The sequence below is a fragment of the Pseudomonas gorinensis genome (genome assembly GCF_042015035.1).
In the GTDB taxonomy this organism is placed as follows: domain Bacteria; phylum Pseudomonadota; class Gammaproteobacteria; order Pseudomonadales; family Pseudomonadaceae; genus Aquipseudomonas; species Aquipseudomonas gorinensis.
The window spans coordinates 5040486-5153403 of record NZ_CP167125.1; the positions used below are offsets into that span (position 1 = coordinate 5040486).

Consider the following 112918-nt stretch of genomic DNA (forward strand, 5'->3'; position numbering starts at 1 on the left):
GGTCGTCACTGATTTCTCAGCCCATCATCGAACGTCACATACTACGACCTACACAGCTCAATATCGAAAAAGGATCGAAGTCCACTGGGCAAACTTCGATAGTGGTATCACTGTGAGTTAGCAGCGGATTTGGCACCGACTAGGACCTTGCAAGAGATTCCGAGCTGACCGCTAGAAGCCGCGGCCGACGGATCTTTCGAGGGTTCAGCGGCACTCAATCGGTGCCAACTACCTGAAAAATGGTTTGTCATCAAAACCGCAAGAAGTCGGGTGAATTTGCGGTCTGTTTGGCACTGCGGCTTGGGCCCAAAAACATCGAATTTGGAGGTATGAAGCAGGCTCTCGGACTCGATGGTTTGATTCCAAATCGGCCCCTGGTCCTTGTGATCAAAGGGCTCGGCCGGCGACTAGAGACCTTCCGCAGACCTGGCGGTTGCCCAACCACCCTCCCCGCCTCCCCGCGCTCTGTTCCGTTTCCCTAGCGCACAATCGGAAGTCCGGCCTAAAGGTGCTTTCGCTGCTTCCGTTTGTCTTCAAAGGCACGGCCAGCGTGACGTACAGCCGGTTTCGCTGATTTGGGATGGTGACCTTTAAGAACGAAGAATCGGAACTGAGCTTCCAGGGTTTAGCGCCGCGGAGCAGGTGAGGGAAAAAGCACTAATCGTCCGGAAACAGGACGCTTGGCAAGCGCTATCTGACATGCGCGAAAGCGGAGAAAGGAAGAAAAATATCAGACAGGATTGGTGCCAAAGGCAGCGCGCAAAAGGGCCAAAAGCGGCGTGAACTCACAGACTCTCGCGGGCCAGCGCTGACCATCTTGAGGAGAAAATTGGGATGATCCCCGCAAAAGTCCCTACGCACGAAAAAGCCGAACTGGTAAGAGTTCGGCTAAGTCATTGAATAATATGGTCGGGACGGAGTGATTCGAACACTCGACCCCTAGCACCCCATGCTAGTGCGCTACCGGACTGCGCTACGCCCCGACTAGGCGTGTTACTGGGTTCGCTTCGCAACGAAGCGATCAGGAATATACCGCAAGCTTTTGAAATGTGGAAGTATTTTAAAAGCCTGAATCATTTCTTCAACACCACCAGCACATCTTCGAGTTCGGAGATCATCTGGCGGATCAGTTGCTTGTATTGGGTGGTGTCGTCTTTGGCTTCATCACCGGACATGCGCTGGCGGGCGCCGCTGATGGTGAACCCCTGGTCATACAGCAACGCACGGATCTGTCGGATCATCAGCACATCCTGGCGCTGATAATACCGACGGTTCCCGGTACGCTTGACGGGGTTGAGTTGAGGAAACTCCTGCTCCCAGTAGCGCAGCACGTGCGGTTTTACCGCACATAGCTCGCTGACTTCACCAATGGTGAAGTAGCGTTTGCCTGGGATGACGGGTAGCTCGTCGTTATGACTTGGTTCCAGCATAAGCCTCAACTCGGGCCTTCAACTTCTGCCCTGGACGAAAGGTGACCACACGGCGAGCCGTGATCGGGATTTCTTCTCCCGTTTTTGGATTGCGGCCAGGCCGCTGGCGTTTGTCCCGCAGGTCAAAATTGCCGAAACCGGACAATTTGACCTGTTCATTGTCTTCCAGAGCGTGTCTGATTTCTTCAAAAAACAGCTCAACCAATTCCTTGGCCTCGCGCTTGTTCAGACCCAACTCTTCGTACAGACGTTCCGCCATCTCAGCTTTCGTCAAAGCCCCCATACGTCACTTCCTTAACGTGGCGTTTAACCTTTGTTCGAGCGAGGTGAGGATATTTTGTGTCGTGGTGTTCACCTCATCGTCATTAAGAGTGCGCGATGGATGCTGCCAGGTCAAGCCAACTGCAAGGCTTTTTCTATGCGGATCAATGCCTTTACCCTGATAGACGTCAAATAGCCTGAGGTCTGTCAGCCATTCCCCTGCATTTTCACGGATTACATCCAGGACGGCAGTGGCGGCGACTTCGCGGTCGGCGATCAGGGCCAGGTCTCGACGCACTTCAGGGAAGCGCGACAGCTCGCTGAATTTAGGCATCTTGCCCGAAGCGACTTCCGCCAGGACCAACTCAAAGACGAAGACCGGACGGTCAAGGCCGAGGGTTTTCGACAGTTCCGGGTGAATGGCGCCGACGAAGCCTACCAGGCGACCTTCGCGCTCGATACGCGCGGTCTGGCCAGGGTGCAGCGCCGGGTGGTTGCCTGGAACGAAGGTGAAATCACCCAATGCACCGGCAAAACCCAATACGGCTTCCACGTCAGCCTTGACGTCGAAGAAGTCCACCGCATCACGACCTTGTGCCCAGCCTTCCGGCAGACGGCTACCGCACACTACACCGGCCAGCATCGGTTCCTGCTTCAAACCGTCCAGTTGGCCGACAAAGCGCAGGCCGCTTTCGAACATGCGCACGCGATCCTGCTGACGATTCAGGTTGTGGGAAAGCGCTTTCACCAGGCCTGGCCACAGGGACGAACGCATGGCGGCCATGTCGTTGGAAATCGGATTGGCCAACAACAACGGCTCGACACCGGGGTTGAACAGTTCGAACTGCTTCGGATCGATGAAGCTGTAGGTCACGGCTTCCTGGTAACCACGGGCAACCAGCAGACGACGCAGCTCAGGCAGGTGTGCACGCGCCTCCGCCTTGGGTTGCGGTGCCAGGCGTGCTTGCGGGTAACGAACCGGTAGACGGTTGTAGCCGTACAGGCGGGCAAGTTCTTCGATCAGGTCGACTTCCAAGCTGATATCGAAACGATGGCTTGGCACTTCAACGCGCCACTGCCCTTCCCCGCCTGCGGAAATACCCAGGCCGAGAGCCGACAGAAGTCGCTCAATCTCTGCAGGCTCAATCACCAGGCCGAGCATTTGCTCGACGCTTTTGGCGCGCAGGGTAATAGGTGCAACGGACGGCAGATGCTGTTCGCTCACGGCCTCGGTAATCGGGCCGGCTTCGCCACCGGTGATGTCCAGCAGCAGGCCAGTGGCGCGCTCCATGGCTTCACGGGCGAGCTGCCAGTCTACGCCACGCTCATAGCGGTGCGACGCATCGGTATGCAGGCCATAGGAACGGGCCTTGCCAGCGATGGCGATCTGGTCGAAGAATGCGCTCTCAAGGAAGATGTCACGCGTGGTCGCGGACACGCCGCTGTGCTCACCCCCCATCACGCCAGCAATCGCCAGGGCGCGGGAATGGTCGGCGATTACCAGGGTGTCAGCGCGTAGCGTGACTTCCTGGCCGTCAAGCAATACCAGCTTCTCGCCTTCTTCTGCCATGCGCACACGGATGCCGCCATTGATTTCGGCGAGATCGAACGCGTGCAGTGGTTGGCCCAGCTCGATCATCACATAGTTGGTGATGTCGACGGCAGCGTCGATGCTGCGCACGTCAGCGCGACGCAGGCGCTCAACCATCCATAGCGGGGTGGGCTTGGACAGGTCGACGTTGCGGATCACACGGCCCAGGTAACGAGGGCACGCGTTTGGCGCCAGCACCTCAATCGGGCGGACTTCGTCGTGCACCGCAGGGACGGCGGTAATCACGGGCCGGGTGACCGGGACGTCGTACAGCGCGCCCACTTCACGCGCCAGGCCCGCCAGGGACAGGCAGTCGCCACGGTTCGGGGTCAGGTCAACCTCGATGCTGGCGTCTTCCAGTTCCAAATAGGCACGAATGTCCTGGCCCACAGGCGCGTCGGCCGGCAGTTCCATCAGGCCATCATTGCCCTCGCCTACCTGCAGCTCAGCCTGGGAGCACAGCATCCCGTTGGACTCGACACCGCGCAGCTTGGCTTTCTTGATCTTGAAGTCACCTGGCAGTTCAGCACCGATCATGGCGAACGGGATCTTCAGGCCCGGACGCACATTGGGCGCTCCGCACACGACCTGGAAGGTTTCCGTGCCATTGCTGACCTGGCATACACGCAACTTGTCGGCGTCAGGATGCTGCTCGGTGCTCAGCACCTCGCCCACAACCACGCCACTGAATACGCCAGCAGCCGGGGTAACACTATCGACCTCAAGGCCGGCCATCGACAGGCGAGCAACCAGCTCGTCGCGATTTACCTGCGGGCTTACCCAGCCACGCAGCCATTGTTCACTGAATTTCATCCTGCTCTCCTAAAGATTCGTTACGACTAGCGAAATTGCGCGAGGAACCGCAAGTCGTTGTCGAAGAACAGACGCAAGTCGTTCACGCCGTAACGCAGCATGGCCAGACGCTCAACGCCCATGCCGAAGGCAAAGCCCGAGAACTCTTCCGGGTCGATCCCGGACATGCGCAGCACGTTGGGGTGAACCATGCCGCAGCCCATCACTTCCAACCAACCCGTCTGCTTGCAGACGCGGCAGCCTTTACCGCTGCACATCACACATTCCATGTCGACTTCAGCGGACGGCTCGGTGAACGGGAAGAACGATGGACGGAAACGCACCGCCAACTCTTTCTCGAAGAACACCCGCAGGAACTCTTCGATGGTGCCCTTGAGGTCGGCGAAGTTGATATCGCGATCAACCAACAGGCCTTCGACCTGGTGGAACATCGGCGAGTGGGTGATATCGGAGTCGCTGCGGTACACACGGCCTGGGCAGACGATGCGGATCGGCGGCTTCTGCGATTCCATGGTGCGGACCTGTACCGGCGAGGTATGGGTGCGCAACAGCATGTTCGCATTGAAATAGAAGGTGTCGTGCATCGACCGGGCCGGGTGATGGCCGGGGATGTTGAGCGCCTCGAAGTTGTGATAGTCGTCTTCGACCTCAGGGCCTTCGGCGATGCCGTAGCCGATGTGAGTGAAGAACTGCTCGATACGTTCCAGAGTCCGGGTAATCGGATGCAGACCGCCCGAAGCCTGGCCACGGCCAGGCAGGGTCACGTCAATGGACTCGGCGGCGAGCTTGGCCGCAAGATCGGCCTCCTCGAGCGACGCCTTGCGCGCATTGAGAACCTCTGTGACACGCTCCTTGGCAACGTTGATCAGCGCACCGACTTGCGGACGCTCTTCAGCCGGCAAATTTCCCAGGGTCTTCATCACCTGAGTCAATTCACCCTTCTTGCCAAGGTAGTGAACCCGGATTTGCTCCAGGGCATTGATATCTTCAGCGCTTTGCACAGCCTCAAGAGCTTGAGCGACGAGCGCGTCCAGGTTTTCCATGTACAGACTCCAGATACAAAATAGGGGAAGAGCTTGAAGGCTCTTCCCCTATTTAAGACGTTTAACACCTTGGGCTACAGAGTAACCCAGGGTGACTGTCGGGGGTACTTAAGCCAAGGTGGCTTTAGCTTTCTCGACAATCGCAGCAAACGCCGCTTTTTCGTTCACTGCCAGATCAGCCAGAACCTTACGGTCGATCTCGATGGACGCTTTTTTCAGGCCAGCAATGAAACGGCTGTAGGACAGACCGTTAACACGAGCACCAGCGTTGATACGAGCGATCCACAGAGCGCGGAACTGACGTTTTTTCTGACGACGGTCACGGTAGGCGTATTGGCCTGCCTTGATTACCGCTTGCTTGGCAACACGGAATACGCGTGAGCGTGCGCCGTAGTAGCCTTTAGCAAGTTTCAGAATTTTTTTGTGACGTTTACGGGCAATGACGCCACGCTTTACACGAGCCATGAGTTACTTCCTCTAGTCTTGATCCAAAAATTAACGAAGGCGCAGCATGCGCTCGACTTTTGCCACGTCAGACGGATGCAGCAAGCTGCTACCGCGCAGTTGACGCTTACGCTTGGTCGACATTTTGGTCAGGATGTGGCTCTTGAAAGCGTGCTTGTGCTTGATACCGTTAGCAGTTTTCAGAAACCGCTTAGCAGCACCACTTTTAGTCTTCATCTTTGGCATGTTCGGATACTCCGCATTCAGTTGATAAACATAATCAGAAGGCCTGCCGTGCCCTGTTGATTACTTCTTCTTTTTCGGGGCGATGACCATGATCAGCTGGCGTCCTTCCATCTTAGGATGCTGTTCGACCGAACCGTACTCGAGCAGGTCAGCTTCAACCCGCTTGAGGAGTTCCATCCCCAGCTCCTGGTGGGCCATCTCACGGCCGCGGAATCGCAAGGATACCTTGGCCCTGTCCCCATCACTCAGGAAACGTACCAGGTTGCGCAGTTTTACCTGGTAATCCCCTTCCTCCGTCCCTGGACGAAACTTGATTTCTTTTACTTGAATCTGCTTCTGGTTCTTCTTCGCCGCAGCAATCTGCTTCTTCTTTTCGAAGATCGACTTGCCGTAGTCCATCACCCGGCAAACAGGCGGGACTGCGTCGGCGGAAATTTCCACCAGGTCCAATTTGGACTCTTCAGCGATACGAAGCGCTTCATCAATCGAGACGATGCCAATCTGCTCGCCGTCAGCGCCAATTAACCGAACCTCGCGTGCCGAGATATTCTCGTTGATCGGGGCTTTCGGTGCAGCTCGTTTATCTTGTCTCATTTCACGCTTAATAATAATTACTCCGAATCTGGGCGACCACGCCGGGAAACCGCTTGCGCGAGGAACTCAGCGAACTGGGCGACGGGCATCGAGCCCAGGTCAGCACCTTCACGAGTACGCACAGCGACAGTCTGCATCTCGACTTCCCGATCTCCGATAACCAAAAGATAGGGAACCTTGAGCAAAGTATGCTCGCGGATTTTAAAGCCGATCTTTTCATTTCTCAAGTCGGACTTGGCACGAAATCCGCTTTCGTTGAGAGTTTTTTCAACTTCAGCGGCAAAATCTGCCTGTTTATCAGTGATATTCATGATCACTGCCTGGGTCGGAGCCAGCCACGCGGGGAACGCACCCTCGTAGTGCTCGATCAGGATCCCGACGAACCGTTCGAACGAGCCAAGGATCGCCCGGTGCAACATGACCGGGTGTTTACGGCTGTTGTCTTCGGAGACGTATTCGGCTCCCAGACGGATCGGCAGGTTAAAATCGAGCTGCAAGGTACCACATTGCCAGACACGGCCAAGGCAATCTTTCAGCGAGAACTCGATTTTAGGCCCGTAGAACGCGCCCTCACCCGGTTGAAGATCGTACGCAAGGCCCGCGCTGTCTAGCGCAGCGGCGAGTGCCGCTTCGGCGCGGTCCCATAGCTCGTCGGAACCGACGCGCTTTTCCGGACGAGTGGACAGCTTCATTTCGACTTCGGTAAAACCGAAATCGCGATAAACGTCCATGGTCAGCTTGATAAATGCAGCGGACTCCGCCTGCATCTGTTCTTCGGTGCAGAAGATGTGTGCGTCGTCCTGGGTGAAGCCGCGTACGCGCATGATGCCGTGCAATGCACCCGATGGCTCGTTACGGTGGCAGGCACCGAACTCGGCCAGGCGCATCGGCAACTCGCGGTAGCTCTTCAAGCCCTGGTTGAACACCTGCACGTGGCAAGGGCAGTTCATCGGCTTGATGGCGTAGTCGCGGTTTTCCGACTGGGTGGTGAACATATTGTCGGCGTAGTTGGCCCAGTGCCCGGATTTCTCCCACAGGCTACGGTCAACAACCTGAGGAGTCTTGATCTCCAGGTAGCCGTTCTCACGCTGCACCTTGCGCATGTACTGTTCAAGCACCTGGTACAGGGTCCAGCCGTTCGGGTGCCAGAACACCATGCCCGGGGCTTCTTCCTGGAGGTGAAACAGGTTCAGACGCTTGCCGATCTTGCGGTGGTCGCGTTTCTCGGCTTCTTCGATGCGCTGGATGTAGGCCGCCAGCTGCTTCTTGTCAGCCCAGGCGGTGCCGTAGATCCGCTGCAGTTGCTCGTTCTTGGCATCGCCGCGCCAGTAGGCACCGGACAGCTTGGTCAGCTTGAACGACTTGAGGAAACGCGTATTCGGTACGTGCGGGCCACGGCACATGTCGACGTATTCTTCATGGTAATACAGGCCCATGGCCTGTTCGTCCGGCATGTCTTCTACCAGGCGCAGCTTGTAGTCTTCGCCACGCGCAGTAAACACGTCGATCACTTCGGCGCGCGGGGTGACTTTCTTGATGACGTCGTAATCTTTTTCGATCAGCGCGTGCATGCGCTGTTCGATGGCGGCCAGGTCGTCCGGCGTAAAAGGACGCTCGTAGGCGATGTCGTAATAGAAACCTTCGTCAATGACCGGGCCGATCACCATTTTCGCGGTGGGGTACAACTGCTTGACCGCGTGGCCAATCAGGTGCGCGCAAGAGTGACGAATGATCTCCAGCCCCTCTTGATCCTTGGGCGTGATGATCTGCAGGCTGGCGTCGGAGGTAATCAGGTCGCTGGCGTCGACCAGCTTGCCGTCGACCTTGCCGGCCACGGTGGCCTTGGCCAGGCCGGCACCAATGGATGCGGCGACCTCGGCGACGGAAACCGAATGATCGAATGAACGTTGACTGCCATCGGGAAGAGTAATAGTTGGCATGGCGCCTCCTCTCCTAGTGGTGACCCCTACCAAAGGTCACGTGGGTTGGGATGAGCCAGTACAAGATCCAACACCAGGCCGTTCAGCAACGAACGCCTGCCTTACAGCGGCAGGAGCCTTTCGGCAAACCGATAATCGAACCAGAGTGACTGGAGTGAACAAAAGGAACATGGCAAGGCGGCAAATGGCGCGCCCGGGAATAGCCAGGTGGCTGATGCTAGCACAGATGAACGGTCATCGCGCCGGCGCCATCCGACGTAAAGACAAATTCCAGCCTTTATAGCGGTAAAAGTGAACTTGAGCTGTACGCGACGCCTCAAACCCACTGAGAATCGCTGTTCGTCCTCGACCCAAAGGAGCATCCCATGATGCGTTTTACCTCGACCCTCGCTCTCGCCGCTACCCTGAGCCTCCTTTCCCTCGGCGCACAAGCAGCTGCGCCTTCCAACTGGCCAGCCGGTGCCCGTGACAGCTTCGTTAAAGACTGCACCTCTGCCGCCAGCCAAAATGTGGACGTCAAAACCGCCAAAGAACATTGCGAATGTGGCGCGAACAAAATCAACGCCGAATTGAGCACGGCCGAGATCAAAGAGCTGATGACCAACCAGAACGCCAGCCCGGACCTTAAAAACAAGGCGGTCGCGGCTATTTCGTCCTGCAAGGTCGTGAAGAAAAAGTAATATTCACCCCTGATCAGACGGCCGTTTTGCTGGAAAAACACCTCGAAAACTGCCATTTCTCACAAATTACGCAGCTTTTACGGCTTTTTTTACCAGCTTATATTTCGCACAAAAGCCCCGTAGATCGGGGCTTTCAGCCGATTCAGGTAGTAAACGCAACGCTATTGACTCGCAAACAATGCCTTGGGGGGGCTCCCAAGTCGAACATTTCGACTATGATAGCCCGGTGTGCCCAGTTGGCCTGAGCAGCACAGCACTACTGAAAATATATGTTTCTTGGAGATACACCATGTCTAATCGCCAAACCGGCACCGTTAAATGGTTCAACGATGAAAAAGGCTTCGGCTTCATCACTCCTCAAGGTGGCGGTGACGACCTGTTCGTACACTTCAAAGCTATCGAAAGCGACGGTTTCAAAAGCCTGAAAGAAGGCCAAACCGTTTCCTTCGTGGCTGAGAAAGGCCAAAAGGGTATGCAAGCTGCACAGGTTCGCGGCGAGTAATTCTCCGCTGAGCTAAAAAAACCCCGTCCATGTGACGGGGTTTTTTATGGGTGGCGCAAAAACCCGGAGGCTGTCAGCCGCAATTGACCCGCGTGATCACCAGGTTGTCGTCGGTGTTCAGGTTCAGGCGGTCGGAGCGGTATTCCAGGGTGATCATATCGTTGGGCTTGAGGATCCGTGCATTCTGCGCACCGGCACGGGCGCGCGCCTGCTCCAGCAGTTGGGGCGAGGCTTTCTGGCCAATCGCGAACTCGGCGGCCTTCGACTCACAGCGGCTATGGCCGGTGTCGGCCGTGGCGGCGTCTTTGGCTGGCTCAGAGGCACCTGGGGTGCTGCAACCCGCCAACGCGAGTGCTGCCAACAAAGTACCGAATGATGCGAGCTTCCAAGGCATGAAGCCTCCTAATGATAAAAAATGAACAGAGATCGTGCGACAGCCGTCAGACGGATTGGTTTCAAGACGTAAATCGCCTGCGGGCAAGTCTGCCTGACTCAGCGCGGGCATTCGCCCGGCCAATCGTGACCACATATGAACGTACTCAGTAGATATCAATGTAGTCAAACCGTGGCGTCGGCCAGTTCTCCTTCAGCGCATTGAAAATCTGCATGACCCAGACTTCGTCGCTGGCCGCCACATTGCCTACATACCCAGAGCCCTTGGCCCACGTTTCCAGACGAAACAGCAACCCATCAATATCAACGCCACCCACCGCTTTGCCCGATGAGATATAGGCGATACCGCTCTTGGTCACGCGCAACTGGGTATGTTCATCGTCGCTGGCACTGGCGATCAATTGGCGCACGGCCACCAGCGTCAGGCTTTCGGGGTTATTCAAATCGATCTGCACCTGGTGTCCCCGGCAGTTAGACAGGCGACCAGTGTCGCACAGCCACCCCCTCATGCCTAAGTAGCAGTGCCAAACCCTGCGCAAAATGGTTAACTGCGCCCGCAAGAACCGAGTTTCAGCGCACTGCCCAGCACTTTTCAGATCGTGAGCCGCCCATGAGTACCGTAACCCTTCAAGCCGATATCAAAGCCAAATGGCACCAAGGACAGAGCTCCTACAGCCCCGGAAGCCCGGAAGAATTGGCGATCATTGGCATCGACCTGCTGGTCAAGGAACTCGGCACCCAAGCCGCACAGGCATTCATCGGCCAGATATTCGAGAAATACCCGACCGATTACCGGGGTGCACACGACCCCGAGCGCGATTAAGAACCGGCCGGCGAGCGCCAACCGGCAACTGCATTACTTCAGGCGTGCCAAGCGCTCGGTCAACAGATCGAAGAAGCCCTGGGCATCGCCGTTCTCAACCCAGAACACATTCTTTTCCTGCTTCAGGCCGTCATACCAGTCGACGATGGTCTGGCCGAAGGTCGGTCCTTCGCGACTGTCCACCACCATATTGGCCTGACGCCCACTGAACAGAGAGGGCTTGAGCAGGTAGGCAATCACGGTAGCGTCGTGCACCGGGCCACCTGGGATGCCGTAGTGCTCCATGTCACCCTTGACGTATTCATTGAGAATATCGCCGACGACCTTGCTCGCGTTGTTCTTGATGTCCGCGATCTTTTTCAGGCGCGCCTCGCTGGTCAGCACCTTGTGGGTCACGTCCAGCGGCAGGTAGGTCAGCTTGACGCCACTCTTGAGCACGATCTCGGCCGCTATCGGGTCGGCGAACAGGTTGAACTCAGCCACCGGCGTGATATTGCCGCCATTGAAGTGCGCGCCGCCCATTACCACCACTTCCTTGATGCCTTGGGTAATTTCAGGAGCCTGGGTCAATGCCAGCGCCAGGTTGGTCTGTGGGCCGAGCATGGCGATGGTGATGCTGTGGGGCTTGGCGGTACTGAGGGTCTTGATCAGATAGTCGACAGCATTGCCTTCGGCCAGGCCTTTTTTCGGCTCATGCACCGTCACACCGGAAATGCCTTCCTTGCCATGGATATTCTCGGCATAGATAGGCGTACGCAGCAGCGGTTTCGGCGCACCGGCGTACACCGGGATGTCATCACGCCCTGCCCACTCGCGGGCCAGGCGCGCATTGCGCGATGTCTTGTCCAGGCGCACGTTACCTGCGACGGTGGTCAGCGCGCGAATATTCAACTCCTCCGGGGAAGCCATGGCAAACAACAAGGCCACCACGTCGTCAGCGCCCGGGTCGGTGTCGATGATCAGGTCGATTTTTTCCGCCGCTTGGGCGCTTGCTGCAGTGAGTGCGGACAAAAGCAGGACACTCCGGAACAGATTTCTCAGGGTGGGAAGACTACGTTGCATGGAACACTCCTTGTCGTTGGGAAACGCTAGAACGTGACGCCGGACACCAGCGCGATATTGCAATAAGGCTGGCACTCACCGGTGCGAACAATGGCGCGCGCGTTACGGCTGAGCTGCTTGAACGCTTCATGGCTGACCAGACGACGCTCGCCGAGATGGGCCTGTGCGTTCAGACTGTTCAGCTCAGTCAGCGCCGGTGGCTGCTTAAGCAGGATTTCTTCGGCCAGCACATGGCTTTCCACCTGCATTTCACTGAGCACGATGCGCAAGGTACTGATGAAATCGGGAATGCCCTGGGTCAGCGCCAGGTCGATCAACTCGACACCCGGCGGTACTGGCAGACCAGCATCGCCGATGACCAGAATATCGCCGTGCCCCAGGGAGGCGATCACGCGCGACAGAGCAATATTGAGCAGGGGTGTCTTTTTCATGAGGGCACAAAACCTTGTACGTCGTGCAGCGTAGGGATGGAAGGCTGGGCGCCGTCACGGGTCACCGACAGCGCCGCCGCCACTTGGCCGAATCGAATGGCCTCGGCTTCGCTCTTGCCGCTGGCCAATGCCGCGGCAAAGCCACCCACAAAAGTATCACCGGCCGCCGTGGTATCCAGCGCCTTGACCTTGGGCGCCACCAGGTGCTCAAAGCCATGGCCATCGGCGAACAACGCGCCCTGGGCACCAAGGGTAATGATGACTTTACCGGCGCCCGCCTTGATCAATTCGGTCGCAGCCAGCATGGCGCTGTCGAGGGAGTCGACCGTCACACCGCTCAGCGCGGTCGCCTCGCTTTCATTGGGAATCAGGTAGTCGATCGAGGCATACCACTCGGTCGGCAAAGGACCGCTGACCGGCGCCGGGTTAAGAATAACCGTCTTACCCAGCTCACGACCGCGCTTGAGCGCATGCCCCACAGTCTCCATTGGCACTTCAAGCTGGCAGACGATCACATCGGCGGCCTGCAGCACCGCGTCAGACGCCTGCAACGAAGCCGGCGTGAGTTCACCGTTACTGCCCGCGACGATCACAATGGCGTTCTGGCTGCTGTCATCTACGACAATCAGCGCCACGCCGCTGGAGCCGGCAACGGTGCTCACAGCCCCGCAATCGATGCCTTCCACCCGCAGCGCATCGCGCAGCTGGCTGCCGTAGGCATCAGTGCCGACACAACCGATCATCGCAACCTCGGCCCCCAACCGCGCCGAAGCCACGGCCTGGTTGGCGCCCTTGCCGCCGGGAACGGTGGAAAACGATTGGCCGATCAAGGTTTCACCGGCACGGGGCAAGCGACTGGCACGGGTCACCAGGTCCATGTTCAAGCTGCCTACTACCACTACTTTTGCTGGCATACATCAATACTCATCAATTCGGTTCAGCGGTATTGGGCGAACACACCGGCAATTGGCGCCGTCGACTCACGCAACACGATGCTCGGCGTCACGATGCGTTGATCGATCGGCAGTTGGGGTGTCGCAATCCGTCGCAGTAAAAGTTCGGCAGCCGTCTCGCCCAGTTGCACGATCGATTGCCCGACCGTGGTCAACGCCGGGTAGACGTAACGGCCCATTTGAATATCGTCGAAACCAATCACCGACAGCTCGCCGGGCACGCGGAGATTACGTTCAGCCGCCGCGCGCAGCACACCAAAGCCGATCATGTCGTTGCTGGCGAAGATTGCGCTGGGCGGGTTTTCTGCCAATAACTGCACAGCCGCAGCATAACCACCGGTACTGGTGAAGTCGCTTTCCCGGGTGCGATCAGCCGCCACCTCCACACCCGCCTCGCGCAGCGCACGGTGATACCCCGCCAGGCGCATCTGCGCCACGCGGGTATGGACTGGGCCGCCAATACAGGCGATGTCCCGGTGACCCAGTTCAAGCAAGTGCCGGGTGGCCAGGTAAGCGCCCTCCTCGTGGTCGATACGCACCAGGTCAACGTCAATGCCGTCCAATGCCCGGTCGACGATGACCATGGGCGTGCGCACCGCGCTCAAACCCGCGGCGAGGCCGCTGTCGTCACCGCCCACGGAGGTCACGATCAAGCCATCGACACGTTTTTCCAGCAACACCCGCAGGTAGCTGCGTTGCTTTTCAGCATTGTCATCGGAATTACACAGGATCACGCAATAGCCATTGCGCTCGCAGTAATCCTCGATGCCTCGGGCCAGCTCGGCAAAATACGGGTTGAGGCTGTTGGGTACCAGCAGGCCAATAGTCGCCGTGGTCTTGGCCTTGAGCGAGCGCGCGACGGCGCTGGGCACGTAGTCCAACTGCTTGATCGCGGCTTCCACCTTGATGCGCACCGGCTCGCTGACCGGACGCGTCTTGTTCACCACATGAGACACGGTGGTGTAGGAAATACCGGCAAGCGCTGCCACATCCTTGATCGTTGCCATGGCTCAGCCTCGCCGACTGGCGCGTTGGCTGCGGTAGGTATCGAGGACCACGGCAATCACGATCACAGCACCGGTGATGATGCGCTTGGTGGGCTCCGTGGCACCGATCTGCGCCAAGCCAGCGGCCAGCACCGAAATAATCAACACACCAAAGAACGTACTGATGACCGAGCCGCGCCCACCCATCAAGCTGGTGCCGCCGATCACCACCGCAGCGATCACTTGCAGTTCCAGGCCGGAACCGGCGTTCGGGTCTGCCGCTTCCAGGCGTGATATCTGGAACAACGCCGCCACGCCAGCCAGCAGGCCCATGAGGCTGAACACCAGGATCTTGTAGGGCTTGGGATTGATCCCTGCCAGGCGCACGGCTTCTTCGTTGGTGCCGATGCCGATCAGGTAACGACCAAACACGGTACGGGTCAACACCAGTTGGGCAACGATGATCACCAGCAAGGCGATGATAAATGACGGCGAAATGCCGAAGGCAATCGGGTTGGACAACCAGGCGAAGGAATCACCGATATAGGCGGTGCGCGAGCCGGTCATCTGGTACGCCACACCGCGTGCCATTTCCAGCACGCCAAGGGACACGATGAACGACGGAATGCGCCAGGCCACCGTGATCGAACCCGTAATCGTGCCTGCCAATGCGGCGCAGCCCATGCCGAGCAAGGCTGCCGGCAACACGCTCCAACCCCAGCCAAGAATCGCCACGCTGACGGCCGATGCCGCCAGTGCCAGCACCGAGCCCACTGACAGGTCAATACCGCCGATAATCAGGATGAAGGTCATGCCCACTGCCAGCACCATCAGGTCTGGAATCTGGTTGGCCAGGGTGCTGAAGGTGTCGTAGGACAGGAAGTGATCACTGAGCACCGAAAAAAGCGCAATCATCGCCAGCAACGCACCTGCCAGCCCCAGGTAGGTGCCCAGGCCGTAGAAGTTGCCACCTGCTTTACCGGGGGAAATTGTTGTTTTCATGGGGTATCCCTAAGCGCGGCGTCATTGAGCAGCGCATCACGTTTCTGATAGCCGGCAAACGCGGCGGCGAGCAATTCGTCCTGGGTCCAGCTGTCACGTTCGAAGGTCTCGATCAGGCGCCCGGCGGACAGCACGCCGATGCGGTCGCAGATCAGCATCAGCTCACGCAGGTCACTGGACACCACCACCAGCGCTTTACCCTGGCGAGTCAACTCGCCGAGCAAGGCATAAATATCGAACTTGGCCCCCACATCGATACCGCGGGTCGGCTCATCGAACAGCATCACCGAGCAGTCGCGCTCCAGCCAGCGGCCTATTACCACCTTTTGCTGGTTGCCGCCGGAGAGCTCGGACACCAACTGCGCCGGGCTGGAACTGCGAATGCGCATGGCATCGATCTGGCGCTTGGCCAAGGCGGTTTCATCGCGGCGATTCACTACACCGCCGCCAGAAATTTCCGGCATGTTGCCCAAGGCAATATTGGCGCTGATGGACTGGGTCAGCAGCAGGCCTTCGCCCTTACGGTCTTCGGTGATCAGGGCAATGCCGTGGCCTACCGCGTCCACAGGTGAACGAATGCTGACAACCTGGGCTGGGGAGCCCAGCGCCACGGTGCCGCTGTCGGCGAGGTCGGCACCGAAAATGAGGCGTAGCAACTCGGTACGACCAGCGCCGATCAGGCCGGAGATGCCATAGATCTCGCCAGCACGCACTTCAAAGGACACATCACGAACCTTGTCCGAACGCGTCAGGTTTTTCACCGTCAAGGCGGGACCGCCGATTGTCCGCGGGCCCAGATCGATGTGCTCGCCGAGCTCGCGACCGACCATCAAGGTGACCAGTTGCTCACTGTTGTAATTGGCCATCGGCTCGACACAGACCAACTTGCCGTCACGCAGTACCGCAATGCGCTGGGCTACACGGGCCAACTCTTCGAGCCGGTGCGAAATATAAATGATCGCCACGCCCCGGGCCTGCAGGCGAGTGATTTGTTCAAACAGCATCTCGACTTCACGGGCGGTCAGCATGGCCGTAGGTTCGTCGAGGATCAGCACATGGCAGTCGCCGATCAGGTTGCGCGCGATTTCGACCATTTGTTGATGGCCGATGCCCAGGCTGCCAACCAAGGTGTCAGGGTCGATTGCATCCAGGCCGACCTGAGCCATGGCGTCGATCGCGGCTTTACGCAGTTGCTTGCGGCTGATCCAGCCACAGTGGCTGGGCAGGTTGTCCAGGAACAGGTTTTCGGCCACGGTCAGCGTTGGCAGCAGGTTGAGTTCCTGCATGACCATACGTACGCCCAACCCTTCGGCCTGGGTGCGACTGCCTGGACGGAAGTCCTCGCCATTGAACTGCATATGCCCGGTGGTCGGTGTGACCAAACCGCCGATGATCTTCGACAAGGTACTTTTGCCTGCGCCATTTTCACCGGTCAACGCCAGCACTTCCCCGCGATTGAGCGTCAGGGTGATGTCGGACAGAACCGGTTGGGCATAGGTCTTGCCGATACCGCTGACCGAGAGGACAGCGTTCGGGGCGGAAGATGACATAGGAAAATCTCCAGGCGCCCGCTCAGGACGAGCGGACGCTGTTGGTGCTGCCAGGATTACTGCTTGGTAACGAGTTCGACCGGAGTTTCGATCACACCGTCTTTGGCGTCGACTTTTTCACCCTTGACCAGCTTCAGGGCATTCTGGATACCGAACACGGCTTGCTGGGCGGCAGCCTGGTCAGCAGTCGCCAAGACTCGGCCGTCCTGCAGCATCGGCTTGATGGCCTCGATGTTGTCGTAGCCCACCACCATCACTTTCCCCGCCTTGCCTGCTGCACGTACCGCAGACACTGCGCCCAAGGCCATATTGTCATTACCCGCCAGCAGAGCCTTGATGTCCGGGTATTCGCTCAACATCGCAGACGCCACTTTCTGGCCCTGGTCGATTTCCCAGTTACCGGATTGGGTGGAGACGATTTTCATACCGGCAGCGTCCATCGCATCCTTGAAGCCTGCGGTGCGCTGCTGGGCATTGGTAGTGGTCGGCACACCTTCAATGATGCCGACCTTGTCACCCGAGGCCAGTTTCTTGGCCAGGTAGTCGCCCACCAGCTTGGAGCCTTTGCGGTTGTCGGGGCCTACGAATGGGATATTGAGGTTTTTGCTTTTCAGTACGTCCGGGTCCAATCGATTATCGATGTTGACGACTTTGATACCGGCGTCGGAGGCTTTCTTCAGCACGGTGACCAGCGCCTTGGAATCGGCTGGGGCGATGACGATAGCGTTGACCTTGGCAAGGATCATTTGATTGACGATATCGATCTGCGCGCTGGTATCGGTTTCGTTCTTGATACCGTTGGTGATCATGTCGAAATCAGCGGAGTGCGCCTTTTGGTAATCTTTCGCCCCCTCCTGCATCGTCACGAAAAACTCGTTGGCAAGGGACTTCATCACCAGGCCGACCTTGGGTTTGGCGGCAGTATCGTCAGCGAATGCAGAGGAGAGCGGTAAAGCGACGGATGCGGCAGCAAGCACAGCGACAGCAAGAAGACGTCCAGCAAATGGCAGCTTCATGGGTTCACTCCGATCTTATGATTATTGTGAGCAACGCTTGCACCGAAAAGCGCTTCGGCAGCCCTCCCACCTGGGTGGCTGAAACGAGCTTTCACGAGACTCAGGGAGCCACCCGTGAAATATCTCGCAAACGTTTGCGTTATTCAAACTATGAGAACCTTGTCGAGATTTGTCAACGCTGGAAAACAACCTTTCATCCAGGCCCTCTATCCCCTGCCTTGCCGCTCGATCGCACCGATCAGTAAACATCATCTGCGCCCAGTCGTTCTCTAAAACGACAGGCCATGACGCCTCCGTCGCGCAGAGTGTCCGGAGAGTTCGTCACTGCTTTCGGACAACCGAACGCGAACCCACTCTGTTGTTCGGAAAGCCGGACAACGGGCCAGCCGACCGGCCCGAAACATTGAAAATAAATCGTTTTAAATCAATAGCTTAATTTATATACAAGGCCACAATCAGACTGGTACAGATCCTGCTCTTCCCTAACACCTCGCGGCGTTCAGAACCGCCCGGGTGTTCTAGATGAACTTGCTACCGCACTCATCAAAAACCAGAGAGAAAAATAATGAAATCTGCATTGAAGAACATTGTTCCGGGCGCATTAGCCCTCCTGCTGCTGTTCCCCGTTGCCGCCCAGGCAAAGGAAGTTGAAACCAAGGCCAAACTCTCCAACGTAGTGATCCTCGCTACCGGTGGCACCATTGCTGGCGCTGGTGCCAGCACGGCCAACAGCGCTACTTACCAGGCAGCCAAGGTCGGCATCGAGCAGTTGATTGCCGGTGTTCCTGAACTGAGCCAGCTTGCCAATGTGCGTGGCGAGCAAGTGATGCAAATCGCATCGGAAAGCATCAACAACGAAAACCTGCTGCAACTGGGCCGCCGCGTCGCCGAACTGGCCGACAGCAAGGACGTGGATGGCATCGTGATCACCCACGGGACCGACACCCTCGAGGAAACCGCCTACTTCCTGAACCTGGTGGAAAAAACCGACAAGCCTATCGTGGTCGTCGGCTCCATGCGTCCAGGCACCGCCATGTCAGCCGATGGCATGCTCAACCTGTACAACGCTGTCGCCGTTGCCGGTAGCAAAGATGCCCGCGGCAAAGGCGTGCTGGTAACCATGAATGACGAGATCCAGTCGGGTCGCGACGTCAGCAAGATGGTCAACATCAAGACCGAAGCCTTCAAGAGCCCATGGGGTCCGCTGGGCATGGTGGTCGAGGGTAAATCCTACTGGTTCCGCCTGCCGGCCAAGCGTCACACCATGGATTCGGAATTCGATATCAAGACCATCAAGAGCCTGCCCGACGTCGAAATCGCCTACGGCTACGGCAACGTAGGCGACACTGCCGCCAAGGCCCTGGCCCAGGCCGGCGCCAAAGCCATCATCTATGCCGGTACCGGCAACGGCTCAGTGTCGTCCAAGGTTGTTCCTGCCCTGCAGGAGCTGCGCAAGCAAGGTGTGCAAATCATTCGCTCGTCCCACGTGAATGCCGGCGGTTTCGTACTACGCAATGCCGAACAGCCTGACGACAAGTATGACTGGGTCGCAGCCCACGACCTGAACCCGCAGAAAGCGCGGATCCTGGCAATGGTTGCACTGACCAAGACCCAGGACAGCAAGGAACTGCAACGGATGTTCTGGGAATACTGATTACTAGCCATACCCTGTAGGGACGAGCTTGCTCGCGAAAGTGGTTAACGATGACGCGGTCCGTCTGGCTTAACCTATTGCCTTCAAGTCTTTCGCGAGCACGCCCGCCCCTACAACTCTTCGCCCCCCGCCCCGCCGCTACACAAAAATCCCAAATCACTGTCAGACGGCCTTGTTTAACTTTAAGCAGTTGCGAAACTGCCTACAGTTAAATACTGTATGCACGTACAGCTAACTAAGGAATATTCCGTGGCAACGCCCTCTTCCGCAGCACCAACCCTGCCCGATGCCTATCAACGCCTGGCCGTTCGCGTGCAAAAAGTCATCAATTCGACCAATGCCCAAAAAAACAAGGCGGCCTTGATCTTCCGTTTGCCGGATGAGCCGGAGGACGAGTGGGCGCGTTTGCTTGAAGAGATCGCAGAAAACGACAACGTTACCCTCGCCTATCGGGACGACGGTGGCGTGCAGATTTTCTGGGTTGTGCCGAAGGAAGACTGATTCAATGAGTGTCCGTTTTATTGCTGTGCTTTGCTTGTTTTTTGCCGTCACCGCCCATGCCCAAGCGCCCCGAACGTTCAGCGAAGCCAAAAAAATCGCCTGGAAACTCTACGCCCCACAATCCACTGAGTTCTACTGCGGCTGCAAATACACCGGTAACCGCGTGGACTTGAAAGCCTGCGGTTATATCCCTCGTAAAAACGCCAGCCGCGCTGCACGCATCGAATGGGAACACATTGTTCCGGCCTGGCAGATCGGGCACCAGCGCCAGTGCTGGCAGAATGGCGGACGCAAGAACTGCACACGCCATGATGAGGTGTTCAAGCGTGCCGAGGCGGACCTGCACAACCTGGTGCCGAGTATCGGTGAGGTCAACGGCGATCGTAACAACTTCAGTTTTGGCTGGCTGCCGGTGCAAAGCGGGCAGTACGGCTCATGCTTGACCCAGGTCGACTTCAAGGCCAAGAAGGTGATGCCGCGCCCGTCCATACGCGGAATGATTGCCCGGACGTATTTCTATATGAGCAAACAATACGGCTTGCGCCTGTCGAAACAGGACCGGCAACTTTATGAAGCCTGGGACAAGACCTACCCTGTGCAGCATTGGGAGCGTCAGCGCAACCAGACCGTGGCCTGTGTGATGGGGCGTGGAAATGAGTTTGTCGGCCCGGTGAACCTCAAGGCCTGCGGTTGAACGCGGGCGGGAGCACTCGGCGTGCTCTCGCCCTACCTGCCGGTTACTGCGCAGTCTTGTGCTCGACAACCTGCGATTCGGTGTCGTTTTTCTTGGCGCGGGCCAGCTTTTCCGTGAGCAGGGCCTGCTTGGCTTCCGCATCGGCCTTGGTTGCGAATGGCCCCAAGTACACTTCGTCCTTGCCGTTTTCCTTCACGATATAAAAATTGAAACCATGCTCCAGCAACCACGCGGTCAGGTCGGTGATCGCCTGTAGCTTGTGGTCAGGCGGGCCTACCCAAACGTCCCATTCCTGGGCAGCAATCGCGCCGGTCTGTGGCTGGTTTTCAGTCACGGCAGGCTTGGCCTTGGGCGCTTCGACAGGTTTGCCTTCACCGCAACCGGCCAATGCCAACGCCACAATTGCCATCGCTACTTTACGCACTGCCCTGCTCCTTAAAGGATAAAGAGGCAACTTTATCATTCACTGTCTATTCTGGCCGTCATAAACGTTGGCTTAAACAATGCGAATGATGTATCGCAGACCTGTATGATGCCGCCATGGGAATTAATGTTGCCTCTATGCGTCCTAAAAAGAGGCAGTCACAGGGAAGCGCTTAGCAGTAAGCTACACACATCCGACACCTGCCCTGTCTGAAACATGTGTCCTTAAAAGTAATCAAGGAGAAGTCCATGCTGATACTCACCCGCAAAGTTGGTGAAAGCATAAACATCGGTGATGACATTACGATCACCATCCTGGGCGTCAGCGGCCAGCAAGTACGAATCGGCATCAACGCACCCAAGGACGTTGCCGTGCATCGCGAGGAGATCTACCAGCGCATCCAGGCTGGCCTGACAGCTCCGGACAAAAACCAGACTCCTTGAAGCACTCCAGTAGCCAGCCTTTTCGCTCTGTAACGGCTGGCGAAAACTGCCTAGACCTGCTCGCGCCTTATTCTTGTCCCGCGCACTGCCCTTGCATCTGCATTGGCAGATGAAACTGTCTTCATCCCTGGAACTTGTCGCGCGATTCGCAGCCGAAACTCCTGACTCACTCTGCCGACATCTGAGCACACTCAGGAGCACGCCGATGAGGCGCACCTCAACACAACGCTTTATCACCTATTCCTGGGCGATCGCCGTGCTGATCGGGTTGGCCTTTGCCGGCCTGGAATATGGTTTGAGGTTCGAAATTGAAAGGACAGACGCCACCGACGCCCCTTCATGGCTGGATCTGGCTTTGTTTTTGTGCGGCTACCTGTTCATGTTCTGTCTCAAACCGATCCAGAAGGCCATCCAGCGCAAGTTGTGCCAGCGAGCCACCCACCGCGCCCACCCAAAAAACGCGGGTTGATAGGTCGCAGTTTCGCTAATAGATCACCGGTGTTTACAGTCTTCCAACAGGATCTATGCTTGGGCTTGCACGATCAGTGAAAGGTGCTTACGCAGATGGACACCCTCAGCAAATCCCAAATCGAATCTGCCCTGGCAAGCCGTCTGCCCAGCTATACGGTCAATTGCACGTTGCATGCCGACGGCACCCTCTCCGCCATCCTCAGCGGCCCGGAAACCGACCACTTCGCGATTACCGGCATTGTGCGCGCGCATTATCGCGGGACTGAAGCGATTGCCCGCCTGGCCAATGAAATCCTCAGGGAAATGGTGCTGTCACGCCAGGGCATGAGAAGCAGCCGACTGCAACAGGTGCCGCCTGGTCATACATCCTGCGAATAGGACCGAGACCGCCAAACCGGGCTCGGCTTTTTCGCATCAACCTGCCAGGCGCCGCAAGCGCAGCAAACCGCCACCGTCGTGCTCGACGTGCAAGTGTTCATACCCATCGGTGGTGGCATGCGCAGTGTGCATGGTCGTCAGGTGAGTCGAGGTCACGACCATCACATCCGCGCCAGCGGCCTCGCCTGCCCGAATACCTACCGTCGCATCTTCGAACACCAGGCAGTCCTGTACCGCCGCCCCCAGGCGCTGTGCGCCCAGCACATAACAGGCAGGGTCAGGCTTACCACTGGCCACATCTTCAGCCGTCACCAGCACCGCAGGCGGAGTGATGCCGGCCGCTTGTAGCCGGCGCAACGCCAACTCCCGGGGGGCAGACGTCACCAGCGCCCATTGGTCGCCAGGCAGACGGTTCAAAAACTCAACGGCACCGGGAATCGCCACGACGCCTTCGACATCATTCAACTCCGCCTCGGTAATCCATTGCGCCTCCACCTCAGGATCAACCCCAGGCAACGCCTGGCGGGTAATGGTATCGATGGCCCGAGCGCCATGAATGGTAGTCAGGAAGGCCTTCACGTCCAAGCCGTGACGTTCAGCCCACATACTCCAGACCCGCTCGGCGGCAGCAATGGAGTTGAGCAGGGTCCCGTCCATATCGAACAGGAAGGCGCGGTAAGGCCGGGTAAAGACGCGGATGGACACTGCTGGGCTTCCTCTTGGACGGTGACAAATGATGAGCCCGTTGCAATCTACGGGTCAGCTCTGCAGTTGTAAACGCGGCGGACAAGCACTCCAGCGATTTCATGGTTCCTGGGCTGACGGCTCCAGCTGGTCCGAAGTGATCACCCGACTCCAAGCCGCCCCTACCGTACTGGTCGGCCATTCCTACGCCGGCAGCGTGGTCAGCGACTCGGGAGTAAACCCGAAGGTCAGCGCATTGGTGTATGTGGCTGCCCGTGCGCAACGGAGTGGAAGAGCACGACGGCTACCTCACCCTGAGCCAGGACGCCTTCCTCAAGTACTTCGCCGCCGACGTGCCACGTGCCAAGGCCCTGGAGCTTTACGCCGTGCAACAACCGATCGCCAAGACGCTGTTCAGTGGCCGAACCGTGAATGCTGCCTGGCACACCAAACCATCCTGGTACGCCGTATCTACCCACGACCAGACCATCAACCCGGACCTCGAACGCTTCCTCGCCAAGCGCATGAACGCCAGCACGATCGAGCTGCCGTCGAGCCACTTGTCGCTGGTATCCCACGCCAAGGAAATCACCGATCTGATCCTCGCAGCGTCCGGCCGCCAGCCTTAAGCCTTTTATTACGAACTTGTCATGATCCTGTTGGTTGGCTGTTTGTGTCGCCTGGTTACTGTGAACTCACTGCCAACGACCGGGCAACCCGCCCTTAACGAGAGATACCTCCATGAAACTGTTTGCCCTTGGTTTTGCCGCTTTACTGGCCACCGGTTCGGTATTCGCGGCCGACACTCCAGCTGCCACGGACGTGATCCACGACAAAACCGGCTTCTTCGTACACCTGGACGTCGCCAAAGTCCTGTCGAGTACCGACACTTACGGCCAATGTGGAATCGTCCCGGCACAACTCAAATACCTGGACCACCAGGACCGCGAACATGTGCTGGACTATCAGGTCCAAGGCATCGGCTGCGCCAATGACAATTGATCGGGCTACACTTGCGCCACGCACTGAACCAGGGCACTTCCCATGAACATCCTTGTCGTCGAAGACGAGCCCAAGGCCGGCAATTACCTGCTCAACGGCCTGCAGGAGCTGGGCTACTCCGTAAGCCTCGCCCGTGACGGGGTAGATGGCTTGCACCAGGCCTTGGAAACGCCATTCGATGTGATCGTACTCGACGTGATGATGCCGAAAATGGACGGCTGGGAAGTGCTGCGGCGCTTGCGCAAGGAGGCCGACACGCCGGTGCTGTTCCTCACCGCCCGCGATGACATTGCCGACCGCATCAAGGGCTTGGAACTGGGGGCTGATGACTACCTGATCAAACCTTTCTCCTTTGCCGAACTGGTCGCGCGCCTGCGCACCTTGACCCGACGCGGTCCGAGCCGCGAAGAAGAACACCTGAACATCGCCGACCTACACATCGACGTGCTCAAGCGCCGTGTCACCCGTGCCGGTACGCGCATCACCCTGACCAATAAAGAGTTCGCCCTGCTGCACCTGTTCGCCACGCATCAGGACCAGCCGTTGTCCCGCTCGTTGATTGCCTCGCGGGTCTGGGACATGAATTTCGACAGCGACACCAATGTGGTGGACGTAGCCGTGCGGCGCCTGCGCCTGAAAATCGATGACCCGTTCCAGCTCAAGCTGATCCACAGTGTGCGGGGCATCGGCTACCGTTTCGATACCCAGCCATGAGCCCAAATCGACATTACTCCTTGACCTTGCGCCTGGCGTTGATCTTCGCCTTGCTGGCCTTTGTGCTGCTGGCCACCCTGGGCGTGGCGCTGTACCGTGAGCTGGAGCGTGAGCTGATCATGCGCGACGACGCCGCATTGATCTACCGTATCGACCAGTTGCGCAACCTGCTCAACGACAGCAACACCCTGGACCTGATCAAGACCAAGCCGGAGCTGTTCCAGAACATGCTGGGCAATCGCGAGTCGGTGCTGAGCATCACAGCGCCGGGCCAGACACCCCTGCTGGTCGTCAACCCCGGCAACATCGAGGTGCCATCCGTTCCCCCCGTGCCGAAAAACCATACCCTGGCGTTGACTGACGTACACCATTTTCCCGGCGTGGATGGCGTACCGTTTGCCATCGTTGCGGCCTCCATCGACTCTGGCGACCTGGGCAGCCTGCAAGTCACCACCGGCCGCCTGATGACTGAACGCACCGCCGTGCTCGCCAGCTACCGATTGAGTGTGTATATCCTGGCCAGCATCGCGGCAATCTTCCTCGCCCTGGTGGGCTACCTGCTGGTACACCGTGGCCTGCTGCCCTTGCGACGCCTGGCGCGGCATGCCCGGGGCATCGGTGTCGGCAACCTGGCTGAACGCCTCGACAGTCGTGGCACGCCCAAGGAGTTGCTGCCGATGATCGACTCGTTCAATACCATGCTTGAACGCCTGGCCAAGGGCTTTACGCAACTGGGCCAGGTATCCACCGACATGGCCCACGAACTACGTACACCGATCAACAACTTGCTGGGGGAAACCCAGGTCGCCTTGCAACAGAGCCGCAACGTCGAAAGCTACCAGCAGTTGCTCGCGTCTAATGTAGAAGAGCTTGAACGCCTGGCCCGCATGCTCGATAACATGTTATTCCTCGCCCGCACCGACCCGGCAAGTGCATTGCGCCAGCGCCAGGAATTAAGTGCAGCAGACGAAGTGGAACGCATGGCTGATTACTTCGAAGGATTGGCGAGTGATGCAAATATGCACATCATCGCCGAGGGCGCGGGCGTGATCTGGGCCGAGCCGATGCTGCTGCGCCGCGCATTGGCCAACCTGTGCGCCAATGCCATCAAGTATGGCGCTCCTGATTCCGATCTGTTGATCCAGGCGCTTCCCAATGCCGAAGGCATCCACCTGAGGGTCAGCAACCAGGGCGACACCATTGCTGCCGAACATTTGCCGCGACTGTTCGAGCGGTTCTACCGGGTGGATGAGTCACGGGAGCGGTCGGCACAGTCCAATGGGCTAGGGTTGTCGATCGTGGCAACCATCATGCAGTTGCATAGCGGCCGGTACAGCGTCAGCAGCCAGGACGGCGTGACGTGTTTTGAGTTGTTCTTTCCGCAACGGGGTCACTGAGCGTCGCGGGCCAGAACCTCGGTGGTATTTTGCAAAAATTTGTCGGTCACCCTCTGCTCTGACTCCCACTATTCTTTTCTCCCAAGCGCTCTCTCACACGATTTAAAACAGGTGTCAGGCTTTGCAGAAAAAACAGTATCGATTTGGCTCGACGAATACGCTGAATACCCCGACTCAAGGCAGAGCGGGCGGAGGAAATGATGGAGGTCCCGGTGTGGAAAAACGATTGAGCTCACTGGAAAAGAGGCTGGCTGAAATGAAAGAGAAGCTATTCACCGTTTCAAACAGGGCAGACTCCATGGAAAAGCATTTCGCTACCAAGGCGGACCTCGCAACCACTGAACTGAATCTCATCAAATGGTATGTCGCAACGGCGTTCGCCATGACAGGCCTGGCCTGTGCGATCACCTTCGGGCTTACCCGACTGCTTGCCACCTGAAGTCAACCCGACAGATCAGCTGACCTGCCCGCCCGCTTCCGTTACATCCACGGATGTTTGCCACGCCGTCAGCACAGCCACCTGCAACCCTTTGACCAGCGTGGTCAACGCCATTGAAGGCTGCCCCGAGACAACCACCTGCTCCGGCAGGTACGGCACGTGAATGAAACCACTGCGTACACCCGTTCCTGCGAGTGAGTGCTGCAAACGGTAGAACACTTGGTTGCAAACGAACGTCCCCGCTGTCTGCGAGACTGAGGCTGCTATACCCGCCTCGCGCACGGCCTTGACCATGGCCTTGATCGGCAACGTGGAGAAGTAGGCTGCGGGCCCATCGACCACTACAGCCGTGTCAATCGGTTGCTCCCCCAGGTTGTCGGGAATACGGGCGTCATTCAGGTTGATCGCCACCCGCTCTATGGATATCTCGCCACGCCCAGGCCCCAGGCCCGTCGCGATGATCAGGGCTGGGTGCAACTCATCTATCAGTTGGGCCAGGCACTCGCCGGCAGTGGCAAAGGCGCAGGGCAAACGACGCGCAACAATTTGCACATCTTCACCCAACGGCATGCCATCCAACTGACGCACGGCCTCCCAGGATGGATTGATCGCGTCTTGATCAAAGGGCTCGAAGCCCGTCAGCAGAACGATTCGCATCCTGGCCTCACATCAACAGGTAAAGCAGGACAATATTGACCACCAGCATCATCAACGCGGTCGGCAACTGCGCCTTGATCACCGCGTTTTTGTCCGGTAGCTCCAACAAGGCGGCCGGGACGATATTGAAGTTGGCCGCCATCGGCGTCATCAGCGTACCGCAGTAGCCGGAAAACATGCCGATCGCCGCCATCACCGCCGGGTTGCCACCGTAGATACCCACCAGCACTGGCACACCGACGCCACCCGTCATCACCGGGAAAGCCGCAAAGCCGTTGCCCATGATCACCGTAAACAAGGCCATGCCCAGCACATAAACCATCACTGCCACCAACTTGTAATCCAGGTTGATGTAGGTGGTGGTGACGTGGGCGACGGCCGTGCCCACTCCGGCTTCATTGAACAGCAGCCCGAGCATCGCCAACATTTGCGGGAGCACCATCGCCCAGCCAAGGGCTTCGGTCAGGCGGCGGGATTCGCGCAAGGCTTGCACCGGGGTGTCGCGAGTCAACCAGCAGGCCAGGCCGAGGGCGATCAGGCAGCCGATACCGAGGGACACAAAGGTGGTGTTCTTCGGGTCCAGCAGCGGTACGCCGCCGATCTCGGTGTGCTTGAGCAACACCGAACCAATCACCGTCGTCAGCGGAATGGCCAGCGCCGGGATAAACAACTTGTGGCCCAGTCGGCCGGCACTCGCGCGGGAAGCCTTGTCGTGCAATTCGGCATGGGCGCCACGGCCAACCCCGCCCAACCCTGCGATCAACGCCATCACCACCACACCCGCCCCGATCACCACCGACGGCAGGCGCTCGCCCACCAGAAACGGAATAGCGAACAGCAACCAAAACAGGGTGCTGGACCAGGCTTCGGGTGGCTACGATCCAGCAGGATCATGCCGGCAGTGATCAACAGCAACACACCGGCGAGCCAATACAGGTATTGAATGGAAATGATCATTGGGCGGCCTCCACTGGCGTGGCGACGGCGGTCATTTCCCGCGTCAACCGTCGATCAAATCGATGCAACCGAATCGCGTGGATGATAAAGGCGCAAATCGCCGTGGGAATGCCCCATACCGCGATGTGCAGCGGTTCCACATCTATCCCCGAACCAAGCAAGAAGGTGTGCATCAGCGCGATTGCGCCAAAGGCGACAAAGATGTCCTCACCGAAAAACAGCCCGACGTTATCGGTCGCCGCGCACATGGCCAGCACCTTGTGACGCAGTTTGTCCGGCAATTTGCCAAAGCGCTTTTCCGCCGCACCTTCGGCCATCGGCGCGAGCAGCGGGCGCACCATCTGCGGATGCCCACCAAGGCTGGTCAGCCCCATGGCAGCGGTCGACTCACGCACAAACAGGTAGATGATCAACAAACGCCCGACCGTGGCGCGTTCGAAACGAGCGATCCAGTTCTGTGCATGCAGGCGCAAGCCATGGCGCTCCAACAGCCCGATGACAGCCAATGGCAGCAACAGAATCAATTGCAGGGCGCGGGTCTGAAGGAAACCATCGCCCATGGTGGCGAGGATTTTCTCCAGCGGGAAATGGGCAGCGAGCCCGGTGGCGATAGCGGCGGCGGTGACCACCAACAGGGGATTGAAGCGCAAGACAAAGCCAACCACGATGACGAGTACGCCGATCAACGGCCATAGATTCACAACAGTTTGCATGGCGGTGAGGTCCTTAAGTGCGCGCTGCGGCGCCATTACAGCAGGATGTGAACAAAGGGTTCACAGCAAGAAAGTGGCGTGCAGTCGGCTCGGTTTTTTATTGTTGACCTGGAAGGTCGAGCGTCGGTGGCGGCATCTTTGCCGCTTGGGGCGGGGGTGTCCAACAAGAAAAGTTGTTGCTGTAAACCAATAAATTTTGTGGGTAATGGGCGCCAGGTGAACCGGCGCCCTGGCAGGATTCAGGCCAGACGTTTCTGGAAAAAGTGGCGTTGGTGTCCCGGTGGATAATCGGCAATATGCCCGAACTCAGTGAACCCCAGCTTTCGATAAAACCCGGGCGCCTGGAAACTGAAGGTATCCAGCCAGATCCCGGTGCAGCCATGCTGCCTGGCCAACTCTTCAGCGGCGCGCATCAGGCGGGAGCCAGTACCTTGGGTGCGTAACTGATCGGGAACACTCAACAACTCAATGAACAACCATCCGTATGAAATCTTCCCATACAGCCCACCGACCACCTCTTCAGTGACAGGATCCCGCAGCAAAATCCCTACGGTTTCGAACGCCATATCGCCGGTATGACTGAGGTTATACGCCCTCAACGGTTTGAGGATTGCCTCACGCTCCTGTGCCGTCACGTCGAACGACACTTCCATTAACTGCTCCATCGCTGCCTCCCCGGTTGAATTCAAACAGTGCCCAGTATGGCGTCAACCCTGCAAAAAAGGGCCAACCTCTCGGTTGGCCCTGCGATCGCGCCCCCTCAAGACAGCCCTGTATCAGAGCTGGCCTGAGACTAGACAGTGAAGAATCCCAATCCGAAACTATACTCAACCAATACGGTGCGCATTCCTGCGCATCGTTTACGGCATGATTGCCGACAAAGAGGTAGCCAACATGTACGCCGGGCAAATGGGTATGGCGACAACGAATGGTGAAATACGCTGCCAGATGATAGCCCAGATCATCTGCCTGCTCGCGGTGGCTCAGCTTTTCTGCTGATCGATCCGCCCTCACTTTTCAAAGCGAGCCGCGTCAGTGGCCAGGCGATGCCGTGCCCAAATTCCAGACAACAAAAAGGGCCCACCTTTCGGTGAGCCCTTCTAGACCGCCCAGCAGAGCGGATTTTGTTTGGTAGGCGCGATTGGACTCGAACCAACGACCCCCACCATGTCAAGGTGGTGCTCTAACCAACTGAGCTACGTGCCTGCTGTGAGGCGGCATTCTACGGAATTTCGGAGGGGTGTCAACATCTTTTTTGCAGCTAACCCTATGAATATGCGAATTTTTTATTTGCGGCTGGTGCATTTGCATTTTTCGGGTGGCTGGCAGGCAATTTTCAACTCAGGTAGGATCGGGGCACTCGTAAAAAATATAAAACAGAGGTTCCAGGATGGCGAACACCCCCTACCCCCAGTCGTATTACGCTGCGTCCGCCAACGCGGTCCCTCCGCGTCCGGTACTGCAAGGCGAAGTGGAAACCGATGTGTGCGTGATTGGTGCCGGCTATACCGGCTTGTCCAGCGCACTGTTTCTACTGGAAAACGGTTTTCGCGTGACGGTGCTGGAAGCCGCCAAGGTCGGCTTTGGCGCGTCGGGCCGCAATGGCGGGCAGATCGTCAACAGCTACAGCCGCGATATCGATGTGATCGAACGCAGCGTCGGGCCCAAGCAGGCGCAATTGCTGGGGGACATGGCGTTTGAAGGCGGCCGGATCATTCGCGAGCGGGTGGCCAAGTATCAGATCCAGTGCGACTTGAAGGACGGCGGCGTCTTCGCCGCACTCAACAGCAAGCACATGGGCCACTTGGAATCGCAGAAGCGCCTCTGGGAACGTTATGGCCACACACAACTGGAGCTGCTCGACGAGCGCCGTATCCGCGAAGTAGTAGCCTGTGACAACTATGTCGGCGGCCTGCTGGACATGAGCGGCGGGCATATCCACCCACTCAACCTGGCGCTGGGTGAAGCGGCGGCCGTGGAGTCTCTCGGTGGCACGATCTATGAGCAGTCAGCAGCTGTACGCATTGAGCGCGGCGCCAACCCGGTGGTGCACACGACCGAAGGCAAGGTCAGGGCCAAGTTCATCATCGTGGCGGGCAATGCCTACCTGGGCAACCTGGTGCCGGAGTTAGCAGCCAAGTCGATGCCCTGCGGCACTCAGGTGATCACAACCGCACCACTCGGGGATGAACTGGCCCAATCGCTATTGCCGCAGGATTACTGCGTCGAGGACTGCAACTACCTGCTCGACTACTACCGACTCACCCGTGACAAACGACTGATCTTCGGCGGTGGCGTAGTGTATGGCGCGCGCGACCCGGCAAATATCGAAGCGATCATCCGCCCGAAAATGCTCAAAGCCTTCCCTCAGCTCAAGGACGTGAAGATCGACTACGCCTGGACCGGCAACTTCCTGCTGACCCTGTCGCGCTTGCCGCAAGTCGGCCGCCTGGGCGACAACATCTATTACTCCCAGGGTTGCAGTGGCCACGGCGTGACGTACACACACCTGGCGGGCAAGGTATTGGCCGAGGCACTCAGAGGCCAGGCCGAGCGCTTTGATGCGTTTGCCGACCTGCCGCACTACCCGTTCCCGGGCGGGCAACTGCTGCGCACGCCGTTTGCGGCGATGGGGGCTTGGTATTACGGGCTGCGAGACAAGCTGGGGTTCTGATTGGAAAGTTTGCCTGGGATGTGACAATGCGGGCTCATGATGAGACCCAGTCGTTGCTATCGCAGGCAAGCCAGCCGCCATCGCGTTGCGATGGCTTGGGCGGGCGCATTGACCAGCACCAAATTGCAGACACAAAAAACCCCGGTCTTTCGACCAGGGTCTTTGCTATCGGATCAAAGTAGCCAGTGGCTTTCTTTGTGCTTCAAGGCGTTCAGTGGGCCTTGATGCAGATATGGCGCAGCGGACGGGACTCGAACCCGCGACCCCCGGCGTGACAGGCCGGTATTCTAACCGACTGAACTACCGCTGCGTATCGCTTGACCGGCTGCGCGTGATGCCTCAACCGTCTTTAAACATCTGATCAATCAGCCTTGGCTGTTCAATCTCAAGCCCGACAAGTCAGGCCTGGAAAATATGGCGCAGCGGACGGGACTCGAACCCGCGACCCCCGGCGTGACAGGCCGGTATTCTAACCGACTGAACTACCGCTGCGCGTCGGTGCAACCTTTAACGTTGCGTCTTGCCCGAAGGCAAAACTCTCAAGAAGTGGTGGGTGATGACGGGATCGAACCGCCGACCCTCTGCTTGTAAGGCAGATGCTCTCCCAGCTGAGCTAATCACCCTTTGCTTCGTTGAGGCCGCGAAATTTACGCAGGTAGAGGACCTAAGTCAATAGCCCGCTTGAAGTTTTTCTGAAAAAGACAAAATTGCTTCAAGAGCGCTAACCGCCCTACTCGCTGTAAATCATCTTCTTGCTCATGCCACCGTCCACCACAAACTCTTGCCCCGTGACAAACCCGGCCTGACGCGACAGCAGCCATGCCACCATCGCAGCCACATCCTCCACCGTGCCAACCCTCCCCGCCGGATGCTGGGCATGATCGGCTTCGGTCAGTGGTTCTGCACGTCGCGCAGCGGGGTCACGCGCATCGATCCAGCCAGGGCTGACCGCATTGACCCGCACTTCCGGCCCAAGGCTCATCGCCAGGGCGTGCGTGAGCGCCAACAGGCCGCCCTTGCTCGCGGCGTAGGCTTCGGTGTCTGGCTCCGACTGACGAGCGCGGGTCGACGCCAGGTTGACGATGGCTCCCCCATGGGCACGCAGGTAAGGCGCACAGTGCTTGGCCAGCAGCATCGGCCCGCTGAGGTTCACCGCCAGCACGCGATTCCAGTAGGCCAGGTCGAGGCTTTCCAAGGTGATATTGCGCGGGTCGGCCACTGCTGCGTTGCAGACCAGCGCGTCCAGGCGCCCGAATTGCCCGAGCACTTCGGCCACGCCCTGGGCGACCTGCTTTTCGTCAGCCACGTCCATGGTAATAAACCAGGCGTTGTCGCCCAGCACCCCGGACACCTTGGACCCGCGCTCGCGGTCCAGGTCGGTCAATACCACCTGCCAGCCTTCGCTGATCAACCACGCCGCAATCCCCAGGCCAATGCCCCGTGCAGCGCCCGTCACCAAGGCGACACGCCCGTTACTGGCTGTTGCAGCCTCCATGGACCACTCGATCACAAGGCCGCCAGCCCACGAGCCAGGTCAGCCTGCAAGTCAGCCACGTCTTCCAGGCCCACCGCAATGCGGATCAGGCTGTCACGAATACCCGCCGCTTCACGCTCTTGTGGCGCAAGACGGCCGTGGGAGGTGGTGCTCGGGTGGGTAATCGTGGTCTTGCTATCACCGAGGTTGGCGGTGATGGAGATCAGGCGCGTCGCATCGATAAAGCGCCAGGCGCCCTCTTTGCCGCCCTTCACTTCAAAACTCACCACGGCGCCAAAACCGCGCTGCTGGCGCTGGGCCAACTCATGTTGTGGATGGCTCTTGAGACCGGCGTAGTGAACCTTCTCGATACCATCCTGCTGCTCCAGCCATTCGGCCAGGGCCTGGGCGTTGGCACAATGGGCCTTCATCCGCAGGCTGAGGGTTTCCAACCCCTTGAGGAAGATCCAGGCGTTGAACGGGCTCAGGGTCGGACCGGCAGTGCGCAAGAAACCCACCACTTCCTTCATCTGCTCGCTGCGACCGGCAACAACACCGCCCATGCAACGACCCTGGCCGTCGATAAACTTGGTCGCCGAGTGCACCACAATGTCCGCGCCCAACTTCAGCGGCTGCTGCAAGGCAGGCGTGCAGAAGCAGTTGTCGACCACCAGCATCGCGCCTTTGGCGTGGGCCACTTCGGACAGCGCGGCGATATCCACCAACTCGGCCAACGGATTGGACGGCGACTCGACGAACAGCAACTTGGTGTTGGCCTTGATCGCCGCATCCCAGCCCGAGAGGTCCGCCAGGGGCACGTAGTCCACTTCGATACCGAAGCGCTTGAAATACTTCTCGAACAGGCTGATGGTCGAACCGAACACGCTGCGCGACACCAACACGTGGTCGCCGGCGCTGCACAGGCTCATCACCACCGCCAGGATCGCCGCCATGCCGGTAGCCGTGGCTACCGCCTGCTCAGCACCTTCCAGCGCAGCAATACGCTCTTCGAACGCTCGCACAGTCGGATTGGTATAACGCGAATAGACATTGCCCGGTACTTCACCGGCAAAACGCGCGGCGGCGTCGGCAGCAGTGCGGAACACGTAGCTGGAAGTGAAGAACATCGGGTCACCGTGCTCACCTTCGGGGGTGCGGTGCTGGCCAGCGCGCACTGCCAGGGTATCGAAAGCTACGCCATCGAGGTCGCTGTCCAACCGACCGGCATCCCATTCCTGACTCATGCTGCGACTCCTTACTCAATTCTTTATTTAAGATACAAAACCGGCCCCTCAGGGCCGGTGTCTACTCAGTTGTTGTACAGGTCGATGATCGCGCTGACCGCCTGGGTCTTGATCTTCGACGAGTCGTTACGCGCCTGCTCGATCTTGTTCAGATAGGCCTCGTCAACATCCCCGGTCACGTACTTGCCGTCGAACACGGCGCAGTCGAACTGGTCGATCTTGATCTTGCCACCGCCAACCGCTTCGATCAGGTCCGACAGGTCCTGGTAGATCAACCAGTCGGCGCCAATCAGGTCAGCGACGTCCTGGGTCGTACGGTTGTGGGCGATCAGTTCGTGAGCGCTCGGCATGTCGATGCCGTATACGTTCGGGTAGCGCACGGCAGGCGCTGCGGAACAGAAGTACACGTTCTTCGCACCGGCTTCACGGGCCATCTGGATGATCTGCTTGCACGTGGTACCCCGCACGATGGAGTCGTCCACCAGCATCACGTTCTTGCCGCGAAACTCCAGCTCAATGGCGTTGAGCTTCTGGCGTACCGACTTCTTGCGCGCCGCCTGGCCAGGCATGATGAAGGTGCGGCCGATGTAGCGGTTCTTGACGAAGCCTTCGCGGAACTTGACGCCCAGGTGGTTGGCCAGCTCCAGCGCGGCGGTACGACTGGTGTCCGGAATAGGGATCACCACGTCGATATCGTGCTCAGGACGCTCGCGCAGGATCTTCTCGGCCAGCTTCTCGCCCATGCGCAGGCGCGCCTTGTAGACCGAGACGCCGTCGATGATCGAATCCGGACGCGCCAGGTAGACGTGTTCGAAGATGCACGGGGTGAGTTTCGGCGCGACAGCGCACTGACGGGTATGCAGCTTGCCATCTTCGGTGATGTACACCGCTTCGCCCGGCGCCAGGTCACGGATCAGGGTGAAGCCCAGCACGTCCAGGGACACGCTTTCGGAGGCAATCATGTACTCGACGCCTTCGTCGGTGTGACGCTGGCCGAACACGATCGGGCGGATGCCATGCGGGTCGCGGAAACCCACGATGCCATAGCCGGTGACCATGGCCACCACCGCGTAACCACCGACGCAACGGTTGTGCACGTCGGTCACGGCGGCGAACACATCTTCTTCGGTCGGTTGCAGCTTGCCGCGCTGGGCCAGCTCGTGGGCGAACACGTTGAGCAGCACTTCCGAGTCGGAACTGGTGTTGACGTGGCGCAGGTCAGATTCGTAAATCTCCTTGGCCAGTTGTTCAACGTTGGTCAGGTTACCGTTGTGCGCCAGGGTGATGCCGTAAGGCGAGTTGACGTAGAACGGTTGAGCTTCGGCCGAGGTCGAGCTACCGGCAGTCGGGTAACGCACATGGCCAATGCCCATGTGCCCGACGAGGCGCTGCATGTGACGCTGATGGAACACGTCACGTACCAACCCATTGTCCTTGCGCAGGAATAACCGGCCGTCGTGGCTGGTCACAATACCGGCAGCGTCCTGGCCGCGGTGCTGGAGGACGGTTAGCGCGTCATACAGCGCCTGATTGACGTTCGACTTACCGACGATACCGACGATGCCACACATGCGACGCAACCCCTACTTAATGAATCTTGACTGAACACTGCTTACTGAGGCGTTTTGGCCGGCAAGAGGTGTTCCTTGAACGGAAGATCAGCGGGTACGCTGATTCCGCTGGCCAGCCACTGACTGCTCCACCCCAGAATGAGGTTCTTGGACCAATCTGCAACCAATAGAAATTTTGGCACGAGTACCGACTCCTGCCACCATGCATCCTGCTGTACCGGCCCCAGGCTCAACAGCCCGACCGCCACGACCACCAGCAACGCGCCACGCGCGGCGCCAAAGGCCATGCCGAGAAATCGATCGGTCCCGGAGAGGCCGGTGACACGTATCAACTCGCCAATAAGATAATTGACCATTGCCCCCACCAGCAGCGTGGCGATGAACATGATGGCGCAGCCCGCGATGACGCGAGCCGAGGGTGTCTCGATGTATCCGCTCAGGTAGACCGACAGCGAACCGCCGAACATCCAGGCGACGACTCCTGCGATGATCCAGGTCAGCAGCGACAGTGCTTCTTTGACGAAGCCGCGGCTTAGACTGATCAAAGCGGAGATGGCGACGATTGCAACAATCGCCCAATCAACCCAGGTAAATGGCACGTTTGAGCCTACGGACGGATGAGGCGGCGCATTTTAGCAGAGCTCCGGGCTATCGGTAAGCTGTGATTGCGGGTGCTTTGCAAATCAATAGTTTGTGGCGAGTTGAGCGCATTTCAAGTCCCGCACAAAAGCAAAGCGGGAGGGGGCTTGCTCCCGATGGCGGTGGGTCAGTCAGCACATCGGATACTGACCCATCGCTATCGGGAGCAAGCCCCCTCCCACATTTGACTGCATTCCAGGCTGAACGCGAGGCGAACTTAGCCGCGCTCTGGCTGGAAACGGGTGACGAAACCCTTCAGGTTCTGCTGGCGATCCAGCAAATCCCGCAGGCGGTCCGCCTCGGCGCGCTCGATCAGCGGCCCGATAAACACCCGATTCTTGCCATCGGCACTGCGGATATAGGCGTTATACCCCTGGCTACGCAGTTTTTTCTGCAAGACGTCGGCGCCGTCGCGACTGCCAAGGCTAGCGACCTGAATCGACCAACTGATCGGCAGGCCATTAGGGTCGATACGGCTCTGGCCCACATCCGGCTTGCCCGGTGCAGCCGGTTGCGTTGCGACCGGCTTGGGCGCCGCGGCTGGCGTAACAGGCTTCGCGGCGACAGCCGGAGCCGGTGTCGGTTTGACCACCGGCACACTTGGCTGCACCGGCATCGAAGGCGCTTGCTGGGCGGCCACTTCATCATCGGTCGGCACCGGCTCCTCCTCAGGCAATGCCTGCGGCTCCGGCACCACCACCGGCTCAACCTGCACCTGCGGCACGGCCGAAGCCTGGGGCGCTGCGGGCACGTCCACGACAACCTGGCGCTGTTCATCCTGGCGGGAGAAGAGCATCGGCAGGAAAATCACCGCCAATGCCACCAGCACCAAGGCTCCGACCATTCGCTGCTTGTATGCGCTATCCAGTAATGCCATGTGCAGCTTCCTCCGTGGAGCGCCGGGCCAACCACTCAAGCGCCTCGGCAACACAATAAAATGATCCGAACAACAGAATTTCATCCTCGGCCGTTGCTACCGCACACTGGGCCTCAAGGGCAGCGGTAACGCTTGCATAAGACGTCACGGACGCGCCAAGGTTCTGCAAGGCCACTACCAGTTCGGCGGCCGGACGGCTGCGCGGCGTATCCAGCGGCGCCACCGCCCATGCCTGGACACTGCCCAACAAGGGTGAAACCACGCCATCCAGGTCCTTGTCGGCCAACAAACCGAAGACTGCCAGACGACGACCCACCGGCGGCGTGCGCGACAGGCGCTGCGCCAGGTATTGGGCCGCATGCGGGTTATGACCCACGTCCAGCAGCAGGTTCAGGCGCTTGCCTGCCCAGTTGAACACCCGGCGGTCCAGGCGCCCGACCACCCGGGTCGCCAACAACGTCGCGGCAATCTGCTCGGCGTCCCATGGCAAGTCCAGCAGCAGGTAGGCTTGCAGCGCGAGCGCCGCATTTTCCATCGGCAGGTTCAGCAGCGGCAAATCATGCAGTTCGACCACTTGGCCACGCGCATCACGCCCGCGCCACTGCCAATGCTCAGCGCCAATCTCAAGATTGAATTCATGCCCGCGCAGGAAGAACGGACAATCCAGCTCGCGCACCTTGTCGAGCAAGGTATGAGGCGGATCCAGGTCGCCGCACAGCGCTGGCTTGCCCCGGCGAAAGATCCCGGCCTTTTCATAGGCCACGGACTCGCGGGTATTACCCAGGTAATCGGCATGATCGACACCGATGCTGGTGACCAGCGCCAAGTCGGCATCCACCACGTTGACCGTGTCCAGACGCCCGCCCAGCCCGACTTCCAGCACAACCACGTCCAGTTGCGCACGCTCGAACAGCCAGAACGCCGCCAGGGTGCCCATTTCGAAGTAGGTCAGGGAGATCTCGCCACGCCCTGCATCGAGGGCCGCGAAGGCTTCGCAGAGTTGCTGGTCAGTGGCTTCGACGCCATTGAGTTGCACCCGCTCGTTGTAACGCAGCAGGTGCGGGGAATTATAGACGCCCACTTTCAGCCCTTGAGCTTGCAGCAGCGCCGCGACAAAGGCACAAGTAGAGCCCTTGCCGTTGGTGCCGGTCACCGTGATCACGCGCGGTGCCGGGCGGCCCAACCCAAGGCGGGCCGCTACCTGTTGCGAGCGCTCCAGGCCCATGTCGATGGCGGACGGATGCAACTGCTCCAGGTAGGCGAGCCATTCGCCCAGGGTACGTTGGGTCATAGGTTTGCTGGCACCGGCGGCACGACCATCGGCTCAACCTTCGGAGCAACGTAGACCGGCGTCGGCAGGCCCATCATCTGCGCCAGCAGGCTACCCAGGCGTGGACGCAGCTCACCGCGCGGGATGATCAGGTCGATCGCGCCGTGCTCCAGCAAGAACTCGCTGCGCTGGAAGCCTTCGGGCAGTTTTTCGCGAACGGTCTGCTCGATCACTCGCGGCCCGGCAAAGCCGATCAGGGCTTTTGGCTCGCCAACGATCACATCCCCCAGCATCGCCAGGCTGGCGGAAACGCCGCCGTAGACCGGATCAGTCAGTACGGAGATGAACGGAATACCTTCTTCGCGCAGACGCGCCAATACCGCGGAGGTCTTGGCCATTTGCATCAAGGAGATCAACGCTTCCTGCATACGCGCACCACCGGAGGCGGCGAAGCAGATCATCGGGCAACGGTTTTCCAGGGCGTAGTTGGCGGCACGTACAAAACGCTCACCGACGATGGCACCCATGGAGCCGCCCATGAAGGAAAATTCAAACGCAGACACCACCACCGGCATGCCCAGCAGCTTGCCGCTGACGGAAATCAGCGCATCCTTCTCACCGGTCTGCTTCTGCGCAGCGGTCAAACGGTCCTTGTACTTCTTGCCGTCGCGGAACTTGAGGCGGTCAACCGGTTCAAGGTCAGCACCCAGCTCGTTACGGCCATCGGCGTCGAGGAAGATGTCGATGCGGGCGCGGGCGCCAATACGCATGTGATGGTTGCACTTGGGGCAAACGTCCAGGGTCTTTTCCAGCTCCGGGCGGTACAGCACCGCGTCGCAGGATGGGCACTTGTGCCACAGACCTTCAGGAACCGAGCTTTTTTTCACCTCGGAACGCATGATCGAAGGGATCAGTTTGTCTACTAACCAGTTGCTCATGCTTTCTTTCTCCAGTACCGGTGGCTTGAACACAGCCCCGCGTATGCCCTTGAGCTAAATTCATATGTGGCGATGACACATGCTGGACGGGGTCAGGCGTTCGACCAGCCATTTCCCGCATGCATCCTCAGCCTTCCAGACAACCGGCCAATGCACGGTCGCCACTTCATTTCCGGGCCTCCCGCAGGCGGCACCGGGCTGTTTTACACAGTGGTCACTATGGACGGCGGCAGACTGCCCGCCGTCACATCGCCTCCCTGCTGTTGCGCACGGCCTGCATGAATGCGCGAATCTTGCTGTGGTCCTTGATGCCCTTGCCCTGCTCTACGCCACCGCTGACATCCACGGCATACGGGCGAACCTGCGCGATCGCCGCCCCGACATTCGCGGGATTGAGCCCACCCGCCAGGATGATCGGCTTGCTCAGCCCCTCGGGAATCAGCGCCCAGTCGAACGCTTCGCCCGTGCCGCCAGGTACCCCCTCGACATAGGTGTCCAGCAAAATCCCGCGTGCACCAGTATAAGCAGCACAGGCACCTGCGATATCGTCACCGGCCTTGACCCGCAACGCCTTGATATATGGGCGTTGATAGCTTTCGCATTCATCAGGGGTTTCGTCGCCGTGGAACTGCAGCATGTCCAGCGGTACGGCATCCAGGGTTTCGTTGAGTTCGCAGCGGCTGGCGTTGACGAACAAGCCGACAGTGGTCACGAACGGCGGCAACGCGGCGATGATAGCCCGCGCCTGCAACACATTCACCGCCCGTGGGCTCCTGGCATAAAACACCAAGCCAATGGCATCCGCCCCCGCCTCGACGGCCGCCAGCGCGTCTTCTATGCGGGTAATCCCGCAAATCTTGCTGCGAACGGCAGACATATTGTAGAAACCTCAGGGGGAAACCGAGAAAGTCCCGGATGGTAACAAAAGCTTTTCCGGGCGTCAGCCGCCAAGTTCGCTGAAACCTGTGAGGAAGTGTGGTCCGATGAAACGCTGCGGCAGCTCGAACTCGTCGCGGTACTCCACATCCACCAGGTACAGGCCGAACGGATGGGCCGTGACGCCGCCGGTACGGCGAATGCGGCTTTCCAGCACTTCCTTGGCCCACTCAACCGGCCGCTCGCCGGTGCCGATGGTCATCAGTACGCCGGCGATATTGCGCACCATATGGTGCAGGAACGCCCCCGCGCGGATATCCAGCACAATCATCTTGCCATGGCGGGTTACCCGCAGGTGGTGGACTTCCTTGATCGGCGACTTGGCCTGGCACTGACCGGCGCGGAACGCACTGAAATCGTGGACACCGACCAAGTGCTGCGCTGCTTCGGCCATGCGCTCGGCATCCAGCGGACGGTGGTTCCAGGTAATTTCTTCGTTGAGGTGCGCCGGACGGATCTGGTCGTTGTAGATCACATAGCGATAGCGCCGGGCGATGGCCTTGAAGCGCGCATGAAAATGCGCGGGCATGACCTTGGCCCAGCTGACGCTGACATCATGGGGCAAATTGATATTGGCGCCCATGACCCACGCCTTCATCGAACGCTCAGCCTGAGTGTCGAAGTGCACCACCTGGCCACACGCGTGTACGCCCGCATCGGTGCGCCCGGCGCACATCAGCGAGACCGGTGAGTCGGCGACTTTCGACAGCGCGTTCTCCAAGGTTTCCTGCACCGTCAGCACACCCGAGGCCTGGCGCTGCCAGCCGCGGTAGCGCGAACCTTTGTATTCCACGCCCAGGGCGATCCGGTAAAAGCCTGCGGCCGCCATTTCGGCGGCCGCGTTATCTATATTTGCCAAGAACTGAGAGCCTGATGAGTTGCGCAAAGGCGGCCATTATAAATGCGGCGGCTGCATGGCGTGCGCTTTTGTTAGGGATTGACCCCTCCCACACTGGACGTGCGTCGAACTTCAGATTTTGCCGAGCATTTCCTTGGCTTCGCTGCGCTGGACATCATCGCCTTCGGTCAGCACTTCGGAGAGGATATCCCGCGCGCCATCAGCATCCCCCATGTCGATATAAGCCTGGGCCAGGTCGAGCTTGGTGGCGACCTCATTGGTCCCGGAAAGGAAATCGAACTCCGGCTCATCGTCACCCAACGCTGCATCTTCAGCCGTGAAGGAAGGCTCGATCGGCGGGTTCTCCAAGCTCTGGGACAGGCGGTCGAGCTCGGCATTGACATCATTCAGTTCGGAAGCGAAGCCATCAGGCTTGGCCGTCGCCGGAGCCTCTGGCTCATCGGCCAGGGACAGGTCAAAGTCTTCCGGCAGATCGAAGTCGTCCAACGCGGCCGGCGTCAGTGTCGGCGGTTCGACCGCCGGCGCATCCTTCATCTGCTCCTCAAGACCGGAGAGGAAGTCATCATCAGACAGCGCAGACGGCGCATCGAGTTGCAGGTCCAGGTCAAAATCCGACAAGTCGTCCTGGCTTGCCTTGGCTTCTGTCTGCTGCTGCAGGACCGACTCGAAACTCAATTCGTCTTCCAGGTTCGCTGGCGAGGCCGCTTCCAGGTCATCCAGGCTGAGGTCGAAGTCAGTGTCGAGCGCATCGGCTTCAGCTACCGGCGCTGGCGCGGGCGTTGGCGCGGGCTTGTCTTCCAGCAGGTCCTTGACGTATTGAGCGTCCAGCGCGGCAGCGGCTACCGCAGCGCTTACACCCGCCGCCAACACGGCCATGGCCGGGAAGCGCGACTTGAGCTGCTCGACCTGGGCATGGTTTTCACCATTGGCCACCAGTTGGCGCTCCTGGGTCACGAAACCGTCCTTGTCACTTTGCAGGCCGTAGACTTCCATCAGCTTCAAACGCAGGTCGCTGCGCTTGGGTTCGTGCTTGATCGCCTGCTCCAGAACATCGGCGGCCTGGTTCAGGTGGCCACGGTCGATATGGGACTGGGCCTGTGCCAAGGCATCGGACGAGTGCTCGGGTGCGACCGCAACCGCCAGCGGCGACAGCACCGACGCCACGCTCGGCACCACGACCGCAGCGGGAGCGGGAGCCGGCGCAGGAGCCGCCGCCAGCTTGACGTTCGGCGGCGTGACCTCAAGGCCCTCGAAGCTGTCCGGCGGCAGGTCTTGATCGATATTCGAGGTGAATTCCGGCTCTTCGGCCAGGGCCCGCGCCATGCGCAGGTGCTTTTCCTCTTCGCGGCGCGCGTTGCGATGGCGTGCCCACAGCAACAGGAGCAACAACACCAACAAGCCAGCGGCGCCGCCGATCACCCCCAGGACTATCGGGTTGGTCAGCAGGTCGTTGAATTTGCCTTCGGCAGTGGTCGGGGCGGCATCCGCCTTGATGGGGGCGGGCGAAGGCTCGGCAGGGGCCGGAGCGGCCGGCGTTGCAGCCGGTGCTGCCGGTGCTGCCGCCGCGGCGGCCGGGTCAACCGCCAACTGAGCAGGCATCGCCGCCGTCGCCGGGGCAGCCGATTTATCCGCCTGCAGCCTGGCCAATTGATCATTTTTCAGCTGGATCAGCTTTTGCAGCTTGTCCAACTGGCTCTGCAGGTCGGCAGCACGGCTTTTCAGTTCTTCGTTGTCGCGACGGGTGGTGTCCAGTTGTTCCTGGGTCATCGCCAGTTTGTCGCTCAGGGCCTGGCTATCGCCCGCCTTGCCCTTGGCGCCCTTCTTCGCATCGGCCGAGACCAGGCTCAAGTTGTCCTTGGCATTGGTGCTCGACGGCGCATTGCCTGCCTGGGTGCGCCTGGTGGCATCCAGTTGCTGCTTGCCCGCGGCTTGATTGCTCGCCGTACGGCGCCCCTGGCGCCAGGCGAGGTTCTGCGCCGACACTTCGGCGATCGCCTTGGGTTGCGCGAGTGCCGTGCTTTGTACCGTGTCCGGCAGGCGCAGTACCTTGCCGGTTTTCAAGCGGTTGATATTGCCGTCGATAAAGGCGTCGGGGTTCAGTGCCTGGATGGCCAGCATCGTCTGCTGTACCGAACCGCCATTGTGGTACTTCTCGGCAATTTCCCACAGGGTGTCGTGGGAGGTAGTCGTATGCTGGGCGGGCTTGCTCACGGCGGGCGCCGTATTGGCCGGCGCACTCAGGCGCGGCGCGGGGGCTGCTGGGGCTGTAGGGGCTGCGGCTGGCGCCTGCTGGTCGAACTTGGCCGGGTCGAGCAGCACGCTGTAGTCGCGCATGAGGCGACCATTGGGCCATTGCACCTGCAACAGGAAGCGCACATAGGAGTCCGGCAGCGGCTTGCTGGAGGTGACACGCACCACACTGCGGCCGTTGGGATTGATCACCGGCGTGAACGTCAGGTCGTTGAGGAATGCCTGGCGATCGACGCCGGCATCCACGAACGCCTGGGATGAAGCCAGGCTCGGCGTAATCTCGGAGGCTGTGAGGCCGCCGACATCGAGCAATTCGATTTCCACCGACAATGGCTGGTTCAACTTCGACTTGAGGGTCATCTCCCCCAGCTGCAGCGCCTGCGCCATACCGGAGGACAGCGCCGAGGCGGCCGCTATTGCTAACACCAGTTTGCGAACTTGAACCATAGCCTCATCCTTTGTTTGAACACTCCCCGGCCTGCGAGAAGGTTGGTAACCGCTGCCATAAGGCATGGCGAGCCGATAGGTCACCGACGCGCTTCTGTTCCTGCTTGGGGCCAAGCATAGCGCCTGGTTAGAATCAATCTACAAATTGCCGCCAAGTATCTTTTACACAAGGCCTTTTATCAACAACTGCGCCAGTTGCACGGCATTCAGGGCGGCGCCCTTGCGTACGTTATCTGACGTCAGCCACAAATTAAGTTCCGCCGGATCGTCCACACCGGCGCGAACCCGTCCTACATACACCACATCCTGACCCACCGCATCGCCCACGGCAGTCGGGTAATCACCCTCTTCCACCAGCTCGATGCCCGGTGCCGCTTCAAGCACACGGTTAACGGCGGCAAGGTCGACCGGCGCGCCCAATTGCAAGGACACAGTCAGGCTATCGCCAAAAAACACCGGGGCTTGAACGCAAGTTGCGGAAATCTTTAGCAAAGGAGTTTCCAGCACGGCACGCAGTTCGTGTACGAGACGTTTCTCCAAGGCCGTATGACCTTGGGCGTCTGGCTTGCCGACTTGTGCCAGCAGGTTGAAGGCCATCTGCCGATCAAAGAACTGCGGCTCCAGCGGGCGCACATTCAACAGCTCGGCGGTTTGCCGGGCCAGTTCGCTGACCGCTTCACGGCCTTGGGCCGAGACCGCCAGGTTGGCGGTGACGGCGACCCGCTGGATATCCAGCAAACCGCGCAACGGCGCCAGGACGACGGCGAGGTTGGTCGCGGACGGGCTCGGGCTGCTCAGCTGGAATGGCGCTTTCAGACCCTCGAGCACGTGGGCATTGGCCTCCGGCACCACCTGGGGTGCCTGATCGGCGGGCAAGGCTCCCGACAGGTCGATCACCGAACATCCGGCCGCCGTGGCACGCGGCGCAAAGCTCAGTGTCGCCGCCGGACCGGCCGCGAAGAAGGCCAGTTGCGCCTTGCTGAAATCGAACTCATCGACTTCGCGCACGCGCACGTTCTTGCCACGAAACGGCACCGACGCACCGGCAGAATTGCTGCCCGCTAACAGATGCAGGACGCCGACCGGGAAATTCAACTCTTCGAGAATCTGTACCAGGGTTTCGCCAACGGTGCCGGTGGCGCCGATCACGGCGATATCAAAGGTCTGGGTCATGGAGGCTGCCTCGGGCATTGCGGGGGGAGCGGCACTTTACCGGGTGCTTGGGGGGGCAGGCAATTAAGCTGGGGCTGGTGGTGGGGCTGATGATGCTATCGGGGGGCAAGCCTCCTCCCACAGTGAACAGCATTTCAACGTTGGAATTCGGTCGAATGTGGGAGGGGGCTTGCCCCCGATGGCGCCCGAAAGAACAACAAAAAACCCGCGCCTGTCACCAGTCGCGGGTTTCTTGTATTGCCTCAGGCGATCAACGCTCCAGCAGGATCCGCAGCATGCGACGCAGCGGCTCGGCCGCGCCCCACAGCAGTTGGTCGCCGACGGTAAACGCGCCCAGGTACTGGGTACCCATGTTCAACTTGCGCAGACGGCCCACCGGTACATTCAGGGTGCCGGTGACCTTGGTTGGGCTCAGCTCCTGCATGCTGATGTCGCGGTTGTTCGGCACCAGCTTGACCCAAGGGTTGTGCTGGCTGATCAGCCCTTCGATATCGGCGATCGGCACGTCTTTGTTCAGCTTGATGGTCAGCGCCTGGCTGTGGCAGCGCATGGCGCCGATGCGTACGCAGATGCCATCCACCGGGATCGGGCTCTTGAAGCGGCCGAGGATCTTGTTGGTTTCGGCCTGGGCCTTCCACTCTTCACGGCTCTGGCCGTTCGGCAGCTCTTTGTCGATCCACGGGATCAGGCTGCCAGCCAACGGCACGCCGAAGTTCTCGGTCGGGTACGCGTCGCTGCGCATGGCTTCGGCCACGCGGCGGTCGATGTCGAGGATCGCGCTGGCCGGATCGGCCAGTTGATCGGCGACCGCCGCGTGGGTCGCGCCCATCTGCTTGATCAGCTCACGCATGTTCTGCGCGCCGGCACCGGAGGCTGCCTGATACGTCATGGCGCTCATCCACTCGACCAGGCCGGCTTCGAACAAGCCGCCCAGGCCCATCAGCATCAGGCTGACGGTGCAGTTGCCGCCGACGTAGTTCTTGGTACCTGCGTCCAACTGCTGGTCGATGACCTTGCGGTTGACCGGGTCAAGGATGATCACGGCGTCGTCCTGCATGCGCAGGCTCGACGCGGCGTCGATCCAATAACCCTGCCAGCCGGCGTCGCGCAGCTTGGGGAAGACTTCGCTGGTGTAGTCGCCACCCTGGCAGGTCAGGATCACGTCGAGGGTTTTGAGCTCGTCAATGCTGTAGGCGTCCTTGAGCGGGGCAATATCCTTGCCCACGGACGGCCCTTGGCCACCCACGTTCGAGGTGGTGAAAAACACCGGCTCGATAAGATCGAAATCCTGCTCTTCCAGCATCCGCTGCATGAGCACGGAACCGACCATACCGCGCCAACCGATCAGACCTACACGTTTCATCGCAACTACACCTTGTTAAAAAGTGGGCCGCCTTGCAGCAACAACTGCAAGCGGGCCCGAGAGATTACAGATTCCGCAACGCGGCGACTACTGCGTCGCCCATTTCTTGCGTACCGACTTTGGTGCAACCCTGCGACCAGATGTCGCCCGTGCGCAGGCCTTGGTCCAGCACCAGGCTCACCGCCTTCTCGATCGCGTCCGCCGCAATGCCCTGGTTGAAGCTGTAGCGCAGCATCATCGACACCGACAAAATGGTCGCCAACGGGTTGGCGATACCCTGGCCGGCGATGTCCGGTGCCGACCCGTGGCATGGCTCGTACATGCCCTTGTTGTGGGTGTCCAGGGACGCCGACGGCAGCATGCCGATGGAACCGGTGAGCATCGAGGCCTGGTCGGACAGGATGTCGCCGAACAGGTTGTCGGTAACGATCACGTCAAACTGCTTCGGCGCGCGCACCAGTTGCATGGCGGCGTTGTCGACGTACATGTGGCTCAGTTCAACGTCCGGGTAGTCCTTGGCCACTTCTTCAACGATTTCGCGCCACAGTTGGCTGGACGCCAGGACGTTGGCCTTGTCCACCGAGCAAATTTTCTTGCCGCGCACACGGGCCATGTCGAAACCGACACGGGCGATACGGCGGATTTCACTCTCGCTGTACGGCAGGGTGTCGTAGGCCTGACGCTCACCATTTTCCAACTCACGCACGCCACGTGGCGAGCCGAAGTAGATACCGCCGGTCAGCTCACGCACGATCAGGATATCCAGGCCCGCCACCACTTCCGGCTTGAGGCTGGAAGCGTCGGCCAGTTGCGGGTAGAGAATCGCCGGGCGCAGGTTGCCGAACAGGCCCAGTTGCGCACGGATTTTCAGCAGGCCGCGCTCAGGGCGGATATCACGCTCGATCTTGTCCCATTTCGGGCCACCCACGGCGCCGAGCAGCACAGCGTCGGCCGCACGGGCGCGGTCCAGGGTTTCATCGGCCAGAGGCACGCCGTGCTTGTCGATGGCCGCGCCGCCGATCACGTCGTGGCTCAATTCGAAGCCCAGGCTGTACTTGGTGTTGGCCAGTTCCAGGACCTTGACCGCTTCGGCCATGATTTCCGGGCCAATACCGTCGCCAGGGAGAATCAGAATCTGCTTGCTCATGCGTTCCTCATTTCATCAAGCGACCCGCCCGTGGGCAGGTCGGGAAAAATAATCAGCGTTCGGCCCAGACCACCAGTACGTCGGTGCTGAAGGTGCCGTCGGCCTGAATTTCGTAGTAATCGCGCACTTCCTGGCCCATTGCCTGCTGCAGTTGCAGGATCGCAGCACGCAAGGCCGGTGGCGTGCGCATGCGCTCGACCCATGAGCTGTATTCCAGGCGCAGGCGCTGGCGACTGCTGTTGCGCACATGCAAGCCGGCTTCGCTGAGCTGGCGCATCCACTCGGCGGCGGAATAATCGCGCACGTGGCTGGTATCGCGCAGCACTTCGACGGTTTGCAGGTAAGTGTCCAACAGCGGGCTGCCCGGTGACAAGACGTCTACAAACGCCGCCACGCCGCCCGGCTTGAGCACCCGACGGACTTCGCGCAGGGCCAGGCCGAGGTCGCTCCAATGGTGCGCCGAATAGCGGCTGAACACGAAGTCGAATTCGCCATCGGCGAACGGCAGGCGCTCGGCAGCGCCGTGCACGGTGGTGATGTTGCCCAGGCCACGATCCTTGGCAGCGGCTGCCACCACGTCGAGCATCTGCTGGGACAGGTCGTAGGCCACCACTTCCTTGACCAGCGGGGCCACATGGAAACTCACGTGACCGGCACCGCAACCCAGGTCCAGCAGTCGCGCAGCGCCCTGCCCGGCCAGTTCGGCCTGGAGCAACGCGAATTCGGTGCCTTGGGCGTGCACGGCACTGCTCAGGTAGGCAGAGGCTTGTTCGCCGAATTGTTTTTGCACGACTTGGGTGTGGGCGGTGTTGGTCATGGTGGCATCCTTCAAGGGTTGTGTTGCTAGTACCGGCCCTATCGGGGGCAAGCCCCCTCCCACAGGGGAACGCATTCCAAATGTGGGAGAGGGCTTGCCCCCGATGAGGCCGGTCCTGCCTACATCAATTCAGGCGTCACGAAACAACCATGGCTGGCTCGCCCGGTGCTTGGCTTCAAACGCCGCAATCGCATCGCCGTCCTGCAAGGTCAGGCCGATATCGTCCAGGCCGTTGAGCAGGCAGTGCTTGCGGAACGCATCGACTTCAAAGTGATACACCTTGCCGTCCGGGCGGGTCACGGTTTGCGCGGCCAGGTCAATGGTCAACTGATAACCCACATCGGCTTCCACCGCTTTGAACAGCTCATCCACTTCCGCATCGCTCAAGATGATCGGCAACAGGCCGTTCTTGAAGCTGTTGTTGAAGAAGATGTCGGCATAGCTCGGCGCGATGATGCTGCGAAAGCCATATTCTTCGAGGGCCCACGGCGCGTGCTCACGGCTGGAGCCGCAGCCGAAGTTCTCGCGGGCCAGCAGCACGCTGGCGCCCTGGTAGCGCTCGGCGTTGAGCACGAAGTCCTTGTTCAACGGGCGCTTGGAGTTGTCCTGGTAGGCGTAGCCCACGTCCAGGTAGCGCCACTCGTCGAACAGGTTAGGGCCGAAACCGGTGCGCTTGATCGACTTCAAGAACTGCTTGGGGATGATCTGGTCGGTGTCCACGTTGGCACGGTCCAACGGCGCGACAAGGCCTGTGTGTTGGGTAAAAGCTCTCATCGGGTATTCCTCAGATCAATTCGCGAACGTCGATGAAACGACCGTTGACGGCAGCCGCGGCGGCCATGGCCGGGCTGACCAGGTGGGTACGACCACCGGCGCCCTGGCGCCCTTCAAAGTTACGGTTGGAGGTGGACGCGCAATGCTCGCCGGACTCCAGGCGGTCCGGGTTCATCGCCAGGCACATCGAGCAGCCCGGCTCACGCCATTCAAAACCGGCGTCGAGGAAGATCTTGTCCAAGCCTTCCGCTTCGGCTTGCGCCTTGACCAGGCCCGACCCCGGCACCACGATGGCTTGCTTGATGGTCGAGGCGACTTTACGGCCCTTGGCGATCACCGCCGCAGCGCGCAGGTCTTCGATCCGCGAGTTGGTGCAGGAGCCGATAAACACGCGATCCAACTGAATGTCGGTGATCGCCTGGTTGGCTTTCAAACCCATGTACTTCAATGCACGCTCGATGGAGCCACGCTTGACCAGGTCGGCTTCCTGCGCCGGGTCCGGCACGTTCTGGTCGACGGCCAGGACCATTTCCGGCGAGGTGCCCCAGCTGACTTGCGGCTTGATCTGGGCAGCGTCCAACTCGACCACGGTGTCGAACACCGCATCGGCGTCGGAGACCAGGTCTTTCCAGGCTTCGACAGCCGCGTCCCAATCAGCGCCTTTCGGGGCGAATGGACGACCTTTGACGTATTCGATGGTTTTTTCGTCCGCCGCCACCATCCCGACACGGGCACCGGCTTCGATGGACATATTGCAAATGGTCATGCGGCCTTCGATGGACAGGTCGCGAATGGCGCTGCCGGCGAACTCGATGGCATGGCCGTTACCGCCGGCGGTGCCGATCTTGCCGATCACCGCGAGCACGATGTCCTTGGCGGTGACGCCGAACGGCAACTTGCCTTCGACCTTCACCAACATGTTCTTCATTTTTTTGGCGACCAGGCACTGGGTGGCGAACACATGTTCCACCTCGGAGGTGCCGATGCCATGGGCCAAGGCGCCGAACGCACCGTGGGTCGAGGTGTGGGAGTCGCCGCAGACCACGGTCATGCCGGGCAAGGTGGCGCCCTGCTCCGGGCCAATCACGTGAACGATCCCTTGACGCACGTCATTCATCTTGAATTCGGTGATGCCATATTCGTCGCAGTAATCGTCGAGGGTCTGTACCTGCAAACGCGACACCGTGTCGACAATGGCGTCGATCCCGCCCTTGCGTTCCGGGGTGGTCGGCACGTTGTGGTCCGGGGTGGCGATGATGGAGTCGACGCGCCAGGGCTTGCGCCCGGCCAGCCGCAGGCCTTCGAACGCTTGGGGCGAGGTCACTTCATGGATGATGTGACGGTCGATATAGATCAGCGACGAGCCATCGTCGCGCCGTTTCACTTCATGGGAATCCCAAAGCTTGTCGTAAAGCGTTTTGCCGGCCATCAGTCGGTCCTCATCAGCGGTATTTCTATGCCCCGGGTCTTGAGACATTCAATAACCCTTTGGCTTGTGAGGCTGATGGTATGGCGCTACATTAAATAACTCAAATTCATATTTTTTATGCTTTGGATTACCAACTGGAATACAACAATGGACCTGGCCAACCTCAATGCCTTTATTGCCATCGCCGAGACCGGTAGCTTCTCCGGCGCCGGTGAACGCCTGCACCTGACCCAACCGGCCATCAGCAAGCGCATCGCCGGCCTGGAACAGCAATTGAAGGTGCGTTTATTCGATCGCCTGGGCCGTGAAGTCGGCCTGACCGAGGCCGGCCGCGCCCTGCTGCCGCGCGCTTATCAGATTCTCAACGTGCTGGACGACACCCGCCGCGCCCTCACCAACCTCACCGGCGAAGTCAGCGGGCGCCTCACCTTGGCCACCAGTCACCATATCGGCCTGCACCGTCTGCCGCCGGTATTGCGCACGTTCACCCGCACGTACCCGAACGTGGCACTGGACATCCAGTTTCTCGATTCGGAGGTCGCCTATGATGAAATTCTGCACGGTCGCGCCGAAGTGGCGGTGATCACCCTGGCGCCCGCCCCCCACAACCTGGTGCGCGCCACTCCTGTGTGGGACGACCCACTGGATTTCGTGGTGGCACCGGAGCACAGCCTGATCAGCAACGGCCCGGTCAACCTGGCCGATATCGCCGGGCACCCGGCGGTCTTTCCCGGCGGCAATACCTTTACCCATCATATTGTCAGCCGCTTGTTCGAGGCCCAGGGCCTGACGCCAAACATCGCCATGAGCACTAACTACCTGGAAACCATCAAGATGATGGTTTCCATTGGCCTGGCCTGGAGCGTGCTGCCGCGCACAATGCTCGATGACCAGGTGGCAAGTATCGCTTTGCCGGGCATACAACTCAGTCGCCAGCTAGGCTATATCGTGCACACTGAAAGGACGCTGTCGAACGCTGCGCGGGCGTTCATGAGCCTGCTGGATGCACAAGTCGATCTGCCAGGAGCATCGGCATGACACTGTGCGGCCTCAAGGCCTGACTGAACCCGCGCTGTTTGCCCATCGAGCCAAGGCCCTTTGATAATGCGCAACCCCGTCGATTCCGTGCCACCCCTACCCCGCATCTACGCCCTTGACCCTCAAGAGGCGGAACGAAGCTGGGACAGCGCTCCGCAGTTGCTGGCAGCTCTGAACGCCGCACGGCTGGGAGCGTGGTGCTGGGAAATCGAAACCGGCCGGATCAGTTGGTCCCGGGGCACCCAGGCGCTGTTTGGCTTCGACCCCCACCAGCCGCTGCCCAGGGACGTGGATTACCTTGACCTGCTGGCACCGCAGGATCGCGCCCGGGTCGTTCGGGCCTTCCACGCGGTGCTGGCCGGCGAGCCGTTCGAACAGGCCATGCACCACCACATCCAATGGCCGGATGGCAGCCACCACTGGCTGGAGATCAACGGCAGCCTGGCACCGGACAAGGCCGGCCGGCGCCGCATGATCGGGGTGATCCGCGAGACCACCCGCCAACGCGAACGGGAACACGCCCTCAGCCACTCCGAAAAGCGCTTCGCGACGCTGTTTCACCTGTGCCCGAACATGGTCCTGCTGACCCGCCAGTCGGATGGCCTGATCAGCGAGGCCAACCAGTATTTCCAGATGCTGTTCGGCTGGCCATTGGCCGAAGCGATAGGCCGCACCACCCTGGAACTGGGCCTGTGGCGCCATCCCGAGCAACGCGCGCAACTGGTCAAGGCGACCCAGCGCAAAGGTGAACCCATCACCATGGAAGTACAGTTCTGCGCCAGCAGTGGACAGATCCACGATGGCACCCTCAGCGCGCAAAAGGTCGAGCTGGAGGGCGAGGCCTATTTGCTCAGCACCTTCCTCGACACCACCGAACGCAAAAACGCCGAGCAGGCCCTCAAGGACAGCCAGGAACGCCTCGACCTGGCGCTGGACTCGGCGCAGTTGGGCACCTGGGATTGGCATATCCCCAGCGGCATGCTCTACGGCTCAGCCCGTGCCGCCCAGCTGCATGGCCTGCCGGCCGAGCCCTTCCATGAATCCTTCGAGGCATTTTTCGAGGGCATGCCCAAGGAAGAGCGCGAGAACATGCGCAACGCCTACCGCACCCTGCGCGAAGGCCCGGCCGGCAATTATCAACTGACTTACCGCGTGCAACTGGAAGACGGCAGCTCACGCTACCTGGAAAGCCGCGCGCGCCTGTACCGCGACGAAAAAGGCGCTCCGCTGCGCATGGCCGGCACCCTGCTGGATATCACCGACCAGGTCGAACGCGAACAACGGCTGACCGCCTCCGAAGAAAAATTCGCCAGCCTGTTCCAGGCCAGCCCCGACCCGATTTGCGTCACCTGCCTGGAAAGTGGCGCGTTTATCGAAATCAACCCGGCCTTCACCCAGACCTTTGGCTTCACGGCCGCCGAGGTGATCGACAAGAGCGCCGAACAGATCGGCCTGTGGGATGAGTCGAGCAAGCGCCTACAACGAATCGAACAAGTCATACGCGATCAGGCGCTGAACAATGTCGCCATCGTGGTGCACCACAAGGACGGCCAAAGCCTGACGTGCGTGATTTCCAGCCGACTGATCAAGGTCGGCGACCAGCCGTGCATCGTCACGACGCTGCGGGACATCACCCAGCAGCAACGCTCGGAAGCCGCGCTGAAGGCCAGCGAAGAAAAATTCGCCAAGGCATTCCACTCCAGCCCCGACGCGATTTCCATCACCGAGCGCGACACCGGCCGCTATGTGGAAGTCAACGATGGCTTCTGCCGCCTGACCGGTTTTCGCGCCGAAGAAGCCATCGGCCTGACGCTCTACCAGATCGGCATCTGGGCCGATGAAAAACAACGCGCCGCGCTGCTGGCCGAATTGCAGCTCAAGGGCCGCATCCATCACCTGGAAATGCTCTGGCACAACAAGCGCGGCGAGGTATTGGCGGTGGAAGTGTCGGTCGAACCGATCACCCTCAATGAAACCCCGTGCCTGCTGCTGACCGCTCGGGACGTGAGCCTGCTGAAAAATGCGCAGGCTCAGATTCGCCACCTGGCCTATCACGACCCGCTGACCAACCTGCCCAACCGCGCCTTGCTGATGGACCGGCTGAGCCAACAGATTGCCTTGCTCAAGCGCCATAATTTGCGCGGCGCCCTGCTGTTTCTCGACCTCGATCACTTCAAGCACATCAATGACTCCCTCGGCCATCCGGTGGGCGACACCGTATTGAAAATCGTCACTGCCCGCCTGGAAGCCAGCGTGCGCATGGAAGACACCGTGGCGCGCCTGGGAGGCGATGAATTCGTGGTGCTGCTCAGCGGCCTGGACGGCACCCGCACGGCAGTCAGCGCCCAGGTACAGGAACTGGCCGATACCCTGCGCGAACTGCTCTCGGAACCGATGTTCCTCGACGGCCATCGGCTGCAAGTCACGCCAAGCATTGGCGTAGCGCTGATTCCCGACCATGGCTCGACCCCGGCGGACCTGCTCAAGCGTGCCGACATCGCCCTGTATCGCGCCAAGGATTCCGGGCGCAACACCACGCAGATGTTCCACAACAGCATGCAGAAGACCGCCAGCGAGCGGCTGCGCATGGAAACCGACCTGCGCCTGGCCCTGTCACGCGGCGAATTCAGCGTGCATTACCAGCCCCAGGTGGATGCGCGCGGCAACAAGATTGTCGGTGCCGAGGCCCTGGTGCGCTGGCAGCATCCGCAGCTGGGCGCACAGTCGCCATCGGAATTTATCAAGGTCCTGGAAGACAGTGGCCTGATCCTCGAAGTGGGCACCTGGATCCTCGATGAAGCCTGCGCCGCGTTTCAGCAACTGATTACCGAAGGTCTGGTAGACCCGCTGAACTTCAGCCTGTGCGTGAACATCAGCCCCCGGCAGTTTCGCCAGGCCGATTTTGTCGAACGGGTGGAGCACAGCCTCAAGCAACATCAACTGCCCCACAGCCTGCTGAAACTGGAAATCACCGAAGGCATCGTGATCCAGAACCTGGAAGACACCGTGGCCAAGATGCGCCGCCTGAAAAAACTCGGCGTCAGCTTTGCCATGGACGATTTCGGCACCGGTTATTCCTCCCTGACTTACCTCAAGCGCCTGCCGGTGGATGCGCTGAAGATCGATCAGTCCTTTGTCCGCGATGCCACCCACGACCCCAACGACGCGGAAATCATCCGTGCCATCGTGGCCATGGCCCGCAGCCTGAACCTGGAAGTCATCGCCGAAGGGGTGGAGACCGCGGAGCAACTGGCGTTCCTGCAAAAGCTGGGATGCCATTTGTTCCAAGGGTATTTGCACAGCCGGCCATTGCCGATCGAAGCGTTCAGACGGTTGCTGGAATAGCCCTCACGCCAGCTTCAAGGCCCGCAACCCGGTATTCATCCATCGCGATGACGCCAGGCGGTGCTTTTGCCCATAGTAGTCAACCGCACCGTTGACCACCGCGACCGAATGGAAACGGTCCGCCAGGGTACCGATCGCACCGTTTGCCAGCTCCTCAACAGTACTTTCGCGCATATAGCCAAACAGCCCGAGACGCCGCAGCGCCTCCCCTGGCGTTTCCCCGTCGTTGAGGGTTTCCAAAGCCACCGCATAACCCTGCCCGGCCCGCGAATCGTTATTCTCCAATTGCGCGCGCTTGGCGCTGACGGCGTACAAAAAGTTCGCATAGCTCAGCAATTGCGGGTGGGCGCCACGAAAGTTCGAGGCTTGTGTCGCCTGGCTGACTTCATCATGGCTCAATTGCAGCCTGAAGGAATCCCGCATGGTCACGTCAAAGCCATCCGGGGTGAGGTGAATGTGCTTATAGATACCCTGGGAGTCCTGCCCGAAGCGCATCAGGGCCGCCTTGATCGCTGAAACGGTGACGCAATTACCTTCCGCACCTTGATAGAACCCCTCCCAGATTTGCGCAGGCGACGGGTTTTCGCCCTCATGGGACACCGCCTGGGCATCGCTGCGCAGCGGTTTCCTATCGTCAAACAATACATACCCGTAGTCCTGATGCCTGCCCCCCTCTTTGACTAACACGGCACCAAAGTCATGCGTCTGCATAACGCCCACCGCCCCGTTGAGCTTCATGTCGTTCGACGAGACAAACTGCGAAAGGCCGTACACCCCCATGCCCTGCAAGCACCGCTTGAGCGTCTCGCCCTCGACGGTCTTTGACAAGGCCGCGCCAAACGTCGAGTAGCCTTGGGTCATCTGCTTGCGTTTCACAAAGGCGGCGAACACAAAGTTGGCATCCCTGACCGCACCGTCGTCCTCACCGGCAAAGCGTGAGGCCTGCGCCGCCTGTTCCATTTCCTGGCGCGAAAGACGAACCTTGAATTCATCCTTCATCGTGACTTCATAGCCATCACCTGAACGCTTGACCTCGTTGAACATCCCGGCAGGATGTTGTCCGAAGGTCATCATCATCAACTTGATGACCGCCGCATGGCTGCTGCAATCAAAATGCTCGCCGAACCGACGTTGCGTCGCGTTAAATGCCCGGGCGATGTCGGCGGGCTTTTCCCCTGCATGCTTCGAAGAAGATTCCGACAAGCCCTGGCCTTGCACACCCATCGGGGTCACCGGACGAGCCAATACCGAGATATTCATCCACTGGATTCCTGATGTTTATCTAAACCGCAGAACGCGCAGCCAGGACGCACGCACACCACCCCAGCGTTGATCGAGTACGCCCCAGAGGGCTGCTGCGTTCTTCCATTCACGTCAGTCACATAAGCGCTACAGCATCACCGTGGGTTGGCGCCCAGCCCGGGCTGCCCCATAACTCCTCCCGCCCATTGATGACCGCCACCGAATGCCCGGTTCGATTGCACATCCCCAGTTGGCCGCGAGCGAGTTCACTGACGTGGACGCGCTTCATGTGTTTCCTTAATCCCAGTCGCAAAAAACCCTCCCCAGGCCCGGTCTCATCCTCGCCATCATTCAAACTGCGGATCGCAGCCTGATAACTGCGGCCCGCCGTGCGATCGTTGTTTTCCATCTGTGCCCGCTTGGCACTGACGGCGAAGAGAAACTGCGCATCCTGAAGCATGCCTCTGTCGGTACCGGCAAACTTCGCGCCCCGCGCACCTTCAATCAATTCACGATCACTCAGGGTAAGCCGGAAGTCATCACGCATGACCACGTGATAACCATCGCCCGTTTTTTGCACCTCTTTGAAAATATCCGTGGGGCTTTGGCCGAATCGATACATCGCCGCCTTGATGGCCGATACCGTCACACAGTTGCCGTCGGGCCCCTGGCGAAACCCGCTCCAGATATTGTCCGGCTTGGCGCCGTTTCGCTTATTCGAAAGGCCTGGGATATACACCGCTGGCGCCGGCCGTGGCGCCACAGGTTCTGGTACCACTCGCGGTGCCACCTCGGGGCGCGGAGGCAGTACATCGGGGACTGTTTTGTCTTTTCTATCCGATAGCAGGTTAATCAGTTGAGTAAAAAATGAGGAAAACAGCGCCACCATTGTCTGGATAGCGTCTGAATTATCACCCACTCCCATCGTACTTCCCTGCGCAGTGGGCGCGAAACGAACACCCTGCCCGGCACTAGTGGATGGCGGGGTTGAGTCATTACTGACACTCAGAGAATCCGTAGGCAGTACCTGGCGCATATCCCCGACACGCGCAATATTATTAATTGAACAACACGACATGCAGCCCTCCACGAGCAGGTACTTCGCTAAACGGTTAAGTTCAGGAAGTACGTGCTCTATTCAAAGTATCGAGATCAAGTAAGTCAGGTCAGGACATGAACTTCGGACGCGGCGCGAACCGCCAACTCCTGGGGTCGAATCGATTATCCGTAGGGGCTGGGCTGGTTAAGTCCGGGGTAACAGGAGGTGCCGGCTGTGGCGTGACCTCAGGCGTCGGCGTTACGTTGGGTTTTACATCCGACTGGACTTCAGGCTTCGGGCTGGGTGTTGTGTCGGGGTTCATGTTCAGCTTGACCTCAGACCGTGGGCTTGGCGTTACGCCTGGCTTGACCTCGGGCTTGGGACGGGGCGTTACCCAGGGTTTCACATTCAGCTCGACCTCAGGCCGTGGGCTTGGCGTTACGCCTGGCTTGACCTCGGGCTTGGGGCGGGGCGTTACCCAGGGTTTCACATTCAGCCTGGGTTCCACGACGGGCTTGGGCACGTCCGGCAGCACCCGCGGCTTCAACCCGCCGTCCGGTAACGACTGCGTATCCGGGCAATGGCAATGGCCGACGTTCACGTTCACATGCACATTGGCCTTGGCATCGTTGTTCACGCTGATGTGGGGAGGTAAAACCAGTTCCTCATGCGGCTCGTGCTCGTGCTCGTCAGGCCGCACCCATGCCGGATCAACGTACCGAGGCTCCATCGGCAGCTTCACGCCTGGCAAGTCCCGCTGCTGTGGTTTCAACGGCAGGTTGCCCTTGTCAGGGGTCACAGGCAGCTGGCGCGCGTCCGGCTTAACGCCCGGCAATTGCCCCGACTGGGGCAGTACATCAGCGGCTATGTTTCTTCCGGAAAGCACCTCGCGCATGGCCCTGAAGACCATATCAAACATGTCAAACAACTTGGTGAGTGCACCGCCATTGACTATCACGTTATTGGGCGCAACTTGGAAACAGTCACTGCGAACCGGCGCCCGAGTATCTGCCTTGGCAGGCAGCGCACTTTTATTGACATCGGCTGAAGCTGGGCTACGGTCATAGACCGACTTATCAACATTGACAAAGGGGGAGTTATTGATCGATAGCGACATTAGCAAGTTCCTTATTCAGCGCGGCCTGACGTACGTTAGTTGGCCAGGGAAGCGATAGTCTGTAGGGGCTGCGAACAACGGCGTTGCTTCACAGTCATTACATTCGTGGAACATCACGCCATCGAGTTCCTGAAATCGCGCTTCATATAAGGAAACCAAACTGAATCTTCAGACTTTTCCCCATGACTTCCAGAGGAATGCCGCGCATCAAACGGGCCCGACATGCCCTTACAGGACACACACGCTAATAAACCGCGCAACACGTCAATCACCGACATAATTCCAGAGACCACAACACCGTCTATTGTGTTATTCCGCGCCCACGGGAATAACATCAAGCAACCCAATCATTCATTCACATTAAAAAATGAAAAACACAAAAAACCTTACATGCCATTTTATTTTGAATCTGGAATACCGTGCACTTTACTCAATGTTACCGCCCAATATTGAAACACCCTCTCCCTCACCCAAATACCCCACTACCGCTGGGGGTACCGAGTGAATCCCTACCGCCCACAAACACAAAATGCCCCGTACTTTTCGGTACGGAGCATTTACGTTGAAATACAATAAACGCTGACGCGTGGCCCCAGCGGTCCTCAACAAACACTCAAGCGTTACTGCATGACTCAGGATGGGGCATATTCAGCAGGCGACTCACCTGCTCCAACCCGGTCTCGCGGCGCAGGGCCGTAAACAGCTCGACAGCTTCGGGGTAATTACGCGTCAGCATCGCCAGCCACTGCTTCAAACGGCCTGGCGCCTGGCGTTCGGTCAACTGGGCGACCGACTGGACCCAGAAGTCCTGAAGCAAGGGCTGCAACTGCGCCCAAGTCATTTCCACCACGTCTTCGCCCGCCCGCGCCGCGGCAATCTGCCGAGCCAGGTCAGGGCGCGCTACCAGGCCACGACCGAGCATGATGTCTTCAGCGCCGCTGACTTCGCGGCAACGCTTCCAGTCTTCGACGCTCCAGATATCCCCGTTGGCGAACACCGGCACCTTGACCACATCCTGCACCCGCGGGATCCACTCCCAGTGGGCCGGGGGCTTGTAGCCATCGGTCTTGGTGCGCGCATGCACCACGATATGCGCCGCGCCACCTTCGGCCAGGGCAGTGGCGCACACCAACGCGCCGTCCGGGCTGTCGAAGCCCAGGCGCATCTTGGCGGTCACCGGGATATGAGCAGGAACTGCTCGGCGTACGTGCTCGACGATCTGATTGAGCAGCTCCGGCTCCTTGAGCAGCACCGCACCGCCGCGCGACTTATTGACGGTCTTGGCCGGACAGCCGAAGTTCAGGTCGATCACTTGCGAACCGAGCTCGCAGGCCAGGGCTGCGTTTTCGGCCAGGCATACCGGGTCGGAGCCAAGCAATTGCACACGCAGCGGCACACCGGCAGCCGTATGGGCGCCTTGCAGCAGTTCCGGAGCGAGCTTATGGAAATAGGCGGGGGTGAGCAGGCGGTCGTTGACGCGGATGAATTCGGTCACGCACCAGTCGATACCGCCCACGCGGGTCAACACGTCCCGCAGGATGTTGTCGACCAACCCCTCCATGGGCGCCAAGGCAATTTGCATGGAAAACACTCAACAAAAATCGTGGCGCAGTTTACTGGGTTTCCCAGCGCAACCGTTAACCCCCTGTCAGGGCGGGGCCATAACCGTCGAGAAACTCTGTCGGCATACGCTTGGGCTTGCCCGTGGACAGTTCAATGCAGACGAAGGTGGTTTGCGCGCGCAGCAAGGTCGCGCCGTCACGGGGCCGGACGAGCTGGAAGCGCCGGGTCATTTTCAGGCGCTGGTCCCAATCGACGATCCAGGTCGCCAGTTGCAGCTCGTCGCCCTCATAGCCGGCCGCCAGGTAATCGATCTCATGGCGCACCACGGCCATGGCACGGTCCAGGCGACGATACTCGGTCAGGTCCAGCCCCAGGCGCTGGGAGTGGCGCCAGGCGCAGCGTTCCAGCCAGGCGACGTACACCGCGTTGTTGGCGTGCCCCAGGCCGTCAATGTCCTCAGGGGCCACCTGCAGGTCGATGATAAACGGCGTTGCCAAATCCCAGCCCATGCCTTGCTCCAGTCGATTGATGTCGGCACGGCAGTGTATCAGGCGGTCTGGCGCTCCTGTAAACGACGGCCTGCCAACAGATCCAGCACGCCTTCGATCACACGCGGATCAGCCAGAACTTTCTGGTGCCCGCCGTGTTCCAGGCGCAGCAGGCGGCTGTCGAACCAGGCGTCATGGATAGCTTGCGAGGCGTTGACCGGAACGAAGGTATCGTCTTCGGCGTGAACGATCAGGCCAGGGATATTCATCTGGTAGTGGGCGACATCCAAGTGCTTGAGCGGCATGCCGAACGTCAGTTCCACTTCCTGGATAAACGCCGAGCGGGCCCGCGACGGCAAACCGACCATTCCGGCAAAGCCGCGCAGCACATCCAGGAAGCGCGACGGCGCCGCAATGCTCACCAGCGCTTCAGTGCGCAACCCCAACTGCACCGCCAGCATCGCACTGGCGCCGCCCATGGAATGGCCAACCACCGCGTGCAAGGGCGGCAACTCGGCCGCCGCCTCCAGCATGGCGCGGGCGAACAACAGCACATGGGCCTCACGCCCCGGCGAACGACCATGGGCCGGGCCATCGAGGGCAATCACCGAATAGCCGTTGCCCACCAACGCCGTGATCAAGCTGGCGAATTGCGTCGGCCGCCCTTCCCAACCGTGCATCAGCAACACCGCCGGCCCTTGGCCCCAACGCAGCGCCGACAGGCCGAAACGCAAGGTGATGCGCTCCGACTGGGCCAGCAGCGGCAATTCCCAATCACGCGGCGGCAGGTCTCGCGGGGTCATGAAGACCCGGCGCATTTTACTGGCCACCGTGTGCGGCGCCAGGCGCCCCAAGGTGCCGTTGACGCTACGAATCCATGTGAATGCGCCCATTATGCAACCCCCTTTTCAGCGCACTGCCGACTTGGCAGCACGCAATACACGATCCGACAATTCACCCGGCCCAAGCGCACGAGCCAGGGCCAGGCCACCAATCATCAAGGCCATGTCTGCCAAGGCTTTGTCGGTATCTTCCGGGCTGGCGGCCAACTGTGCGGCCATCAACTCCACATGCTCATTGAGCACCTGGCGAAATTGGTCCGGCAGGCGGCTCATCTCGCCCACCGTCGCCGGGATGGGGCAGGCTTTGGCCGTCGAGTCGCGGTGTTTGCGCGACAGGTAGAACGCGGCCACCAGCGCACGACGCTCTTCACCGGTCAGTTGCTCGTCCATGTCGTCGATCGAAGCTCGACGCTGGGCCAGCAGTTGACTGAAGGCCTCCAGCATCAGCGCATCCTTGCTTTCAAAATGTGCGTAAAACCCACCCACCGTCAGCCCCGCCGCGCCCATGACTTCCCCCACGCTCGGCTCGGCCGGGCCACGCTGGACCAACGCGGCACTGGCGGCCTGCAGAATGCGTTCGCGGGTTTGCGCTTTTTTATCGCTCATCGTGTGCCTCCGTCGTTCATGGGTTGAATATTATTACCATAATAATATTTCGCAAGCGAGAAGCATGACCGCCCGTCCGAACCGGCCGCCTGCAAAACGTTGGAATAAGAGTCAGGGCAAATAGAACAGGCCAGAGGGCAGAAACCCAAACGCCAGACAAACAAAAGGGCCATTCAATAATTGAATGACCCTTAAAAATCCCGCAGAGCGGGTAATCGTGGCGTCCCCTAGGGGACTCGAACCCCTGTTACCGCCGTGAAAGGGCGGTGTCCTAGGCCACTAGACGAAGGGGACACGCTACTGAAACACATGGTGTGTATTCCAGTGCCCAGAGGCCTCACCCGAAGATGTGGTCCTGGTTTCACTCAGTGCCGCCCGAGGGCAACACTGCTTAAAAATTGGAGCGGGAAACGAGACTCGAACTCGCGACCCCGACCTTGGCAAGGTCGTGCTCTACCAACTGAGCTATTCCCGCATTGGCGTCCCCTAGGGGACTCGAACCCCTGTTACCGCCGTGAAAGGGCGGTGTCCTAGGCCACTAGACGAAGGGGACAAAACCTTCTGTACAACTGATCAGCGCTGAGGACTGATCGATTCAAGGACGGTGTGGCCAGACCTTGAACCTGTAAATTGGTGGAGCTAAACGGGATCGAACCGTTGACCTCTTGCATGCCATGCAAGCGCTCTCCCAGCTGAGCTATAGCCCCTCATCGGTGAGGACGGGGCGAATCTTAATGGCGCTTTAGAAAGGTGTCAAATTTATTTTCAACAATTTCTAAAAATTTTTGCCGGGATAACAATCACTTACCAGACAAACCCCGGAAAACCGGGGTTTGGCCGCTACAGCAGCTGACTCAGGCGATAGCGCCCAGCAGCTTTTCCCATTCCTTGTTTTCTTTCTTCGACACACCGCCAAGCAAATCAAGGGCTTGGCGTAGACGGAAACGCGTCAGGTCCGGGCCAAGAATTTCCATCGCATCAAGCACCGACACCGAACTGGCCTGGCCGGTGATCGCGGCGAACATCAGCGGCATGGCGTCGCGCAATTTCAGTTCGAGGGATTCAACCACCGCCTGGATCGTCGCGGTAATCGCCTCCTTCTCCCACTGGCGCAGGCTTTCGAGCTTCCACAGGATCAACTGCATCAACTGGCGAACCTGGTCACCGGAAAGCTTCTTGGATTCAAACAGCTTGGCATCCGGGCTCACGCCACCGGCAAAGAAGAAGCTGGCCAACGGTGCGACCTGGCTGAACGTCTCCACCCTGCCCTGCACCAGCGGTGCGATCTTCATCATGTATTCAGGGTTCAACGCCCACTGCTGCACGCGGCTGGCGAACTCTTCCACCGGCAGGTCACGCAGCCACTGGCCATTGAGCCACGACAATTTCTCGATATCGAAGATCGGCCCGCCCAGCGAAACGCGGGACAGGTCGAAGTTGTCGACCATTTCCTGCAACGAGAACTTCTCGCGCTCGTCCGGCATCGACCAGCCCATGCGGCCCAGGTAGTTGAGCATGGCTTCGGGCATAAAGCCCATGCGCTCGTAGAACGTCACCGAGGTGGGGTTCTTGCGCTTGGACAGCTTGCTCTTGTCCGGGTTACGCAGCAGCGGCATGTAGCACAGCTGCGGTTGTTCCCAGCCGAAGTATTCGTAGAGCAGAATCAACTTCGGCGCCGACGGCAGCCATTCCTCACCGCGCAGCACGTGGGTGATACCCATCAGGTGGTCATCGACAACGTTGGCCAGGAAGTACGTCGGCAAGCCGTCGGTCTTCATCAGCACTTGCATGTCCATGCGGTCCCACGGGATCTCGACGTCACCGCGCAACATGTCCGGCACCACGCACACGCCTTCGCTCGGCACCTTCATGCGAATCACATGGGGCTCGCCGGCCGCCAGGCGCCGGGCCACTTCTTCTTTCGACAACAACAGCGCACGGCCGTCGTAACGTGGCGTTTCACCGCGTGCCTGCTGCTCGGCGCGCATCTGATCGAGCTCTTCGGCGGTGCAGAAACAAGGGAACGCATGGCCCATGTCGACCAATTGCTGGGTGTACTGCTTGTAGATGTCGCTGCGCTCGCTCTGACGGTACGGGCCATGCGGGCCGCCGACGTCCGGGCCTTCTGACCAGGTAATGCCCAACCAGCGCAGGGCATCGAAAATCTGCTGTTCCGACTCACGGGTCGAACGCAGTTGATCGGTGTCTTCGATCCGCAGGATGAATTCACCGCCATGCTGCTTGGCAAAGCAGTAGTTGAACAAGGCGATGTAGGCAGTACCGACGTGGGGATCCCCAGTAGGCGATGGCGCGATGCGCGTGCGGACGGTGGTCATGGCAGGTCTCGAATGGGCGATATAACTGAAAATTGAAACAAGGGGCGAATGGTAACAGCCTGGGTGATTTCTGGAAAACCGAGGCGCGGCCATCGGGGGCAAGCCCCCTCCCACACCGGACCGGTTCTCGGCATGAGAATGCAGTCAAATGTGGGAGGGGGCTTGCCCCGGTACAAACCGGGGACATCGTTTACATTTCTAACCGGGGACATGGTTTACAGGTTAATACGCATGATCAGGAGGTAGCTGATCATGCCCTGGAACCAAGAGTCCCCCATGAATCAACGAATCAAGCTGGTTGCTAACTGGCTTTCTGGCAACTACACAAAAGCCCAGCTGGCGCGTCGTTTCAACGTGAGCCGGCCTACGGTAGACAAATGGATTGCTCGGTATGATGGCGATTTAAAGTCGTTGTCCGAGCTTTCCCGACGACCTCATCACAGTCCCAACAAGACCGACGATGAGATCTTGGCCCGTGTAGTGGCCATGAAGGAAGCTCACGATAAGTGGGGACCTAAGAAGCTTATCGAGCTACTGCGAATCGAGGATCCCTCCATCGCATGGCCCTCTGCGAGTACAGCAGGCCAATGGCTGGATCGGCTTGGACTGGTCAGCAAACGGCGGTTCAAGCGTCGGCACGGTACCTCCCATATTGAAATGCGAGAGGCCAATGACCCCAACAAAACCTGGTGCGTGGACTACAAAGGGCAATTCAAGATGCTCAACGCCCAGATGTGCTTCCCGCTGACTGTTACAGACCATGCATCCCGTTTGATTCTGGCTTGCAGGGCTCATCCTAAAATCATGACCCAGCCTGTAAAACAAACCTTTGAGCGGCTTTTTCAGGATTACGGCATGCCGGAAGTCATTCGTTCTGACAATGGCGTTCCCTTCGCCTCTCCTGGCTTGGCGAGAATGTCCACACTGGCCGTTTGGTGGATCCGTTTAGGTATCTATCCCGAGCGCACCATACCAGGAAGACCTGCCCAGAATGGTCGACACGAACGAATGCATCGCAGCCTGAAACTTGAGCTACCGCTAGGGAACAACTTGGTCGAGCAGCAGCTTTTGTTGGAACATTTCCGACATGAGTTCAATTACGTACGCCCTCATGAAGCGCTTGGTATGAAGCGCCCGGGAGAGGTGTACGTACCATCTACCCGACTGTACCCAGGATGCTTGCCCGATGTGGAGTATCCGGCAGAAATGCGGGTGCGAAGCGTCAGGCAGGATGGATCGATCAAGTGGAATGGCAAGTTGGTATTTGTCAGCGAGGCCCTATCCGGAGAAAGGATAGGGCTTAAAGAAGCTGAGGATGATGCCTGGGATTTGTACCTGTGTGACTATCCCTTGGGGAGGCTTGGACGAGGTACGACCCGCGTCCAAGCCTCAAATGTGTAAACGATGTCCCCGGTTTCAGATGTAAACGATGTCTACGGTTCTACACCCCGATGAGGCCGGTTGAGTCAGCGCAAATCAGACCGTCAGCAACCGCTCACGCAACTTGCCGATCTCATCGCGCGTCTGCGCCGCTGCCTCGAACTCCAGATCCCGCGCCAGCTGGTACATCTTCTCTTCCAGCTGGCGAATCCGCTTGGTGATCTCGCTCGGCGAGCGCAGTTCGTTTTCGTACTTGGCGCTTTCCTCGGCAGCCTTGGCCATGCCCTTGCGCTTTTTGCTGCGCGAGCCAGGCACGGTGGCGCCTTCCATGATGTCGGCGACGTCCTTGAACACGCCCTTGGGCGTAATGCCGTTGGCCAGGTTAAAGGCGATCTGCTTGTCGCGGCGGCGCTCGGTCTCGCCGATCGCCCGTTCCATGGAGCCGGTAATACGATCTGCATAGAGAATCGCCCTACCATTGAGGTTACGCGCCGCACGGCCGATGGTCTGGATCAGCGAACGCTCGGAGCGCAGGAAGCCCTCCTTGTCCGCGTCCAGGATCGCCACCAGCGACACCTCGGGCATATCCAGGCCCTCACGCAGCAGGTTGATCCCCACCAATACATCGAAGGTGCCCAGGCGCAGGTCGCGGATGATCTCCACGCGCTCCACGGTGTCGATGTCCGAGTGCAGGTAACGCACCCGTACGCCGTGGTCGGCCAGGTAGTCGGTCAAGTCTTCGGACATGCGCTTGGTCAGCGTGGTGACCAGCACCCGCTCTTCCAGGGCCACGCGCTTGGTGATTTCCGAGAGCAGATCGTCAACCTGGGTCAACGCCGGGCGGATTTCGATCTGTGGGTCCACCAGGCCTGTCGGGCGCACCAGTTGCTCGATCACGCGGCCGGCATGCTCGGCCTCGTAGTTCCCCGGTGTCGCCGACACGAAAATGGTCTGGGGGCTGATACTTTCCCATTCATCGAAGCGCATCGGCCGGTTATCCAGCGCCGACGGCAGGCGGAAACCGTATTCCACCAGGGTTTCCTTGCGCGAGCGGTCGCCCTTATACATGGCGCCCACTTGCGGCACGCTGACGTGGGATTCGTCGATCACCAGCAGCGCATCGGGCGGCAGGTAGTCGTAGAGGGTCGGCGGCGGCGCCCCGGATTCGCGGCCCGAGAGGTAGCGCGAGTAGTTTTCGATGCCGTTGCAGTAGCCCAACTCGAGGATCATCTCCAGGTCGAAGCGGGTGCGCTGTTCAAGGCGCTGGGCTTCCACCAGCTTATTGTTGGCGCGCAGGTACTCAAGGCGCTCGGCCAACTCGACCTTGATGCCCTCGATGGCGCCCATCAACGTCTCGCGCGGGGTCACATAGTGGCTTTTCGGATAAAAGGTGAAGCGCGGCAGTTTGCGGATCACCTCGCCGGTCAACGGGTCGAACGCCGACAGGCTCTCGACTTCATCGTCAAACAGCTCGATGCGGATCGCTTCCAGGTCGGATTCGGCCGGGTAGATGTCGATCACATCGCCGCGCACGCGAAAGGTGGCGCGGGCAAAGTCCATGTCGTTGCGTGTGTATTGCAGGCTCGTCAGGCGACGCAGCAGTTCACGCTGGTCAAGTTTGTCACCGCGATCGACGTGCAGCACCATCTTCAAGTAGGTTTCCGGGCTGCCCAGGCCGTAGATGCACGACACCGTGGTAACGATGATCGCGTCCTTGCGCTCCAGCAGCGCCTTGGTCGCCGACAACCGCATCTGCTCGATATGGTCGTTGATCGACGCATCCTTCTCGATAAAGGTATCGGAGGACGGCACGTAGGCTTCGGGCTGGTAGTAGTCGTAATAGGAAACGAAGTACTCCACCGCGTTGTTCGGGAAGAACGCCTTGAACTCGCCATACAGTTGCGCAGCCAGGGTCTTGTTCGGCGCCAGCACCAAGGTCGGGCGGTTCACCTGCGCGATCACGTTGGCAATGCTGAAGGTCTTGCCCGAACCGGTCACCCCGAGCAGCGTCTGGTGCGCCAGGCCGGCCTCGATGCCTTCGACCATCAAGCGAATCGCTTCGGGCTGGTCGCCGGCGGGTTCAAAGCGGGTGACGAGCTGGAAATCCGACATAACGTACCTCTTTCAAGTCACCCCAGGCTGACAACCGCCGAGGACGAAATAGCTCAGCAACCCGCGAATTCTCATCGCAGGTTGCAGGAAAAAACCATGATAGCTGTAGAAGTGGTGGCGAATGTGACGGGTTTCAAGGTAATCCTCCTACATGGCCCTTCCCCCCAATGTTGCAATAAGACTAACGGTCGGCAAATAAACCGAAAAACTTGGCCGAAAAGCCGTTTCGGCTGTCGCCCTCAGGCGTGATGGCCTCTATACTAGCTCCCCGTTTGTGCACCGCTCTAGTGCATTCGGCTGGAGCGCGACACGTCCCTCCTTTCCCCCATAGAGCTGCCGCAAAAATGAGCCTGTTCTCCGCTGTCGAAATGGCACCACGCGATCCTATCCTGGGCCTCAACGAAGCATTCAACGCCGATACACGAACCACCAAGGTCAACCTTGGCGTGGGCGTTTACTGCAACGAGGAGGGGAAGATTCCACTCCTGCGTGCCGTTGCCGAAGCGGAAGCCATTCGCGTGGCGCAACACGCTGCCCGTGGCTACTTGCCGATCGACGGCATCGTGGCCTACGACCAGGCCGTGCAAAAACTGCTGTTTGGCGCTGATTCGCCACTGCTGGGCGCCGGCCGCGTCATCACCGCGCAAGCCGTCGGCGGTACCGGTGCCCTGAGAATCGGCGCCGACTTCCTCAAGCAACTGCTGCCCAATGCCGTGGTTGCCATCAGCGACCCCAGCTGGGAAAACCACCAGGCACTGTTCGAAAAAGCCGGTTTCCCGGTGCAGACCTACCGCTACTACGACGCCGCCACCCACGACGTGAACCGTGCCGGCCTGCTCGAAGACCTCAACGCCCTGCCGCCGCAGTCCATCGTGGTGCTGCACGCCTGCTGCCACAACCCGACCGGCGTCGACCTGAGCCCGGCGGACTGGCAACACGTGCTGGACGTGGTCAAGGCCAAGAACCTGGTGCCGTTCCTCGATATGGCTTACCAGGGCTTTGGCGACGGCATCCACGAAGACGCCGCTGCCGTGCGCCTGTTCGCGGAATCCGGCCTGACCTTCTTTGTCTCCAGCTCGTTCTCCAAGTCGTTCTCGCTGTATGGCGAACGCGTGGGCGCGCTGTCGATCGTCAGCGAGTCCAAGGAAGAAAGCGCGCGCATCCTGTCCCAGGTCAAGCGCGTGATCCGCACCAACTACTCCAACCCGCCGACCCACGGCGCAGCGATCGTGGCGGCGGTGCTGAACAACCCTGAACTGCGTGCCCAGTGGGAAGCCGAGCTGGCCGAAATGCGCCTGCGCATCCGTGGCATGCGTGAGCAAATGGTGGCCGAGCTGGCCAAGGCTGCTCCGGGCCACGACTTCAGCTTCGTCGGCCGCCAGCGTGGGATGTTCTCCTACTCGGGCCTGACCGTGGAGCAAGTCACCCGCTTGCGCACCGAGTTTGGTATTTACGCGCTGGACACCGGGCGTATCTGTGTGGCGGCGTTGAACCAGTCGAACATCGGTGCGGTAACAAAGGCGATTGTTCAGGTTCTATAAGCCTGACGGCGTTATACGAAGGGAAGCCGTGGCTTCCCTTTTTAATGCCTGTCGGAAAATACCCTGCTCCCCTAGACTGAGCACCGATTGCCCTTTTGCTGTGAGAGCCCTATGAAAAACGACGACCTGAACCTGCACGCCGATCCCGACGACCAGGAGTACTTCGCTCCGCGCGCGCCGCAAGCCAAGCGCCAGAAAAGCCTGGTGCTGCAAGTGGCGCTGGGTGTGTTCCTGGGTGGCCTGGCGTTGTGGCTGGTGCAGTTGGGCGCGACGGCACTCATGGCGAAACTGGCCATGGGCACCCTGCAATTCGGCGGCTGAACACGACCCGCAGTGGTAGGAGCGAGCTTGCTCACGAAAAACGCAGGGACACCGCGTTTATCCAGAATGCCCGCGTTATCGTTAACGACCTTCGCGAGCAAGCTCGCGCCTACAGTGGCCGCGCTCCTCCAGCAACTTCACAAAACTGTTCAAACTCTGCGACACCGTGCCCCGTCGCCAGATCAGCCAGGTGTGCAACAGGCGGAAACTGTCCGTCAGCGGCCACACGCTCACCGTGGTAAACCCCGGCATGCTTTCCAGCATGCTGCGCGGCATCAGCGCCAGGCCGGCCCCGGCACTGACGCAGGCGAGCATGCCGTGGTAGGACTCCATCTCGAAGATGCGGCCCGGCACCGCGCCATCCTGTGAGAACCACCGCTCGAAATGGTGCCGGTAGGAACAGTTGGAGCGAAAGGTGTAGATGCTCTCCCCGTTCACATCCTGCCCGCGGGTGATCGGCGCATGGTGCAACGGCGCAATCACCACCATCTCTTCCTCGAACACCGCCACGCCTTCCAGGGTGGCATGCAATACCGGCCCATCCACAAACGCCGCCGCCAGGCGTCCCGACAACACGCCTTCGATCATCGTCCCGGACGGCCCGGTGCTCAGGTCCAGCTCGACCTTGGCGTGCTTCTGGTTGTACGCCGCCAGTAACGCCGGAATGCGCACCGCGGCCGTGCTCTCCAGCGAACCGAGGGCAAATGCCCCCTGGGGCTCCTCCCCCGCCACCGTCGCGCGGGCTTCCTGCACCAGGTCAAGAATGCGCCGCGCATAGCCAAGGAAGTTCCACCCGGCTGGCGACAGGCGCAGGCGGCTTTTCTCGCGGATGAATAATTCCACGCCCAGATCCTGCTCCAGTTGCTTGATGCGCGTGGTCAGGTTCGACGGCACCCGATGAATCAACTGCGCCGCGGCACTGATGCTGCCTTGCTCGGCAACGGCCTTGAAGATTTCCAGCTGCACCAAGTCCAAATCATTCTCCAATCGTGAACGTATTGCTCAATATTATTCAGTTTCCAGAAAAGATGCAGCCCCGTAGGCTGACCCCAATCCACTCATTCAGCCGGACGGTGCCATGAACGCTATCACCCACCAGACCCACGCCCTGTCGATCAGCCCCACTACCGGGGCGACGGTCGGCAGCTACCCCTACGAAACCGAAGCCCAGTTGGACGCCGCCCTCAACCGTGCCACCCACGCCTTCCGCACCTGGCGCCGCCAGCCGGTCAGCGAGCGCTCGGCCCTGTTGCTGGCCCTGGCCGCTGCCCTGCGTGATCAAGCCGAAGAGATGGCACAGATGATCACCTTGGAAATGGGCAAACCCATCGTCCAGGCCCGTGCCGAAATCGAGAAATGCGCCCAGCTCAGCGAGTGGTACGCGGCCCACGGCCCGGCCATGCTCGCCCCGGAACCGACCCTGGTGGACAACGGCACCGCCCATATCGAATACCGCCCGCTGGGCCCGATCCTGGCCGTGATGCCGTGGAACTTCCCGGTGTGGCAAGTCCTGCGCGGCGCGGTGCCGACGCTGCTCGCCGGCAACACCTACGTGCTCAAACACGCGCCGAATGTCATGGGCAGCGCCTACCTGATGAAAGCCGCGTTCGACAAAGCCGGCTTCGCCGAAGGCTTGTTCGAAGTGCTCAATGTGACCCAGGAAGGCGTGTCAAAAGCCATCGCCGACCCGCGCATCGCCGCCGTTACCCTCACCGGCAGCGTGCGTGCCGGCATGGCCATCGGCTCCCAGGCCGGTGCCGCGCTGAAGAAATGCGTACTGGAATTGGGCGGTTCCGATCCGTTCATCGTGCTCAACGATGCCGACCTCGATGCCGCCGTCCAGGCCGCCGTGATCGGCCGCTTCCAGAACAGCGGCCAAGTCTGCGCCGCCGCCAAGCGCCTGATCGTCGAAGCGGGTGTGGTGGAAGCCTTCACCGCCAAGTTTGTCGAAGCCAGCCGTGCCCTGGTGATGGGCGACCCGACCTCGACCGCCACCTACGTCGGCCCCATGGCCCGCTTCGACCTGCGCGACGAACTGCACGCCCAGGTCCAGGCGACCCTGGCGCAAGGCGCGACCCTGCTGCTGGGCGGCGACAAAGTAGCCGGCGCCGGCAACTACTACGCGCCGACCGTACTGGCCGACGTCACCGACCAGATGACCTCGTTCAAAGAGGAACTGTTCGGTCCCGTGGCCTCGATCATCACCGCCCGCGACGCCGACCATGCCGTGGCCCTGGCCAATGACAGCGAGTTCGGCCTCACCGCGAGCATCTTCACCAGGGATCCAGCCAAGGCCCGCGACATTGCGAACCAGCTGGAAACCGGCGGGATCTTCGTGAATGCTTTCAGCGTCTCCGACCCTCGGGTGGCGTTTGGTGGCGTGAAGAAGAGCGGCTTCGGTCGCGAGTTGTCGCACTTTGGCGTGCGCGAGTTCTGCAACGCGCAGACCGTTTGGCTGGATCGCAAGTAAGTTCGGGCAGGCCCTGAGCCTGCCTCAACAGCGAATATGCCGCCGCACACACTGCACCAGCCCATCCAGCGCCTGCGACTTCACCGGCGCCAGCACGCAGACCGTGTGCTCACGCTCGCCTTCCGTCACGGTCAACGTGTAATGCACCTGGCTTGGGTTGCCGGGTTCTGGCGCGGTGCTTTGCGGCAACTCAAAGAAGTTTGACGCCTCGATCAGTTGCCGCAATTCCTGCTGGTCCGGCTCGGGCAGCGTGTCCAGCTGCACCGTACGAGGTTTGGCCAGCCCCGGAAAAAACGCCGGCCCGCCGTTTTCCTTGATCGAAATTTGCATGGCTGCTCCTCACCGCACAGGCGGTTTGTCACACATGAATGCCAACCGCTTTCCAGCCCTCCTTGACCGCCTTCTGCTCATCCTTGTTCGCGCCATACAGTCGACCGGCGATATCGTAGGTAATCCGCGCGAAGCGCAGGAACCCTGAGTTCGGCCGCAAGCGCGCATCGCGCAATGCGTCATACCAGATCCGCCCCGCACGTTCCCAGGCAAACCCACCCAGCTTCGTGGCCACCTGATAGAACGCATGGTTGGGAATGCCAGAATTGATATGCACCCCGCCATTGTCCTCGTAAGTCTGTACGAAATCATCCATATGCCCCGGTTGTGGGTCCTTGCCCAGCAACTTGTCGTCAAAGGCAGTACCGGGTGCTTTCATCGAGCGCAGCGCAATGCCTTTGATCTTGTCGGTAAACAACCCTTTGCCGATCAACCAATCGGCATCTTGCGCCTTCTGCTGCAACGAGTACTGTTTGATCAGCGAGCCAAACACATCCGACAACGACTCGTTCAAGGCGCCGGATTGATTGAAATACATCAGCTTGGCTTCATCCTCGGTCACGCCGTGGGCCAATTCATGGCCAATCACATCAAGCGCGATCGTGAACCGGTTGAATAATTGCTGATCGCCATCACCAAACACCATCTGGGTCGAGTTCCAGAACGCATTGTTGTAGTTCTGGCCAAAATGCACGGTCGCGTCCAGCGCCATACCGGCATCGTCGATGGAGTTGCGGTCGAAGACCTGGTCAAAAAAATCGAACGTGGCGCCCAAACCGTCATAAGCTTCGTCTACCGCCGCATCGCCGCTGGCGGGCTGCCCTTCGCCGCGGATCAGCTTGCCTGGCAGGCTATCCGTGCCCTCGGCGCCGTAGATCGAACGCCGTTTGCCGGCGCCCATGGCCAAGGCCATACGGGCCGGGCCATGAGCGGGCTCGGCGACCATGCGCAACGAGCGGAACGTGCTGTCCTTGGCGCGGGTACGTAGCGCGACGTCCCGTTGCGTTTTATTACCGTTACGCGCGATCTGGTCGAGGATGTAAGGCGGGATCAGGCAGAAAATCGCCTGGCGCGGGTGGCGAACACACATGGGCTGGCTCCTTTTGGCGGGTAATGAACGTCCGGGTCACCGGTTCAGGATAGCCCTGCTGCGGGCACCTGGCCCTAATTGTCATGAACCTGTGTTGCAGTCGTGTTTACCCAAGACTGCGAGGAACTCGCGATGCCAGCACGCAAAGCCAAAATTGACCTGACCCACCGCCCCCGGCTCGTCGATCTACGCCCGTTGATCCCGGCCACCCCCAGCCTGATGGAAGCCAGGGCGGCGACGCCCCGTGTGACGCCCGCCAAGGATTTGCAGGACCGGCGTGGCTACGCACCCGACTTTCTCAGCGGCTTCGCCGTGCCGTGGCCCACGGTGGATGAGGCATTGGCAACTGACGTCCAGCCGCTGCGCCTGGACTACACGCATTTCTCGGTGACCCTGTCACGTTCCCGACGGATGGCGCTCTATGTGGGCGTGAATATCGACGGCGGACAGGCGGTGGATATCGTTCGCAGCAACGACACCTGGGCCTACGACGGCCGCCTGCCCATCAGCGCGCAGATTGGCGACGAGCTCTACACCAACAACGGCCTGGATCGCGGCCACCTGGTGCGACGACAGGATCCCAACTGGGGCGACGAGGCCAACACCGCCAACCTCGATACGTTCCATTTCACCAATTGCTCGCCGCAGATGAGCGGGTTCAACCAGAAGACCTGGCTGGAGCTCGAAGACTACATTCTCGACAACACACAACGCTGGAAGGCCCGGGCCACGGTGTTTACCGGCCCGGTGTTGGCCGATGACGACCGTGTCTACCGCGGCGTGAAAATCCCCAAGGCATTCTGGAAAGTGGTGGCCTACCTCGGCGACGACGGCAAGCCCTCTGCCAGCGCCTACATGATCGACCAGAGCCGTGAACTCGGTCAGCTTGATCTGGTATTTGGCCAACTGCGGACCTACCGGCGCAGTGTGATCCAGATCGAGCAATTGACCGGCATCCGTTTCGCCAACCTGGCCGACTACGACGGTTTCAGCAATGAAGAGCGCGCAACGGGGACGCGAATTGAAGCACTGATCCGCGGCCCTGAAGATATACGCCTCTGACCGGCTACCGCGGCTTTATGTGGGCGCGAGCCTGCACGCGCCTACAGAAAGCCGCCATTCGGTTCCCCCTCCCCAGCCCAATCGACTACCATACCGCGCCGGTTCCCAAACGGGACTAATAGGGAATCCGAAGCGCGGTACCCCCGCGTCAATCGGAACTGCCCCCGCAACTGTAGATGCCGAGCCTGCTCCTCAACGCCACTGGATACCCTCCGGGAAGGCTGGAGCCGGGTGACGACGCATCAGTCAGGAGACCTGCCGGCCCAGTAAAACCACTAACCGGCGGGGTGTCCGGGAAGGACATCCTTGGCTGCCTCCACCGCAGCGTCCGAGGGCGTATTTCCGAACCGTACCTCCCCAGTTCCACGTACGGCTCCCAGGAGATTGCCCCATGCTGCCACGCGTTACCGCCCTGCTCACCGGCCTGGGCTTCTGTGCCCTGGCCCAGGCGACGCCCACCCACTACCCGCTGACGCTGGAGAACTGCGGCAGCACTCTGACCTTTCAGCAAGCGCCCGCCCGCAGCGTAACCATTGGCCAGGCGGCGACCGAGATGCTCTACGCCCTGGGTGTGGGCAACACAGTGGTCGGCACGGCGTTGTGGTTCAACAACGTGTTGCCGCAGTTCAAGGCACAGAACGACACCATCGAGCGCCTGGCCAACAATGAGCCAAGCTTCGAAGCGGTCATTGCCAAGCGCCCGCAACTGGTGGCCGCCGAGTTGGAATGGGTGGTTGGCCCACAAGGCGTGGTCGGCACCCGCGAGCAGTTTCATGAATTGAAGATCCCCACCTACCTGCTGCCGTCCGACTGCGAAGGCAAGAACAACCTGGTGGGCGCCGACGGCACACGCCTGGAGCCGTTCCGCATCGACACCATTTATAAAAGCATCAGCCAACTGGCCGAGATTTTCGACGTGCCGGACCGCGGCCAGCAACTGAACGAGGCGCTCAAGGCGCGCCTGGCCAAGTCCGTCGCCACCGCCCGCAACAAGGGCCTCAAGCAGGCCAGTGCGCTGGTGTGGTTCTCCAGCGCCGAAATGGCCAGCGATCCCTATGTGGCCGGCCACAAGGGTGTCCCCGAATTCATGCTGCAAACCCTCGGCTTGCACAACGTGGTGCAGTCCGATGAAGAGTGGCCCGCCGTCGGCTGGGAAACCCTCGCCAAAGCCAACCCCACCTTCCTGGTGATCGCGCGCATGGACCGCCGCCGCTACCCGGCCGACAACTACGAACAGAAACTGGCCTTCCTGCGCAGCGACCCGGTGACACGCAACATGGACGCGGTGAAACACAACCGCATCATCATCCTCGACGCCATGGCCCTACAGGCCAGCGTGCGTACTTTCGATGGGCTCGACCAACTGGCGAGCGCCATCGACAGCTACGACCTGCCCAAATGAGCAGAACGCTTCTCGCCCTGGCGCTGCTGTTGATCGCCATACTGGCCGGCGTAGCCATCGGCGAAACCGCCATCGAGCCGCAGGTAGTGCTCCAGGTGTTGGCTAATAAACTGTGGGCCGCCGGCTACGCGCTGGACCCTATCGACGAAGGCGTGGTGTGGAACTATCGCCTCACTCGCACGCTGGTCGCCGCCGCCTGCGGTGCGGGGCTGGCCACATGCGGGGTGATTCTGCAGTCGTTGTTGCGCAACCCCTTGGCCGATCCCTACCTGCTTGGCATCAGCGCCGGTGCCTCGACCGGCGCGGTGCTGGTGGTGCTGATGGGGGTCGGCGGTGGCTTGATCTCGCTGTCCGCCGGCGCCTTTGCCGGGGCGATGGCGGCGTTTGCGCTGGTGATTTTGCTCGCCCGGGCCAGCGGGTCGTCGAGCGGCACCGGCCAGATCATCCTGGCAGGCATCGCCGGTTCGCAGCTGTTCAACGCGCTGACCGCGTTCCTGATCACCAAGTCCGCCAGCTCCGAACAGGCGCGCGGCATCCTGTTCTGGTTGCTGGGTAATCTCAGCGGCGTGCGTTGGTCGTCGGTGTGGCTGGCGGTACCGGTGGCCGTCGCGGGGTTGGCGGTGTGCCTGTGGCACCGCCGCGCACTGGATGCATTCACCTTCGGCAGCGACTCGGCGGCGTCCCTCGGCATCCCGGTGCGCCGCGTGCAATTTGTGCTGGTGGGCTGCGCGGCGTTGGTCACCGCGGTGATGGTGTCGATTGTCGGCTCCATTGGTTTTGTCGGCCTGGTCATCCCTCACGCCGCACGCCTGTTGCTCGGTACCGGGCACTCACGCCTGCTGCCGGCCAGCGCCTTGGGAGGCGCATTGTTTTTGATTACAGCCGATGTGCTGTCACGCACCTTGATCAAGGGCCAGGTCATTCCGGTGGGCGTGGTCACCGCACTCGTCGGCGCGCCGGTATTTGCGCTGATCCTGATCGGCCGGAGGAATGCGCGATGACGGTGCTGAGCTGCACGGCCCTGGGCTTCAAGGTGCGAGAGGCCCAGTTGCTGCGCGATATTCACCTGCAAGTCCAGTCGGGGGAAACCTTGGGTATCGTCGGGCCGAACGGCTCCGGCAAATCGACCCTGCTCAAACTGCTCGCCGGCTTGCGCGCACCGGCCAGCGGCGAGGTGCACCTGGGTGGTGAGCGTTTGGGCGCGCTGTCCCGCCGCGCCATCGCACAACGCCTGGCGGTGGTGGAACAACAGGCCGACACCGACGATGCCATCCGCGTATTCGACGCCGTGGCACTGGGCCGCACACCGTGGTTGTCGGCGCTGAGCCCGTGGTCCAGCGAAGACGATCGCATCGTGCGCCAGGCCCTGCACGACGTCGACGCCACCCACCTGAGCCAACGCGCCTGGCGCAGCCTCTCCGGCGGTGAGCGCCAACGCGTGCACATCGCCCGCGCCCTCGCGCAACGGCCACAGATCCTGTTGCTGGATGAGCCGACCAATCACCTGGACATCCAGCATCAACTGACGATCTTGAAAGGCGTGCAGGCATTACCCGTCACCACCTTGATCGCCCTGCACGACCTCAACCAGGCACTGACCTGTGACCGCCTGGCCGTGCTGGATCATGGGCGATTGGTGGCACTGGGCAAACCGCTGGAGGTGCTGACGCCGCAACGCTTGCAGGAAACCTTCGGCGTGCAGGCGCATTACCTGACAGACCCGTTCGACGGCGTGCAGATACTGCGGTTGCGCTCGAACTGAGATTTAACAACGCGGCCCAACAGTGTCATCGGGGGCGAGCCCTAATGCCAGTCAGTCAAGGAGGAAAACGGTAACTCTGGAGAGCGGGCTAATTGTGGAAAGCGGGCTTGTTGTGGCGAGCGGGCTTGTTGTGGCGAGCGGGCTTGCCCCGCGTTGGGGCGCAAAGCGGCCCCAAAACCTGACGATTTAATAGGCCTGTATAAACGCGGTGGCCTTACTGGGGCTGCTTTGCAGCCCAACGCGGGGCAAGCCCGCTCGCCACAACAAGCCCGCTTCGTTTTCCTCCTTGACTGACTGGCATTGGGGCAAGGCCCGTCATACGAAAGCCCATGATGGGTACCTCTTGAAGCAAGGGCCCATCAGGCAAGAACCGCGGCAGGTTTACGGTGCTACAGCGATCCGGCGCGCGACCCACGCCCGACTATAGGCCAGTACGTTCTCGGTGATCGCCAACGGAAAATGGATAAACCCATGGGCCGCCTCCGGCAGCAGATGGGCTTCCACCGTCCCCCAGCGCTCAGCAATGAGCAGGGTGTCATCCTTGAGCGGGTCCAATGCCCCCACAAACATCAACGCCGGCGGCAACCCGCTGAAGTCGCCATACAACGGCGACAACGGTGGCTGTCGCCGCTGCTCATCGCTCAACCCTGGGGTCAGCCTGCGCAACGCATCCACCATGCCAGGCCCATCCAGCAACAACGTCTGCGGGCCCGCCGCGCGTACGCTGGGAGTGCCGGCCAAATCATAGACGCCGTAATACAACACCGCACCGCTCACGCGCTGGAGCAAATCCGGCCACTGCTTCAATGCCAGCAACGTCGCCGCCGCCAAGTGCGCACCGGCCGATTCCCCCACGACAATCACCGGCAACCCGGCAAATTCGGCGCAGTCACCCAACAGCCAGCGCGCGGCGCTCAAACAATCCTCCATCAGCCCTTCTATCGGTGTATCGACCGCCAGCCGATAATCCACCGACACCACCGCCACCTCGCACGCGTTCACCAGGCCCAGGTTGAGGTCATCATCCATCTGCGCATTGCCGATCACCCAACCGCCGCCGTGGATATCCAGCACCACGCCCTTGGGCTTGCCGCTCGGCCGCAAGATACGCACGGGGACTGCACCCACGAATTGAGTCTCGGCCAGCGGCGCCCGCTTGAACGTTTGACTGACCCGCAACAACGCCTGAATCAAACGCGGTGTCACGCGATTGCGGATTTTGAAGCGCGGCAGCCAAGTGAGCTTTTGGTTGAAGCGGCGCATTTGAGCCAGTTCAGGCGCACTGGCGGGCCAGGGTTTATGGGCCATCAGCGGTTATTGCGCAAAATCGAGAAATTCAACGCCGCCGCCACGCACAGCCACGCCAGGTACGGGAACAGGATCAGCCCGGTAATCAGGTCCAGGCGCACGGCCAAGACCACCATTGCGGCGACGGTGAGCCACAACAACACGATGATCAGCATACCGGCGAGCAACTGATGCGCACCGAAAAATACCGGTGTCCACAGCGTGTTCAACGCAATCTGCGCCGCCCACAATGCCAGCACCGGCTGGCTGTCGGGGATCAGGCTCAAGCGGTAACCGGCCCAGGCCAACAGCAGGTAGATAATGCTCCAGGCCACCGGGAACAGCCAGTTGGGCGGGGTGAAGTCGGGCTTGACCAGGGATTCGTACCAGGCACCGGGCTTGAAAATGACACCGGTGCTGGCGGCAGCGGCGCAAGCCAGGAGGAATATAAAGAAGGTCATCGTCTGTCCTTGGCTGAGTTCAGTGGCGTGCAACGGGGAAGTCTTTCTGCATGCATCTTCAATGGCTCCAGCACGCGCGCAAAAATTCCATCCGGCGTGGCGATTTGCGCGAGCGGGCGCCTCTTCTGTGCGTCATCAAAATTCGCTAAGGTGCCTCGATACCCTAGCCTATTTTGCCCTTATCGAGACCCTGCACCTTGGCCCACTCCCCCACTGATCGCCCCACCCGCATCTGGGGAGTGTTCCTGATCTTCCTGCGCCTGGGCCTGACCTCCTTCGGCGGTCCCGTCGCGCACCTGGGCTATTTCAGGCACGAATTCGTGACCCGGCGCGGCTGGCTGAGCGAGCGCAGCTATGGGGATTTGGTCGCGCTGTGCCAGTTCCTGCCCGGCCCGGCCAGCAGCCAGGTGGGCATCGCGCTCGGCCTGTCGCGGGCCGGCTACGGCGGAGCGCTGGCGGCGTGGCTGGGGTTTACGCTGCCGTCCGCCGTCGTGCTGATCCTGTTTGCCCTGGGCATTGCCCAGCACAGCACGGCCATCCCGCCCGGCGCGCTGCACGGCCTCAAGGTGGTGGCTGTCGCGGTGGTCGCCCAAGCCGTATGGGGCATGGCGCGCAACCTGTGTACCGACGCACCGCGCATCACCCTGATGCTGCTCGCCGCCTGCGTGGCCCTGCTGCAAAGCTCTGCGTGGGGCCAGGTCGGGGTGATCAGCGCAGCGGCGGTGGCTGGCCTGCTGCTGTTCAAGCCCACACCGCCCGCCGCGCACGATGCGTTGCCCGTGACCATCAGCCGTCGTGCAGGGGCAATGTGGTTATCGCTGTTTGTGCTGGTGCTGGCCGGTCTGCCGATCCTGGCCCACTGGCTCCCCAACCCAGGCCTGGCGTTAACCGACGCCTTCTACCGCACCGGCGCGCTGGTATTTGGCGGCGGCCACGTGGTGCTGCCCCTGCTGCAAGCCGAAGTCGTGCCCACCGGCTGGGTCAGCAACGACGTGTTCCTGGCCGGCTACGGTGCCGCCCAAGCCATGCCCGGCCCTTTGTTCACCTTCGCGGCTTTCCTCGGGGCCTCCATGACCCAAGCCCCGACCGGCTGGCTCGGCGGCCTGCTCTGCCTGCTGGCGATCTTCGCACCGTCGTTTTTGCTGGTGATGGGCGCACTGCCCTTCTGGGAAAGCCTGCGCCGCAGCCCTCGCACCCAGGCCGCGCTGGCAGGCGTGAACGCCGCGGTGGTCGGCCTGTTGCTGGCGGCGTTGTATCAGCCGGTGTGGACCAGCGCGATCTTTACCGCCCAGGACTTCGGCCTGGCGCTGATTGGCGTGGTGGCGTTGATGGTGTGGAAGCTGCCACCGTGGCTGGTGGTGGTAGGAAGCGGCGCGGCGGGATGGTTATTGAGTCTTACGGTGTGAGGCTCGCAGCCCACGCGCATCGCCCTGCCGAGTGAATCCCTAGCCCTTCAACTCGCCCAACCGATGACTCGCCGCGTCATCATAAGCCACGTACAACGACTCGGCGATTTGGCTTTTGATGGCTTTGGTGGACTCCAGACCCAGCACAAAACCTTCCGCCTTGCCGCCGGCACGGTTGAGCTCTTCGTGAGTGGCCGCGCCCGTGATGGCGTCGAGAAGCTTGGCGGCGTGAGGGCCTACACCTTTGGGCAGGGAGATTTGGTCGATGGTCATTACGGTACCTTCAAGGATGGAGATCGGTAGCGCGTGGAACCACTGCCGGGGTGGCATGGTAGACCGGTTAGCGGAGAAAGGGGTTGCTTTCGGCCAGACGCTCGACGGTTTCAAATTGGATCTGCTTTGTTTGACACATCAAAGCGCTTGACTGAAGGGCATTGGGTTGCGCCAGACGCCCGGACTTTGTAGGCTCCGGACAGACCTCCCACACCGTTGAGGCCCACATTGGAAAGCGTGATAAGACTGCAAATCGAGAAAGCGACCTACGATGAATTCCTGACGCTTTGGCAGCAAGGTGCTTTCGACCATCAGCGGCTGGGCCAGGCTTTCTATAACCATTTCCGTCTGCATCGTCTCAGCGATCAGGGCTTGCTGCATGAGCTTTACGCAGCTGACGGCAGCAAAGCCCTGAATGCAATTGCTGGCATTTTTCAGATCAATTAACTCGCACCACTGCGGCTCTCCGTCCGGCTGTATTAACGCGGCCTAGAACAAAAATCGCGCACCGGACGAAAAAAAATAATGGCCCATAGCCACTACCCGGTGATATTCTAGTATTTTGCATGGAGTGCATATAATGAAGAAACACCTCGCCCTATCTATTATCTTGTCCACTATCAGCGGATTAGTCGCTGCAGAGCCCGCCAAAACGTTGTTGGTCCCTGACTCTCAAAATAGGGATTTTGGTATTATTTGTCGAATCAACGACAAAACAACTTATTACATAAAAAAAGACAGCAACAACAACGACTACCAAATTGCTAGAAACATCTATCTCACTGACATTAGTTCGGGGCGGGTAGCGATCAGTTTAATGCATGGTTTCGTCAGCGCGAACAAAAGCAGCACCTACATCACCGCAACCAATGAATCCTGCAACACTTTCAGCCAGTAATCAAAACCACATAGTACCCATCAATCTATACCCCGCCATAACGCGACACCTCTAGTTCGCTGAAAATGCCGGAATCCAATGATGCCGGTCCACGCCCCGACAACTATGAGCAGATCATGAGCAAGCCAATAAGATACATAAAACTGATCGCCCCCCGAGAACTCGAAAAGACAGCAAAACTTTTTGATTTCTTTTTAAATCTTTGTGCGCAAGAAGGTGACGGCCTAGTTATCCACCCTCAAGTCGGGCATGCCAGGCGAGATGACTTTGGCGAAGGTGTAGGGGATAAAATTGCAATGTCCCTTACTAACGGAACACTCAACCATAAAGGGCACGGTATCAAACTGTGCGCAGCGCACACCATTAGCAGACACCCGGTATCCCAAGTCTATTTCGCTTGGTGGCCTTTAAATGTTGACCTGGAAAAAATAGAGAAAAAATCTTGGAAATTTGGCGTAATTGCCTGCCGAGACGAGTCGGACATTAGCTTCATGAGCCATAAATTTGACTTTAAATATATCTAGCGCATACACACCAACGATATATTCCATAAAAACGGAGTTTTAATTGTTCGAATCGGGGGCAGACCATATTCGTAAGAGCCTGAGTTCTGCCCCCGACGTTGAGACTTCTTAATCCCCCTGGCATCACCGCACAATCAACCGCAACAACTCCGCTGCCCATCCAACCGCATTTCGCTGATATCCCTCATGCCACTGCTGCGGCTAATCCTCGGGCCGCCCTTGCGTTTCCGTCTCCGCCAACGTTAACCCTTCAACAATACGTTGCCACGTGTCGTCATTCGGCACCAGGACGGTGTCCCCCCAGGGAAACTCGGCCTGCACAACAAAACTATTGCAGCCTAACTGCCTGGCATAGGTACGCTGGCTATAGCCCGCTGGATTCAGGCCCAGTCCGTGAGCGTTTGCGCATCGTCGATCAACTATTTCAACATGCAGGATCGTACAAGCCAGCTAACCACCCCCTCGATATCCTGACACCTCTCAACTACCCGAGTATCGGTCATGGCCCAGTCACAGCACCCAACACAACCTGTAAACCTCACGCAAAAAGCGTCGCTCATCAACGAGCAATGGAGCCCGAGGGTCGTCGCCGAGATGAACGACTACCAGTTCAAGGTGGTGCGTATCGAAGGAGAATTCATCTGGCACTCGCACCCGGAAACCGACGAGGCGTTTCTTGTGCTTGAAGGGACGCTGCGTATCGACCTTCCGGAAGGCCCCGTGTACGTGGCGCCGGGTGAACTGTATGTGGTCCCCCGTGGCGTCGAGCATCGGACGGCCGCCGAAGGTGAAGCCAAGCTGATGATGATCGAACCGCGCGGCATTCTGAACACTGGCCATGAAGGCGGAGAGCGCACTGCCACGAATGATCTGTGGATCTGAACGGCTGGGGCTCGTCGCCCCGCTTTTGAACTTGGCGCCGAGGGCGAGGATAGCGAGTACGGCCAACGGGTGAGGCGGTGCAAGCCGCCTGATGCACCGGTAAAAACCACTGCGCCCACCAATAGACGGCGTCGGTCGTGATGGGTTAATCAGCCTCCCCTACTCTTCAACACTGTGTATCAACGCCGCAAACAGCTCGCCACGCGGCCTCTTGTTCCACGGGATATCGGCACTTTCAAACCACGCCTGCCCGGCTTCCGGATGGGGGCCGCTCAGTACCACCACGCCTTTTTCATAGGCATAACGCGCCGCGGCGACGTCGCCGTTATGGTAGGTCGCAAGGGTTTTATAGCGTGTGGTCGTGCGGGGTGTGGGGAAGTAAGGGCCATCCTGATAGAAGGCGTGGTCCGGCTTGCCCGCCCAGGTGACGCGAACCGCCGCGTCGTCGAGGGTGGTCACTTCAAAGCCTGGGCGGCCGACTTCGCTGTCGAGGGCCTGCGGGATCAGGCCGAAGTTGTTTTCGTCCGCCAGGTAGGCGCCCATGCACAAGCCCAGGTAACGACCACCCTGGGCGACATAATTGCGAATGGCCTCGACGCGAGCATCGCCCAGGCTGTCGAGGGCGGCGGGAATGTCCTGGCCGCCGCCGGGTTGCACATAGAGATCGTAGCGGGCGAGGGTTTGCGCGGTGATGTCGATCGGTTCGTCGGCGCCGACGAAGTCGATCTGGTAAGTCGGGTCGAGACGCAGCAGTGCCCTTTTCACGCTTTCCGAACAGTCCTCGCAGCCCGCCGGGCCGCGGTAGATCGCCACATGGGTGAGGGGTGTGGCGGCGTGCGCCGACACTGTGGCAAACGCCAGTAACGCGGCGGCGATAGCGTACGACTTCATGGCAGTGGGCTCTTGGCAGGGAGGGCATGGGTGATCCAGCGCACAGCCTAAATCGAATGGGCTGTTGAATCCGTTAACAGTTGTAAACACCCCAGGTGCCTTGGGTACCCTGCAGGCCGGCTCGAAAGGCGGCATGCAATGGATCTGAAATTCAGTCACGTCTATATATTGGTCGAGCATCTCGAGATAGGGTTGTTGTGGCGAGCGGTGGGCGCATTATCGGGTTGCCCAAACGCTTCGGGCACTTCTCCATCGAGATTCTGGAGGAGAAGGGGCTGAAAGCCTTTATCGACGCAGCGTTTGCCGACGAACCGGTCAATTAGGGCACTCCTTCGCAGCAGCGCAGTCTCTACCTGAACACCCACTTTTGCCCAGCGGAGCCTCACATGATCATTGTCCACCACCTCAACAACTCGCGCTCGCAGCGCATTCTATGGCTGCTCGAAGAGCTCGGCCTGCCCTACGAGATCAAGCGCTACCAGCGCGACCCGAAAACCAATCTTGCGCCACCGGAGCTCAAGGCCATTCATCCACTGGGCAAATCCCCGGTGATTGAAGACGGCTCCCGCGTGGTGATCGAGTCCGCTGCGATTATCGACTACCTGATCCGCCGCCATGGCGAAGGCCGCCTGCAGCCAGACCCGGCGACCGCCACCTATGACAAGTACGTGCAGTGGCTGCACTTCGCCGAAGGTTCGGCCATGTTGCCGTTGATGCTCAACCTGTACGTCGGGCGCCTGGGGGAAGCCGGTGCGCCGTTGCATCCGCGTATCGAGTCCGAGGTGGCCAATTACCTGGGTTATCTGAACGACGCCCTGGGCAACTCTCCATATCTGGTGGGTGACACGTTGAGCGGCGCGGATATCCAGATGAGCTTTATCGGCGAGATTGCCAAGGCCCAGGGCAAGTTGCAGGCCTACCCGAACCTGGCCGCCTGGGTGCAGCGGTTCCAGGCGCGCCCCGCGTATCGCCAGGCGTTGGAACAGGGCGGAGCGTATGCGTTTGCGAAGTGAGGACGCTGTTGTGGCGAGCGGGCTTGCCCCGCGTTGGGCTGCGCAGCAGCCCCAAAACCAGGCACCGCGGTGTGTCAGTTAAAAACACATCGCCTGTAAAGGGGCTGCTTCGCAGCCCAACGCGGGGCAAGCCCGCTCGCCACAACAACAACAACAACAACAACAACAACAACAACAACAACAACAACCTCGCTCGCCACAACGGCCCACTCCACAACAGCTAGCTCGCCACAGCAAACGCGGTGAGCGTTCAGCTCAGGCGAAAACGCGCGGTGTTGTCGCTCAGGGCACGGCTGCCCTTACTCAGCGTATCCGCCGCCTGATTCACCGCCCGCGCGCCGTCGAGCAAGCGCCCTGCCGCCTGGTCGACCTGTTGGATATTGCCGCTCACTTCATCCGCCGTGGTGGCTTGTTCTTCCACCGCCGCCGCAATCTGCGCCAGGGTGTCGGTGACGTTCTGCACAGCCCCGGCGATCTCGCCCAGCCGCGTGCCCAGCCCGGTAACGGACTCGGCATCGGTCAGCGCCTGTTCGCAGGCGGCGCCCATCAGCGTGACGGCCTGGCTGACCGTGGCGCGCAGGCTGTCCACCGTGCTGGCGATCTGCGCGGTGGAGGCCTGGGTGCGTTGTGACAGGCTGCGCACTTCATCGGCCACCACGGCAAAGCCCCTGCCCTGCTCGCCGGCGCGAGCGGCTTCGATGGCGGCGTTGAGCGCCAGCAGGTTGGTTTGTTCGGCGATGCCGCGAATGGTGTCGACCACCGATTGAATCTGCTGGCCCTGCTGGCTCACTTGCTCCAGGGCGTTGGCCGTGTCGGTCAGGCGCTGGTTGAGCTGCTGGATGCTCGCCGTGGTGCGCAGGCTGTCGCGGCTGCTGTCTTCGGCGATGCGCCGGGTCTGCTGGGCGCTGCCGGAGGCTTGCTCACAGCTCTTGGCGACGCCCATGGAGGTGGCGGCCAACTGCGTGGCGGCGGCGGCGATCTGGCTGATCTGGTGTTGCTGGTCTTCGACGTCGCCGAGGGTGCTGCTCGATTGCGTATTGAGGGTGAGCACGGCAGAACCGAGCTGCTGGGTCTCGTGGTTGACCCCGAGCAGGCTGGTGCGCAACTGCACCACCGCCACGTTGAGCGCGGTGCTGATGACCGCCAGTTCGTCGCGCCCTTCCACCGCCACTTCCACGCACAGGTTGCCGTCACGCAGGGACTCGGCCAAGGTGGTGATACCGCTGGCACTGCGGCGGATCGAGGCTTGCAGGCACATGAACAGGTACAGCGCCGCCAAGGCCAGCAGGCTGAACGTCGCCACTACAGGGATGAACTGCTGAAGGGAACGGTCGTGGTAATAGCTCAGGCGCGCTTCCAGTGAGCCCAGCGACTGGTTGCGCAGCGCGCCCAGGCTACCGAGCATGGCGTCGACACTGCGCTCGAAACCGGCGGGATCGAGCTTGATGCTGCCGCCGAACACGCCATCGTCAAGCACTTTGAGCTCGCTATCCAGCAATTGCAGGCTGTTGTCGTACTGGGCGATCCAGGGTTCCAGGCCAGGGTATTGCTTGGCCTTGAGCGACGCCGTCGCCTTGACCAGTTGCTCCCGCGCATCACCGATGCGGCTGCGCAGGTCACGCATCTGCAAACGGCTTTGCAAGGTGAACTGCCCCGAGGCGACGGACGACTGACCCACACTGGCCATGCGCCCGATACGCTCGATCAGGTCTGGCGTTTGCTGGGTGGAAACCTGCATCAGCAGGTAAGTTTCCAGCCAGGGATCGAGGATCAGGCCGGTGTCGAGGGCGATCTGCTCGCGCAGGGTTTGCAGGGCGGTCAGGGCCGAGGTGAAGCGGTCGTAACCGTCCGGCCACCAGCCCACCGTGCGCAGGGATTGCACGTCCATGCCCTTGACCGTTGCCTGCAACGCCTCGAAGCGGGCCAGGGTGTCAGCGCTGACGCCCCGAGCCTTGAGCGCATCGCCCAGGGCTTGCAGGCTTTGCAGGATCAGCGGGTTATTGGCATCCACCTTGTCCATCGCCACCTTGGCCGCAGGCGTCGGTTCACGCAGCAGGTCCAGGGCTTTCCAGCGCGACGCCAGGTTGCGCTGGGCGGTCAATTGGCCATCCAGCGAATCCAGGGCCAGCAGTTGGTGAACGCCGGACGTTTCGCTGGAAATCACCGCTAATTTATCGCGATAGTCCAACCCGATCAGCCACAGGCTCCCGGCCAGGGGCAGCATGAACAGAATGAATAGAATCTGGAACTTGCGCGCAAAACCAAAACGTCCGAGCAGGCGGATACCGGGTAATAAAAGACTGTGCATGGCCGACCACTCCCCAAAACAACCCACGTGGTACAACGCAGGGCGAAACCATGAAATGACTAACGGCAAAATGCCATGTCATTGATTGGGAAGGCTCAAGCAAGATACGGGCCGTCGGCATGGGGCCCGCAGATAGGCAGGGTGCGGCTGAATAACGGGCGCGGCGCGCACGAAAATGGGGCAAAAGCACTCAGGTACGCTGGGCAAACTGTAACCGCTCTTTACGCCCCTTTCGCTTATTCGCCGGCGGGCGACGCATTTACCTGCATGTACTGGCTGAAATTGTTGATGTGGTCATCCAGATTGTCCTCAAGCATCAGCCGGTATTGCTCGGTGAAATACTTCAACAGCGCTTCGCGTGCGTCGGCCATCTCCGCCCCGGACTTGAAACTGCGCGCGCTGGCCCAGGCATTGAAACGCGTGGTCCCGAAGGTCATCGAGGCGCTGACCTGGCCGATGTTTTCAAGGGTCTTGAGTTGCTCGTTCGACAGCTCGATATGGGCGTCGGCGCGGTCGTAGAAGGCTGAGTCGGTGGCGTCTGCCATGGTGGGCTTCCTTGATGAATCGTTGAATTGAGTTCAAGCCAGCAACGCGGTAATCCACTGCACCTGCTGGACCAGTTCCTGCACCTTGGCCTGCGGCACCGCCTGCCGCGCTTGCTGGAAACTGGCCAGGGTCTTGTGTTTCTGGCGCAGCAGGCGTTGCCATTTGGCCAGGAACACCGGGCTGCGCGCCTGCATCAGCAGCGGGCCGAAGTACAACGCCTCGGCACTGTACACCACTGGTTCGGCACGTTCGGCGACGATGATTTCGTAGTAGAAACGGTTTTCCTGCAACAGCTCCTCGACCAGGATGCGGTAGCCATTGTCCATCAGCCAGTGGCGCAGCGATTGCTCGCCGCCGTTGGGTTGCAGGATCAGACGCTCCTGGCCGTTGAGGTACGCCGTGCCGCTGGCGAGGATGTCACGGATCGTCTCGCCGCCCATGCCGCACAGGCTGACGGCGGTGATCGCATCTGCCGGCGTGACGGCCGCCAAGCCATCGGCCAGGCGCACGCTGACTTGCTGCTCCAGGCCATTGTCGCGCACGGTCCGTTCCGCCGCGTGGAAGGGCGTCGCCGCCACCTCCCCCGCCACCGCTGCTGCGATCACACCGCGACGCATCAACGCCACCGGCAGGTACGCGTGGTCCGAGCCGATATCCGCCAACCGCGCCCCAGGCGGCACATGCGCCGCCACGCGTTCCAGGCGGGTGGAGAGTGTGTGTTCGTTCAACTGAGGTTCCTTCTTCACCGCGAATGTCAGTGCGAGCGGCGCATCATGCTGGGTGAAGAAGATGAGGTAAAGGCTGGCGCCGTTTTGCTCGGTGGTGTAGGCCGACGGTCAGGGCTATCGAGGCCCTGCGAGTCTGCAATGGCAGCAGCTCGTCATACCGCTGCTCCAGCATCCGCGCATCAAACAGACTATCCGCTGTCATCCACGCCTCTTTACACATAGCCACCTAGCCGTTAAACGAGTACTGTTAATTGGCCATCCCCCCCCCTAGCGTGCATCGCGCTTGGTAAACAAGCAGCATTGCGTTTTTTCCCTTCGTCTGAGAGACATGAATGTCGTCCAGCAGCTGGATTTTGAAATGGAATTCAACACCTCACGAATACCGCGAACAAGCGACTGAAAGGCTGCAAGCCTTGCAGCCTGGTGCTGAAGTCGCGTGGCCCTGCAGCGAAAATCTCCAGCCAGATGATCGAGTGTATGTGCTTCGCATGGGCCCCGAGCGGCAGGGCCTATATGCGAGTGGCCACATTATTGAAGCGCCCCATCACGCCTTGAACCCGAATGAGCGCACTGTGCATTTTCGGGTAGACCAAGTGCATGCGGACTGCGCCAACGGCTTCGTGCCGCTGGTGCTCCTACAGCAGTGGTTTGCAGACCAGGATTGGGTAACGCTCCAAGACTGTGCCCCCTTAAAGGAGCCACTGGCTGGGCCATTGGAAACGCTATGGCAGCAGGCCCAAGGGCAGCACATCCTTGCAACCTACGCCGCCTATGCCGACGCCGATCGCGGCAATGGTCACAAAAAATGGCTCGCGCGCTATGAGGAGTTGACCCATCGAGTTGCACAGGTCCGCAGCGGCGAACATGAGCTGAGCGAGTCGTTACTCGCTGAACTCTGGGAGTGGAGTCAAAACGGCGTTACCGGCGTCGCCCCAGGCCATCTTTACAACGCGGAGTTCCAGTCGGGCAAAGCGCTGCTTTTCGAGTTCACGAAAAAAATCCTGCATTCACCCGATGAGCAAACCCTGAATGAGGTCTACCAAGACTGGGCGAATGCAAAACAACGTGGAATCTTTTCCAGGACACTGCATTCAGTGATCCATCGCGTCTTTGCCGCCGTAGCACCGCAACACTACTCATCGCTGCTTAACAGGCAAGACCTCATCTCCCTGCTCAAGGGAATGGCGAAGTATTTTGAACTGCGCTGCAATTTGGATCAGAACTGGGCTGGGCTCAACCGTGCGCTCAAGGCGTTTATGCGTGACGCAGGGCTGGATCCGTCACACGAGATTAAAAACAATGTGGCGATGTGGGAGCTCTACGAGCTTTTTGACCACGCTCGCCCCCTCGCAGCGTTGCCATTGCCGCAAGATCAGTGCATGAAAGGACATAACACCATGCAAGCTTCCTCGGTTCCCTTGAATCAAATCCTGTTTGGCCCGCCAGGCACAGGGAAAACCTACCATTCGATCAACGCCGCACTGGAAATCCTCGACCCTGATTTTCTAAGGGATCACGGCGAGCCTGAACAACGGTCTGCCTTGAAGAAACGCTTCGAAACGCTGATGAAAGCGGGGCAGATTGTGTTTTGCACGTTTCATCAAAGCTTCAGCTACGAAGATTTTATCCAGGGCATCCGCGCTGAAACGCAGGACGGTCAATTGACCTACAGCGTACACAATGGGGTTTTCAAACAACTCTGTGATCGAGCACGCATTGGTGTAATCGCCCAAAACGATGTGCTCGACAAAGCGATTCATCAATTGAAGAAGACCCTCGCTGAGCTCGAACTGGCCGATGCCGATACAGACGGTGTTTATGGGCTGGAAATGAGGACCCGCACCGGCAAAGCGTTTCGTGTGCGCCCAAGCCGAGACCACACACTCCTGGTTTTTCCTTCCAACTCAACAAGCCCGAAGACCCAAGCCCGCATCATGCTCAAGGACCTTCGGGATTTTTATGCACAAAACCCGACGGGGCGCCTTATTGCTGGGGAAACGTACTTGTGGGGCGTGCTGGATTATCTGAAAAGACACTGTCATCTGCCTGTTTATGACCCAAAGCTTCCGGCCCAGAAGGCGGCCGACAAATTCGTGATGATCATCGATGAAATCAACCGCGGTAACGTCTCGCGGATCTTCGGTGAATTGATCACCTTGATCGAACCCTCCAAGCGTGAAGGGGCGGATGAAGCGTTATCCGCTGAGTTGCCTTACGCCGATGAAGACGAACCACGCTTCAGCGTTCCGAGCAACGTTTACCTGATAGGCACCATGAACACGGCCGACCGATCACTTGCCGGCATGGACATTGCGTTGCGTCGCCGTTTTGTCTTCAAGGAGATGCCGCCCAACACTGCGCTCCTCAGTGGCCATCGCGTGGGCGACATCGACCTGGGTGATTTGCTGAGCATCATGAACCAACGTATCGAAGCCCTGCTGGGCCGTGAGCATTGCCTGGGACATGCGTACTTCATGCCGCTGCTCGACCCCGATTTATCCGACAGCGAAGCTCGCTTCAAGCTGCTGAGCATTGTCTTTCAAAATCAAATCCTCCCGTTGCTTCAGGAGTATTTTTTCGAAGACTGGCAGCGCATCCAGTGGGTACTGAACGATCACCGCAAGCCCAATGCCGACAGGTTTGTGTATCAGGTCACCCGCTTGAATACCGACCTGTTTGGCGCACAGATCGATCAGGCCCTCGATAACCGTCCATGGCGAATCAATGAAGACGCTTTCACCCGGCACAGTGCGTTTGACGGGATCATTGAGGTCAGACAGGTTGCGCCTGAGGGGGCTACGCCCTCTTGAACAAAACCGTAACTGTTCGCGAGTACGCACAGCTAACCATCGGGGCAACACCCAGTGAGTCACTGGACGTCGCCCATGTGACGGCCAGTGCCTTTGATCACTTATGCAAACTGAACGCATCGTTCAAAAAGTCCGGTGCGGCCCTATTGCAACTTGATGGCCGACAGTCACTGAAACTGGATAACTACGTAGGGGTGATCCAGACGCCATGTGGCACTACGCTGGAGATTCTGCCGAAGACCACTGATGAAGCGGACGGGGCTCCTGCAAGCCGAGCGCTACTGCAAAAAATGATTCAGGCCGCACTGAAACTCAAGACCCGCATCGTCGGCAAAGCGGCCCTCGATCTATTCGACGCACCGATCAGCGAGTGGGTCATGGGCCAGTTTCTGGAGGCGCTGGAGCATCTGATCAAATGCGGCCTGCGCTTTGAGTATCAGCGCATCGAAGAAGAACAACCGTACCTGCGCGGACAGCTCAACACCCTGGCACAGCTGCGCCAACCCCCCAGCCGCCGTCATCATTTTCAAATCCGACACGACGTCTATCTACCCGACCGCCCCGAAAATCGATTACTCAAAACCGCGCTCCTTAAGGTGTGCGCCGCTACCCGCTTGCCCAGCCACTGGCTGCTGGCCCACGAACTGCGTAGTCGTCTGAGCGAGATTCCACAAAGTGATCAAACTGAGCATGATTTCCGACAGTGGCGCAATGATCGGCTGATGGCCCAGTACCGGGACATCAAGCCATGGTGCGAAATCATCCTTTCCCAGCAAATGCCACTGGCATTGTCTGGAGATTGGCAAGGGCTGAGCATGTTGTTTCCGATGGAGAAGCTATTTGAAAAGTATGTCGAAGCTCTGCTGCCCACTCAGCTCGCCAGCGATGCACAGCTGTTACCTCAACGAAGCAGTAAATTTTTGTGCCTACACAAAAGCCGCGATCTGTTCCAGCTCAAGCCGGACCTGATGGTTAAACACCCTGCCGGATACATAGGGCTGCTCGATGCCAAATGGAAACGCCTGGACAGCAACAACATCGATAAAAACTACGGACTGTCCCAAAGCGATTTCTATCAGATGTTCGCCTATGGCACTCGCTACCTGGAGAGTAAAGGCGAACTGGTCCTGATCTACCCAATGACCAGCCGATTCAAGGAGCCACTTTCACCCTTCATTTTTTCTGACCTGTTGAAGCTTCACGTGTTGCCATTCGATCTGGACAAACAAAAACTGATCGGTATTGAAACAACCCAATTGCCCCGCCGCTGAATAACCCGCGGTACAACAATCACTGGCGCACAAACCCCACTACCCGCGCCAACATCCGATCACACGCCTCCAGTTGCGCCAGGCTGATAAATTCATCGGCCTTGTGCCCCTGCTCCATGCTCCCCGGCCCGCACACCACCGTGGGGATCCCCACCTGGTCAAACAGGCCGCCCTCGGTGCCAAAGGCGACGGTGCCGTAGTCTCGAGAGCCGCAAAATTGCGCGACCCACTCGGCGGCCTGGCTTTCCAGGGAGGTCACCAGCCCGGGGTAGCTCGACAACTCGCTGAAGCCGATCGCGCACTGCGCACTCACCGCCTGCATCGCCGGTAGCAGGGTGTGCTCGGCGTACTCACGCAGTTGGTTGGCCACCTGCCAAGGGTCATGGGCCGGCAGCGAGCGCACTTCAAAGTCAAACGTGCACTGCTGCGGGACGATATTCAGTGCCTTGCCGCCGCTGATCACACCGGTCTGCACCGTCGAGAATGGCGGTTCAAAACGCGGATCCAGCTGCGCCGGCGCCTTGAGTGTTTCGCCAAGCCGTACCAGTTCACTGATCAAGCGCGCCGCGTATTCGATGGCGTTGACGCCCGACGGCGCATACGCCGAATGACACGCCGCGCCGTGTACGTCGCAACGCATGGCCAATTTGCCCTTGTGCCCCAGCACCGGCTTGAGCTCGGTGGGCTCACCGATCACGCATAGCAGCGGCTTGACCGGTTGGGCCTGAAACCTTTCGATCAACGCCCGCACACCCAGGCAGCCCACTTCTTCGTCATAGGACAGCGCAATGTGCACCGGCATGCGCAACGGCGCCTGTACCAGCGTTGGCACGCAGGCCAGTACGCAGGCGATATAGCCCTTCATGTCAGCCGTGCCACGCCCGTATAACCTGCCGTCCTGTTCCGTCAGCTCGAACGGCGCCACGCTCCAGCGTTGGCCGTCCACCGGCACCACATCGGTGTGCCCGGACAACACGATGCCCGGCACATCCGCCGGGCCAATGGTCGCCAGCAGGTTGGCCTTGCTCTTGTGTTCGTTGAATAACAGTTCACAGGCAACGCCGTGGCCCTGCAAATAGGTGCGCACGAAGTCGATCAGCGCCAGGTTGGATTCGCGGCTGGTGGTGTCAAAGCGCACCAGTTGCGCCAGCAGGTCACGGCTGTGGTTCATCGGTCGTCTCCCGGCACCGCATAGCCCGGTGCAAGGTGCGGGTTGAGGGCGCGGTCGAGGTAGTCCTGCAGTTGCGGGCGATAGGCCTGCCAGAGTTGGTCGAGGCCGCCAATCGGGTCTGTATCGGCCCAGTCCACACGCAAGTTGACGATAGGCCACGGCAGGTCATCGACCACCACCAGGGCCGCCGAATGCACCGGCCCGGCTTCGCCGCCCTCGGCCTGGCCGGCGTGCATCGCGGCAAGCAGGCGCTCGGCCAGGTGCCCGCTGGCGTGCTCAAAGGCGCGTACCATGGCGCTGATCACTGCGCGATTGGCCAGCATATTTCCGGCGGCAACACACTGTTCCCCGCTGACCGCGTCGTGAATGCCCAGGGTCTGGGCACCGCTGTAATGCGCGGTGCGCCCCTGGCTATCGATCACCGTTACTTGACGATATTCACGGTGCTCCTGGCCGGCAAGCACCGCGCCAAGCGCCTCACTGGCTGCCATGCCCTGCTCCAACACGTCCAGCACCTGCGGCCCCAGGCTCGGCAAGGTAATGTTCTGCGAGGCCACCGCGCCCACCCCGGGCCGCAGCCATGGGCAACGGGCGCCCACCGCAATGCTCGACGAGCTGATTGCTATACCCAACTGGCCCGTTTCGGCGCAGCGGGCGACAACGGAAAAAGTCATTGAGCGCTCCTCAATCGAGTACCGAGGGGTCGGCGTCGATCATCATCTGCTTCATTTCTTCAAAGTGCCGGCGTGAGAAATCCGCAATGCCTTCCCAACTTCGTGCGGTTTTCTCCGCGACGTCATCGGACAACACTCGCAGCGGCTGCCCCGTGGACCACGCTGTGACGAGGATCTGGCAGGCACGCTCCAGGGTCCAGATATCGTCGAAGGCTTCACCGATGGACGAGGCCGTCACCATCACGCCGTGGTTGCCCATCAGCAGGCGGCGCTTGCCGTCGAGCAAGCCGGCCAGGCGCGCGCCTTCGGCCTCGGTGTCGGCCATGCCGCCGTAGAGTTCATCCACCGCGACACGGTTGAAATAGCGCGCGGTGTTCTGGTCGATCGGCGGGATATGCGGTGTGGCCAGGCACGCCACCGCCGTGGTGTAGACCGGGTGCAAGTGCAGCACAGCACGGGTGTGCGGCAGCAGGCGGTGGATCTGCCCGTGGATCGACCAGGCAGTGGCGTCCACGTTCGGGTGCTCGGCCCAGGATGAATCATCAGCGTTGAGCAGCAACAGATCGCTGGCCCGGATCCTGGAGAAGTGCTTCCACTTCGGGTTGAGCAAAAACTGTTTGCCATCGGCCGACACGGCGGCACTGAAGTGGTTGGCCACGGCCTCGTGCATGCCCAGGTGGGCAATGATGCGAAAGGTCGCCGCCAGGTCGATGCGCGTTTGTTCTTCGAGGGATAACGCCATGGATCGGTCTCCGCAGGGCGCGGCCGCAGCGGACTGCGGCGCGCGGGTCAGGTTACTTGGGCATCAACGCCGCAATGTCGGCATCGGTCGGCGCCTCGAAGTTGTATTTCTTGAGCAAGGCCGCGTACTCAGGCGTGGCGCGGTATTTGTCCAGCCCGTCGAGCAGGGCTTTTTTCACCGTGTCATTGCCCTTCTTCACGCCGAAGCCGTTGAGCACCGGGTAGATCAACGTGTCGGATGAAATCACCACGCGGTTGCCCAGCTTGTCGATCACACCACGGGCCACGGCCGCGTCGGTGATCTGCGCCTCCACCGCATGCGCAAGCAGCGCCTGGGTGGTTTGCGGGTCGGTGCTGTATTCGCTGATCAGGATCGGCTTCAAGCCTTTGGCCACGCAGTACTCGGCCGACAGTTTGTTCATCTGCGCCAGCCACGAGGTGGCGCCCATGGAGCCGATCTTGTGGCCGCAGAATTCTTCCGGGGTCTTGGGCTGGAACGCACTGTCCTTGAGGGTGAGGATCGACTCGCCGCTCTTGAGGTAGGGGATCATGTCGATAACTTTGACCCGCTCGGCAGTGATGTACATCGACGAATTGGTCACATCGAAACGCCCGGCTTGCAGGCCGGTGATCAGGTTGGGAAAGCGCGTGTCGAGGGTCTCGACCTTGCGCCCCATGACCTTGCCCAGGCCGTCCATGAACTCGATATCAAAGCCCGCCGGCTTGTTGTTATCCATGTACTCGTAGGGGAAGAACGTCACATCGGAACCGGCGACGATCTTGCCTTCCTGCTGGAACGCCGAAGCCGCCAACGAAGTCATCGCAACCGCAGCGCCCAGCAGGCACACGGCAAGGGGTCGAACACTTTTACGAAACGCTGTCATGGTCAATACCTGCAAGGGGGTTGGGAGGTTAGGCAGTGGCAGAATCTTGTCCGGCCTGTTGCACGAAGAACGAGGCGCCACGGGGTTTCTGCGGCAAGCGCAGTTGGTTATCCGTAGAACGCACCACGCCACTTTCTTCACCGGCCACCAGCAGGCCGGCATGTGCGCTGGGCAGTGGGTTTTCGCCGAATGGCAGCGCGTCTTCAGCGGCGTAGACGCTGATGAAGAGGGTGCGCGGCAGTTCGGTCTCGTTAGGGCTGGAAGCATGTAAAAGCCGCGTGTGCATGAAGCACACGGAGCCGGCCGGGCCGTAGCAGGCCACCGGTTGCTGGCAGTGTTCCTGCACCACCGCATCGTCCACCGCGCCGGTGAAGCGCTGGTTCTGCCAGTGCGACCACAGCGGGCCTTTGTGGCTGCCGGGGATCACATTCAGCGGGCCGTTTTGCGGGGTGACTTCACTGACCATCAGCAAGGCAGTGACGATGTCGTCGTTGCTGTGGGGCGTGAACAAAAAGTCCTGGTGCCACTTCACCTGGGTCGCGGTGTGGGGCAGTTTCGAGTTGATCTTGCTGTGGTGGAAACGCGCGCCACCGCCACCAATCAACTGCGCGGAAATCTCGGCCATGCGCGAGTGCAAGGCCACGCGTTCATACACCGTGGAAATCTCGGTGGGCGAGCTGACCCGGCGCAACGAGGGGTGGTCAGGCCGGTGGTCGCCTTCCAGGTCGAAGCGCGCGCGGCCATCCACGGTAGCGCCCCATCCCTGGTCATGGCGCCGGCTCTCTTCGACCCACTGGTCGAAGTCGTGCTGCAGCGCGGCCACTTCGTCCATCGACAACACACCTTCCACCACCAGGTATCCGTCGCGCTGGAACTGCTCGATTTGTGCTTGCTCGATCATTGTCTTTTTCCTGAACGTTAAAGCGATCACGCCAGCGAGACGTCCTTGAGGAACGCCTCCACGCGTGGGTTCTGACCGCTGCGCAATACCGCGGGCGTGTCGTCGCAGACCACCCGCCCCTTCTCCATGAACACGATCCGGTCGGAGACCTTGAACGCGAAATTCATCTCGTGGGTGACGATCACCATGGTGATGCCCTCCTCGGCCAAGGCCTCGATGACTTGCAGCACTTCGTTGACTTTCTCCGGGTCCAGCGCCGAGGTGGGCTCGTCGAACAACATGATCTGCGGGCGCATCATCAGGGCGCGGGCAATGGCCACGCGCTGCTGTTGGCCGCCGGAGAGTTGGTGCGGGTACCTCCAGGCATGGTCGAGCATGCCGACCTTGTGCAGCAGCGCGTAGGCCTGTTGCTTGAGCTCGTCGGTACGCCCCAGGCGGTGGTATTTGGGCGCCATCAGCAGGTTGTCGAGCACGTTCAAGTGCGGGAACAGGTTGAAGCTCTGGAACACCATGCCGATGTTCAGGCGGTGCTCGGCGTGCTCGGTGTACTGGGGTTTCTGCGCGCCGACCTTGCTGAGGTGAATGAAAGGCTGGCCGTTGATCTGGATCTCGCCGTTGTCCAATGGCTCCAGGCCGTTGAGCAGGCGGATCAGCGTGGTTTTGCCCGAGCCGGACGGCCCGATCACCGACACCACTTCACCCGGCTGGATTTGCAGGTTGACCGAGCCCAGTACCTCGATGTCGTTGTAGGCCTTGTGCAGTCGCGTGGCCTGCAGCGCCGACACACCGGTACTCACCGGGCGCTGCAACGCGCTGCGCTGTTGTGTGGCCAGGGCCAGCACCGCCGCATCGGGAACGCGCGAGACATTGCGCTGGTTGACATCGAGAAGGCGCTCCAGGCGTTTGAGCAGGAAGTCGAACACCGTGACGATAAACACGTAGAAGAACGCCACCGCGGCCATGGTTTCGATCACCAGGAAATTCTGCGAATACAGGCGCTGGCCGACCATCAGGATTTCCGTCAGCGAGATCACCGACACCAGCGAAGTCAGCTTGACGATGGAGATGTATTCGTTGGCCAGGGACGGCAATGCCACTCGCAGCGCCTGGGGGATCACCACGCGCCATTGGGTGCCGAAAAACTTCAGGCCCAACGCCCGCGCCGCTTCGCCCTGGCCTTTGGGGATCGAGAGCAAACCGCCGCGATGGATCTCGGCCACGTATGCCGTTTCACAGATCACCAGGGCCAGCAGACCGGACCAGAACGGGTCGGCCAACACCACCGAGGTGGCGGGCAGCGCCTGGGGCAGGTTGTAGATAAAGATCAGCAGCACCAGCAGCGGCAGGCTGCGGAACAACCAGATATAACCCCGCGCCGGCACGCTGAGCAGCGCGTGCCTGGATTGCTTGGCCAGCGCCAGCAGAAAGCCAAAACCGATGCTCAAGACCCAGGTCAGGGTGCTGAGCTTGATCACCGTCCACGTCGCTCGCCAGAACTCGGCGTCACCCAGCAAACCCAACATGTAGTTCCAATCAAATGTCATCGTCGCTGTGCCCTGCAGAAAAAAGAAATGGCCGATCGAACGTGCAAAACGTTGATCTGCATCAATGGATTCAGAGTCGTGGCGAGAGGCACTTGGGGTCAATTCGTAAAAGCCGGTCCACTGGGTAGGCAGAACCTACGCAGCGCCTCCCCCACTGTTGAAAACACCCCACATCCACTGTGGGAGGGGGCTTGCCCCCGATAGCCATGGGTATCTACACAATGTTGTATTAGCCAACGCTAACCACGATGCGAAGCGAGCCGCCCTTGATCTTGCTTTTGATCTTGATCTCAGGCGCCCCGTTAAACCACGCTGGCCGCAATTCGACAGTGATTTGGGGGGTAAACCGGCAGGGATGCCGGTTTAGCCGCCCCGCGCCATGGATGGCGCGTGGCGGCGGCCCCCCAAATCACTGTCGGATTGCGGGCACACCGAGCCTGGGCGAGGTGCCGAGTGGTGGGGCAAGAGCCCTTTGCTTACTTTGGGGCTTTTCCAAAGTGAGCCGCCGTAAGGGCGGAACCCTAAGTGGCCGTTACCGCAGCAACGGATATGTACCCGGTCCAAACCAAAAAAATAGTCGGCCCAGAGGCCGCCATCGGGGGCAAGTCGAATCGTCGCACCGCCCGCTCCCACATTTAGGTCGCGATGCATCAGTTAGATAGTCGTCGGCTCCCGAGCCGTCACGGGAGCAAGCTCCCTCGCCACAGGTTCAGGGCCATGCCAAAAGTTGTGTAGATACCCATGCCCCGATAGCGGTGCATCAGCACCCCATCATCCGGCTGCCCCTCCGCAATCGGGAGCAAGCCCCCTCCTACAGTGAACAGACTGTGTGGTTTGGCTAAAAGGGTGCACGCTGCAATTCAGCGTGCCGCGAACGCCACCTTCTGGTGCGTTCTCAGTTCACACTGCTGAGCGAGCGCACCGCATGGGGGTCAAAAAAGCTCGGCGGCGCCATGCCGGGGATGTACTGGTCGGACACAAACATGCGGCAGCGCTCGGCAAATGCCGACACCACGCGCGACAGCAGGGTGTTGCTCGCAGTGGCATAGCCCAGCTTCATCGGCCGATGCGCGCCGGCCAGGCGCAGGCGGATCACCCGCTTGCCGTCCTGGGACATGTTCGATTTGGGCCGCGCATTCGCGAAGGAATAGCCAATGCCATTGCCCACCATCGCCCGCACCGTTTCCAGGTTGGTGGAGCGCATGATGATGTTCGGCGTGGTGCCCGCCTGCATAAACAGGCTGAGGAAATAGTCGCGGCTCCAGGGCGTGTCGAGCAGCACCACCGGGTACGCTTCCAGGTCCTGCATGCTGACCGCCGACAGGCTGGCCAACGGGTGATACTCGCCGACCATCACATAGGGCGGCAGGTGCGCGAGGGGTTGGAAGTCGATGTCCGGGCTGGTTACCAGGTCGTAAGTCAGGGCGATATCCAGCTCGCCGCTGCGCAGTTTTTCCAGCAGTTCCTCATGGTTGCCTTCGGTTTGGGTCAACCGCACGCCGGGAAACGCGCGACCAAAACCAAACACCAATTCGGGCGTAATCATCGGCGCCAGCGACTCCAGGCAGCCCACCCGCAACGGCCCGCGCACCGTGTTCAATGATTCCGAGGCGATGGTATAGAGGTTGCTCATCTGCTCCAGGATCTGCTTGGCCTCTTGCATCACCAAGCGCCCCACGGCGGTCAGGGAAATACCCTGGGCGTGATGACGGATAAACAACTGGATGCCCAGTTCGGCTTCCATATGGGTGATCGCCGCCGAGATCGACGGCGATGACACATGAATGCGCTCAGCGGCCGCACTGATGCTGCCCGCCTCTCCCGACGCCACAAAATACTCCAGTTGACGCTGAGTAATACGACTGAGCATCACACCTGCCCCTCAACAATGACTGTGCAGGCGACGTTGCAGGGTTCGTGCCGGGTCCTGCGCGCGCCGATAACCTGCACGGGCTTCGGATTTTCCTAAGCACTACCCCGCGCAAATGCTGGTTTCGCGAGAACGGAGGCGATGTGAAGCTGAACTCATCCCGCTTGCAATGAGTTGCCTGCTATGCCGACCCACACCCGTATCCGCATGTTCAATACCAAAGAGACCTACCCCAACCAGGCGCTGGACAACGACCTGTGCCAGGCCGTGCGCGCCGGCAATACCATCTATGTGCGCGGCCAGATCGGCACCGACTTCGACGGCAACCTGGTCGGCCTCGGCGACCCGCGCGCCCAGGCCGAACAGGCGATGAAAAACGTCAAGCAACTGTTGGAAGAAGCCGGTTCCGACCTGTCGCACATCGTCAAGACCACCACCTATTTGATCGACCCGCGCTACCGCGAGCCGGTGTACCAGGAGGTTGGCAAATGGCTCAAGGGCGTGTTCCCGATTTCCACCGGGCTGGTGATTTCCGGCCTGGGCCAGCCCGAGTGGCTGATGGAGATCGATGTGATCGCCGTGGTGCCGGACGATTGGACCGTATGATCGCGGTGATCGCCCGCGAGCCCGGTGGGCCAGAGGTGTTGCAGTTAGTGCAACGCCCGGTGCCGTCGCCCCAGCCTGGCGAAGTGCTGATTCGTGTCGCGGCCGCGGGTGTCAACCGCCCGGACCTGATGCAACGCAGCGGCTTGCCGACACCGCCCGGTGTCACCGACGTACTGGGCCTGGAAGCGGCAGGCATCGTGGTTGCACGGGGTTGCGATGTGGACGAATTTGCCGTGGGCGATCGCGTGATGGCGCTGCTCAACGGCGGTGGCTACGCCGAGTACTGTGTGGCCGAGGCGGCGCACTGCCTGCCGGTACCCGTGGGCGTGTCATTGCACCACGCCGCCGGCATACCGGAGGCCGCGTTTACGGTATGGCACCACCTGTTTGAACTGGGGCGCCTGCGCAGTGGCGACAGCGTGCTGATCCACGGCGCCGCCAGTGGCGTCGGCAGCTTCGCCGTGCAGTGCGCCCAGGCTGCCGGTGCGCGGGTGATCGCCACCGCTGGCGGCCCGCAGAAAGTCGCGATGCTGCAAGCGCTCGGCGTTTGGCGCGCGCTCGACCGCCACACGGAAGACTTCGTCCGGGTGGTGCAGGACTGCACCGAAGATCGCGGCGTGGACGTGGTCCTGGATAACGTCGGTGGCCCCTACGTGGCGCGCAACCTGGCGGCGCTGGCGATGGGGGGACGGCATGTGAGCCTGTCGTTCCTGCAAGGCGCGCACATTGAGCTGGACCTGGGCCTGTTGATGCGCAAAAGCCTGAGCCTCACCTCATCGTCCCTACGCCCTAAAAGCCACGCCGAAAAAGCCCGCCTGGCGGTGTGCATCCGCTCCCGCGTTTTGCCCTGGCTGGCGTCCGGCCTGGTCAGCCCGCAGCTGCATGCGCAAATCCCCCTCGCCCAGGCTGCCGAAGCTCATCGGCTGCTGGAAGCCAACGCCAATGTCGGCAAAGTCGTGCTGAGCGTCGCGCACTAAGCAGGAGAACCCCATGCCCCACACCGTGTATTTCCTCAATGGGCCCAACGCCAACCTGTATGGGTTGGATAGCAACGGCACCTACGGCAATGAGAGTTTTGCCAGCATCGAAGCACGCTGCCAACGCCACGCCGCCGAACTGGGCTTGAGGCTGGACTTTCGCCAGAGCAACCACGAAGGCGTGCTGGTGGACTGGATTCAAGAAGCGCGCCTGCACGCTGACGCCCTTGTGATCAACGCCGCCGGGCTGAGCTACAGCTCGGTGCCGATCCTCGACGCGCTGCTGGCCTTCGACGGCCCGATCATCGAGGCGCACATGAGCAATATCTGGAAGCGCGAACGCTTCCGGCATCACTCCTACCTCTCCAAGGCCGCCACCGGCGTCATCGCCGGGCTCGGGGCGTTGGGTTACGAACTGGCACTTACCGCCGTGGCCGAGTTGCTCAAGCCTTGAATGCGCACTCGAAAACACAGCAGCTCCCCGCGGGCGTTCGACAACGCTCGCATCGGAACGTCGGCGTCGCTGATAAACCTCTCACTTTCCAGGAAACGCACATGTCAGTAGAAACCATCAACACCCTGGTCGTCGGCGCAGGCCAGGCCGGTGTCGCCATGAGCGAACACCTGTCCCTGATGGGCGTGCCGCATATCGTGCTGGAACGCCACCGCATCGCCGAACGTTGGCGTTCGGAGCGCTGGGACTCGCTGGTCGCCAATGGCCCGGCCTGGCACGACCGCTTCCCCGGCCTGACGTTCGAAGGCATTTCCCCCGAAGCCTTCCCGCCCAAGGAGCGCATGGCTGACTACTTCGAAGCGTACGTCGAGCGGTTACAGGCGCCCGTGCGCACCGGCGTAGAAGTGCACCAAGTGGAGCGCCATGTCGGCCGCCCCGGCTTCAAAGTCACCACCTCGGCCGGCGTGATCGAGGCTGCCAACGTGGTGGCCGCCACCGGCCCGTTCCAACGCCCCGCCATCCCGAACATCGTCCCCGCCACCGCACCGCTGCACCAACTGCACTCCTCCACCTATAAAAACCCCGGCCAACTGCCCGAAGGCGCCGTCCTGGTAGTCGGTGCCGGCGCCTCCGGCGCGCAAATCGCCGAAGAACTGCAAAAGGCTGGCAAGACCGTGTACCTCTCGGTCGGCGAACACTACCGCCCTCCCCGCGCCTACCGCGGCCGCGACTACTGCTGGTGGCTCGGCGCCCTAGGCCTGTGGGACGAAGTCAAAATCCAGCCGAAGAAAAAACACGTTGCCTTCGCCGTCAGCGGCTACGAAGGGGGCAAGACCGTCGACTTCCGGCGCCTGGCGCACCAAGGCATCCACCTGGTGGGCGTCACCCAGGGCTGGAACGACGGCATCATGACCTTCCAACCCGGCCTGGCCGAGAACGTGGCCGAAGGGGATCGTGCGTACTTTGACGTCCTGCGTGAGGCGGATGCCTATATCGAGTCGAACGGCCTGGCATTTCCACCGGAACCCGAAGCCTGGAAGCTGCTGCCCGACCCGGCATGCCTGATTAACCCGACCCTCAGCCTGAACCTGGCCGAAGCCGGCGTGACCACGATCCTCTGGGCCACTGGCTTCACGTTTGATTTCGGCTGGTTGAAGGTGGATGCATTCGACGAGAACGGCGAGCCGTTCCACAAACGCGGGATCTCGGCGCAGAGCGGCATCTACTTCCTGGGCCTGCCAAACCTGGTGAACCGCGCATCGTCGTTTATCTATGGGGTTTGGCATGACGCGAAGTACCTGGCCGATCACATCGTGTTGCAGAACGAGTACATGGCCTACAAGAAGCCTTAGCGCCTTGCCCCGTAGCCTGCAGTTGCGTCCAGATCCGCCGGTTTGTGCGCTTGAGTGGGACTCGTCGATGTTTATGACTGGCTGGCGTTCACCTTCACTTGTACAAGATCGCCTGATGAATGTCCTCCAGCGCCATGATGCGCTGGGCGGCGTTGAGCTTGATCGCCTCCTTGGGCATGCCGAACACCACGCAACTGGCCTCGTCCTGGGCCACCGTGGCGGCTCCGGCCTCGAGCATCTCCTTGAGCCCGCGTGCGCCGTCGTCGCCCATGCCGGTCATGATGATGCCGGTGGCATTCCTGCCGGCGAACTTGGCCACCGAGCGAAACAGCACATCCACTGACGGCCGATGCCGGTTGACCAGCGGCCCGTCGATCACCTGGGCGTGATAATAGGCACCACTGCGGGTGACCATCAGGTGCTTGCCGCCAGGCGCGATCAAGGCCAGGCCGGGCAGGATGCGGTCGTTGTTGCGCGCCTCGCGTACCTCGATCTCGCAGACGCTGTTGAGGCGCTCGGCAAAGGAGGCGGTGAATTTCTCGGGCATGTGCTGCACGATCACCATGCCGGGGCACACCCTCGGCAATGCTGTCAGCACCGCCTCCAGTGCCTGGGTACCGCCGGTGGAGGTGCCAATGGCGACGATACGTTCCGTGGTCTGTGCCATGGCGTGGCCATTGGCGGGCAGGATCGCATCCGCACTGAGCTTGCTGGGCGGGGCCAGTGACGGCGCCGGGCTGGCGGCGCGCTTTCCCAGGTTCTTGACGTTGGAGTTCGCCGCGGCACGGATCGCGGCCACCAACTCGGCCGCCGACTCGATCAGGAAACTCTTCAGCCCGGTCGTGGGCTTGGTGATGATTTCCACGGCACCGGCCGACAGCGCCTGCAGGGAGGTCTCCGCGCCTTTCTGGGTCAGCGAAGAACAGATCACCACCGGCGTCGGCCGCTCGCTCATGATTTTCTTCAGAAAGGTGATGCCGTCCATGCGCGGCATTTCCACGTCCAGTACGATCACATCCGGCCATTCCCGGGCGAGTTTGTCCATGGCAAAGATCGGGTCAGAAGCGGCACCCATCACGTGGATATCCGGTGTATCGCTGAGAATCGCCAGCAGCACCTGGCGTACTACGGCCGAGTCATCGACCAGCAGCACACTGATTTTTTTGTTAGGCATTTTGTTGAAGTGTTCCCATTGGTTGGTGCCGAACCCAGACGTTGCCGTTCCACAGGTCGAACATGATCGTGCGGTAACCGGTACTGCCCATGTCCTGGGCCGCCAAGTGCAGGTGATAGCGCTCGGCCAAGGCCAGCGCCGCGCGAATATTCAGGCTGGCCACGTCCTGCGTCGGCCGCTGGCGTTGCTGTTCGGGAAACATCCTGCCGCCACCGAACAGCTTGACCTGGTAATCCTGTGCCTGCGTGCCATTGAGGTGGGCGTGTTGCACCAGCAGTTCCAGGGCCTCATCGGCATACTTGCCGTCCAGGGACTGATGGTTGCGCAAGCGCCCCGGCAGCATGAAGTGGCACATGCCGCCGATCTGCCGTTGCGGGTGCCAAAAGGTGATAGCTACGCAGGAACCGAGCAAAGTGCGCAGGCGCGTCGGCCGCGTCGCAAAGCTGACCTGCCCAGGTGCCAATACCACTTCGGCCACGCCGACAGGCTTTTTCATGGCTTGCGGTAAATCGACGGTGCCACCAGCTTCAAGGTGTCATTCACACCGTGGAGGCTTTCCGAATGACTGATGATGAAGTAACCGCCGGGCTTGAGCAGCGGCAACAGGCGCGCAACCACCTGGCTCTTGGTCGGCTGGTCGAAATAAATCATCACGTTGCGCAGGAAGATCACCTCGAACTCACCGAGTGCGGGCAGCGCTTCGTTGAGGTTGACCTGGACAAAATTGACCCGGTTACGCAAGGTCTTGTCGATCAGGAAGGTGCCTTCCTGGCGACCAATGCCCTTGAGGCAGTACTTGGTCAGCAGCGGCTGGGGCAGCGTCTCGGTGCGCTCCATGGTGTAATGACCACTGCGCGCCTTGGCCAGCATCTGGGTACTGATGTCCGAACCGACCACTTCCCAGGGGGTGGTGCCCAGGCTCTCGGCCAGGGTCATCGCCAGGCTGTAGGGTTCTTCGCCCGAGGAGCTGGCCGCACTCCACACGCGAAACACCTTGCCCGGCACGACCTTGGGCAGCACCTGTTGACGCAGGAAGTCGAAGTGCTTGGGCTCACGGAAAAAATAGGTTTCGTTGGTGGTCAACAAATCCAGGGCAACCTGCAGTTCGCCCGTGCGTTGGTCATTCATGATCAGCTTGAAATACTCACCATAGCTCTGCAGCTCATAGTGCTTGAGACGCTTGAACAGGCGCCCGGCCACCAGGGCTTTCTTGGCCGGCGACAGGTTGATGCCGGCAGCGCGGTACAACCAGGATTGGAACTGGCCGAATTCACGATCGTCGATAACGGCGGTGTCTGGCATGGTCGGGCCTCAACGCAGGTCAAGGTCGAGAGCCGGCGCCTGGCCGCCCTCGGCGAGGCTGGACATCTCATCGATGGACAGCACCTTGTCCACCTCCAACACAATCACGAACTTGCCGTCGACCTTGGCCATGCCGCTGATGAAATCGGCGCGAATCCGCGCGCCGAAGCTGGGCGGCGGCTCGATCTGCGTGGCGGGGATCTCCTGCACGGCAGACACCGTATCGACCAGCAGCCCGATGTCCTGGGGCTGGCCATCTTCGGTACTCGCCTCGATGATGATCACGCAGGAACGCCGGGTGATCGCCGAATTGGCCCGGCCGAAGCGCGCCGACAAATCGACCACCGGCACCACCGCGCCACGCAGGTTGATCACCCCGCGCACGAAGGCGGGCATCATCGGCACCACGGTCAGGCTGCCGTATTCGATAATTTCCTTGATCCCCAGAATGCCGAGGGCAAACATTTCGCCGCCAAGCATAAAGGTCAGGTATTGCGCGTCCTCGTCCACCGCAACCGCGGCATGCCGAGTCGTCATCACTGCGCCCATGTCATTCTCCCTGTAGGCCCGCATCGATTCTTGTGATCAGAAGCGGGTGAATTCCGATTCGTCCGGGGCACTGGCCATGCTGTAGGCGAAGGCCTTGCGCGGCGCCTGTGGTTTCGGGCGTGGCGGTTGACGGTTGGGCTTGCTGCCAGGGCTGTCCACGCTGCTGCTTTGAACCGCGGCCTTGGGCGTTGAATCCAGCACGAAGAAGCTCATGGCCTGTTGCAGTTGCTCGGCCTGGCTGCTCATTTCTTCGGCGGTGGCGGCCAGTTCCTCGCTGCTTGAAGCATTTTGCTGGGTCACTTGGTTGAGCTGGGTCATCGCCGTATTGATCTGCGCGACACCTGCGGCCTGTTCCTCGGACGCGGCGCTGATTTCCTGCACGAGGTCGGAAGTCTTGTTGATCGAGGGCACCATTTCGTCAAGCAACTTGCCGGCCTTCTCGGCCATGTCCACGCTGCTGGAGGACAGTTCGCCAATTTCCTGGGCGGCGACCTGGCTGCGTTCGGCCAGCTTGCGCACTTCGGCCGCCACCACGGCGAACCCCTTGCCATGCTCACCGGCCCGAGCGGCCTCGATGGCGGCATTGAGGGCGAGCAGGTTGGTCTGGTAGGCGATGTCATCGATGATGCTGATGCGCTGGGCGATTTTCTTCATCGCGACCACCGTCTGCTGTACCGATTCGCCGCCCTCGGTGGCTTCCTTGGCGGCCTTGCTGGCCATGCCGTCGGTGACCTTGGCGTTTTCAGTGTTCTGGTTGATGCTGGCGCTCATCTGCTCGACCGATGCACTGGTTTCCTCGACGCTGGCGGCCTGTTCACTGGTGGCCTGGCTCATCGATTGCGCAGTGGCGCTGACCTCCTCGGAAGCGCTGGCCAGGTTATCGGCGGCGTTGCGTACTTCACCGATGATATGTGCCAGCTTGCCGACCATGTTGCGCATGGCGTTGAGCACCATGCCGGTTTCATCTTTGGCACCCGGCTCGATGTGGGCGTTGAGGTTGCCTTCGGCCAATTGCTCGGCGGCAGTCGCGGCTTGCTTCAACGGACGGGAAATGATCCGCGCAATGAACATCGCCAGGCCCAGGCCAATCAACAAGGCGGCGATCAGCACCGCGATGATCGACACGCGTGCGCTTTCGTACAGCGCCGCGCCCTTGTCACCCGCAATGGTCGCCCCGCCGTCGTTGAGCTCGACCATTTTCTGCAAGCGGCTGGTCACTTCATCGAAATGCTCCTTGGACTCGCCCCTGAGCAAACCGCGCGCCTGGGCTTCCTGATTCTGCCGGGACAGCTCGAGCAACTGCTTGCTGGTCGCCAGGTAGGAGGCCCAGGCGCTTTTCACGCTGGCCAGGAGCTGACGGTCTTCATCGTTGGACAACAACTGCTCATAGGTCCCGAGGCGGGTTTCGAACTGTTGGCGCGAGTCCACGGCCTCACGTTCAGCCTGGGCCTTTTCCTCGGCAATCTCGGTACCGATGTGGCGGTTTTCTTTCAAGCGGTAGTTGGCGGCAAAAAAACGCATGCCGGCCGCTGCGCGCATGGAGGGCATCCAGTTGCCCTTGATGTCCTGGGCCGCCTGGTTGACCGCACCGAGCTGGTGGATGGCGAAGCCGCCCATGGCGGCGGTAAGCGCCAGGACCACCAGGAACGAGCTGATCAACTTGGTGGAAATCTTAAGATCGTAGAACCATTTCATCGGGGAACCTCCATGGAGTTGCGAATACGTCAGCGAGCGACGGCCGGTGGCGATTGAGGCACCTGGGTCGTGCGGGCTTCCAGTTGTACGATTTGGTTGAGCAGTGCCGGTATATCCAGGATCAGGGCCACCGCGCCGCTGCCCAATATGGTCGAGCCGCTGATGCCGCGCAGTGCGCCAAACAACTTGCCCAGGGGTTTGATCACGGTCTGGAACTCCCCGAGCAGCTCATCGACCACCAGCCCGGCCTTGTGCTCGGCGTAGCGCACCACCACCACATTCTGGCGGCGCGAGGCGGGGCCTTCGTGGCTGAAGTGGTCGCGCAGGTCCACCAGCGGCAACACTTCGCCACGCAGGTCCAGGTAGCCCTTGTCGCGGCTGGACTGGCGCTGGCGCTCATCCAGTTCGATGCATTCCTGGACCATGTCCAGCGGAATCACATAAGTGGACTGGTCGATGCCCACCAGGAACCCATTGATGATCGCCAACGTCAGCGGCAGGCGGATGCGCACCACGGTGCCCTGGCCGGGGCGGCTGTCCAGGTCGACGGTGCCGCGCAACAGGGTGATATTGCGCTTGACCACGTCCATGCCCACGCCACGCCCGGACAGATTGGTCACGGCCTCGGCGGTGGAGAAACCCGCTTCGAAGATCAGGTTGTAGATCTCCTGGTCGGTGAGCACCGCACCGCTGGCCACCAGCCCGCGCTCCTGGGCTTTGGCCAGGATGCGTTCACGGTGGAGCCCGGCGCCATCGTCGGCGATTTCAATGACGATGCTCCCCGAGTCATGGTACGCATTGAGGCTCAAATGGCCTTTGGCCGACTTACCGGCCGCACGCCGGGCATCGGCGCTTTCGATACCGTGGTCCATGGCGTTGCGCAGCAGGTGCATCAGTGGGTCGCCGATTTTCTCGACAACCGTCTTGTCCAGTTCGGTTTCCGCGCCGCTGATGATCAGTTCGATGTCCTTGCCCAGCTCCTGGCTGATATCGCGCACCACGCGGCGGAAGCGGTTGAACGTGTCGCCGATGGGGATCATGCGCAAGTGCAGGGCGCCATCGAGGATCTCTTCCACCAACCCCGATACCGTCGAGGTGGCCTCTTGCAGAGGGTCGTTGTTACAGGAGCGGGCCAGCAGGCTCGCACCGGCACTGGCAATCACCAGCTCGCCGACCAGGTTGATCAACTCGTCGAGCTTGTCGGCGTTGACCCGCACGTAATTACCGTCCCGGGGTTTCGCCTCGCTGGCGGCCGGCTGGCGCTGCGCCGAAGCCGTGATGGCGCCTTGCTCTGCCGCCGTGACCTGTTCGCTGCCCAGGTCGCTGTCGGGCGTGGGGTCGACGGCAACGATGTGCACTTCACAATCGTCACGCACGAAGTCGAACACTTCGTTGAGGGTGGCGTGGCTGGCTGTCGAGCGCAGGTCGATCTCGAAACCCAGGTAGCAGCTCTCCGGGTCCCAGCTTTCCAAGGCCGGGATGCTATCGGTGAGGATCGTGACCTGCATCATCTGCCCCAAGGTCTCGAGGTAACGCAGAAACGACAGCGGGTCCATGCCATTGCGGAACACATCCGCGCCGAAGCGCAGGGAGATGTGCCACAGCACGTCGGTGGGAGTGCCTGTGCAGGCCGCGGCGGTTTCGACGCGTTGGGCCGGGGTGCCAGGTGCCTGATACGTGCTCAGCGCCTCGCGCAATGCCGCTTCACGTTCCAGGGCCTCGGGCTGCAACGTTTCGCCCCGATGGGCGACGACGTCGATCAACTCGAGCATATGGTCGCCGCACTTGAGCAACATCGCGATCAGCGTGGCATCGACCGCCACACTGCCGTCGCGCAGGCGGTCGAGTACGTCCTCGACAATATGCGTAAAACTCACGACAGGCTCCAGGCCGAATAGGCCGGCGGAGCCCTTGATGGTGTGGGCGGCACGGAAAATCGCGCCAATGGCATCCTGGTCGCCGGGCTCGCTTTCCAGTTGCAGCAAGGATTGCTCCATGGCTTGCAACAGCTCGCGCGCCTCGACGATGAATGTCTGCTGTGCCTGATCGAGATTGATGCTCACCTGAACTTTCCTTGTCGATCAATGAACGTGGATGGCGCTGACTACAAGACCGCGCCGCGACACAGTTGGAGTGCCTGCGTGACCGCCTGGCTCTGGCCGATCACGCTCAAGGCTGTGCCGGCGATGCCGGCTTCACGCTGGATGACCGCGAGCAACTGCAGGCCGGCGCCATCCAGTTCCGTGACCTGCGACAGGTCCAGCGCCATGCGTGGCGTCGCGCCCAGCTGCGGCAGCAACGCGCCCGCCAGTTCGGCGACGGTGTAGATCGTCAGTTCGCCGTCAATGCACACGCGGGTGGTGTCATCGAACGTTTCATGGGTGATGGGCATGGGAGCCTCCCTGGCGCCGGGTGTCAGGGCAGAATCAGTTTTGAGACCGCTGCCAGCATCTGTGCCGGCTGGAACGGCTTGACCACCCACGCCTTGGCGCCAGCGGCCTGGCCCTCGGCCTTCTTCGATTCCTGGGACTCGGTGGTCAGCATGATGATCGGGGTGAACTTGTAGTTGGCCAGCTTCTTGACCTCCTTGACGAAGGTGATGCCGTCCATGTTGGGCATGTTTACGTCGCTGATGATCAGGTGCACCTTCTGCCCGGTGAGCTTGCCCAGGGCATCCCGGCCGTCGCACGCTTCGATCACGTCGTAACCGGCGCTTTTCAAGGCAATGCCAACCACTTGCCGCACACTGCTGGAGTCGTCGACCACTAATACATTCTTCGCCATGAGGTGCTCCTAAAAGAAGGTAATGTCTTGAGAATTCTGCTGCACGGCCGCTTCGCCATGATGGATGCGCCGTTGCTCGTCGGTGGCATAAGTGGCTTCCATGCGCGCCAGCCACTGCCGGGCGTCGACGGCGACCGCCTGGTCAGGGGCCTGGCTGGCCTGCAGGAGGTGGTCATGCAAGGCGTGCATGTTGTCTCGCACGTGGCTGAGGATCTGGCTGACCCGGTCCTGGAATTGCAGGTTGACCAGCACCTCGGTCATCTCATCACGAATGCCGTAGCTTTCCTGCTTGAGCAGGTCGGCGGACTCGGCCAGGCGCCCGGTGATGTTCTGGAAGCGCTCGAGCACCACTTGAATGCTGTTTTCGGACGCCGCCACCGAGTGGCTGTCCTGGTCGGCGCTGCTGGACGCGGCCTGTACCAGTTGGGTAATGGCGTTATTGATGATGTCGACCTTGGCCGACATCTGTTGGCCGGTTTCACTGGATTTGCTCGACAGGCTGCGCACCGCATCGGCCACCACGGCGAAGCCACGACCGGCTTCGCCAGCCCGCGCCGCCTCGATGGCCGCGTTGAGCGCCAGCAGGTTGGTTTGCGCGGCAATCGCCGCCACGTCGGCGGCCATGGTGCGCAGTTCACCGGTATAGGCGGTGAGGCTACGGACCTGGGCCAGGGTTTGGTCACGGCTGCTTTGGGTCGCCTTGAGCGAATTGATCACCTGGCTCAGCTCACTGTCGCTGCGCGCCAGCACCTCAAGCGCGCCGTCGGCGGCCTGGCCATCCAGCTCACCCGCAGCGTGCTGCGAGGCTTGTACCGTTTCCTGCAACCGTGCGGCAATGCCGGTAAAACGGTTGGCCAGGCTCACAATGGCTTCTTCGGTCTGATGGCGCGAGCTTTCCACCTGCTTGGCCCAGATCGGCATGGCGCCCAGCAACACTTCATCAAGCTGTGCCCGCGCGGCCATGCCGTTATGTGCCGCGTCCGCGTCGGCCTGATCCGCCTGCGCACGCGCAATGGCTCGCCGCGTCGCGTCACGCTGCGAACCCGCGCTCCAGGCACAGGCACCGAAGCCGATCAACACCAGTAC

109 protein-coding genes, 9 tRNA genes, 2 pseudogenes and 1 riboswitch (1 of these 121 running past the window's edge) are annotated in these 112918 nt (G+C 60.4%); of the genes and pseudogenes, 37 read left to right on the forward strand and 83 right to left on the reverse strand.

The window, feature by feature from the left end:
- Positions 1–906: 906 nt before the first annotated feature.
- The 9 genes from AB7933_RS22740 to thrS all read right to left on the reverse strand — a co-directional run bounded on the left by AB7933_RS22740 (position 907) and on the right by thrS (position 8362).
- Positions 907–983 (reverse strand) — tRNA-Pro (locus tag AB7933_RS22740).
- 90 nt (positions 984–1073) lie between these two features.
- Positions 1074–1430, reverse strand: a complete 357-nt coding sequence (locus AB7933_RS22745) for a MerR family transcriptional regulator (RefSeq protein ID WP_003174972.1) — start codon at positions 1428–1430, stop codon at positions 1074–1076.
- Positions 1411–1713, reverse strand: coding sequence for an integration host factor subunit alpha (gene ihfA / locus AB7933_RS22750; RefSeq protein WP_002553164.1), 303 nt, complete (start codon positions 1711–1713; stop codon positions 1411–1413). Before ihfA ends, AB7933_RS22745 begins: the two co-directional genes overlap by 20 nt.
- 3 nt (positions 1714–1716) lie before the next feature.
- Entirely contained in the window at positions 1717–4095 is a 2379-nt protein-coding gene (pheT, locus tag AB7933_RS22755) for a phenylalanine--tRNA ligase subunit beta (RefSeq protein WP_024076466.1), read from the reverse strand.
- 26 nt (positions 4096–4121) lie between these two features.
- Positions 4122–5138, reverse strand: coding sequence for a phenylalanine--tRNA ligase subunit alpha (pheS, locus tag AB7933_RS22760; RefSeq protein ID WP_024076467.1), 1017 nt, complete (start codon positions 5136–5138; stop codon positions 4122–4124).
- Between the two features lie 108 nt (positions 5139–5246).
- Positions 5247–5603 carry a 50S ribosomal protein L20 gene (gene rplT / locus AB7933_RS22765; protein WP_002553161.1) on the reverse strand — a complete coding sequence of 119 codons (357 nt, stop codon included), beginning with the start codon at positions 5601–5603 and terminating at the stop codon, positions 5247–5249.
- Between the two features lie 30 nt (positions 5604–5633).
- On the reverse strand, positions 5634–5828 hold the full coding sequence (rpmI, locus tag AB7933_RS22770) for a 50S ribosomal protein L35 (protein ID WP_002553160.1): 195 nt from the start codon (positions 5826–5828) through the stop codon (positions 5634–5636).
- A gap of 60 nt (positions 5829–5888) precedes the next feature.
- Complete coding sequence (gene infC / locus AB7933_RS22775; protein WP_169850653.1) at positions 5889–6440, reverse strand: translation initiation factor IF-3; 552 nt, start codon at positions 6438–6440, stop codon at positions 5889–5891.
- Positions 6440–8362: a threonine--tRNA ligase gene (gene thrS / locus AB7933_RS22780; protein ID WP_024076468.1), complete on the reverse strand. Its 1923-nt coding sequence runs from the start codon at positions 8360–8362 to the stop codon at positions 6440–6442. The genes infC and thrS overlap by 1 nt, the downstream gene beginning before the upstream one ends.
- A gap of 365 nt (positions 8363–8727) precedes the next feature.
- Between thrS and AB7933_RS22785 the strand changes: the two genes are divergently transcribed.
- Together AB7933_RS22785 and AB7933_RS22790 are read left to right on the forward strand one after the other, a co-directional pair.
- Positions 8728–9042, forward strand: a complete 315-nt coding sequence (locus AB7933_RS22785; protein WP_024076469.1) for a hypothetical protein — start codon at positions 8728–8730, stop codon at positions 9040–9042.
- A gap of 289 nt (positions 9043–9331) precedes the next feature.
- A complete protein-coding gene (locus AB7933_RS22790) occupies positions 9332–9544 on the forward strand; it encodes a cold-shock protein (RefSeq protein ID WP_003234260.1) in 213 nt (70 codons plus the stop codon).
- Between the two features lie 73 nt (positions 9545–9617).
- Here AB7933_RS22790 and AB7933_RS22795 read toward each other — a convergent pair whose 3' ends face one another.
- Together AB7933_RS22795 and AB7933_RS22800 are read right to left on the reverse strand one after the other, a co-directional pair.
- Positions 9618–9938 carry an I78 family peptidase inhibitor gene (locus AB7933_RS22795; RefSeq protein WP_024076470.1) on the reverse strand — a complete coding sequence of 107 codons (321 nt, stop codon included), beginning with the start codon at positions 9936–9938 and terminating at the stop codon, positions 9618–9620.
- 145 nt (positions 9939–10083) lie between these two features.
- A complete protein-coding gene (locus tag AB7933_RS22800; RefSeq protein ID WP_024076471.1) occupies positions 10084–10392 on the reverse strand; it encodes a hypothetical protein in 309 nt (102 codons plus the stop codon).
- Between the two features lie 155 nt (positions 10393–10547).
- Between AB7933_RS22800 and AB7933_RS22805 the strand changes: the two genes are divergently transcribed.
- Positions 10548–10760, forward strand: a complete 213-nt coding sequence (locus AB7933_RS22805; RefSeq protein WP_024076472.1) for a hypothetical protein — start codon at positions 10548–10550, stop codon at positions 10758–10760.
- Positions 10761–10793: 33 nt separating this feature from the next.
- On the opposite strand, the gene AB7933_RS22810 is transcribed toward AB7933_RS22805, so the two are convergent.
- From AB7933_RS22810 to AB7933_RS22840, 7 genes are read right to left on the reverse strand one after another with little or no spacing between them, the layout of a single operon-like run.
- On the reverse strand, positions 10794–11822 hold the full coding sequence (locus tag AB7933_RS22810) for a nucleoside hydrolase (protein ID WP_024076473.1): 1029 nt from the start codon (positions 11820–11822) through the stop codon (positions 10794–10796).
- Between the two features lie 26 nt (positions 11823–11848).
- Positions 11849–12253 (reverse strand): D-ribose pyranase, encoded by a 405-nt coding sequence (gene rbsD, locus AB7933_RS22815; protein WP_024076474.1) that lies wholly within the window; start codon positions 12251–12253, stop codon positions 11849–11851.
- The gene (gene rbsK, locus AB7933_RS22820; protein ID WP_375156275.1) at positions 12250–13167 is read right to left on the reverse strand and encodes a ribokinase; all 918 of its coding nucleotides are present in this window, start codon (positions 13165–13167) and stop codon (positions 12250–12252) included. Before rbsK ends, rbsD begins: the two co-directional genes overlap by 4 nt.
- A gap of 23 nt (positions 13168–13190) precedes the next feature.
- Positions 13191–14213, reverse strand: a complete 1023-nt coding sequence (locus AB7933_RS22825; protein WP_024076476.1) for a LacI family DNA-binding transcriptional regulator — start codon at positions 14211–14213, stop codon at positions 13191–13193.
- Positions 14214–14216: 3 nt separating this feature from the next.
- A complete protein-coding gene (locus AB7933_RS22830; RefSeq protein WP_024076477.1) occupies positions 14217–15194 on the reverse strand; it encodes an ABC transporter permease in 978 nt (325 codons plus the stop codon).
- A complete protein-coding gene (locus tag AB7933_RS22835; protein ID WP_024076478.1) occupies positions 15191–16744 on the reverse strand; it encodes a sugar ABC transporter ATP-binding protein in 1554 nt (517 codons plus the stop codon). Before AB7933_RS22835 ends, AB7933_RS22830 begins: the two co-directional genes overlap by 4 nt.
- A 56-nt stretch (positions 16745–16800) precedes the next feature.
- Positions 16801–17760 (reverse strand): sugar ABC transporter substrate-binding protein, encoded by a 960-nt coding sequence (locus AB7933_RS22840; RefSeq protein WP_024076479.1) that lies wholly within the window; start codon positions 17758–17760, stop codon positions 16801–16803.
- A gap of 565 nt (positions 17761–18325) precedes the next feature.
- On the opposite strand from AB7933_RS22840, the gene AB7933_RS22845 reads away from it, so the two are divergent.
- The 3 genes from AB7933_RS22845 to AB7933_RS22855 all read left to right on the forward strand — a co-directional run bounded on the left by AB7933_RS22845 (position 18326) and on the right by AB7933_RS22855 (position 20609).
- Positions 18326–19414 (forward strand): asparaginase, encoded by a 1089-nt coding sequence (locus tag AB7933_RS22845; RefSeq protein ID WP_024076480.1) that lies wholly within the window; start codon positions 18326–18328, stop codon positions 19412–19414.
- A gap of 249 nt (positions 19415–19663) precedes the next feature.
- On the forward strand, positions 19664–19915 hold the full coding sequence (locus tag AB7933_RS22850; RefSeq protein ID WP_024076481.1) for a DUF1654 domain-containing protein: 252 nt from the start codon (positions 19664–19666) through the stop codon (positions 19913–19915).
- A 4-nt stretch (positions 19916–19919) separates the two neighbouring features.
- Positions 19920–20609 carry an endonuclease gene (locus AB7933_RS22855; RefSeq protein WP_024076482.1) on the forward strand — a complete coding sequence of 230 codons (690 nt, stop codon included), beginning with the start codon at positions 19920–19922 and terminating at the stop codon, positions 20607–20609.
- A gap of 43 nt (positions 20610–20652) precedes the next feature.
- Here the strand turns inward: AB7933_RS22855 and AB7933_RS22860 are convergent, their stop codons facing one another.
- Entirely contained in the window at positions 20653–21018 is a 366-nt protein-coding gene (locus AB7933_RS22860) for an SPOR domain-containing protein (protein WP_041160980.1), read from the reverse strand.
- A 263-nt stretch (positions 21019–21281) separates the two neighbouring features.
- Between AB7933_RS22860 and csrA the strand changes: the two genes are divergently transcribed.
- From csrA to AB7933_RS22875, 3 genes are all read left to right on the forward strand, one after another.
- Positions 21282–21476, forward strand: a complete 195-nt coding sequence (gene csrA, locus AB7933_RS22865) for a carbon storage regulator CsrA (RefSeq protein WP_003192511.1) — start codon at positions 21282–21284, stop codon at positions 21474–21476.
- Between the two features lie 205 nt (positions 21477–21681).
- Positions 21682–21945: a hypothetical protein gene (locus AB7933_RS22870; protein WP_024076484.1), complete on the forward strand. Its 264-nt coding sequence runs from the start codon at positions 21682–21684 to the stop codon at positions 21943–21945.
- A gap of 95 nt (positions 21946–22040) precedes the next feature.
- Entirely contained in the window at positions 22041–22325 is a 285-nt protein-coding gene (locus tag AB7933_RS22875; RefSeq protein WP_024076485.1) for a hypothetical protein, read from the forward strand.
- Positions 22326–22361: 36 nt separating this feature from the next.
- On the opposite strand, the gene AB7933_RS22880 is transcribed toward AB7933_RS22875, so the two are convergent.
- On the reverse strand, positions 22362–23030 hold the full coding sequence (locus tag AB7933_RS22880) for an HAD-IA family hydrolase (protein WP_024076486.1): 669 nt from the start codon (positions 23028–23030) through the stop codon (positions 22362–22364).
- Between the two features lie 100 nt (positions 23031–23130).
- On the opposite strand from AB7933_RS22880, the pseudogene AB7933_RS22885 reads away from it, so the two are divergent.
- From AB7933_RS22885 to AB7933_RS22905, 5 genes and pseudogenes are all read left to right on the forward strand, one after another.
- Positions 23131–23638, forward strand: a pseudogene (locus AB7933_RS22885) (alpha/beta hydrolase); the annotation flags it as partial.
- A gap of 112 nt (positions 23639–23750) precedes the next feature.
- Positions 23751–24011 (forward strand): DUF2790 domain-containing protein, encoded by a 261-nt coding sequence (locus AB7933_RS22890; RefSeq protein ID WP_041160981.1) that lies wholly within the window; start codon positions 23751–23753, stop codon positions 24009–24011.
- Positions 24012–24053: 42 nt separating this feature from the next.
- Positions 24054–24725 carry a heavy metal response regulator transcription factor gene (locus tag AB7933_RS22895; protein WP_024076487.1) on the forward strand — a complete coding sequence of 224 codons (672 nt, stop codon included), beginning with the start codon at positions 24054–24056 and terminating at the stop codon, positions 24723–24725.
- Entirely contained in the window at positions 24722–26122 is a 1401-nt protein-coding gene (locus AB7933_RS22900) for a heavy metal sensor histidine kinase (protein WP_024076488.1), read from the forward strand. Before AB7933_RS22895 ends, AB7933_RS22900 begins: the two co-directional genes overlap by 4 nt.
- 121 nt (positions 26123–26243) lie before the next feature.
- Positions 26244–26561, forward strand: coding sequence for a hypothetical protein (locus AB7933_RS22905; RefSeq protein WP_223817811.1), 318 nt, complete (start codon positions 26244–26246; stop codon positions 26559–26561).
- 15 nt (positions 26562–26576) lie between these two features.
- Here the strand turns inward: AB7933_RS22905 and pcp are convergent, their stop codons facing one another.
- The 5 genes and pseudogenes from pcp to AB7933_RS22930 all read right to left on the reverse strand — a co-directional run bounded on the left by pcp (position 26577) and on the right by AB7933_RS22930 (position 30094).
- Entirely contained in the window at positions 26577–27218 is a 642-nt protein-coding gene (gene pcp / locus AB7933_RS22910) for a pyroglutamyl-peptidase I (protein ID WP_024076490.1), read from the reverse strand.
- Between the two features lie 7 nt (positions 27219–27225).
- Positions 27226–28175 (reverse strand): annotated as a pseudogene (locus AB7933_RS22915) (DUF979 domain-containing protein).
- Positions 28172–28888 (reverse strand): DUF969 domain-containing protein, encoded by a 717-nt coding sequence (locus AB7933_RS22920; protein ID WP_024076491.1) that lies wholly within the window; start codon positions 28886–28888, stop codon positions 28172–28174. Before AB7933_RS22920 ends, AB7933_RS22915 begins: the two are co-directional and overlap by 4 nt.
- A 239-nt stretch (positions 28889–29127) precedes the next feature.
- Positions 29128–29553 carry a GNAT family N-acetyltransferase gene (locus tag AB7933_RS22925; protein WP_024076492.1) on the reverse strand — a complete coding sequence of 142 codons (426 nt, stop codon included), beginning with the start codon at positions 29551–29553 and terminating at the stop codon, positions 29128–29130.
- A 464-nt stretch (positions 29554–30017) separates the two neighbouring features.
- Positions 30018–30094 (reverse strand) — tRNA-Val (locus tag AB7933_RS22930).
- Between the two features lie 184 nt (positions 30095–30278).
- Between AB7933_RS22930 and AB7933_RS22935 the strand changes: the two genes are divergently transcribed.
- Entirely contained in the window at positions 30279–31562 is a 1284-nt protein-coding gene (locus AB7933_RS22935) for an NAD(P)/FAD-dependent oxidoreductase (protein ID WP_024076494.1), read from the forward strand.
- A 233-nt stretch (positions 31563–31795) separates the two neighbouring features.
- On the opposite strand, the gene AB7933_RS22940 is transcribed toward AB7933_RS22935, so the two are convergent.
- The 19 genes from AB7933_RS22940 to leuC all read right to left on the reverse strand — a co-directional run bounded on the left by AB7933_RS22940 (position 31796) and on the right by leuC (position 50770).
- Positions 31796–31872 (reverse strand) — tRNA-Asp (locus AB7933_RS22940).
- Positions 31873–31977: 105 nt separating this feature from the next.
- A tRNA-Asp gene (locus AB7933_RS22945) sits at positions 31978–32054 on the reverse strand.
- 55 nt (positions 32055–32109) lie between these two features.
- Positions 32110–32185: transfer RNA gene (locus AB7933_RS22950), tRNA-Val, on the reverse strand.
- A gap of 107 nt (positions 32186–32292) precedes the next feature.
- Complete coding sequence (locus AB7933_RS22955; RefSeq protein ID WP_051448900.1) at positions 32293–33057, reverse strand: SDR family oxidoreductase; 765 nt, start codon at positions 33055–33057, stop codon at positions 32293–32295.
- Positions 33058–33068: 11 nt separating this feature from the next.
- On the reverse strand, positions 33069–34280 hold the full coding sequence (locus AB7933_RS22960) for an O-succinylhomoserine sulfhydrylase (protein WP_010566994.1): 1212 nt from the start codon (positions 34278–34280) through the stop codon (positions 33069–33071).
- 65 nt (positions 34281–34345) lie between these two features.
- Complete coding sequence (gene purF, locus AB7933_RS22965) at positions 34346–35851, reverse strand: amidophosphoribosyltransferase (protein ID WP_024076496.1); 1506 nt, start codon at positions 35849–35851, stop codon at positions 34346–34348.
- 41 nt (positions 35852–35892) lie between these two features.
- A complete protein-coding gene (locus AB7933_RS22970) occupies positions 35893–36450 on the reverse strand; it encodes a CvpA family protein (RefSeq protein ID WP_024076497.1) in 558 nt (185 codons plus the stop codon).
- A 257-nt stretch (positions 36451–36707) separates the two neighbouring features.
- Positions 36708–37367, reverse strand: coding sequence for an SPOR domain-containing protein (locus AB7933_RS22975; RefSeq protein WP_024076498.1), 660 nt, complete (start codon positions 37365–37367; stop codon positions 36708–36710).
- The gene (folC, locus tag AB7933_RS22980) at positions 37351–38658 is read right to left on the reverse strand and encodes a bifunctional tetrahydrofolate synthase/dihydrofolate synthase (RefSeq protein ID WP_024076499.1); all 1308 of its coding nucleotides are present in this window, start codon (positions 38656–38658) and stop codon (positions 37351–37353) included. Before folC ends, AB7933_RS22975 begins: the two co-directional genes overlap by 17 nt.
- Entirely contained in the window at positions 38655–39575 is a 921-nt protein-coding gene (gene accD, locus AB7933_RS22985) for an acetyl-CoA carboxylase, carboxyltransferase subunit beta (RefSeq protein ID WP_024076500.1), read from the reverse strand. Before accD ends, folC begins: the two co-directional genes overlap by 4 nt.
- Before the next feature lie 244 nt (positions 39576–39819).
- The gene (locus AB7933_RS22990) at positions 39820–40452 is read right to left on the reverse strand and encodes a phosphoribosylanthranilate isomerase (RefSeq protein ID WP_024076501.1); all 633 of its coding nucleotides are present in this window, start codon (positions 40450–40452) and stop codon (positions 39820–39822) included.
- A 63-nt stretch (positions 40453–40515) separates the two neighbouring features.
- On the reverse strand, positions 40516–41340 hold the full coding sequence (gene truA, locus AB7933_RS22995) for a tRNA pseudouridine(38-40) synthase TruA (protein WP_041160982.1): 825 nt from the start codon (positions 41338–41340) through the stop codon (positions 40516–40518).
- A 141-nt stretch (positions 41341–41481) separates the two neighbouring features.
- Entirely contained in the window at positions 41482–44067 is a 2586-nt protein-coding gene (locus AB7933_RS23000) for a FimV/HubP family polar landmark protein (protein WP_024076503.1), read from the reverse strand.
- 162 nt (positions 44068–44229) lie between these two features.
- Positions 44230–45240, reverse strand: coding sequence for an aspartate-semialdehyde dehydrogenase (locus AB7933_RS23005; protein WP_024076504.1), 1011 nt, complete (start codon positions 45238–45240; stop codon positions 44230–44232).
- Positions 45241–45490: 250 nt separating this feature from the next.
- Entirely contained in the window at positions 45491–46603 is a 1113-nt protein-coding gene (gene asd / locus AB7933_RS23010) for an aspartate-semialdehyde dehydrogenase (RefSeq protein WP_024076505.1), read from the reverse strand.
- A gap of 64 nt (positions 46604–46667) precedes the next feature.
- Positions 46668–47750: a 3-isopropylmalate dehydrogenase gene (leuB, locus tag AB7933_RS23015; protein ID WP_024076506.1), complete on the reverse strand. Its 1083-nt coding sequence runs from the start codon at positions 47748–47750 to the stop codon at positions 46668–46670.
- Between the two features lie 52 nt (positions 47751–47802).
- On the reverse strand, positions 47803–48567 hold the full coding sequence (locus AB7933_RS23020) for a class I SAM-dependent methyltransferase (protein ID WP_024076507.1): 765 nt from the start codon (positions 48565–48567) through the stop codon (positions 47803–47805).
- 129 nt (positions 48568–48696) lie between these two features.
- Entirely contained in the window at positions 48697–49341 is a 645-nt protein-coding gene (leuD, locus tag AB7933_RS23025; RefSeq protein ID WP_024076508.1) for a 3-isopropylmalate dehydratase small subunit, read from the reverse strand.
- A 10-nt stretch (positions 49342–49351) separates the two neighbouring features.
- Positions 49352–50770: a 3-isopropylmalate dehydratase large subunit gene (gene leuC, locus AB7933_RS23030; protein ID WP_024076509.1), complete on the reverse strand. Its 1419-nt coding sequence runs from the start codon at positions 50768–50770 to the stop codon at positions 49352–49354.
- Between the two features lie 147 nt (positions 50771–50917).
- Between leuC and AB7933_RS23035 the strand changes: the two genes are divergently transcribed.
- Together AB7933_RS23035 and AB7933_RS23040 are read left to right on the forward strand one after the other, a co-directional pair.
- Positions 50918–51808 carry a LysR family transcriptional regulator gene (locus tag AB7933_RS23035; protein ID WP_024076510.1) on the forward strand — a complete coding sequence of 297 codons (891 nt, stop codon included), beginning with the start codon at positions 50918–50920 and terminating at the stop codon, positions 51806–51808.
- Positions 51809–51874: 66 nt separating this feature from the next.
- Positions 51875–55153, forward strand: a complete 3279-nt coding sequence (locus tag AB7933_RS23040; RefSeq protein WP_024076511.1) for an EAL domain-containing protein — start codon at positions 51875–51877, stop codon at positions 55151–55153.
- Positions 55154–55156: 3 nt separating this feature from the next.
- On the opposite strand, the gene AB7933_RS23045 is transcribed toward AB7933_RS23040, so the two are convergent.
- From AB7933_RS23045 to gltX, 12 genes are all read right to left on the reverse strand, one after another.
- A complete protein-coding gene (locus AB7933_RS23045) occupies positions 55157–56377 on the reverse strand; it encodes a hypothetical protein (RefSeq protein ID WP_256335290.1) in 1221 nt (406 codons plus the stop codon).
- Between the two features lie 154 nt (positions 56378–56531).
- Entirely contained in the window at positions 56532–57320 is a 789-nt protein-coding gene (locus AB7933_RS23050; protein ID WP_024076513.1) for a hypothetical protein, read from the reverse strand.
- 241 nt (positions 57321–57561) lie between these two features.
- Positions 57562–58551 (reverse strand): hypothetical protein, encoded by a 990-nt coding sequence (locus AB7933_RS23055; protein WP_024076514.1) that lies wholly within the window; start codon positions 58549–58551, stop codon positions 57562–57564.
- A gap of 613 nt (positions 58552–59164) precedes the next feature.
- The gene (locus AB7933_RS23060; RefSeq protein ID WP_024076515.1) at positions 59165–60133 is read right to left on the reverse strand and encodes a tRNA dihydrouridine synthase; all 969 of its coding nucleotides are present in this window, start codon (positions 60131–60133) and stop codon (positions 59165–59167) included.
- Between the two features lie 55 nt (positions 60134–60188).
- Positions 60189–60623, reverse strand: coding sequence for an acyl-CoA thioesterase (locus tag AB7933_RS23065; RefSeq protein ID WP_024076516.1), 435 nt, complete (start codon positions 60621–60623; stop codon positions 60189–60191).
- A gap of 38 nt (positions 60624–60661) precedes the next feature.
- Complete coding sequence (locus tag AB7933_RS23070; RefSeq protein WP_024076517.1) at positions 60662–61495, reverse strand: alpha/beta hydrolase; 834 nt, start codon at positions 61493–61495, stop codon at positions 60662–60664.
- A 15-nt stretch (positions 61496–61510) separates the two neighbouring features.
- The gene (locus AB7933_RS23075) at positions 61511–62050 is read right to left on the reverse strand and encodes a TetR/AcrR family transcriptional regulator (protein WP_024076518.1); all 540 of its coding nucleotides are present in this window, start codon (positions 62048–62050) and stop codon (positions 61511–61513) included.
- 218 nt (positions 62051–62268) lie between these two features.
- A tRNA-Glu gene (locus AB7933_RS23080) sits at positions 62269–62344 on the reverse strand.
- 105 nt (positions 62345–62449) lie between these two features.
- A tRNA-Gly gene (locus tag AB7933_RS23085) sits at positions 62450–62525 on the reverse strand.
- 2 nt (positions 62526–62527) lie between these two features.
- Positions 62528–62603, reverse strand: a tRNA-Glu gene (locus AB7933_RS23090).
- Positions 62604–62681: 78 nt separating this feature from the next.
- Positions 62682–62757 (reverse strand) — tRNA-Ala (locus AB7933_RS23095).
- Positions 62758–62904: 147 nt separating this feature from the next.
- The gene (gltX, locus tag AB7933_RS23100) at positions 62905–64386 is read right to left on the reverse strand and encodes a glutamate--tRNA ligase (RefSeq protein ID WP_024076519.1); all 1482 of its coding nucleotides are present in this window, start codon (positions 64384–64386) and stop codon (positions 62905–62907) included.
- 252 nt (positions 64387–64638) lie between these two features.
- Between gltX and AB7933_RS23105 the strand changes: the two genes are divergently transcribed.
- A complete protein-coding gene (locus AB7933_RS23105; RefSeq protein ID WP_024074889.1) occupies positions 64639–65787 on the forward strand; it encodes an integrase core domain-containing protein in 1149 nt (382 codons plus the stop codon).
- Positions 65788–65862: 75 nt separating this feature from the next.
- On the opposite strand, the gene uvrB is transcribed toward AB7933_RS23105, so the two are convergent.
- Positions 65863–67878, reverse strand: coding sequence for an excinuclease ABC subunit UvrB (gene uvrB / locus AB7933_RS23110; RefSeq protein ID WP_024076520.1), 2016 nt, complete (start codon positions 67876–67878; stop codon positions 65863–65865).
- A 344-nt stretch (positions 67879–68222) separates the two neighbouring features.
- On the opposite strand from uvrB, the gene AB7933_RS23115 reads away from it, so the two are divergent.
- Positions 68223–69419 carry an amino acid aminotransferase gene (locus AB7933_RS23115; RefSeq protein ID WP_024076521.1) on the forward strand — a complete coding sequence of 399 codons (1197 nt, stop codon included), beginning with the start codon at positions 68223–68225 and terminating at the stop codon, positions 69417–69419.
- Positions 69420–69530: 111 nt separating this feature from the next.
- Positions 69531–69740, forward strand: coding sequence for a hypothetical protein (locus AB7933_RS23120; RefSeq protein WP_024076522.1), 210 nt, complete (start codon positions 69531–69533; stop codon positions 69738–69740).
- A gap of 81 nt (positions 69741–69821) precedes the next feature.
- On the opposite strand, the gene ptrR is transcribed toward AB7933_RS23120, so the two are convergent.
- Complete coding sequence (ptrR, locus tag AB7933_RS23125; protein WP_024076523.1) at positions 69822–70715, reverse strand: putrescine utilization regulator PtrR; 894 nt, start codon at positions 70713–70715, stop codon at positions 69822–69824.
- 103 nt (positions 70716–70818) lie between these two features.
- Here ptrR and AB7933_RS23130 point away from each other — a divergent pair, with 103 nt between their 5' ends.
- Positions 70819–72210, forward strand: a complete 1392-nt coding sequence (locus AB7933_RS23130) for an aldehyde dehydrogenase family protein (protein WP_024076524.1) — start codon at positions 70819–70821, stop codon at positions 72208–72210.
- A gap of 24 nt (positions 72211–72234) precedes the next feature.
- On the opposite strand, the gene AB7933_RS23135 is transcribed toward AB7933_RS23130, so the two are convergent.
- The gene (locus AB7933_RS23135; protein ID WP_024076525.1) at positions 72235–72540 is read right to left on the reverse strand and encodes a protealysin inhibitor emfourin; all 306 of its coding nucleotides are present in this window, start codon (positions 72538–72540) and stop codon (positions 72235–72237) included.
- Between the two features lie 28 nt (positions 72541–72568).
- The gene (locus tag AB7933_RS23140; RefSeq protein ID WP_024076526.1) at positions 72569–73630 is read right to left on the reverse strand and encodes a M4 family metallopeptidase; all 1062 of its coding nucleotides are present in this window, start codon (positions 73628–73630) and stop codon (positions 72569–72571) included.
- Positions 73631–73762: 132 nt separating this feature from the next.
- On the opposite strand from AB7933_RS23140, the gene AB7933_RS23145 reads away from it, so the two are divergent.
- From AB7933_RS23145 to AB7933_RS23160, 4 genes are all read left to right on the forward strand, one after another.
- Positions 73763–74692 carry a DNA/RNA non-specific endonuclease gene (locus AB7933_RS23145; protein ID WP_024076527.1) on the forward strand — a complete coding sequence of 310 codons (930 nt, stop codon included), beginning with the start codon at positions 73763–73765 and terminating at the stop codon, positions 74690–74692.
- A gap of 82 nt (positions 74693–74774) precedes the next feature.
- Positions 74775–74969, forward strand: a riboswitch (cobalamin riboswitch).
- Between the two features lie 114 nt (positions 74970–75083).
- Entirely contained in the window at positions 75084–76094 is a 1011-nt protein-coding gene (locus AB7933_RS23150) for an ABC transporter substrate-binding protein (protein ID WP_024076528.1), read from the forward strand.
- Positions 76091–77095, forward strand: coding sequence for a FecCD family ABC transporter permease (locus tag AB7933_RS23155; RefSeq protein ID WP_024076529.1), 1005 nt, complete (start codon positions 76091–76093; stop codon positions 77093–77095). Before AB7933_RS23150 ends, AB7933_RS23155 begins: the two co-directional genes overlap by 4 nt.
- Positions 77092–77856, forward strand: a complete 765-nt coding sequence (locus AB7933_RS23160) for an ABC transporter ATP-binding protein (RefSeq protein ID WP_024076530.1) — start codon at positions 77092–77094, stop codon at positions 77854–77856. Before AB7933_RS23155 ends, AB7933_RS23160 begins: the two co-directional genes overlap by 4 nt.
- Positions 77857–78237: 381 nt before the next feature.
- Here the strand turns inward: AB7933_RS23160 and AB7933_RS23165 are convergent, their stop codons facing one another.
- Positions 78238–79164 (reverse strand): alpha/beta hydrolase fold domain-containing protein, encoded by a 927-nt coding sequence (locus AB7933_RS23165; protein WP_024076531.1) that lies wholly within the window; start codon positions 79162–79164, stop codon positions 78238–78240.
- Entirely contained in the window at positions 79164–79604 is a 441-nt protein-coding gene (tspO, locus tag AB7933_RS23170; RefSeq protein WP_024076532.1) for a tryptophan-rich sensory protein TspO, read from the reverse strand. The genes AB7933_RS23165 and tspO overlap by 1 nt, the downstream gene beginning before the upstream one ends.
- 197 nt (positions 79605–79801) lie before the next feature.
- Between tspO and chrA the strand changes: the two genes are divergently transcribed.
- Positions 79802–81010, forward strand: a complete 1209-nt coding sequence (gene chrA / locus AB7933_RS23175; protein WP_024076533.1) for a chromate efflux transporter — start codon at positions 79802–79804, stop codon at positions 81008–81010.
- A 39-nt stretch (positions 81011–81049) separates the two neighbouring features.
- Here chrA and AB7933_RS23180 read toward each other — a convergent pair whose 3' ends face one another.
- Positions 81050–81283: a hypothetical protein gene (locus AB7933_RS23180; protein ID WP_024076534.1), complete on the reverse strand. Its 234-nt coding sequence runs from the start codon at positions 81281–81283 to the stop codon at positions 81050–81052.
- 228 nt (positions 81284–81511) lie between these two features.
- On the opposite strand from AB7933_RS23180, the gene AB7933_RS23185 reads away from it, so the two are divergent.
- The 4 genes from AB7933_RS23185 (at position 81512) to AB7933_RS23200 (ending at position 83587) form a co-directional block, all read left to right on the forward strand.
- Positions 81512–81730, forward strand: a complete 219-nt coding sequence (locus AB7933_RS23185; protein ID WP_041160983.1) for a hypothetical protein — start codon at positions 81512–81514, stop codon at positions 81728–81730.
- 133 nt (positions 81731–81863) lie between these two features.
- A complete protein-coding gene (locus AB7933_RS23190) occupies positions 81864–82181 on the forward strand; it encodes a hypothetical protein (RefSeq protein ID WP_024076535.1) in 318 nt (105 codons plus the stop codon).
- Between the two features lie 116 nt (positions 82182–82297).
- A complete protein-coding gene (locus tag AB7933_RS23195; RefSeq protein ID WP_024076536.1) occupies positions 82298–82705 on the forward strand; it encodes a hypothetical protein in 408 nt (135 codons plus the stop codon).
- A gap of 501 nt (positions 82706–83206) precedes the next feature.
- Positions 83207–83587: a cupin domain-containing protein gene (locus tag AB7933_RS23200; protein WP_024076537.1), complete on the forward strand. Its 381-nt coding sequence runs from the start codon at positions 83207–83209 to the stop codon at positions 83585–83587.
- A 159-nt stretch (positions 83588–83746) separates the two neighbouring features.
- Here the strand turns inward: AB7933_RS23200 and AB7933_RS23205 are convergent, their stop codons facing one another.
- Complete coding sequence (locus AB7933_RS23205; protein ID WP_024076538.1) at positions 83747–84478, reverse strand: BPL-N domain-containing protein; 732 nt, start codon at positions 84476–84478, stop codon at positions 83747–83749.
- Between the two features lie 386 nt (positions 84479–84864).
- On the opposite strand from AB7933_RS23205, the gene AB7933_RS23210 reads away from it, so the two are divergent.
- A complete protein-coding gene (locus AB7933_RS23210) occupies positions 84865–85491 on the forward strand; it encodes a glutathione S-transferase family protein (RefSeq protein ID WP_024076540.1) in 627 nt (208 codons plus the stop codon).
- 250 nt (positions 85492–85741) lie between these two features.
- On the opposite strand, the gene AB7933_RS23215 is transcribed toward AB7933_RS23210, so the two are convergent.
- The 3 genes from AB7933_RS23215 to AB7933_RS23225 all read right to left on the reverse strand — a co-directional run bounded on the left by AB7933_RS23215 (position 85742) and on the right by AB7933_RS23225 (position 89073).
- Complete coding sequence (locus tag AB7933_RS23215; protein ID WP_024076542.1) at positions 85742–87799, reverse strand: methyl-accepting chemotaxis protein; 2058 nt, start codon at positions 87797–87799, stop codon at positions 85742–85744.
- 236 nt (positions 87800–88035) lie between these two features.
- Complete coding sequence (locus AB7933_RS23220) at positions 88036–88344, reverse strand: DUF3144 domain-containing protein (RefSeq protein WP_024076543.1); 309 nt, start codon at positions 88342–88344, stop codon at positions 88036–88038.
- A 33-nt stretch (positions 88345–88377) separates the two neighbouring features.
- Entirely contained in the window at positions 88378–89073 is a 696-nt protein-coding gene (locus tag AB7933_RS23225) for a tRNA (adenine(22)-N(1))-methyltransferase (protein ID WP_024076544.1), read from the reverse strand.
- A gap of 332 nt (positions 89074–89405) precedes the next feature.
- Between AB7933_RS23225 and AB7933_RS23230 the strand changes: the two genes are divergently transcribed.
- A complete protein-coding gene (locus AB7933_RS23230; RefSeq protein ID WP_236645992.1) occupies positions 89406–91883 on the forward strand; it encodes an McrB family protein in 2478 nt (825 codons plus the stop codon).
- Positions 91880–93154 carry an McrC family protein gene (locus AB7933_RS23235; RefSeq protein ID WP_024076546.1) on the forward strand — a complete coding sequence of 425 codons (1275 nt, stop codon included), beginning with the start codon at positions 91880–91882 and terminating at the stop codon, positions 93152–93154. The genes AB7933_RS23230 and AB7933_RS23235 overlap by 4 nt, the downstream gene beginning before the upstream one ends.
- A gap of 19 nt (positions 93155–93173) precedes the next feature.
- On the opposite strand, the gene argE is transcribed toward AB7933_RS23235, so the two are convergent.
- The 7 genes from argE to AB7933_RS23270 all read right to left on the reverse strand — a co-directional run bounded on the left by argE (position 93174) and on the right by AB7933_RS23270 (position 100939).
- The gene (gene argE / locus AB7933_RS23240) at positions 93174–94325 is read right to left on the reverse strand and encodes an acetylornithine deacetylase (RefSeq protein ID WP_024076547.1); all 1152 of its coding nucleotides are present in this window, start codon (positions 94323–94325) and stop codon (positions 93174–93176) included.
- Positions 94322–94999, reverse strand: a complete 678-nt coding sequence (locus AB7933_RS23245) for a DUF1028 domain-containing protein (protein WP_024076548.1) — start codon at positions 94997–94999, stop codon at positions 94322–94324. Before AB7933_RS23245 ends, argE begins: the two co-directional genes overlap by 4 nt.
- Before the next feature lie 10 nt (positions 95000–95009).
- Entirely contained in the window at positions 95010–95741 is a 732-nt protein-coding gene (locus AB7933_RS23250) for a class II aldolase and adducin N-terminal domain-containing protein (protein WP_024076549.1), read from the reverse strand.
- A 52-nt stretch (positions 95742–95793) separates the two neighbouring features.
- Positions 95794–96624, reverse strand: a complete 831-nt coding sequence (locus AB7933_RS23255; RefSeq protein ID WP_024076550.1) for an ABC transporter substrate-binding protein — start codon at positions 96622–96624, stop codon at positions 95794–95796.
- 28 nt (positions 96625–96652) lie between these two features.
- On the reverse strand, positions 96653–97525 hold the full coding sequence (locus AB7933_RS23260) for a phytanoyl-CoA dioxygenase family protein (RefSeq protein WP_024076551.1): 873 nt from the start codon (positions 97523–97525) through the stop codon (positions 96653–96655).
- Positions 97526–97551: 26 nt separating this feature from the next.
- A complete protein-coding gene (locus AB7933_RS23265; protein ID WP_041160984.1) occupies positions 97552–99069 on the reverse strand; it encodes an amino acid ABC transporter permease/ATP-binding protein in 1518 nt (505 codons plus the stop codon).
- An 895-nt stretch (positions 99070–99964) separates the two neighbouring features.
- Complete coding sequence (locus tag AB7933_RS23270) at positions 99965–100939, reverse strand: LysR family transcriptional regulator (protein WP_024076554.1); 975 nt, start codon at positions 100937–100939, stop codon at positions 99965–99967.
- A gap of 183 nt (positions 100940–101122) precedes the next feature.
- On the opposite strand from AB7933_RS23270, the gene AB7933_RS23275 reads away from it, so the two are divergent.
- The 4 genes from AB7933_RS23275 (at position 101123) to AB7933_RS23290 (ending at position 104328) form a co-directional block, all read left to right on the forward strand.
- A complete protein-coding gene (locus tag AB7933_RS23275; RefSeq protein ID WP_024076555.1) occupies positions 101123–101545 on the forward strand; it encodes a RidA family protein in 423 nt (140 codons plus the stop codon).
- The gene (locus tag AB7933_RS23280; RefSeq protein ID WP_024076556.1) at positions 101542–102522 is read left to right on the forward strand and encodes an NAD(P)H-quinone oxidoreductase; all 981 of its coding nucleotides are present in this window, start codon (positions 101542–101544) and stop codon (positions 102520–102522) included. The genes AB7933_RS23275 and AB7933_RS23280 overlap by 4 nt, the downstream gene beginning before the upstream one ends.
- A gap of 13 nt (positions 102523–102535) precedes the next feature.
- Entirely contained in the window at positions 102536–102976 is a 441-nt protein-coding gene (locus tag AB7933_RS23285) for a type II 3-dehydroquinate dehydratase (protein ID WP_024076557.1), read from the forward strand.
- Between the two features lie 101 nt (positions 102977–103077).
- Positions 103078–104328, forward strand: a complete 1251-nt coding sequence (locus tag AB7933_RS23290) for a flavin-containing monooxygenase (protein ID WP_024076558.1) — start codon at positions 103078–103080, stop codon at positions 104326–104328.
- A gap of 94 nt (positions 104329–104422) precedes the next feature.
- Here AB7933_RS23290 and AB7933_RS23295 read toward each other — a convergent pair whose 3' ends face one another.
- The 9 genes in view from AB7933_RS23295 to AB7933_RS23335 are tightly spaced (at most 41 nt apart) and all read right to left on the reverse strand, a layout consistent with a single transcriptional unit that may run on beyond the window.
- Complete coding sequence (locus AB7933_RS23295; protein ID WP_024076559.1) at positions 104423–105502, reverse strand: protein-glutamate methylesterase/protein-glutamine glutaminase; 1080 nt, start codon at positions 105500–105502, stop codon at positions 104423–104425.
- On the reverse strand, positions 105495–105998 hold the full coding sequence (gene cheD, locus AB7933_RS23300) for a chemoreceptor glutamine deamidase CheD (RefSeq protein ID WP_024076560.1): 504 nt from the start codon (positions 105996–105998) through the stop codon (positions 105495–105497). Before cheD ends, AB7933_RS23295 begins: the two co-directional genes overlap by 8 nt.
- On the reverse strand, positions 105995–106804 hold the full coding sequence (locus AB7933_RS23305; protein WP_024076561.1) for a CheR family methyltransferase: 810 nt from the start codon (positions 106802–106804) through the stop codon (positions 105995–105997). Before AB7933_RS23305 ends, cheD begins: the two co-directional genes overlap by 4 nt.
- A 9-nt stretch (positions 106805–106813) precedes the next feature.
- Positions 106814–107353: a chemotaxis protein CheW gene (locus AB7933_RS23310; RefSeq protein WP_024076562.1), complete on the reverse strand. Its 540-nt coding sequence runs from the start codon at positions 107351–107353 to the stop codon at positions 106814–106816.
- A gap of 36 nt (positions 107354–107389) precedes the next feature.
- Positions 107390–109048 carry a methyl-accepting chemotaxis protein gene (locus AB7933_RS23315; protein WP_024076563.1) on the reverse strand — a complete coding sequence of 553 codons (1659 nt, stop codon included), beginning with the start codon at positions 109046–109048 and terminating at the stop codon, positions 107390–107392.
- Between the two features lie 29 nt (positions 109049–109077).
- Positions 109078–111111 (reverse strand): chemotaxis protein CheA, encoded by a 2034-nt coding sequence (locus AB7933_RS23320; protein WP_024076564.1) that lies wholly within the window; start codon positions 111109–111111, stop codon positions 109078–109080.
- Positions 111112–111152: 41 nt separating this feature from the next.
- Positions 111153–111440, reverse strand: coding sequence for an STAS domain-containing protein (locus AB7933_RS23325; RefSeq protein WP_024076565.1), 288 nt, complete (start codon positions 111438–111440; stop codon positions 111153–111155).
- Positions 111441–111463: 23 nt separating this feature from the next.
- Positions 111464–111832: a response regulator gene (locus AB7933_RS23330; protein WP_024076566.1), complete on the reverse strand. Its 369-nt coding sequence runs from the start codon at positions 111830–111832 to the stop codon at positions 111464–111466.
- Between the two features lie 9 nt (positions 111833–111841).
- Positions 111842–112918, reverse strand: the 3' portion of a protein-coding gene (locus AB7933_RS23335) for a methyl-accepting chemotaxis protein (protein ID WP_024076567.1). Its footprint extends 138 nt past the window's final position; 1077 of the gene's 1215 nt are visible here — the last part of the coding sequence; its start codon lies beyond the right edge, outside the window; the stop codon is at positions 111842–111844.

Bases quoted from the DNA above. Each gene is read 5' to 3' on its own strand.
- AB7933_RS23105 (WP_024074889.1), top strand. From the start codon at position 64,639: ATGCCCTGGAACCAAGAGTCCCCCATGAATCAACGAATCAAGCTGGTT.
- AB7933_RS23070 (WP_024076517.1), bottom strand. From the start codon at position 61,495: ATGGGCGCATTCACATGGATTCGTAGCGTCAACGGCACCTTGGGGCGC.
- AB7933_RS23190 (WP_024076535.1), top strand. From the start codon at position 81,864: ATGAAGAAACACCTCGCCCTATCTATTATCTTGTCCACTATCAGCGGA.
- thrS (WP_024076468.1), bottom strand. From the start codon at position 8,362: ATGCCAACTATTACTCTTCCCGATGGCAGTCAACGTTCATTCGATCAT.
- rbsD (WP_024076474.1), bottom strand. From the start codon at position 12,253: ATGAAAAAGACACCCCTGCTCAATATTGCTCTGTCGCGCGTGATCGCC.
- AB7933_RS23065 (WP_024076516.1), bottom strand. From the start codon at position 60,623: ATGGGCTGGGATTTGGCAACGCCGTTTATCATCGACCTGCAGGTGGCC.
- cheD (WP_024076560.1), bottom strand. From the start codon at position 105,998: ATGAAAAAGCCTGTCGGCGTGGCCGAAGTGGTATTGGCACCTGGGCAG.
- AB7933_RS22925 (WP_024076492.1), bottom strand. From the start codon at position 29,553: ATGGAGCAGTTAATGGAAGTGTCGTTCGACGTGACGGCACAGGAGCGT.
- truA (WP_041160982.1), bottom strand. From the start codon at position 41,340: ATGGCGGCCGCAGGCTTTTACCGGATCGCCCTGGGCGTGGAATACAAA.
- AB7933_RS22810 (WP_024076473.1), bottom strand. From the start codon at position 11,822: ATGCAACGTAGTCTTCCCACCCTGAGAAATCTGTTCCGGAGTGTCCTG.
- AB7933_RS23020 (WP_024076507.1), bottom strand. From the start codon at position 48,567: ATGACCAACACCGCCCACACCCAAGTCGTGCAAAAACAATTCGGCGAA.
- pheS (WP_024076467.1), bottom strand. From the start codon at position 5,138: ATGGAAAACCTGGACGCGCTCGTCGCTCAAGCTCTTGAGGCTGTGCAA.
- AB7933_RS23295 (WP_024076559.1), bottom strand. From the start codon at position 105,502: ATGCCTAACAAAAAAATCAGTGTGCTGCTGGTCGATGACTCGGCCGTA.
- AB7933_RS23270 (WP_024076554.1), bottom strand. From the start codon at position 100,939: ATGCTCAGTCGTATTACTCAGCGTCAACTGGAGTATTTTGTGGCGTCG.
- AB7933_RS23220 (WP_024076543.1), bottom strand. From the start codon at position 88,344: ATGGCAGACGCCACCGACTCAGCCTTCTACGACCGCGCCGACGCCCAT.
- AB7933_RS23315 (WP_024076563.1), bottom strand. From the start codon at position 109,048: ATGAAATGGTTCTACGATCTTAAGATTTCCACCAAGTTGATCAGCTCG.
- AB7933_RS22955 (WP_051448900.1), bottom strand. From the start codon at position 33,057: ATGGAGGCTGCAACAGCCAGTAACGGGCGTGTCGCCTTGGTGACGGGC.
- AB7933_RS22860 (WP_041160980.1), bottom strand. From the start codon at position 21,018: ATGGCAATTGTGGCGTTGGCATTGGCCGGTTGCGGTGAAGGCAAACCT.
- AB7933_RS23045 (WP_256335290.1), bottom strand. From the start codon at position 56,377: ATGGGTGTGCAAGGCCAGGGCTTGTCGGAATCTTCTTCGAAGCATGCA.
- AB7933_RS22975 (WP_024076498.1), bottom strand. From the start codon at position 37,367: ATGGCATTACTGGATAGCGCATACAAGCAGCGAATGGTCGGAGCCTTG.
- AB7933_RS23280 (WP_024076556.1), top strand. From the start codon at position 101,542: ATGATCGCGGTGATCGCCCGCGAGCCCGGTGGGCCAGAGGTGTTGCAG.
- AB7933_RS23195 (WP_024076536.1), top strand. From the start codon at position 82,298: ATGAGCAAGCCAATAAGATACATAAAACTGATCGCCCCCCGAGAACTC.
- AB7933_RS22990 (WP_024076501.1), bottom strand. From the start codon at position 40,452: ATGTCTGCCGTTCGCAGCAAGATTTGCGGGATTACCCGCATAGAAGAC.
- AB7933_RS23140 (WP_024076526.1), bottom strand. From the start codon at position 73,630: ATGTGTGTTCGCCACCCGCGCCAGGCGATTTTCTGCCTGATCCCGCCT.
- AB7933_RS23200 (WP_024076537.1), top strand. From the start codon at position 83,207: ATGGCCCAGTCACAGCACCCAACACAACCTGTAAACCTCACGCAAAAA.
- AB7933_RS23055 (WP_024076514.1), bottom strand. From the start codon at position 58,551: ATGTCGCTATCGATCAATAACTCCCCCTTTGTCAATGTTGATAAGTCG.
- AB7933_RS23330 (WP_024076566.1), bottom strand. From the start codon at position 111,832: ATGGCGAAGAATGTATTAGTGGTCGACGACTCCAGCAGTGTGCGGCAA.
- AB7933_RS23145 (WP_024076527.1), top strand. From the start codon at position 73,763: ATGCCAGCACGCAAAGCCAAAATTGACCTGACCCACCGCCCCCGGCTC.
- AB7933_RS23075 (WP_024076518.1), bottom strand. From the start codon at position 62,050: ATGAGCGATAAAAAAGCGCAAACCCGCGAACGCATTCTGCAGGCCGCC.
- AB7933_RS22960 (WP_010566994.1), bottom strand. From the start codon at position 34,280: ATGAGTCAGGAATGGGATGCCGGTCGGTTGGACAGCGACCTCGATGGC.
- argE (WP_024076547.1), bottom strand. From the start codon at position 94,325: ATGAACCACAGCCGTGACCTGCTGGCGCAACTGGTGCGCTTTGACACC.
- AB7933_RS23060 (WP_024076515.1), bottom strand. From the start codon at position 60,133: ATGCAAATTGCCTTGGCGCCCATGGAGGGGTTGGTCGACAACATCCTG.
- uvrB (WP_024076520.1), bottom strand. From the start codon at position 67,878: ATGTCGGATTTCCAGCTCGTCACCCGCTTTGAACCCGCCGGCGACCAG.
- rplT (WP_002553161.1), bottom strand. From the start codon at position 5,603: ATGGCTCGTGTAAAGCGTGGCGTCATTGCCCGTAAACGTCACAAAAAA.
- AB7933_RS22895 (WP_024076487.1), top strand. From the start codon at position 24,054: ATGAACATCCTTGTCGTCGAAGACGAGCCCAAGGCCGGCAATTACCTG.
- AB7933_RS23250 (WP_024076549.1), bottom strand. From the start codon at position 95,741: ATGGCGTTATCCCTCGAAGAACAAACGCGCATCGACCTGGCGGCGACC.
- AB7933_RS22845 (WP_024076480.1), top strand. From the start codon at position 18,326: ATGAAATCTGCATTGAAGAACATTGTTCCGGGCGCATTAGCCCTCCTG.
- AB7933_RS23115 (WP_024076521.1), top strand. From the start codon at position 68,223: ATGAGCCTGTTCTCCGCTGTCGAAATGGCACCACGCGATCCTATCCTG.
- AB7933_RS22795 (WP_024076470.1), bottom strand. From the start codon at position 9,938: ATGCCTTGGAAGCTCGCATCATTCGGTACTTTGTTGGCAGCACTCGCG.
- AB7933_RS23310 (WP_024076562.1), bottom strand. From the start codon at position 107,353: ATGGGCGCAGTGATGACGACTCGGCATGCCGCGGTTGCGGTGGACGAG.
- leuC (WP_024076509.1), bottom strand. From the start codon at position 50,770: ATGGCCGGCAAAACGCTTTACGACAAGCTTTGGGATTCCCATGAAGTG.
- rbsK (WP_375156275.1), bottom strand. From the start codon at position 13,167: ATGCCAGCAAAAGTAGTGGTAGTAGGCAGCTTGAACATGGACCTGGTG.
- AB7933_RS22790 (WP_003234260.1), top strand. From the start codon at position 9,332: ATGTCTAATCGCCAAACCGGCACCGTTAAATGGTTCAACGATGAAAAA.
- accD (WP_024076500.1), bottom strand. From the start codon at position 39,575: ATGAGCAACTGGTTAGTAGACAAACTGATCCCTTCGATCATGCGTTCC.
- AB7933_RS22835 (WP_024076478.1), bottom strand. From the start codon at position 16,744: ATGTCATCTTCCGCCCCGAACGCTGTCCTCTCGGTCAGCGGTATCGGC.
- ihfA (WP_002553164.1), bottom strand. From the start codon at position 1,713: ATGGGGGCTTTGACGAAAGCTGAGATGGCGGAACGTCTGTACGAAGAG.
- AB7933_RS22805 (WP_024076472.1), top strand. From the start codon at position 10,548: ATGAGTACCGTAACCCTTCAAGCCGATATCAAAGCCAAATGGCACCAA.
- AB7933_RS23245 (WP_024076548.1), bottom strand. From the start codon at position 94,999: ATGACTTTTTCCGTTGTCGCCCGCTGCGCCGAAACGGGCCAGTTGGGT.
- AB7933_RS23215 (WP_024076542.1), bottom strand. From the start codon at position 87,799: ATGCACAGTCTTTTATTACCCGGTATCCGCCTGCTCGGACGTTTTGGT.
- AB7933_RS22840 (WP_024076479.1), bottom strand. From the start codon at position 17,760: ATGAAGCTGCCATTTGCTGGACGTCTTCTTGCTGTCGCTGTGCTTGCT.
- AB7933_RS22935 (WP_024076494.1), top strand. From the start codon at position 30,279: ATGGCGAACACCCCCTACCCCCAGTCGTATTACGCTGCGTCCGCCAAC.
- tspO (WP_024076532.1), bottom strand. From the start codon at position 79,604: ATGACCTTCTTTATATTCCTCCTGGCTTGCGCCGCTGCCGCCAGCACC.
- AB7933_RS22825 (WP_024076476.1), bottom strand. From the start codon at position 14,213: ATGGCAACGATCAAGGATGTGGCAGCGCTTGCCGGTATTTCCTACACC.
- AB7933_RS23210 (WP_024076540.1), top strand. From the start codon at position 84,865: ATGATCATTGTCCACCACCTCAACAACTCGCGCTCGCAGCGCATTCTA.
- AB7933_RS23050 (WP_024076513.1), bottom strand. From the start codon at position 57,320: ATGGGAGTGGGTGATAATTCAGACGCTATCCAGACAATGGTGGCGCTG.
- AB7933_RS23035 (WP_024076510.1), top strand. From the start codon at position 50,918: ATGGACCTGGCCAACCTCAATGCCTTTATTGCCATCGCCGAGACCGGT.
- leuB (WP_024076506.1), bottom strand. From the start codon at position 47,750: ATGAGCAAGCAGATTCTGATTCTCCCTGGCGACGGTATTGGCCCGGAA.
- leuD (WP_024076508.1), bottom strand. From the start codon at position 49,341: ATGAGAGCTTTTACCCAACACACAGGCCTTGTCGCGCCGTTGGACCGT.
- AB7933_RS22870 (WP_024076484.1), top strand. From the start codon at position 21,682: ATGAGGCGCACCTCAACACAACGCTTTATCACCTATTCCTGGGCGATC.
- AB7933_RS23325 (WP_024076565.1), bottom strand. From the start codon at position 111,440: ATGCCCATCACCCATGAAACGTTCGATGACACCACCCGCGTGTGCATT.
- AB7933_RS23155 (WP_024076529.1), top strand. From the start codon at position 76,091: ATGAGCAGAACGCTTCTCGCCCTGGCGCTGCTGTTGATCGCCATACTG.
- AB7933_RS22830 (WP_024076477.1), bottom strand. From the start codon at position 15,194: ATGAAAACAACAATTTCCCCCGGTAAAGCAGGTGGCAACTTCTACGGC.
- AB7933_RS23150 (WP_024076528.1), top strand. From the start codon at position 75,084: ATGCTGCCACGCGTTACCGCCCTGCTCACCGGCCTGGGCTTCTGTGCC.
- AB7933_RS22890 (WP_041160981.1), top strand. From the start codon at position 23,751: ATGAAACTGTTTGCCCTTGGTTTTGCCGCTTTACTGGCCACCGGTTCG.
- AB7933_RS23000 (WP_024076503.1), bottom strand. From the start codon at position 44,067: ATGGTTCAAGTTCGCAAACTGGTGTTAGCAATAGCGGCCGCCTCGGCG.
- AB7933_RS23120 (WP_024076522.1), top strand. From the start codon at position 69,531: ATGAAAAACGACGACCTGAACCTGCACGCCGATCCCGACGACCAGGAG.
- csrA (WP_003192511.1), top strand. From the start codon at position 21,282: ATGCTGATACTCACCCGCAAAGTTGGTGAAAGCATAAACATCGGTGAT.
- AB7933_RS22745 (WP_003174972.1), bottom strand. From the start codon at position 1,430: ATGCTGGAACCAAGTCATAACGACGAGCTACCCGTCATCCCAGGCAAA.
- purF (WP_024076496.1), bottom strand. From the start codon at position 35,851: ATGTGTGGCATCGTCGGTATCGTCGGTAAGTCGAACGTCAATCAGGCG.
- AB7933_RS23135 (WP_024076525.1), bottom strand. From the start codon at position 72,540: ATGCAAATTTCGATCAAGGAAAACGGCGGGCCGGCGTTTTTTCCGGGG.
- AB7933_RS22920 (WP_024076491.1), bottom strand. From the start codon at position 28,888: ATGCAAACTGTTGTGAATCTATGGCCGTTGATCGGCGTACTCGTCATC.
- asd (WP_024076505.1), bottom strand. From the start codon at position 46,603: ATGAAACGTGTAGGTCTGATCGGTTGGCGCGGTATGGTCGGTTCCGTG.
- AB7933_RS22855 (WP_024076482.1), top strand. From the start codon at position 19,920: ATGAGTGTCCGTTTTATTGCTGTGCTTTGCTTGTTTTTTGCCGTCACC.
- rpmI (WP_002553160.1), bottom strand. From the start codon at position 5,828: ATGCCAAAGATGAAGACTAAAAGTGGTGCTGCTAAGCGGTTTCTGAAA.
- folC (WP_024076499.1), bottom strand. From the start codon at position 38,658: ATGACCCAACGTACCCTGGGCGAATGGCTCGCCTACCTGGAGCAGTTG.
- gltX (WP_024076519.1), bottom strand. From the start codon at position 64,386: ATGACCACCGTCCGCACGCGCATCGCGCCATCGCCTACTGGGGATCCC.
- pheT (WP_024076466.1), bottom strand. From the start codon at position 4,095: ATGAAATTCAGTGAACAATGGCTGCGTGGCTGGGTAAGCCCGCAGGTA.
- AB7933_RS23180 (WP_024076534.1), bottom strand. From the start codon at position 81,283: ATGACCATCGACCAAATCTCCCTGCCCAAAGGTGTAGGCCCTCACGCC.
- AB7933_RS23260 (WP_024076551.1), bottom strand. From the start codon at position 97,525: ATGATCGAGCAAGCACAAATCGAGCAGTTCCAGCGCGACGGATACCTG.
- AB7933_RS23255 (WP_024076550.1), bottom strand. From the start codon at position 96,624: ATGACAGCGTTTCGTAAAAGTGTTCGACCCCTTGCCGTGTGCCTGCTG.
- AB7933_RS23285 (WP_024076557.1), top strand. From the start codon at position 102,536: ATGCCCCACACCGTGTATTTCCTCAATGGGCCCAACGCCAACCTGTAT.
- AB7933_RS23230 (WP_236645992.1), top strand. From the start codon at position 89,406: ATGTCGTCCAGCAGCTGGATTTTGAAATGGAATTCAACACCTCACGAA.
- AB7933_RS23265 (WP_041160984.1), bottom strand. From the start codon at position 99,069: ATGACATTTGATTGGAACTACATGTTGGGTTTGCTGGGTGACGCCGAG.
- AB7933_RS23040 (WP_024076511.1), top strand. From the start codon at position 51,875: ATGCGCAACCCCGTCGATTCCGTGCCACCCCTACCCCGCATCTACGCC.
- AB7933_RS23205 (WP_024076538.1), bottom strand. From the start codon at position 84,478: ATGAAGTCGTACGCTATCGCCGCCGCGTTACTGGCGTTTGCCACAGTG.
- AB7933_RS22875 (WP_024076485.1), top strand. From the start codon at position 22,041: ATGGACACCCTCAGCAAATCCCAAATCGAATCTGCCCTGGCAAGCCGT.
- AB7933_RS23305 (WP_024076561.1), bottom strand. From the start codon at position 106,804: ATGCCAGACACCGCCGTTATCGACGATCGTGAATTCGGCCAGTTCCAA.
- AB7933_RS23275 (WP_024076555.1), top strand. From the start codon at position 101,123: ATGCCGACCCACACCCGTATCCGCATGTTCAATACCAAAGAGACCTAC.
- AB7933_RS23165 (WP_024076531.1), bottom strand. From the start codon at position 79,164: ATGGCCCATAAACCCTGGCCCGCCAGTGCGCCTGAACTGGCTCAAATG.
- AB7933_RS23160 (WP_024076530.1), top strand. From the start codon at position 77,092: ATGACGGTGCTGAGCTGCACGGCCCTGGGCTTCAAGGTGCGAGAGGCC.
- AB7933_RS23290 (WP_024076558.1), top strand. From the start codon at position 103,078: ATGTCAGTAGAAACCATCAACACCCTGGTCGTCGGCGCAGGCCAGGCC.
- AB7933_RS23130 (WP_024076524.1), top strand. From the start codon at position 70,819: ATGAACGCTATCACCCACCAGACCCACGCCCTGTCGATCAGCCCCACT.
- AB7933_RS22785 (WP_024076469.1), top strand. From the start codon at position 8,728: ATGATGCGTTTTACCTCGACCCTCGCTCTCGCCGCTACCCTGAGCCTC.
- AB7933_RS23005 (WP_024076504.1), bottom strand. From the start codon at position 45,240: ATGACCCAGACCTTTGATATCGCCGTGATCGGCGCCACCGGCACCGTT.
- pcp (WP_024076490.1), bottom strand. From the start codon at position 27,218: ATGCGAATCGTTCTGCTGACGGGCTTCGAGCCCTTTGATCAAGACGCG.
- AB7933_RS22900 (WP_024076488.1), top strand. From the start codon at position 24,722: ATGAGCCCAAATCGACATTACTCCTTGACCTTGCGCCTGGCGTTGATC.